Below are 112240 nucleotides of genomic sequence, written 5' to 3'. Positions count from 1 at the left end.
CGAGGTGGTCGAAGAAGGGTCGGGCGAGACGCACCGCGTTGTCGCCCTCGGTGTGCTCGAGCCGCGCGCGGAGGTCGGCACGCAGCTGCGCCTCCACCGCGGACGCCGGGCGCGGGGCGCACGCACTGCGGAACGGGGTCCCCGCCGGGAGGTCGGGGGTCCGGGTGCAGAGGTCCCGGCCACGACGTGTGGGTCGAGCCGGACGCGTCGCGAGCGGAGCGGGAGCACGTGGTGCGTCGGATGCCGGCCCGGTGACTCCGTCCGGACCCGTGGCCGGCACCACGGCGGGGTGCAGCAGGGTCAGCGGTCCGCGGGGTCGGGCTTGCGCGGCACACTCGGGACACCACGAGGACCGCCGGCGCTCGCGGCCGGAACGGGACCGCTGTTCGCTCGGTGTGGCGACGAACACGTGGCCCGCGTCACACTCCCAACACAGGAAGACGTCGGCGGCGGGCGGGATCTGGCTGAGGACGATGCCGCTGTTGCGGTCGGGGTGGTACTGACGCACGAGGACCGGGAAGGAACGCCATGCCTCGCGGAACTCACCGACGGCGTAGGGCACCTCGCGCCCGCGCGACCACTGCCGTCGCGCCCACCACACACCCACCGGTTCGGCCACGGACTGCAGCGTAGGGAGCACCACCGTCACCGGCGGCCGCGCCCGATCAGGAGCGCACGAGCCGCGCGATCGCCGCCGATGCCTCTCGGATGCGTTCGTCCGCGGCATCGCCGCCCTCCGCGACGGCGTCGGCGACGCAGTGCGCGAGGTGGTCGTCGAGCAGTCCGAGGGCGACCGACTGCAGGGCCTTCGTCATCGCGGAGACCTGGGTCAGGATGTCGATGCAGTACTGCTCCTCGTCGACCATCCGCTGCAGGCCGCGCGCCTGCCCCTCGATGCGCCGGAGCCGTTTCAGGTAGTCGTCCTTCGCGGAGATGTACCCGTGGTGGTGCGTGGTCTCGTCGGTCATGCCGTGCCTCCCGGTCGGTGGCGGTATCGTGGTGCGGTACCCCGCCAGGGTATCGCGATGACCGAGGGAGACGAGCATGACCGAGCCGACGACGACCGACTACCGGATCAGCGGGATGACCTGCGAGCACTGCGTCATGAGCGTCGACGAGGCGTTCCGCGAGCTCCCGGGCGTCCTCGGCGTCGTGGTGGACCTGCAGGTCGGCGGGATCTCGACCGCGACGGTCACGAGCGAGCGTCCGCTCGGCGACGCCGAGGTCGCGGCCGCCGTCGACGACGCGGGGTACGCGCTGGCGGAGGCATGAGCGACACCGCCGCACCGGTCGAACTCGCGATCGAGGGCATGACCTGCGCATCGTGCGCGAACCGCATCGAACGCAAGCTCAACAAGCTGCCCGGCGTGGCGGCGAGCGTCAACTACGCGACCGAGACCGCCACGGTCCTCCTCCCGCCGGAGATCGGGGTCCGCGACGCGATCCGGACGGTCGAGGCCGCCGGGTACCACGCGCACCTGCCCGAACCGGACGTCGAGGAACGGGACCCCGCCCTCCCCCTGCGCCGCCGACTCGCTGTCTCCGCCGCGCTCGCCCTGCCCGTGGTCGCGCTGTCGATGGTGCCCGTCCTGCGGTTCCCCGGGTCGACCTGGGTCGCGCTCGTGCTGGCGCTCCCGATCGCGGCGTGGGGCGCGTGGCCGTTCCACCGGTCGGCGGTCGTGAACGCCCGACACGGCGCCGCGACGATGGACACGCTCGTGTCGCTCGGGGTGACCGCCTCCCTGCTCTGGTCGGTCTGGTCCCTGGTGGCCGGTCTCGCCGGCCGGGACGGGGCCGGGACGCACTCCTACGCCGAGGTGGCCGCGGTCGTGACCGTGTTCCTGCTCGCCGGCCGCGTGGCCGAACTCCGGGCCCGTCGTCGCTCGGGGGCCGCGCTGCGGGCGCTCCTCGACCTCGGCACCCCGACCGCCCGCCTGCTGCGCGACGGTCGGGAGGTCGAGGTGCCCACCACGGCGCTCCGCGTCGACGACCGGTTCGTCGTCCGTCCCGGCGACCGGATCGCCACCGACGGTGTCGTCGTCGAGGGGACCTCCGCCGTCGACACCAGCATCATGACGGGCGAGTCGGTGCCCGTCGAGGTCGCGGTCGGTGACGCCGTGACCGGCTCCACCGTGAACGTCGGCGGGGCCCTGGTCGTCGCTGCGACGAGCATCGGCGCCGACACCGAGGTCGCGCGGATCGGTCGCCTCCTCGTCCGCGCCCAGACGGGGAAGGCGTCCGTGCAACGGCTCGCCGACCGGGTCTCCGCGGTGTTCGTCCCCGTCGTGATCGGCCTGGCGCTCGTCGCGCTCGTCGGCTGGCTCGCGATGGGGTCCGGAACCGGTCCGGCGGTCGCCGCCGCCGTCGCGACGCTCGTGATCGCCTGTCCCTGTGCCCTCGGTCTCGCCACGCCCACGGCGTTGCTCGTCGGGACCGGCCGTGGATCGCAGCTCGGGGTGCTCATCACGGGCCCGCAGGTGCTCGAGGTCACCCGGCGCGTCGACACCGTCGTGCTCGACAAGACCGGCACCGTCACCACCGGTCGCATGCAGGTCCGGGAGGTCGTGCTCGCGCCCGGCACGGGGACCGACGAGGAGACCGTGCTCGCCCTGGCCGCCGCCGTGGAACGTCGGTCCGAACACCCGGTCGGGCGCGCGCTCGTGGAGCGCGCGGGTCACGACACCGCTGCGGCCGTCTCGGCCTTCCGCTCCACCGCGGGATCCGGCGTCGAGGCCGTGGTCGACGGCGCCGTGGTCCGCGTGGGTCGTCCAGCGTGGGTCACGGGGCTCGGAGCGACACCCCTGCCGGCAGCACTCGTGGCCGGCGTCGAACGGGCGACCGCGACCGGGCGGACCGTCGTGGCGGTCGCACGCGACGGCCGCGTCCTCGGCCTGGTGTTCGTCGCCGACGCGGTCCGCCCGACGAGTCGCGCCGCGGTCGAGCGGTTGCGACGCATGGGTCTCCGGACGGTCCTGCTCAGCGGCGACGGGCAGGAGGTCGCCCGTGCCGTCGCCACCGAGGTCGGCATCGACGAGGTGGTCGCCGAGGTGCGACCCGAGGACAAGCACCGCGCCGTGACCGACCTGCAACGTGCCGGGGCGGTCGTCGCCATGGTCGGGGACGGTGTGAACGACGCGGCCGCGATCGCCGCCGCGGACCTCGGCATCGCGATGGGCACGGGGTCCGACGTGGCGATGGACGCCGCGGACGTGGTCCTGGTCCGAAGTGACCTGGCGGCCGCGGCGGATGCGATCGCCCTGAGCCGACGGACACTCCGGACGATTCGCGGCAACCTGTTCTGGGCGTTCGCGTACAACATCGCCGCGCTCCCGCTCGCCATGGCCGGGCTGCTCGACCCCATGATCGCGGGTGCCGCCATGGCTGCGTCCTCGGTGTTCGTCGTCGGCAACAGTCTGCGGCTCCGCCGGTTCCGTCCCGCCTGACCGTCCGGAGCGGCGGCGGACGACGGGGCACCCGCGGACGACAATGGACCTGGCGCACGAGGGTCGAGGGCCCCTCGTGCCGGAGGGGGAACAGTGGACACGACCGATCACGTCGACGAGCCGGGCGACCAGGCCGACGCGCTGCGGGCCTCCCGGTCGAGGCGGCGGCAGCGTCCGCTGCTCGTCGCGGTGGGCGTCGTCGTCGGGCTCGTCGCGGTCGGCATCGGGGTCGGCGTCACCCACGGTCGTCCGGCCACGCCCGCGACGACCCCCACCGCCGAGGCACGCCGCATCACCCCGACGCCCGCGCCGACACCCACCCTCGCGGCCGTGCCACCGCCGGTCGGTCCCCAGGCGCTCGCGGCGCTGCCGTTGGCGTACTACGACGCCGTCATCCCCGGCCTGCTCGACGGCACCACGGCCCACCCCGCGAACCAGTGGGAGATCGCGACACCGAGGCAGGCGCTCGTGCCGCTCTACGCCAGCCCCGCCGCCAACAGCGCGCCGATCGCAGCGCTCGGCGCCACCGTGCCGACCGTCAACCGGCCAGCGGCCACGGCGGTCTGGGGACGCTCCCCCGGTGCCGACGGCGGGATGGTCCTGGTGTCCACGCCGTCCCGGAAGAGCACCCCTGGCACGAACGGTGTGGCCACCGCCCCGAGCGCGACCTTCGCGTGGGCGCGCGCGGCCGACTTCACCCTGACCCGGACGGACCGGATGATCCGGGTCGACAACGCGACCTCGACGATCGCGATCGTCACCGAGAGCGGTGCGACGGCCACGAGCGAGGCTGCCCGGCTGGGCACACCGACCGATCCGACGCCCGCCGCCACCTCGACGTACATGGAGGCGGACTACGTCGACACGAGGATCGCGTACACCGAGGGCCACCCGATCGCCCTGACCGGGGCGCACTCCGCCCTGCTTCCCGGGTACGGAGGGAACTCCGCCCTGACGGCGCTGCACTACTACCCGGACCCCACGGGCAGCTCCCACGGCTGCGTCCGGATCTCCGCCGCGATGACCGCCGCGCTCGCGACCCTCCCGGTGGGGACGCCGATCCAGTTCACCTGACGGCCGTGCGGGCAGCCGTCGTGCTGGTCGCCAGGGCGGGGAGCCTCAGCCGATGACCCGGCGGCGCCCGGCGAGCAGCCCGAGCCCGGCGAGCGCGACCTCGAGCACGAGCAGCACCACGAGTGCCGGTCGCCAGGAACCGACCGCATCGTGGAGGGCGCTCACGGCGATCGGTCCGGCCGCGGCCAACAGGTACCCGACGGTCTGCGCCATCGCGGACAGCCCCGCTGCCTGTCGGTGGTGCTCGGTGCGGAGGCCGAAGAACGACAGGGCCAGCACGATGCACGCTCCGCCGGACACACCGATGAGGCTGTCCCACACCGCGGCGAGGTGCGGGTCCAGGAGCTGTCCCGCCATCGCCGCCACGAAGAACAGCGGGCTCACCGACGCCAGGATGCGCTGGTCCCGGAACCGCGGCAGCGCGGCGGAGCACAGGAGGCTGCCCGCGATGGCGAACGCGTTGAGGAGGAACTGGTGCGCGCCCGCCGCGGCGGCGCTCACCCCGGCGGTGCGTTCGATCGTCGGCAGCCACGTGATGACGACGTAGTAGCCGACCGACTGGAGGCCCATGAACGCCGTGACCTGCCATCCGAGCGCCGAGCGCCACGGTGACCGGCGGGTCGGGTCCGGGTGCCGGACGTCGTCGAGCGCGACGTCGTCCGCGGCCGGCGGCACGACCGTCCGGGCCCGGAGCTGCGGCGCGAAGACGGCCAGCGCGACGAGCGCGAGACCCGCCCAGAGCCCGAGCGCGAGCCGCCAGCCCGAGCCGTCGGAGCCGGCGACGGGGACCGCGATCCCGGCCGCGACCGCGGCGAACGTCGACTGCACGGCGGAGTAGGCGCCCGTGACCTGCCCGATGCGGTCGGGGAAGTCCCGCTTGACGAGCGCGGGCAGTTCGACGTTCACCACCGCGATCGCGACGCCGAGCAGGACGGTGCCGACCCACAGCAGCGCCGGTCCGGGCACCGAGCGGAGGACGATCCCGACCGCCAGGGCGGCCAAGGACACCCCGAGCGTGCGCTCGATCCCGAGGGCGCGTGCGATCGCGGGCGCGACCGGTGCGACGGCCGCGAACGCGAGCAACGGCAGGCTGATGAGCGCCGATGCCGTCGCCGAGGGAAGGTGCACCGATTGCTGTACGTCGGCCAGCACCGGCCCGACCGACGTGATCCCGGCGCGGAGGTTCGCGGCGACGAGCAGCAGGCCGACCAGGACGAGGCCGGGACGGAGCACCCGTGCGGGCGAGGTGGAGCGGTGGAGCACGGCAGTGACGCTACCCCGCTCCGGCTCTCCGACGTCGGCGGGACCCCTTGCCGTTGCGCCCGGGCCGGACCGCGCCGGGCCCGATCGCCGGACCTGGACCGTGCCTCCCGGCGGGTGCCAGGCTGGGAGCGTGCGCCCGGACCACGGGCGCGGACGCGAAGGAGCGGACGATGACGGGTGCCAGGGTGTTGTTCATCGGCGGGAGCGGCGCGATCAGCGCCTCCTGCACGCGGGAGGCCGTGCGGCAGGGGTTCGACGTGACCGTGCTCAACCGCGGATCGAGCGACCTGCGGGCGATCCCCGACGAGGTCACCCGGCTGACCGCGGACACGGCCGATCGGGAGGCGCTGGAGGCGGCCCTCGGAGACGCGCAGTTCGACGTGGTCGTGAACTGGGTCGTGTTCACGCCGGACCAGGTCCGTCAGGACATCGAGGTGTTCGCGGGACGGACCCGCCAGTACGTCTTCATCAGTTCCGCGTCGGCCTACCAGACGCCGGCGACCCACCTGCCGATCACGGAGTCGACCCCGCTGAAGAACCCGTACTGGGAGTACTCGCGGAACAAGATCGCCTGTGAGGAGCTCCTGCTGCAGGCCTACCGGGACGACGACTTCCCGATGACCATCGTCCGACCCTCGCACACCTACGACGAGACGCTCATCCCGTTCGACGGCGGCTGGACCGTGATCGCCCGGATGCGGGCCGGCAAGCCGGTCGTCGTCCCGGGCGACGGCACCTCGCTCTGGACGATCACCCACAGCCGCGACTTCGCCGTCGGGTTCACGGGCGTCCTCGACCGCGCCGAGGCGATCGGCGAGGCGTTCCACATCACCGGCGACGAGACCCCGACGTGGAACCAGCTCTTCACCGAGGTGGCGGCCGCTGCGGGCGCGCCGGAGCCGCAACTCGTGCACGTGCCGACCGAGGCGATCCTCGCGAACGACCCGGCGTGGGGCGCGGGGGTGATCGGCGACAAGGCGAACACGATGGTGTTCGACAACGCCAAGATCCGGACGCTCGTGCCCGGGTTCACGGCGCGCACGACGTTCCGGCAGGGCGCGCGCGAGATCGTCGCCTGGTACGACGCGCACCCCGAGCGCCAGCAGGTCGACCCCGAGAAGGACGCGCTCGTGGACCGCCTCGCCGAGGCCTACGCGCCGCGGGTCGTGTGAGCGGGGACAACACCGCCCGCCTCCGCCGCGTCGCCGCGTCGGTCGACCCGCACGGAGTCCTCGCGCAGCCGCACTGGGTCCGACCTCGCGGCGGCGCCGGGTCCACCACCACGACCACCATCTCCACCACCACGGAAGGACCCACCATGGCCACCTGGCTCATCACCGGCTGCTCGACCGGACTCGGGCGCTCGTTCGCCGGGGCCGTGCTCGCCCACGGTCACAACGCCGTCGTCACCGCGCGCGACGTGACGAAGGTCGAGGACATCGCCCGCGACCACCCCGACTCCGCGCTCGCGCTCGCGCTCGACGTCACGGACGACGCGCAGGTCACCGCCGCCGTGCGGGCCGCGGAGGACCGGTTCGGCGCCGTCGACGTCCTCGTCAACAACGCCGGGTACGGGTACCGGGCGGCGGTCGAGGAGGGCGAGGAAGGACCCGTCCAGACCCTCTTCGACACCCACGTGTTCGGGACCGTCCGCACGATCAAGGCCGTGCTGCCCGGCATGCGCGGCCGCCGATCCGGCACCATCGTGAACATCTCGTCGATCGGCGCCCGCATCTCCCCCGCCGGATCCGGCTACTACGCCGCGGTCAAGGCGGCGATGGAGGCCCTGACCCTGTCGCTCCGCGCTGAGGTCGCGCCGCTCGGCATCACCGCGATGGTGGTCGAGCCCGGTGGATTCCGGACGGACTTCGCCGGACGCTCGCTGACCCAGTCGGCCGAGCCGATCGCGGACTACGCCGAGACCGCCGGCAGACGCCGGAAGGAACACGACACCGTCCACGGCACGCAGAAGGGCGACCCGGCCAAGGCCGCGGAGGCGCTCATCACCGCCGTCGAGTCGGACGAGCCGCCGTTCATGCTCCTGCTCGGCAACGACGCGTCGGACGGCTTCCGATCCGCCCTCGACGCGCTGCGCGCGGACGCGGACACCTGGGAAGCCGTCAGCCGCAGCACCGACTTCGACGACTGACCGCCCGGCCGCGGAGGGCGGGCGTACCGTTGACGGGGTGATGCGTCCAACGATGACCACCGTCGGCGATCTCCGCGCCTCGGGCCACCAGGCCCGGAGCGTCCGCGCCGAGATCCGTGACAACCTCCTGGCCGCCCTGCGCGCCGGTCGGGATCCCTGGCCCGGCATGCACGGGTTCGAGTCGACGGTTATCCCGCAGCTCGAGCGTGCGCTCATCGCCGGTCACGACGTCGTGCTGCTCGGGGAACGTGGCCAGGGCAAGACGCGCATCCTCCGGACGCTCGCCGGCCTGCTCGACGAGTGGACGCCCGTCATCGCCGGCTCCGAGCTCGGGGAGCACCCGTACGAGCCGATCACGACCGAGAGCGTGCGCCGGGCGGCGGAGCTGGGCGACGCCCTGCCGATCGAGTGGCGGCGCCGGGAGGACCGGTACGTCGAGAAGCTCGCGACGCCCGACACGAGCGTCGCGGACCTGATCGGCGACGTCGATCCGATGAAGGTCGCGGAGGGCCGCAGCCTCGGTGACCCCGAGACGATCCACTTCGGGCTCATCCCCCGCAGCCACCGCGGGATCGTGGCGATCAACGAACTCCCGGACCTCGCCGAGCGGATCCAGGTCGCGATGCTCAACGTCATGGAGGAACGCGACATCCAGATCCGCGGGTACGTGCTCCGCCTGCCGCTCGACGTGCTCGTCGTCGCGAGCGCCAACCCCGAGGACTACACGAACCGCGGGCGCATCATCACCCCGCTCAAGGACCGCTTCGGTGCCGAGATCCGCACCCACTACCCCACCGAGCTCGACGACGAGATCGCGGTCATCCGACAGGAGGCCGAGTTCACCGCCGACGTGCCGGCCGTGCTCGTCGAGATCCTGGCCCGGTTCACCCGCGCGCTCCGCGAGTCGAGCGCGGTCGACCAGCGCAGCGGCGTCAGCGCGCGGTTCGCGATCGCCGGTGCCGAGACCATCGCCGCCGCGGCGGTCCACCGCGCGACACGGCAGGGCGAGGACGAGGCCGTGGCGCGCCCGATCGACCTCGAGACCGCGGTCGACGTGCTCGGCGGCAAGATCGAGTTCGAGTCGGGCGAAGAGGACCGCGCGGACGACGTCCTCGAGCACCTGCTCCGCACGGCGACCGCCGAGACGGTGCGCGCGCACTTCCGAGGCATCGACTTCGGCGTGCTCGTCGACGCGCTCGAACGCGGCGGGATGGTCACCACGGGCGAGCAGGTGACCGCGCGGGACTTCCTGTCCGGCCTGCCGTCACTCGGCGAGTCCGACCTGTACGACCAGGTCGCCGACCGGCTCGGTGCGCACACCGACGGCGAGCGCGCCGGGGCGATCGAACTCGCGCTCGAGGGGCTGTACCTGGCCCGTCGCGTGAGCAAGGAGACCGGCGGGGGCGAAGCAGCGTATGGGATGTGAGGTCGCATGACGGGGACCAACCGGCGGCTCGCCCGCGACGCCCGGTACCGGAAGTACGCCGGCGGCCCGGACCCGCTCGCGCCGCCCGTCGACACCAGCGAGGCCATGGACGCCATCGGTCAGGACGTCATGGCCGGGTACTCACCCGAGCGCGCGATGCGGGAGTTCCTCCGCCGTGGTGGTCGTGACCAGGCCGGGCTCGACGACCTCGCCCGCCGTGTCGCCGAGCGTCGACGCGAACTGACGCGCAAGCACAACCTCGACGGCACGCTCGAGGAGATCCGCGAGCTGCTGGACCAGGCCGTCACGCAGGAGCGCGGCCAGCTGGCGCGTGACGTGGAGATGGACGACGGCGTCCGCGCCCTCGCCCAGATGCAGCTGGACAGCCTCCCGTCCTCCCCCGCCGCGGCGGTGAGCGAGCTCAGCGACTACCGGTGGCAGAGTCCGCAGGCGGCCGCGGCCTACGGGCGGATCAAGGACCTGCTCGGGCGCGAGATGCTCGACCAGCGGTTCGCCGGGATGAAGCAGGCGCTCGAGAACGCCACCGACGCCGACCGGGCCGCGATCAACGACATGCTCACCGACCTGAACGAACTGCTCGACGCGCACGCGCGGGGGGCCGACACGCCGGAGCAGTTCGAGGACTTCATGGCGAAGCACGGGGCGTTCTTCCCCGAGGCGCCGGTGGACATCGACGAACTGCTCGACGCCCTCGCCGCCCGAGCCGCGGCCGCCCAGCGCATGCGGAACTCGATGACCCGGGAGCAGCGGGACGAGCTCGACGCGCTGGCGGCCCAGGCCTTCGGCTCCCCCGACCTGATGCAGTCCCTCGCGCAACTCGACGGGAACCTCCGCGCGCTCCGTCCGGGCGAGGACTGGGGCGGGGGCGAGCGCATGGACGGCGACGAGGGTCTCGGGCTCGGCGACGGGACCGGAGTGTTCCAGGACCTGGCGGACCTCGACCAGCTCGCCGACCAGCTCGCGCAGTCGCACAACGGGTCACAGCTCGACGACCTCGACCTCGACGCGCTCCGGCGGCAGCTCGGTGAGGAGTCCGCGGTCGACGCACGGACGCTGCAGCAGCTCGAGAAGGCCCTCCGCGACACCGGGGCACTCAAGCGCGGACTCGACGGGCAGCTCCGCTTGACACCCAAGGCCATGCGACAGCTCGGCACGGCGCTGCTCCGCGACGTCGCCGAGAAGATGAGCGGCCGCACGGGAGGCCGCGACCTGCGGAGCGCTGGAGCAGCGGGCGAGCGCTCCGGCGCGACGAGGGCCTGGGCGTTCGGGGACACCGAGCCGTGGGACGTCACCCGCACGATGACGAACGCCCTGACGCGCACCGCTGGCGAGGGGCGCGCGATCGGTTCCGGCGTCCGGTTGACGATCGACGACGTCGAGGTGCAGGAGACCGAGGCGCGGACACAGGCGTGCGTGGCGCTCCTCGTCGACACGTCGTTCTCGATGGCGATGGAGGACCGCTGGGTGCCGATGAAGCGCACCGCGCTGGCCCTGCACACGCTCATCACGAGTCGGTTCCGCGGCGACGACCTGCAGCTCATCGGGTTCGGGAGGACCGCCGAGGTCATGGAGATCGAGCAGCTCGTGGGGCTCGACGCGCAGTGGGACAAGGGCACGAACCTGCACCACGCGCTGCTCCTGGCGAACCGGCACTTCCGGAAGCACCCGAACGCGCAACCGGTGCTGCTCGTCGTGACGGACGGCGAGCCGACCTCGCACCTCGAGCCGGGCGGTGAGGTGTACTTCGCCTACCCGCCGGATCCGCTGACGATCGCCCACGCGATCCGCGAACTCGACACGTCGACGCGCCTGGGAGCGCACACGAGCTTCTTCCGTCTCGGCGACGACCCCGGGCTCGCCCGGTTCATCGACGCCATGGCGAAGCGCGCGGGCGGGACCGTCGTCGCACCGGAGGCCGACGACCTCGGGGCCGCGGTGGTCGGGTCCTACCTCGGTTCGAGACGCGGCGGCTTCGGCGCCGCCGGGTTCGACGACGCCTTCGGCGGCGGCTGGGGGCGGGGAGACCAGGGGCGCGGCGGCTGGGACCGCTAGAACAGCGGCCAGGGCAGCGCGGGCATCGGCCCGTGCGGCGCCGGGAAGCGACCACGCGCCGCCAAGCGGGCGCACCGGCCGGCGAACGCCCCGATCTCCTCGGCGCTCAGGTACGCGATGAGCGTCTCGGCGAGGTCGCCCTCGAGCCCGGCGCGGACGCGGTCGAGACCGGCCAGCTCGTCGTCCGTCAGTTCCTCGCCCACCCAGCCCCAGAGCACGGTCCGGAGCTTGTGCTCCTGGTGGAAGGTCAACCCGTGGTCCACCCCGTGGCGATGACCGTCGGGCATCGCGAGGACGTGCGCGCCCTTCCGGTCCGCGTTGTTGACGACGACGTCGAACACGGCCATGCGCCGGAGTGCGACGGAGTCCTCGTGGACGAGGGTCACGGGTCGGCCGGTCTCGTCGTCCCCGTCGAGGACCTCGCGCCAGCCGTCGTCCGGGACCTGGTCCGAGGGGACGAGGTCGACCGGGTCCTGGTCCGGGTCGACGTCCTGCCAGAGCTGCACCATCCCCGCGCCGAGCGGGCCGTCGCGGAGCCACGTGCGCGGGACGACGTCCCATCCGAACGCCTCGGACACCAGGTAGGCCGCGACCTCGCGGTGCGCGAGGTCGCCGTCCGGGAAGTCCCACAGCGGGCGCTCCCCCGACACCGGCTTGTACACGACCGTGGTGTCGCCGATGGTCCCCAGGAAGGTGGCGTTCGAGGCGGTCGTGATGCGCCCGCTGATCTCGAGGTCCGCGGTGAGGAGGTCGGGCCCCTCGGGCATCAGCGCTCGCCGAGCACCGGGCAGACGTGCCCGTCCGGGTCCATGGGGGTGCCGCAGAACGGGCACATCGCTCGACCGGCGCCGACGACCTCGAGCGTGCGCTCGGCGAAGGCACGCGCCGTCCCGACCGGGATGCGCACCACGAGCATCTCGGCGGGTTCGTCGGGGACGTCGTCGTCGTCCGCGGTGTCGATGGGGAACGCCTCGATCACGACCTGCGAGGTCGTCGGGTCCCACCCCAGCGTCATCGCACCGGCTCGGAACTCCGGCTCCACGGGCTGCTCGAGTGGCTCGTTGTCGACGAGCTCGACGGGTGTCCCCGAGGGCACGCTGACGGGGTTGCCCGCCGTCGTCATCAGCTGGTCGAGGATCTCGCCGATCTTCTCGGCGAGGGCAGCGGACTGTTCCTTCTCGAGGGCGACGCTGACGACCCGCGAGCCGGACCGGACCTGCAGGTAGAACGAGCGCGATCCCGGTCGGCCGACGGTGCCGACGACGACGCGATCGGGCCAGTCGAACCCGTGCACGATGGTGGGCATGCGTCCATCCTACGAGCGTCCGGTCGAGCCCCGGTCAGCGAGGGGCGGGGCCGTCGGCCGTCGGTTCCGGATGCCCGGCACCGCCGCCCACCGGGGCGTCCGCGGCGGGTGCCGGCGCGCGCAACCAGGACAGGTCACCCGAGTCCGTGTTCGTGGCGACGACGTCCGGACGGGCGGTGCCGTACCGGATGATCGACACCGACGCCGGCCCGACCGAGATCCGCTGGAAGAGGTCGAGGTGCATGCCGAGGGCGTCCGCGATCACGGACTTGATGACGTCGCCGTGACTCACCGCCGCCCAGACCGCGCCCGGACCGTGCTCGGCCTCGAACCGGGCGTCGTGGCGCCGGATCGCCGCGACGGCGCGTGTCTGCATCGCCGCCATGGACTCGCCGCCCGGGAACACCGCGGCCGACGGTTGCGACTGCACGACCGACCACAGAGCCTCCTTCGCGAGTTCGCCGAGGGCGCGCCCCTGCCAGTCCCCGTAGTCGCACTCCGTGATGCCACGGTCCACCAGGGTGGTCGCTGATCCGGCCTGGAGGTCCGTCACGGCCCGCGCCGTCTGACGGCAGCGCTCGAGGGGGCTGGTGACGACGCCGACGAGCGGCACGACGGCGAGTCGCTCGGCCGTGCGGCGCGCCTGCGACCGTCCGACGTCGTCGAGCGCCACACCCGCCGCCCGCCCCGCCAGGACGCCGGAGGCGTTGGCGGTGGTGCGGCCGTGGCGGACGAGGATGACGGTGGCCATGCGGTCCAGCCTAAGCGGCGCGCCGTGGTCGTGGAGATGCATGCAAGGGCGTGGACCGCGCGATCCGGATGGTCCGGTGGAGGGAGTTGGGCCTCCCGATCGCAGATCGTAGAGTCGTGGAACCGGGCTGTTCAGCAGTCTCGTCGCCACGACGGCCTCCGCGATCCGCGGAACGCTGGCACAGCGAGGCGGTCCGGCAGCGATGAGGTGTCCACAGCCTCGTGAAGGGCTGGTCGCATGACCGCCGTCCGTTCCTTCCTCACCGACTCCGACCGGTTCGCCGGTGTTCCGCGGAACCCCGCACTCCACTGCGCCGAGCAGACCCGAACACGTTCCGGCCGCGGCGACCACACGCGACGGCCCGCCCACTCGGCCTGACGCCGGGCGGCGGCGGCGCGACGCGGCGCCCGGGCCTCCCGGCCGTGACCGCGCTCGGCGGGACCGCCGTACCGTGTGCGCGGTGACGACAGCGACCAAGGGCAGGGGCATCCCCGACGAGATCGACCGCGAGGGCCGGTCCGACGGCGAGGTGGCGTCCGCCACGCGGGGGCACGTCCGGCGCATCGCGCTCATCGCGGCGCTCGGCGGTCTGCTCTACGGCTACGACACCGGTGTGATCTCCGGGACGTTGATCTCGATCGGCAAGGACTTCGGGATCGGCAACGGGGTGAAACAGCTCATCACGGCGGCGATCCTCGCCGGTGCCGTCCTCGGCGCGTTCTGCAGCTCCTGGCTCTCACGTCGCATCGGTCGGCGTCGGACGATCATGATCGTGGCGGCCGTGTTCGTGCTCGGTGTCGTGTTCGCCGGGCTCTCCCCCGGCCCCACGACCCTCGTGCTCAGCCGCCTGTTCCTCGGCCTTGCCGTCGGCGGGTCGACGCAGGTCATCCCGACGTACGTCGCCGAGCTGTCACCGCGGGAGCGGCGCGGGCGGATGGTCACCCTGTTCAGCTGTGCCATCGGCATCGGCATCCTGTCGGCCGCGTTCGTCAACGTCGCGCTCGACGACGTGCTCTCCTGGCGTTGGCTCATCATGCTGTCCGGTGTGCCCGCCATCGTGCTGTTGCTCGGCATGTTCGTGCTCCCCGAGAGCCCCCGTTGGCTCGTGCACGCGGGCCGGGACGACGACGCGGGGACGGTCCTCCGGTGGGTGCGGCGGTCCCCCGCCGACGCGGGTGACGAGCTCGACGACATCCGGTCCGTCGCCGACCGTGAGCAGAACGGAGGCACCGGCGGGGGCGCGGCGTGGTCGCAGCTCCGGGAGCGGTGGGTGCGGCCCGCGCTCGTCGCGGGGGTCGGCGTCGCGATCCTGACGCAGATCACCGGGCTCGAGATGATGATCTACTACACGCCGACGATCCTGACGCAGGCCGGGTTCCCGCATGCGTTCGCACTCTGGGCGAACGTCGGGGTGGGTGCGGTGTACCTGCTCATGACGTTCATCGGCAGTCGGCTCGTGGACCGCATCGGCCGTCGGCGGCTCCCCCTGCTCACGCTCCCGTTCTCGGCGGCGAGCCTGGCGGCGTTCGGGGCGCTGTTCCTGTTCGGGGGCGACCACCTCAACCCGGTGCTCAGTCTCCTGTTCCTGCTCCTGTTCATGTTCTTCCAGTCCGGGGGTCTGCAGGTCATCGGATGGTTGCTCGAATCGGAGCTCTACCCGCTCACCGTCCGACCGGCCGCGACGAGTCTGCAGGCGATGACGCTGTGGGGTTCCGACCTGCTCGTGACCGTCACGGCCCTGACGCTCGTGCTGTGGCTCGGGCTCGGCGGCGCGATGTGGGTCTACGCGGGGCTCAACGTGGTCGCCTGGGTGTTCATCTTCTTCCGCCTGCCCGAGACGAAGAACCGGTCGCTCGAGGACATCGAGCGGTCCCTGCGCGACGGCGTGTTCCTGCCCCGCGTGGGGCGGCGGAAGGCGGCGCCGGAGGCGGAGGGCGCCGCGGCGTCGTGACGCCGGCGCGCTGACCCGCGCGCGGCACGGCCCGCCGCGGTCAGTCGCGTGGGTGGAGCGCGGCGATCGACGGCATCCGGTCACGCTCGATGTGGGAGTACGCCAGCGCCTCCGCCATCCGCTCGTCGCCGCGTTCGATCGCGGCGGCGAGTTCGACGTGGTCGTGGAACGCGTCGTGCACGTCGAGTTCGCTCGTCAGGTAGAACAGCCACTGCACGCGGCCGGAGACCGAGCGCATCGAGGCCTGCATGAGCGTGTTGCCGGTCATCTCCACGATCACCTCGTGGAACCGCGTGCTCGCCGCGGCGATCGCGTACGGGTCCCCGTCGTCGACCACGGCCTGCGAGTGCTCGAGCGCCTCGTGCAGTGCGTCGACGGAGGCACCACCCGCGACGGCGCGGGCGGCGTGGCGGGCCGCTCCGACCTCGAGGACCTCACGGAGGTCGAAGAGGTCGTGGACGAGGCGGGAGGTCCACGTCGCGACGACCGCTCCGCGTCGGGGCGTCGTGACGACGAACCCCTCGGACTCGAGCATCGGGACGGCCTCGCGCAGCGGGACGCGGGAGACCGCGAGCTCGTCGGCGATCCGGACCTCGGGCAGCTTCTGCCCCTGCGGGTACTCGCCGCGGATGATCGCCTCGCGGAGGCGCGCGTGGATCCGCAGTGGGAGCGACGGCGCGGCGGGGACGGTGGCCAGGGCGGCGATCTCGGGAGGGGTCATCAGGTCGATCTTCCTGGAAGCGGTGGACGGGGGGAAGGACCGCGGGCGCCGGCGTGCACCGGCGCCCGCGGACCTCACCCGGCGATGCCGAGCTTGCTGAAGTCCAGCTCGTTCGCGCCGATGTTGTGCGACTTCGCGACGCCGGTCAGCCACTTCTGCGCGACGACCCAGTCCTTGTTGTAGGAGAGGTTGTAGTAGCAGCCGGTCTGGGCGTACTGCTCGGCCGCGGCGACGTACGCGCTGTCGTCGCCGGTCTGCACGGCGTGGTCGAGCTTCTGGTCGACCGCCGGGACGTCGCAGCCGAAGTAGTCGATGCCGCCCGACTTGTCCCAGAAGACGTGGCCCCACATGTACGGGGAGCCGCCGTCCGGCCCGTTGTTGCCGTCGAAGAACGCGTCCGGGCCCGTGGTCGGGTCGTTGATCCACCCGAACACCTGGGACGTCGGGTACGACTTCGCCGTGGCCGTGATGCCGTCGGCCTGGAGCTTCGCCGCCTGGATGTTCGCCATCTGCTGGGCGTTCGTGTTGCCGCTCGCGTAGCCGATGGTCATCGTGGTGCCGGACGGCAGCGTCTTCGCGTACGACTTCATCGCCGAGGGCTCGTACGTGATCGTCTGCTCGTCCTTGCCGCCCGGGATCATGCCCTTGGCGTAGAGGGTCGTCGCCGGCTCGGAGCGGCTGCCGAGCACCTGCTTGACGATCGACTTCTGGTCGATGCTCTCGAGGAACGCGAGTCGGGCCTGTTTGCTGCTGAAGAACGACTTGGTCGGGTTCACGGTGACGAGGGCGGACTGCAGCGTGGGGAGCATGTAGCTGGCGTACTGCTTGCTGTCCTCGTACTTGGACAGGCTCGACGAGGGCAGTGCGGCGACGATCGCGGACACGTCCCCGCGGTCGAACGCGAGCTGCAGCGCCGAGGCGTCCGAGTAGATCGGCAGTTTCACCGTGGTGAACGGCGACTTCGTGCCCCAGTACCCGGCGTAGCGGGACAGGGTCCACGAGGTGCCGGGGTCGGCCGAGCTGATCTCGTACGGACCGGTCCCGACGTCGTGGGTCTGCAGGTAGGTCTGCGCGTCGTCCGATCCGGCGTGCTTCTGCAGCGCGGTGGGCGACTCCATCTTCGGGCCGAACGGCGAGGCGAGGTAGTCCAGGAACGCCGAGTTCGGGGCGTCGAGGGTCACCACGGCGGTCGAGGCGTCCGGCGTCGCGACGCTCTCCACGCCCTGCACCATGTACGCGGCGCCGCCCTTGACGGCGATGCGTCGGTCGAAGGCGACCTTGACCGCCGCCGAGGTGAAGGGGGTGCCGTCGTGGAAGGTGACGCCCTTGCGGAGGTGGAACGTGTAGACGGTGTTGTCGCCGCTCACGGTCCACGACGTCGCCAGGCGGGGCGCGATCTTCACCGAGTCGGTGTCGTCCGCGTACTGCACGAGCCCCTCGTACGTGTTGAGCACGATCGCGAGGCCGTTGTTCGCGTAGTAGATGTCGGGGTCCGGCGGCTGGCCGATGTCGCCGAGCAGACCGACGGTGAGCGTGCCGTTCTCCGGTGCGGCGTTCGGGCTCGAGCCGCCACCTCCGGAACAGGCCGCGAGGGCGAGGAGCGGGACGGCCGCGGCCGCGACCAGCGCGATGCGGGTCCGCCGACGGAGTGAGCTGAGCCTCACGGTGTCTCCTTCATGGGATGGGGTGGTGCGTCTGGGTGGGATGGGGTGGAGCTGGCCGAGGTCGCTCGCGCCGTCAGGCGAGACGCGGGTCCGCAGCGGTCTGGAGGACGTCGGCGACCGTGTTCACGACGACGTAGACCGCGCCGAGCACGAGCGTCACCGCGGCGATGGCCGGGTAGTCGGAGGTCGGGATGCTGTTGGCGAGGTAGTTGCCCATGCCGGGCCAGCTGAACACCTGCTCGACGACGACGTCGCCGGCGAACATGAACCCGAGCTGGAGGCCCGCCATCGCCAGGGCGGGACCGATCGCGTTCCGCACGACGTGCCGGGCGAGCACGGCCCCCTCGCCGAGGCCCTTCGACCGAGCGGTCCGGACGTGGTCGGCCACGAGCGTCGTCTCGAGACCGGCCCGCAGGATGCGCCCGATCGCGAGTGCCGGTGCGATCGCGAGCACGGTCGCGGGCAGGACGAGGTGCGACACCGCGGACCCGACCCCGCCGGTGCCCTGCCCGGAGGCGGGGAGCCAGTCGAGCTGCGCGTAGAACAGGATGATCCCGCCGAGTGCGAGCAGGAACGGCGGTGCGGTCGCCGCGAGGAGCAGCGCTCCCCGGTAGACGCCCGCGAACGGCCAGCGGAGGGCCGCGGAGGCCGCGAACAGCCCGGCCAACACGAGCGCGATCACGAACGCGGCGAGCACGAGCTCGACGGTCGCGGGGAACGCCGATGCGAGGTCGGTGGCGACGGCCCGGTGCGTCCGGTACGACGTCCCGAAGTCACCGTGCAGGGCCCCGGCGATGAACCGCACGAACTGCACCGGCAACGGGTCGTCGAGGCCGAGGCGGTGGCGTTCCGCGTCGACGGCCTGCCGTGACGCGTTCGCGCCGAGTGCCGCGCGGGCCGGGTCGCCGGGCGAGATCTGCTGGAGCAGGAACACGACGGCGCTGAGCACGAGCAGCACGGCCACGAGGGACCCGAGACGACGGAGCAGGAAGCGGATCACGCTCGTCACCTCCTGGACCCGACGAGCGTGCGGATGCCGTCGCCGGCGAGGTTCGCGACGAGGCTGAGCACGAGCACGGCGACGCCGGGGACGACGGGCACCCACCACGCGCTGAGGAGCAGCTGCGTGTTCGCGGCGGTGTCGGCGCCGAGCTCGGGTGCGGGTGACGGCGCGCCGAGACCGAGGAACGACAGCCCGGCGAGCAGGAGCACGACGTTGCCGATGTCGAGGCTCGCGGTGACGATGGCGGTCGGCACGGCGGCGGGGAGCACGTGCCGGAACACGAGCCGTGCCCGGCCGACCCCGGCCACCCGGGCCGCCTCGACGTGGGGTCGGGCGACGGTGGCGCGGATCTCGGACCGGATGATGCGTGCGTAGTAGGGCCACCACACGACCGAGATGCCGATGAGCGTGTTCGTGATGCCGGGTCCGAGCGCCGCGACGATCGCGATGGCCACGAGCGTGGACGGCAGCGCGAGGAACAGGTCGGTGACCCGCATGAGCACGCTGTCGACCCACCCGCCGGCGACGCCCGCCGCCACGCCGACCACGCCGCCGACGACGAGGCCGACCGCGACGACGGCGAGTGCCGAGAACCAGGACGTCTGGAGGCCGTACAGCGTGCGCGAGAGGATGTCGCGCCCGATCGAGTCGGTACCGAGCAGGTGTCCCGGCGACCCGAGCGGGAGTTGCACGCCGCCGACCGGCTGGATCGGGTCGTCGGGCGCGATGAGGCGGGCGACGATCGCGACGACGGTGAGTGCGCCGAGCAGCCCGACGAGCACCCATGCCGTGGTGCGTCCGGCGTGCACGCCGCTCGTGAACGCCGCGGGTGAGAACCGGCGGGTCGCGACGACGGCGATCCGGTCGCCCATGAGCCGGGCGACCGCGAGGTCGTGCGTGACGAACAGGACGGTCATGGCGAGTTCCTCCCGCATGTCCCGGATGAGGTTGAGGGTGGTCGCGGCGAGCGAGGCGTCGAGCGCGCTCGTCGGTTCGTCGCACAGGAGCACGGCGGGCCGCACGACGGTCGCTCGGGCGAGCGCGACGCGCTGCCGTTGCCCACCGGACAGGTCGGAGGGGCGGAGCCGTGCGACCGATGCGGGGAGACCGATGGCGTCGAGGGCCTCGGACACGCGTCGGTCGGTCTCGGTGCGGCCGAGCCGCTGCGGGCGGAGCCGCTCGGCGAGCGTCTCGCCGACCGTCATCCACGGGGTGAGTGACGACCCGGCGTCCTGGAACACCATCTGCGCGCCGCCGTCGGCGACCCGGATGTGTCCGGACCGGACGGGCACGAGGCCGGCGATCGCGCGGAGGATCGTCGACTTGCCCGAACCGCTCTCGCCGACGATCGCGAGTGACGCACCGGCGGCGACGTCGAAGCGCATGCCGCGCACGGCCTCCACCGTGCGTCGCCGTCGGCCGTGGCCGGTGACGTACGTGCAGACGACGTCGTCGACGACGACCGCCGGGGCGGGGGCCGTGCCGTCACCGACGCGGGCGGCACCGGCCGGTGCGGCGCGGGTGGCGACCGGCCGGGAGGCGCGGCCCGGGCCGGGTGCGACCGCGGCGGTCCGCGGCGTGGCCGCGTCGGTGCGCACGACCTCGGCCGGGGCCCAGCACGCGGCTGCGTGGCCCGGCGCGGGCACCGAGGCGTCGAGCCCGGGGGTCTCGGCGACGCACCGGTCGAACGCGAGGGGGCACCGTGCGCGGTACGGGCAGCCGACGAGGCGTTGCTCGGGCGTCAGCGTGTCCGGCGGCAGGGTCGGGAGCCGGACGTCGCGGTCGAGACCGAGCGACAGGCGGGACCGCATGAGGCCGGCCGTGTACGGGTGCGCGGGGGCGGTGAGCACGGCGTCCGTGGGACCGACCTCGGCGAGGCGTCCCGCGTACATCACGGCGATCCGGTCGGCGATCTGGGCCGCGACGCCGAGGTCGTGGGTGATGAGGAGGACGCTGCAGCCCTGCTCGTCGCGGAGTTCGCGGAGCAGGTCGAGCAGCTGCGCCTGCACGGTGACGTCGAGCGCGGTGGTGGGCTCGTCCGCGACGACCAGGGCGGGCCTCCCGGCCATCGCGATCGCCGCCATGACGCGCTGGCGGAGGCCACCGGAGAGCTCGTGCGGGTAGACGCTGAACCGCATCGCGGGGTCGGGCACGCCCATCGCGTCGAGGAGGGCGATCGAGCCGGCGCGGTCCTGCCCGGCCTCGACGATCTGACGGCCGACGCGCATCGTCGGGTTGAGCGACGTCATCGGGTCCTGGAACACGGCGCCGAGCGCGGTGCGCCGGGCACGAGCACGTTCGGCGTCGGTGCCGTGGGCCATGTCGGTGCCCTGCACCCGGATCTCGCCGCTGATGTGCGGACGGGCGGCGTCCGGCAGGAGCCCGAGCAGGCTCATGGCGAGCATGCTCTTGCCGGAGCCGGACTCCCCCACGAGCCCGACGATCTCGCCGCGGGCGATGTCGAGGTCGACGCCGCGCAGCACCGCGCTGCGGGCGCCGTCACGTTCGAGCGACACGTGCAGGTCCCGGATCGACGCCGTCACGCCGCCCGTCGTGGCCGCCGCGCCCGTGGCCGTGCCTCCAGCGTTTGGGGTGTCCATGGGGTCGCTCACGCCGTCACCTCCGTCGTCGCGAGGTGCGCCGCGATCGCCCGCGGTTGGGTGAACCAGACGCGGTCCCGGTGTGCGGTCATGTGCTGCAGGGCCCGGTCGAGAGCACGGAGGCGGAACGGGGCGCCGGAGATGAACGAGTGCACGACGACGCTCATGACGAGCGGCTGCTCCTCGGAGCGTTCCAGGAGCTCGTCGAACTCGTCGACCACCATGTCGGCGAACTCCGACGCCGACGCGCCGCGGCCGACGATCGTCGTGCTGTCGTTCACCTCGAGCGCGTACGGCAGCGCCACGATCTCGCCGGCAGCGGTCGTGATCGGCACGGGGCGGTCGTCGAGACGCAGGTCGAGGAGGTAGCGGTACCCGCTCGCGACGAGGTTGTCGAGCGTCGAGGGCGTGTGGGTCAGCCAGGGGCTCGACCAGCCGCCCGGCGCCTCGCCCTCCTCGGCGGCGATCCGGTCGGCCACGGCGGCGACGTACGCGGCCTCCTCGGCGCTCGACATGGCCCCGAGCGAGTCGGAGTTCGAGATGCCGTGCCCGACGAACTCCGCGCCCAGGGCCCGGGCGGCGCGGATGAGGTCCGGCGCGGCGTCGTACACGGCGGTGTTGAGGAGCACGGTGGGTGGGATGCCCGCACGGTCGAGACGCTCGAGCAGGCGGAACGCCCCGACGCGGTTGCCGTAGTCCCGCCACGAGGTGTTGACGAGGTCCGGCGCGGTGACGTCCGGCACGATGTCCTCGGTCGCCCCGACGCCGAAGCGGTACTCCTCGAGTCCGACGGCGACGTAGACGGCCAGGCGTCGGCCGTCGGGCCAGTCCCGGCCGGGCGCGTCGGTGATCGGCCGGTAGTCCCAGAAGCCGTGACCCGGGGCCGTGTCGGTGCGGGTGTCGTCGTGCGTCATGCTGTCGTCCTGTCCGTGGCGATCCACCTGGTCATGCCCACGTCGGTGCGGGCGGCCCGCCGCACCACGGCGTCGTACGCCGGGTACAGGGCGTCGGCCGCGGCCCACGTGCGTTCGAGCGCGGGACGCCGGGCTGCGTGCAGCTCCCGGGCCTCCGCGAGGAGTGCGGCCTCGTCGACCGAGACCACGCGGCCGCCCTCGGCGACGATCCGACCGGCGACGACCGTCATCCGGACGCTGCCGCCGGACTCGCAGTAGACGAGTTGGCCGCGGAGGTCGTTGAACGGCGTGAACGCCGGCGCGTGCAGGTCGAGCAGCGCGAGGTCCGCCTGCGCGCCCTCGGCGATGCGGCCGATCCGGCCGCGCTCGGCGTTCCGCCCGTCGCGGCGCATCGCGGCGGCGCCGCCCTCCCAGAGCGCGTCGAGGACCTCGGCCGGGAGCGGCCAGCGGTCCGCGTCGAGCCCGGCGACGTTGTGGATGAGGCCGGCCTGCTTGACGACGCCCCAGGTGTTGACGGTGTCGTCGCAGATCGCCTCGTCGACGCCGAGCGCGATCCGGATGCCGCGGTCGCGCATGGCGCGGAACGGCATGACGCCGCTGCCGAGCCGCAGGTTGCTCACCGGGTTGTGCGCCACGACGGCGTCCGCTGCGGCGATGAGGTCGAGGTCGTGCTCGTCGACCCACACCGCGTGGATGACGTTGACGCGGTCGCTGAGCAGCCCGAGGTCCGCGGTGTACCGGACGAGGCTCCGCCCGGCGAACCGTTCCTGCCCGCTGCCCGGCGCGGAGAGGGCACGCTGCGTGCGTGTCTCGAGCATGTGGGCGAAGAGCGGGACGTCGTGCGTACGGCTGAGGTCGTCGAGCGCACCGAAGTACTCCGGGCTCACCCGCTGGGGCGCCGAGATCGACACCGCTGCGGTGAGCCGGCCGTCGGCAGCGCCGTGCCACCGCCGGAACAGGTGGTCGTACGCGGCCAGGAGTTCCGGTGCCGCGGCCGGTGCCGGCGCGTGGAGTGCCGCGGCCAGCGCGTCGTCGGCGTCGTCGAGGAACGGGAGCTTGTCGGCGTCGGCGAGCTCCGGCTGGTCCAGGGCGACGCTCGCGCGGATGCCGCTGTCCTCGTACGCCTGCATGACGGCGTCGATGACGTCGGGATCGGGCGCCGGCATGAGGAACGCGTCGTCCTGCACGCTCGTCGTCCCGGTCCGGAGCATCTCGAGGGCGCCGAGCATCGTCCGGAGGTACGCCTCGCGCGGGGTCGGGGCGAGGTCGGGGTCCGCGGGCGACTCGTAGAGCATGAAGGTCTCGAGCGGGCGGCTGGGGAACGCGCCCTTGAGGTGGTTCGCCGGCGAGTGGAAGTGCGCGTTGACCAGTCCCGGGACGAGGACGTGGTGCCCCCCACCGGCGACCACCCGCGCGTCCGCCGGAGCCTGCTGCCGAGCCGCCGGGCCGATCGCGCGCACGGTGTCCTCGACGACCAGGAGATCGGTCGGCCCCACCATGCCTGCGGGCGTCTCCGGTGCCCAGACGAACACGTCGGTGAACAGCACGCTCATGCCCACACCTCGCTCGTGGTCGGGGACCCGGTCGGCGCGGCCCAGGTGTTCGCACGCGAGGTCGTCAGCCCCTGCGCGAGCAGCCCCTCGACCGCGGTCGTGGCGGCGGCGACACCGTCGACCACCGGCACGCCGAGCGCGTCCCCGAGGCCGGACACCAGGTCCGTGAGTCCTGCGCAACCGAGCACGATGGCCTCCGCACCGTCCGCGACGAGCGCGTGCCGGGCCTCCCGGGCGAACGCGTCGAAGGCGGGGCCGGCGCCGGTCTCGATCTCCTCGACCGCCACGTCGACGGCGCGGACGACGCAGCGGTGCCCGAGGCCGAGCGACGCGACCACGCGGTCGGTCATGGCGATGGTCCGCGGGGGCATCGTGATGACGGTGAACCGGTGGGCGAGGAGTGCGGCGGTCTGGAGCGCTGCCTCCGTCATGCCGACGACCGGTCCGCGGGCGCGCTCACGAGCGGCCGGGAGGCCCGTGTCGCCGAAGCAGGCGACGACGTAGCCGTCGACCCCGTCGCGTTCGCCCTGCTCCACCTGCGCGAGCACACCGGCGGCGCCGAACACCTCGTCGACGTGGGTCTCGACGGTCGCCGGTGCACCACTGGAGTGGCTCGCGGTCAGGACGGTGTCCGGGCGCGCGACCGCGCGGGCGGCGGCGAGGACGGCGTCGGTCATCGGCAGGCTCGTGTTCGGGTTGAGGAGTCGGACGTGCATCAGGCGGCCCCGGTCGTCGCGGCGGTCGGCGCGCCACTCGGTGCGGCGGCGGCCGCGGTGCGCTCGGCGAGGAGCGCCGTGACGCCGTGTGCGCTGATCGCGACGCGGGCGGCGGCGGCACCGGCGTGGGCCGCCGCGACCGGGTCCGCGCCCGTCTGGTGGGCGGCGGCGAAGGCACCGCAGAACGCGTCGCCCGCGCCGGTCGCGTCGACGGGGGTCACGACGTCGGTCGGCACGACGAGCGTCCGGTCCGCCGTCGCCACGACGCAGCCGCGCTCGGCCGTCTTGATCACGACGAGGTCCGCCCCGGCGGCGCGGAACACCGCGGCTGCGGCGACGAGGTCGTCGGTCCCCGCGAGGGCGACCGCCTCGACCTCGCTCGGCAGGAACACGTCGCACGTCGGCAGGAGCGCGAGGAGCGCGTCCTCGTTGCCCGCGACGTAGTCCTCCTGCAGGTCGAGGTAGACGGTCGCCGCGGTCGCGGTGCGGAGCCACGGGCCGAGGGCGAGCTGTGACCGGAGGCTCATGGCGGAGACGAGCACGCCCGTGGCCGTGAGCGCGGCGGGGGTGACGTCGTCCGGGTACACCGACATCGCGTCGAACGCGTCCTCGCCGTCGAGGAGGTCCCAGGTGCGGGTGCCGTCCGCGGCGTAGGTGACCCGGTTGCGGACGGTGCGTCCGTCGCGCGGCCGTGCCGACTCGACGCGGATCCCCGCATCGGCGACGTCCTGGAGGAACGCGGCGGGCAGGTCCGTCCCGACCGGTGCGAGCATGCGGACGTCGTCGAGCACGCGTCGCGCGGCCAGCGCCGCGAAGAGCGCGTCGCCGCCGAGTGCGGTGGTGGTCACACCGTCGATGACGGAGTCGTCGATCGTCAGGTTGCCGACGCACAGGAGGCTCGGCGCGGCCGCGTCCTCACGCATGCGTCGCCGCCGTGGTCGTCATCCCCGCCTCGGCCGCCACCGCGGCCTCGGCCGTGGCGAACTGCTCCATCGCGAGCAGGTAGCCGGTGAGCTGGGCCGGGAGGACCGTGAGGAGTGGGCTGATCGGCTCCGGGACCGCCGGGACGGTCACGACGTCGTCGGCGACGTCGTCGAAGTCGTGCACGCCCTCGGTCGTGACCACCGTGACGCTGCCGCCGAAGCGCTTCGCCTCGCTCGCGGTGTGCACGGCGCGCGGCACGGACGGCCCGGCGGGCGCGATCACCCAGATGGGCTCCCCCGCCTTGAGCGAGTTGTAGTGGTGGAACTCCTCGACCTGGATCGCCTCGGCGTGGTCGGGCGTGCACTCCTTGACCTTGGCGGCGCCGATGATTGCCGCGCCCCACGAGGGGCCGGCGGCCGAGAACAGGAACGCGTCGGCGGCCTGCTCTCGCTGTGCGATGGCGCGCAGGCGGGGCTCGGTCTCGGCGATGACGCGTTCCATGAGCGCGGGCACCGTGTCGAGCGCCTGCCGGAGTGCGGGGGCGGCCGCGTGCCCGCGGAGCGCACCGACGCGGATGGCGAGGTCGACGAGGAGCGCGAGCGCCGTGGTGGAGGACTGGGTGGGCCAGCCGACCCGGGTGGCTCGGAGGAGCAGGGTGCGCTCGGACTCCGTGTCGAGCGTGGAACCCGCCGTGTTCGTGATCGCGACGGTCAGGGCGCCGACGTGCTGGGCGACGAGGGCCGCCTCGACCGTCCGGGTGGTCTCCCCCGAGCTCGAGAGGGCGACGACGACGCTGCGGGTCGTCACGAGCGGTGCGAGGTAGTACGCGAGGTCGAGGCTCTGGACCGGCTCGACCGGGACCCCGAGCATGAGCTCGAGCGTCTGTCGGGCGGCGATCGCCACCGCGAGGGAGTCCCCCGCGCCGGTCACGAACACGCGGTCGACGTCCATCGCGGCGATCCGGTCCGCGAGTTCGTCGAGGGCGGCATCGTTGGCGGCCAGGGTCTCGCGGATGCGGTCGGGCTGCGCGATGAACTCCGGGTAGGTGGCCTCGTCCCGCGCACGCCGCTTCGGGTCGAGCGGGTGGTCCGTCGGCAGGGCGACGATCGACGCGTGCTCCGCGGCCGACACGCGCTCGACGATCTGCTGCTGGCGCGCGTCGAGCGGGCTGTCCGGGCCGATGAACGGGCTGGGCGGGGTGGTGGTCATGGTTCCTGTCCTGGGGTCCGGCGCTGGTGCTGGTGTGGGGTGGGCCGTGCGGGCGGGGGCGGGGGCGGGGGCCGGGGCCGGTGTCGCCGGGCGTCAGGCGGCGGCGGGCACGAGCGCGCGGCCGAAGGCGGCGGCGACCGCGGGGTCGACGCGCGCGTCCGGGGCGCTCGACCGCTTGATCGCGCTGCCGAGGATCGCGCCGTCCGCCCGGGCGACGGTCTTCGCGATGGTGTCGAGCCCGACGCGGCCACCGACGACGAAGGGCGCGTCCAGGGCGGTCGCGCGCAGGCCGTCGATGTCGTCGAGCGCGTCACCGACGCCGCTGTCCCGGGTGACGACGAGGACGTCGGCGCGACCGAAGGCCCGGGCCTCCTGCGCGGCCCACGCCGCGCTGCCCGCGAGTGCCAGGCTCGTCGCCTCGTGCACGTCGGCCCAGACCTCGACGTCGCTGCCGAGGCGCTGGCGCATCGCGGCGACCTCGTACGCGCAGCCCTCGATCCAGCCGGTGGGGCCGACGGAGACGCCGGTGAGCACCTTGACGCGGACGAACGTGGCGCCGATCGCGTGGGCGATGGCGACGGCGCTCGGGCCGTCGTTGTGGCCGACGACGACACCGACGGGGACGTCGACGGCCCCGACGACCGCGGCGCCGACGACGGACAGCGCCGCGACCGTGGGGGCGTCGACACGCACGGCCTGGGGCATGTCGCTCGCGTCCTGCACCATGACGTGGGTGAAGCCGGCGTCCTGCAGGGCGCGGGCGTCCTCGGCGGCGCGCACCGCGATGTCGGCGACCGGGACGCCCGTGTGGTTCACGGCACCCGGGAGCGGCGGCAGGTGCAGGACGCCGACCAGGCGGAAGCCGGTCGGGTCGGCGTCGGGGTGGCGCAGGGAGTCGGTCACGCGGGGCGCTCCTCGGGGTGCAGGGGGTGGGTGACCAAACGGTATACAGAACCGTGTTTCCGGGGTGTGAACGCGCGTTACCGGCTCGTGAAGCGATGCTGGACGCGGTACCGGGGCGTGAGGGAAACCCCTGCTGAGGAGCAGTTTCGAGCCGCCGTCAGGAGTTCGGCGGAGCGGTCAGATCGCGATGTCGTGTATACGAGGAACCGGGTCAGCGCGTCGGTCCGGCTGGCCGGTCGTGGTCGGCACCGTCCCAGAGGTCACCGCACTCGACCCGCTCCACCCCGTGCGAGCGGAGGTAGGCTCCGGCCCCGCGGTCGCCGTGCAGGGACGCCGCGAGCGGTGCCCAGTGTGCGCGCCCGACGAGCACGGGATGCCCCGGTCGGTCGCCGAACACCGCCTGCCGGAGGCGGGCACGGCGGCCTCCGTGCGGTCCGGAGGGACCGGGCGGGTCCACCTCGAGCAGGCGTCGGACGGCAGCGACGGGGAGCTCAGGGAGGTCCACGAGGGTCACGAGGACCGCGTCGGCGGCGCCTCGTGCACCGTCGTCGTCACACGAGCGGTCGTCGTCACACGAGCGGTCGTCGGGTGCGCGGTCGCCGTCGGCGACCGCGACCAGTCCGGCGCGGAGCGACGCCCCCAGCCCCTCCGCCCAGGCGTCGGCGACGACGACCCGGACGGCCGGATGGTCGGGTACGAGCGGCCGTGCGACATCGGCGGCCGCTCCGAGGACCACGACGACGGTCCCGCAGCCACCGTCGAGCAGGGTCCGGACGGCGCGCTCGACCCAGGGGCGTCCGTCGGCACCCCGGACGAGTGCCTTCGGTCGGCCCATGCGGGAGCCTGCGCCGGCGGCGAGCACGAGGCCGACGACCGTGCTGCCGGGACGCTCCCCGGTGGCGTCGGTGGTCACACGAACCCGGGCACCGACGTCCACGCGGCGGGGGCCTCGGCGACGCCGTCGCGGACCACCGAGCCGGAGATGAGTCCGTACGGGCGGTCGGCGGCGTAGAACACCTCGTTGGGGTTGTCGAGGCCGAACGGCGCGAGGTCGACGAGGAAGTGGTGCTTGTTCGGCATCGAGAAGCGGACCTCGGCGATCTCGGGGAACGCCTCGATCGCGGCGCGGCCCATCGCGAACAACGTCTGCTGCAGCGCGTACGAGTGCAGGTCGGCGAAGGTCGCGAGCATGCGTTCGAGGACGCCCGCGTGGGTGGCGTTCCAGTCGATGCCCGCCTCGACCGCCTCGGGCAGGTACCGCCAGCGCGCCGTCACCGAGGTCGCCAGGATCCGGTCGTCGGTCTCGGCGAGGGTGGTGTAGCGGTCGCGGGGGAACCCGTGGAACTCGCTCCCCGTCGACTTGAGCACGGTCAGGTCGGTCACGCCCGCGAGGACGTGCACGTCGTCGCCGTCGACCTGCACGACCGCGGTGCGGGTGCCGCTGCCGGCGCGGACGAAGGCGTGGTCGTGGTCGCGGCCGTCCACCGGGATGCGCGCCCACCCGTGCTGGTCCGCGGTCAACGTCGCGCCCTCGTACCAGTCGAACGCCGTCGTGAAGTGTCGGCCGAGACGGAGCAGGAACTCCTCGGGGCTGTGCACGCCGTGCTCGCGGGCGAACGCGTAGACCGTGTTCTTCTGCGTGTCGGTCGCCAGGACCTTCGCGTTGTCGCCCGACGTGTACGAGTCGGCGAGGGCGGCACCGCGGAGCTGCGTCGTGATCGTCAGGTCCTCGATCTCGTGCCGGTCGGTGTCCCGCGTCACGCGGACGAGGCGGACCTCGGCCTTGCCGTACTGGTTCGGGCCCAGGTGCACGCTGGATGTGTCGGTCATGGGGTCAGCTCCCTCGGTAGGTGGAGTAGGCGAACGGACTGATGAGCAGGGGCACGTGGTAGTGGCCCGCTGGGGGTTCGGGCACGACGAAGGTGACGTCGACGCGCGGGTGGAATACGGGGAGCCCGAGTCGCGCCCAGTGCTCCCCCGTGGCGAACGTCAGCGTCCACCCGCCGGGCGGCAGGAGGTCCGGGCCGAGGTCCCCGACCCGGCCGTCCTCGTCCGTCGTGCCGACCGCGACCACGGAGCCCGCGGCGTCGGTGAGCGTGACGGCGATGCCCGCGGCGGGCCTCCCGTGCGTCGTGTCGAGGACGTGGGTGCTGAGGTGGCTCATCCGATGCTCCGTTCGAGCCGGAGCAGGGCGATCGCGCGGAGCTGCTCCGCGACCTCGGCCCGCTCGGTGTCGTCGTCGTCGTCGAGTCGCCGTCGGAGCTCGGCGAGGATCTCGGGGGCCGTCCGGCCGGCGGCGCGGATGAGGAACACCCGGCCGAACCGCGCCTCGTACGCGACGTTGCCGTCGCGGATCGCGGTCGCGGTCGTCGCGTCCGCGTCGGCGGAGGCAGCCTGCTCGGTCCGTGACGCCGCGGCGCTCGCGCCGGTGCCGGTCGCCCGGTCGCCGATGCGGGGGTGGTCGGCCAACGCGGCGTCGACCTCGTCGTCGGTCCAGCCGGCCGCGAGGTCGCCGGCGCGCTGCGCGAGCGCGGCGGCGGTCGCGTACGGACGGGCGGCCACGACCGCGTCCACCCAGCGCGGGACGTCGGCCCAGCTCCGGACGAGCGCCGCGGCGGCGTCCGGGTCGAGGGCGTCGAACTCAGGCACGTCCATGGCGGTCCTCCCCCGGGTGCCGCTGCGGGCCTCCCGGTCGTCCTGTGGGGCGCCGACGGTCGCCCTCGTCGAGTTCGCCGAGCGCGGCGTAGGTGCTGGCGATGGCGGCGACGCGGTCGCGTCCCGCCGGGCCGCTCGCGTCGTACACGTCGTTCGCGATGGCCGCGACGACCGCCGCCATCGCGGCGAGGCTGTCGAAGGCGGACGGCGAGTCGACCGGACACAGCACGAGGGTGCGTGCGGACGCTGCGAGCACCGCGGCGGTCGGGTCGGCGATGACGACGACGTCGGCACCGTTCGCGACGCACTGCTCGACGAGCGCGCCGACCACCGCGGCGTGCCGACGCACGGTCACGACCACCACGAGGTCCTCGGCCCCGACGTCGGCGACGTCCTCGCCGACGCTCTGGCCCGCGGAGGGAGCGAGTCGCACGTCGGCGCGGACCTGGGCGAGCTGGGCGCGCAGTTGGAGCGCGATCGGATGGGCGTTGCGGACCCCGACCACGGTGACGCGTCGGGCGTGCACGATGCGGCGCGCGAGTCCCGCGCGGTCCGCCCGGCCGAGGGAGGCGAACGCGGCGTCGAGGTTCCGGCGTTCGACCTCGCGCGCGTCGACGTGCGCGGCGTCCTCGGCGGACCACGGCAGGCCGGCACCGCGGGCTGCCATGAGTGCCTCGCGGACGTCGGCGGCGTCGCGGTAGCCGAGCGCGCGGACGAGCCGGCTGACGGTCGCCTTCGACGTGCCGGCCTCGGCCGCGGTCTCCGCCGAGGTGCGGAGGACGAGGAGCTCGGGGTCGTCCCGGACCACGGCCGCCACCCGTCGTTCGGCCGGGGTGAGGTCGTCCCAGACCCGGGCGATCCGACTCCGGAGGTCCGGCGCCGTCACGGGCCGACCTCCGCCGCCGCCAGCGCCTCGACCGCGGCGACGAGCGCGTCGAGCCCGAGGGCGATGTCCGCCACCGACACGAACTCGTCGGGGTGGTGGCTGATGCCGTCCGGGTTCCGGAGGAACAGCATCGCGACGTCCGTCACGAGGCCGAGCGACATCGCGTCGTGGCCCGCCTTCGAGAACAGCTCCGGTGGGGTCGGTTCGCCGGTCGCCCGGATGCCCGTCCGGACGGCGTCCATGAGCCGCGGTGCGCAGAACACGGCGGGCGCGGCGTGCACCTCGGTCGGCGTGATCGTCAGGCCGCGGCGGTCCGCGATCCGGTCGAACTCCGCGACCAGGGCGTCCCACACACGGTCCCGCCCGTCGTCGAACTCGCCCCGGAGGTCGACGGAGAGCCGCGCGTGCCCGGGGATGACGTTCACCGCGCCGGGTTCGACCGTCATGGTGCCGACGGTACCGATGTGCTGCTCGGCCACGCAGGTCCGTTCGACCGCGAGGGCCACCTCGGCCGCGCCGAGCAGCGCGTCGTGGCGCATCTCGTACGGTGTCCCGCCCGCGTGCCGGGCCTCCCCGACGACCTCGACGCTGAACCGTCGCGCAGCGGCGATGCTCGTGACGACACCGAGTGCCTGCCCGGACCGGTCGAGGAACGGGCCCTGCTCGATGTGGGCCTCGAGGTACCCGGCGAGCGATCCGGCGTCGACGGCGGCCTCCCCGACCCGGGCGGGGTCGAGCCCGAACGCGGTGAACGCGTCGCGCAGCGTCGTGCCGTCTCCGTCGGCGAGGTCCCACCACGCGTCGTTCCACACGCCGGCGACCGCGGAGGAACCGAGGAGTGCTTTGCCGAAGCGGGTGCCCTCCTCGTCGGAGAACGCGACGACCTGGATCGCGAACGGCAGGTCGTGGACGCGGTCACCGAGCAGCTCGACGAGCGCGATGCCCATGAGCACGCCGACGATGCCGTCGTACCGGCCGGCGTCCACCACGGTGTCGAGGTGCGAGCCGACGAGGAGCACCGGTCGGGGGTCTCCGTCGGCGCCGAGCGCCGCCACCCGTCCGTGCAGGTTGCCCGCGGCGTCCTGCCACGTCCGCAGCCCCGCCTGCTCCATCCACCCGGCCGCGATCGTGTTCGCCCGCGCGTGCTCGGCGGACAGGTACACGCGGCGGATGCCGCCCTCCATCGAGGTCACGGCGGCGAGCTCGTCGCAGCGGTCGGCGATCGTCGCGGCCCGTGCCGCTGCCGGACGGGAGGCGCGGGTCGGCTCCGTCACCGTGCCTCCCGGTCCGCGGTCGGCGTCGCGCGCACGCCCGCGTAGACGTCGAGCGCGGCGTCCACGCCGCCCCCCTGCGGAACCGCGACGCCCGCACGACGGAGGCACTGCTCGAGCGCGGCGAGGGTCGTCACGACGGCGTCCTTCCGGGCGTTCACCCCCATCGTGCCGATCCGCCAGACACGACCGTGCAACGGCCCGAACGAGGTGCCGATCTCGATGCCGTGGTCCTCGAGCATGGCGGAGCGGACCCGGTCGCCGACGACGCCCTCGGGGATCTCGACCGCGACGACGTTGTGCATCTTGTGGGCGACGTCGCCGAACACCCTGAGTCCGAGCGCGCGGACCCCCTCGAGCATCGCGGCGCCGGCCAGGGCGTGCCGGGCGGCGAAGGCATCGCGCCCCTCGTCGAGCAGCACACGGGCGCATTCCCGCGCGGCGTAGAGCATGCTCGTGGCCTCGGTGTGGTGGTTGAGGCGTCGCGGCCCCCAGTAGTCGAGGACCATGCCGAGGTCGAAGTAGTTCGACCGGATCGGGTCGTCCTGCACGTCGTCGCCCGGCTCGCGGATGCCGGCCTCGACCGAGTGCCGTGACCGCACGACCGCGACGGCGGCGTCGGACAGGCTGAGGGGCGCACTGCCCGAGGGACCGGACAGGCACTTCTGCAGGCCCGCGGTGACCGCGTCGATCCCCCAGGCGTCCATCTCGAACGCGTTGCCGCCGAGGCTCGCCGTGGCGTCCGTGTAGAGCAGGACGCCGTGCCGGGCGCAGATCGCGCCGAGCTCGTCGAGCGGTTGGTTCATCGTCGTCGACGTGTCGCCCTGCACGATCGCCAGGACCGTGGGCCGGGTCGCGATGATCGCCTCCTCGATCACGGACGGCGGGAACACCTGGCCCCAGTCGGTCGTGATCGTGTGCACCTCGGCCTGCGCGCGGGTGGCGATCTCGACGAGCAGGTGGCCGAAGCGCCCGAACACGGGCACGAGCACCCGGTCACCCGGCGCCAGCAGGGACACGAGCGCGGCCTCGATCCCGGCGCGCGAGGTGCCGTCGACGAGCACCGTGGCGTCGTTGTCGGTGCCGAACACCTGGCGGTACAGGCCCTGCGTCTCGGTCATCGTCGCGGTCATCCACGGGTCGTACTGCCCGACGAGCGGGGTCGACATCGCCCGGAGCACGCGCGGGTCCGCGTTGACCGGGCCGGGACCCATGAGGAGTCGTGCGGGCGGGTCGACTGGCTGCATCTGTGTTCCTTCCGTTCCACGGTCGACGCTACTGGGCCGACCGTTTCAGGCGTGTAACAGGTGCCGCCGCCCGGTTGCCGCTCAGCGCCACGGCGTGCCGAGCGACACGGCGAGGTCGATCAGCGCCACGTCGCGTCCCGGTGAGCCGACGAGGCAGACGCCCACGGGCGCGCCGTCGACCATGAGGAACGGTGCGGACACCGCGGGCAGACCGCCCACCCCGGCGACGGCTGTCATGCGGAGCGTCGCGGCACGGACCACCTGGACGTCCGCCGCGTCGGCCGTGCGCAGCGGCGCGGGGCCGGGCACGGTCGGGAGGCACAGGACCCGTCCGTCGAGCGCGGTCCGGACCGCGGTGCGGAGCTCGGCGAGTCGGCGGCGGGCCGTGGCCTCGGCCGCGGCGTCCACGGCGGCGGCAGCGTCGAAGCGGGCGAGCACGTCCACGCCGAGGGCGTCGCGGTGCGCGGTCACCCAGGCACCGTCGTTCCGCCACGCCTCGGCGGCCTGGACGACGCGGAGGGTCTCGGCGAGCTCGTCGAGCGGCGGCAGCGCGACCTCGTCGGGCTCGAGCCGGGCCGCCGCGAGCCACCGCCGGAAGGCAGCGCCGGTCGCGGGCTGGACCGCGTCGAGGAGCGCTCGGGACACGACCAGGTCGGCGGCGTCGAGGGGCGGGTCGGCGGCGTCTCGGTCCGGGGGCACATCGGCGGGGCCGGATGCACCGGACGCGACCGCGGCGGCGCGGACGGTCGCGGCGTCCCGGGCCAGCCACCCGATGGTGTCGAACGACTGCGCGAGCGGGAGCAGTCCCTCCCGGTCCACCAGACCGTGCGTCGTCCGGAGCCCCCAGAGCCCCTGGTACGAGGCGGGGACGCGGACGCTCCCGGCCGTGTCGGTGCCGAGCGCCAGATCCGCCTGGCCGAGCGCGACGGCGGCCGCCGGACCGGAGGTCGAGCCGCCCGGCATGCGGTCCGGCGCCGCGCCGTTCGGCGGGGTGCCCGTGTGCGCGTTGCGGCCCGCGATGCTGTAGGCGAACTCGTCGGTCCGGGCGATGCCGGTGATCGAGGCGCCCGCGTCGAGGAGGGCACGGACGGCCGGAGCGTGGGTGGTCGCCGGCGGGGCCTCGCGCTCCCACACCGGGTTCCCCGCACCGATGACCTGCCCGCGGACGGCGAACAGGTCCTTGACCGCGACCCGGACGCCGGCGAGCGGGAGCGCGGTACCGGCGAGCGGGAGCGCTGGGTCCCGCGCTCCTCGGTCCGGCGTCGGCACCGACGCGCCGGGCACCAGGGGGTCGCCGACGACGCGCCAGATCGTCCGGTCGAACGCGGGTGCCCGGCCGGTCACGTGCGCGGCGGCGATGCGCCAGGAGCCCTCCGTGCGGCGCCAGAGCTGCGTCTGGATGCCCCGGCCGCCGCTGTCGACGTGCGACTCGGCCACCACCAGCACGACGTCGTCGGTGAGCGGTCGCAGCTCGGTCCGTCCGATGCTCCGCCCGGGCACACCGCCACGCGACGAGCGGAAGGCGCTGATCCTGTCGTGTCCGACGAGCAGCCCGGCCGCGTCGGCGCGGAGGGTCTCCGGCCCCGGCTCGAAGAGCGCGTCGAGGACCGCGACGTCGTCGGCGAGCAGCGCCGCCTCGTAGCGGTCGAACGCCGCGTGCAGGCCCTCCGGCCAGCTCGGTCCGGTCACCGTCGCGCGCGGGTCGACCCCGCCGACCTCACCGGTCACGGGGCACCGCCGGACGGGGCACCGCGGCGAAGTCGGCCACGCGGATCGTCGCGTGCACCCCGCACACGAGGTCGACGACCTGCGACACGCGGAAGTCGGTCGCGGCGCTGAGGTACGCGTACGCGATGTGCTCGTCGACACCCCACCGGGCACGGACGAGCGTGATCGCCTGGCGGACGCATCGCCGGACGGCCTCGTCGAGGTCGGCGTCGAGGCCGGTGGGCACGAGGTACTCCGCGGTCTCGCCGAGCGGTCCGGCGAGCTCACCGAACTCCTGCAGCGCACGCTCGCGCGGCACGACGTCGACCCGGAACGTGGCGCGGAGCGAGGCCTCCATGGCGGTGAGCGCGACCTCGCCGTCCCCCTGTGCGAAGTGCGGGTCGCCGACGTAGACCCCGGCGCCCGGGACCTGCACGGGCAGGTGCAGTGTCGTCCCGGCGGTCAGCAGCGCGATGTCGAGGTTGCCGCCGTGCGGCCCGGGCGGCACCGAGTGCGGGCGGAGGTCGTCGGACACCTGCACGCCGACGATCCCGAGGAACGGCCGGAGCGGGAACGTCACGAGGCGCGGACCGTCCTCGGCGACCGGCAGACGGCCGCGCAGCTCGCCGTCGCGCTCGACCACGTCCGCGAACACGCTCACGGGCAGTTCGCCCCGCGGCATCTCGCCCGGGAGCGCCCCGCGGCCGTGCCGGTTCGACACGATCCCGTACGGCACGCGGGGCAGCGCCTCGAGCAGCGTCATCGACACGAGGTCGCCGGGCTCCGCGCCCGCGACGGCGACCGGCCGCGAGACCACGTGCGGCCCGTCGACCGGGTCGCGACGGAGCTCCTCGGTGATCGCGACGGCGTCGTCGAGCACGAACTCCCGCGGGACGCCGTGCCGGGCGAAGAACGCCACCGGATCGCCGCCCTGGTCCGCGAGGATCCCCTCGTGGCTCACGGTGTCGAACGTCACGGTGTCGCCGGGCTGCACGGTCGTGACCGGCCGGTCGTCACGCGCCGGGAGGCGCCCCCACAGCACGTCGCCCGGTCGCGCTTCGACGAGGTGGTCGCCCCGCACCGGTCCGGTCCCGGGTTGCAGGACGCCGTCCGGGAGGACCGTCCCCCACTCCGTCACGTCCGCCCGCTCCACGGCGCGTCTCCCCTGCGGCTCAGGCACGGCGGAGCAGCCGTCCTGCGACCGCGGTCACGCCCTGGTCGGCGGTCGCGATCTGCGCGCCGTGCAGCCACGTGCGCGTGACGCGGCCACGGAGGGTCCGTCCGTCGTAGGCCGAGATCGGGTTGCGGTGCTCGAGCGCCTCGACGTGCACGGTGTCCTCGGCGTCGGGGTCGAACTCGACGAGGTGCGCGACGGCGCCGGGCGCGATCGCCGCACGGTCGGTCATGCCGACGAGGGCGGCCGGCCCGGTGGTGAACGCGGGCACGATCCGCTCCAGCGGCACACCCCGCCGGGCCGCCTCGGTCCACGTCGCGCGGAACCCGACCTGGAGGCCCGCGATGCCACCCCACGCGAGGCCGAAGTCGCCGCCGCTCCCCCGCTTGAGGTCGACCGTCGACGGCGAGTGGTCGGTGACGACCATGTCGATCGTGCCGTCGAGCAGGCCCGCCCACAGGGCGTCCTGGTTGCCCGCCTCGCGGATCGGCGGGCAGCACTTGAACTCGGTCGCGCCGTCCGGCACGGACTCCGCGTCGATCGTCAGGTAGTGGGGGCAGGTCTCGACCGTGATCGGCAGCCCCTCGCCCTTGGCGGCGCGGAGCATCGGCAGCGCTCCGGCGTCGGACAGGTGCAGGACGTGCGCCCGTGCCCCGGTCGCGCGGACGCCGTCGATCACCCGGGCGATCGCGTCCTCCTCGGCGGCCGGTGGACGCGACGCCAGGAACGCGCCGTATCCCGTGCCGAGGGCTCCGCCGTCCGCGAGGTGCGCGGGGTCCTCGGCGTGCACGATGAGCACGCCGTCGAACGCCGCGATCTCCGCCAGTGCACGCCGGAGCTGGTCGGCGTCGAGGTGGCCGAACTCGTCGACGCCGGAGGGTGCCAGGAAGCTCTTAAAGCCGTACACGCCGGCGTCCCACACGGGCCGGAGCGCACCGAGGTTCTCGGGGACGGCGCCGCCCCAGAACCCGACGTCCACCGCGACCCGACCCTCGGCCCGCTCCCGCTTGACGGCGAGTGCGTCGACGGTGGTGGTCGGGGGCACCGAGTTGAGCGGCATGTCGACGATGGTCGTGACACCGCCGAGCGCCGCGGCACGGGTGGCCGACGCGAAGCCCTCCCACTCCGTCCGGCCCGGCTCGTTCACGTGCACGTGCGTGTCGACGAGCCCCGGGAGCAGCACCCGGCCGGCCGAGAGCTCGACGACCGGCACCTCCACCGGTGCGTCGAGGGGCAGCACGGCGTCGACGAGGCCGTCCCGCACGAGGACCGTGGCCGGACGGAACGTGCCGTCCGTCCAGACGCGGTGGCCGCGGACGGCGACCGGCGCGGTCGCGTGCACCGTGCCTCCCGGATCGGTTCGCTGAGGCTGCATGTCGGGAGGATCGCACAGCCGTGTTTCCGGCATGTCTCGGCGGGTGGGCCGACACCCCGCCAGCCGTAACCGGGCGGAAACACGCCGACCCCTCGGCCGAAACACGCCGACCGTAGCGTCGCTGCACACGAGGTCCGGCGGCGAGCCCGGATCCGGGACGGGAGGTCGCCATGGTCACGCACCGACGACCGCTCGCGGCGTGGAACCGGGGCATGATCGCGCACGGCCGAGGTCCGGTCGTCCCGCGCGTCCCCGTCCCCCTCCCGCAGATCGGATCCGTCCATGGACCTCGTCACCGTCCGCACCGTGCGGACACCCACACACCGCGACGACCTCGCCCTCGCACCCGGTGAGCGACCGCTCGGTGGCGGCACCTGGCTCTACTCCGAGGAGCAGCCGGGCCTGACCGGGCTCGTCGACCTCACGACGCTCGGCTGGCCCGACGTGGAACGCACGAGTGAGACGCTCACGATCGCCGCGACCTGCACGATCGCCACCCTCGTCCGCACCGCCCCCGACCCGGACTGGACCGCGTGGCCGCTCATCGGTCGGTGCGCGAACGCGCTCCTGGCCTCGTTCAAGATCTGGAACGCGGCGACGGTCGGCGGGAACGTCGCGGTCGGGCTCCCCGCGGGAGCGATGATCGCACTCCTCGCGACGCTCGACGCGACGGCCGTCGTGTGGACCCCCGACGGGACCGAGCGCCGGACGGCCGTCGAGCACCTCGTGCAGGGCGTGCGGACGCTCGACCTGCGGGACGGCGAGGTGCTGCGGGCGTTCGAGGTCCCGGTCGCCGCGCTCCGCCACGAGACCGGGTACCGACGGGTGTCGCTCAGCCCGCACGGACGGTCGGGGGCGCTCGTCACCGCGCGCTGGGGGCGTCCGGGTCGGTCGGTTCCGCCCGGGTCCTCCGGCGTCCCCGGCGGCTTCACGCTCGTCGTCACCGCCGCGACACCGCGCCCGGTCGTGCTCCGGTTCGACGCGGTCCCATCGCACGACGCGCTGGCCGCCGTGCTCGCCGACGTCACCGACTGGTACGACGACCCACACGGGAGCCCCGCGTGGCGCCGCGCGGTCAGCGTGCGGTTCGCACACGAACTCCGGGACGAGGCCGCCGCGTCGGTCGGCGGCCCCACCGGCCGGACCGGGGAGGCGTCGTGAGGCTCCACGTGGACGGCGCCGAGCTCGAGGTCGCCCCGCAGCCCGGTCAGGTCCTCCGGACCCTGCTCCGCGAGCACGGCGTGACGGCCGTCAAGAAGGGCTGCGACTCCGGCGACTGCGGTGCCTGCTCGGTCCTCGTCGACGGCACACCCGTGCACGCGTGCATCACGCCGGCCCATCGGCTCGACGGTGCGACCGTCACCACCGCGGCGGGGCTCGGGACGCCGGAGGACCCGCACCCCGTGCAGCGTGCCTTCGCCGACGCGGCCGCGTTCCAGTGCGGGTTCTGCACCGCCGGGTTCGTCGTCACCGCGTCGACCCTGACCGAGGACGACCACGCCGACCTGCACCGGAAGCTCAAGGGCAACCTCTGCCGCTGCACCGGCTACCGGGCGATCGAGGACGCGCTCGCCGGTGTGCGGAACACCTGCACGCCGACCACCGGCGACGCCGTCGGCACCTCGGTGGCCGCCCCGGCGGCGATGCGCATCGTGACGGGCCGCGAGGAGTACACGCTCGACGTCCGGAAGACCGAGGCGCTCCTGCACGTCGCGGTGCTCGGCAGCCCCCACCCCCACGCACGCATCACCGCGATCGACGTCACGGACGCGGAGGCCCTGCCCGGCGTCCACGCGGTCCTCACCCACCACGACGACCCCGGTGTCCTGTTCTCCACCGGACGCCACGAGTCGCGGCTCGACGACCCCGACGACACCCGTGTGTTCGACCGCGTGCTGCGGTTCCGCGGGCAGCGCGTCGCGGCCGTCGTGGCGGACAGCGTGCGCATCGCCGAACAGGCGTGCGAGCACATCCGCGTCGAGTACGAGGTGCTGCCGAGCGTGCACGACCCCGACGCCGCCCGCGCTCCGGGCGCGCCGCTCCTGCACGGCGACAAGACCACGGACGAGCACCGGATCGCGGAGCCGCGTCGGAACGTCGTCGCCGCGTTCCACGACGAGACCGGGGACGTCGAGGCCGCGCTGGCCGCGTCGGCCGCGACCGTCGAGGGCGAGTGGACCACCGGCCGGGTATCGCACGCAGCGCTCGAGACCCACGCGACCCGCGGGTGGTTCGACGACGACGGCCGACTCGTGCTCCGGACCTCGACGCAGGTGCCGTTCCTGGTCCGCGACGAGATCGCCCGCGTGTTCGGACTCGACCCCGAGCGGGTGCGGGTGCTCGCGAAGCGGGTGGGCGGCGGGTTCGGCGGCAAGCAGGAGATGTTGACCGAGGACCTCGTGACGCTCGCCGTCCTCCGGACCGGTCGGACCGTACAGTACGAGTACGCGCGACGCGACGAGTTCACGATCGCCCCGACGCGGCACCCGATGCGCGTGCGGGTCCGACTCGGTGCGACCGCTGACGGGGTCCTCACGGCCCTCCATGTCGACGAGACCATGGACACCGGCGCCTACGGCAACCACGGCATCGGCGTCATGTTCCACTCGGTGAGCGAGTCCGTCGCCGTGTACCGGTGCGCGGCCAAGCGCGTCGACGCCGAGTCCGTCTACACGAACAACCTGCCCGGCGGGGCGTTCCGCGGCTACGGACTCGGGCAGGTCGTGTTCGCGATCGAGTCCGCCATGGACGAACTCGCGCGCGGCCTCGGCATCGACCCGTTCACGATGCGCCGCAGGAACGTCATCGTGCCGGGTGATCCGCTCGTCGTCACCGACCCCGACGAAGAGTCCGACCTGCACTTCGACGGCAGCTACGGACTCGACCAGTGCATCGACCTGGTCGAGGACGCCCTGCGGACCGGACCCGACACCGCCGCGCGGGATGCCCTCGTGCCGCGGATGGACGGCCCCGCGCTCGACCCCGCGTCCGGCGACTGGGCGTTCGGATCGGGCATGGCGCTGGCGGCGATCGCGACCCTGCCCCCGCGCGGCCACCACGCCCACGCCACCGTGGCGCTGACGCCCGAGGGGCGCTACCGGATCGGCGTCGGGACGGCCGAGTTCGGCAACGGCACGACGACGGTGCACGCGCAGCTCGTCGCAACGGCGCTCGGCACCACCCCCGATCGCGTCGACATCCACCAGTCGGACACCGACGCCGCCCGGCACGACACGGGTGCGTTCGGCTCGGCCGGGGTCGTCGTCGCGGGCAAGGCCCTGTACGCGGCCGCCCTCGACCTGCGCGAGGCGATGACGGCCCGGGCCCTCGACGTCGTCGCAGCGCGGACTCCGCGGACGGCGTCGGGCATCCTCGGGCCGAGCGTGGCCGTCGAACCGGACGGCGTCCGGATCGGGCACGAGTTCGTGTCCGCCGCGGAGCTCCTCGCCGACGGTCCCCTCGTCGCGCACGGCCACCACGACGGCACGCCGCGATCCGTGGCGTTCACGGTGCACGGGATCCGCGTCGCGGTGCATCGACCGACGGGCGAGGTCCGGATCCTGCAGAGCGTCCAGGCGGTCGACGCGGGCACCGTGATGAACCCCGAACAGCTCCGCGGCCAGGTCGAGGGCGGCACCGCGCAGGCGATCGGCTCGTCGCTGTACGAAGAGGTCGTGCTCGACGACACCGGCCGCGTCACGACCGACAGCTTCCGGAACTACCGGGTCCCGAAGATCTCCGACGTGCCGCGGACCGAGGTGGTGTTCGCCGTCACGCACGACCCCCTCGGGCCCCTCGGCGCCAAGTCCATGAGCGAGGCACCGTACAACCCCGTCGCGCCGGCCGTGGCGAACGCGGTCCGCGACGCGATCGGCGTCCGTCCCCATCGCCTCCCGATGACGCGGGACCGGGTCTGGGCGCTCGCGAACGGGGAGGCGGGCTGAGCGGGGTGGTCGGCACCACATCGCGGAGGCGCCTGACGGTGCGCGCGGGTCAGCTCGCCACGTCGATCGCCACCTCGGGGCCGAGCAGGTGCGGACGGTCGTCCGGTTCCGACGGTTCGCGGGAGTGCCCGCTCCAGAGGGCTGACCGCGCGACGGAACGGAACCGCCGGAGTGCGCGACCCCAGTAGCCGAGCGGTCGCCGTCCGCATGCACGGAGCGCCTCGGCGTGGTCGACGCACGCGGTGTTCGCCTCGAAGTACGCGACCCAGGGGTCGAACCCCGACGACTGCGCGTCCACCAGCGCTGTTCGTGCAGGGTGCTCGGTGCCTGCTGCGGTCCATGTCGTCCCCCCCGCGCTCGACCTGTCGTCCATCACAACTCCCCTCCGTCGGACCGCTGCCGGTCCGCTCCGTCGACGCGCCTCGCTCCGGTGTCGGACCGGGCGCTGGTGGGACGATCGTCGTCGTCGGGGACCCCGCCGTCGTCAGCCGCCCGGACGAGGTCGCTCGGCCGGACGACCGAGTGGACGTCAGTCGACAGGCCTCCAGCACCACCGCCGCGTGCTCGCGGCCTCGGTACCGTCTCCACATGCCGTGCACGTTCATCACCCATCCAGAAGTGACGATCGAACCGATGGCGCGCGTCGAGGACTGGGGCCTCTCGGCAGCGGGACGGGCGCGCGCCGCCCATGCGGTGGAGGTCGTTCCGCGTCCTGCCCACGTCGTCAGCAGCGCCGAGCGGAAGGCCCGGGAGACGGCGACCGTCCTGGCCGCGGCCCTGGGCGTCGAGGTCGTGGTGGACCGCGAACTCGGCGAGATGGACCGGAGCGCGACCGGCTACCTCCCGCCCGACGAGTTCGACGTGACCGTCGACGCCTTCTTCGCCGAACCCACGTCGTCGATCCGAGGATGGGAACGAGCGGTCGATGCGCAACGACGGATCGAGCGTGCCGTCCGGAGGCAGTTGACGAACACGCGTGACTCCGTCGCGTTCGTCTCGCACGGCGGCGTGGGCGGTCTCCTGCTGGCGAGCCTGACCGGCGCACCGATCAGCCGAGGCCTGGACCAGCCCGGGCTCGGGAGCTGGTTCACGTTCGACCCCGGCACATGGCGCGCCCTGTCCGGGTGGCAGCGGCTGGATTGACGGGATCGGTCGTCCGCGGCCCCCCAGATCCACCGGGCGGAGGACGTCGCGCCGGCCACCGTCCCGCTAGCGTCCTCGGATGACCGTCGCACCGACCAGCCGGAGCCGCACGACCGCACTCGCCGTCGGTGCCGGATCCGCCGCGGTCGGGTTGCTGCCGTGGATCATCACCGGCATGCGGCTGCCGCTGCAGAACCTCTGGGCGACCGACGTGACCTCGCCGCACCAGATGCCGATCGCGCTCCTGCCGTTCAGCCAGTACGACGTCGCGCTCATGGCGTCGATGCTCGTCGTGGGCGGCGCACTCGCCGGCGTGCTGTTCCGCGCCGTGCGCGTGCCACGGACGATCGGCACGGTGCTGGCCGCGCTGATCGGCGTGTTCGCGCTCGACCTCGTCGCGGTCGTCGAGTCGGCCGTCGTCACGGGGGTCGGACTCCGTCGGCCGACGGGGTACGTGGCGACGTTCGTCACCCCGGAGCAGGTCTACCTGTTCGGGTTGGTGGTCATCGCGCTGTCGGCGACCGTGGTCGCACTCGTCGCCTGTTCGCTCGTCGTCGCTGTTCCGGCCCCCGGGCCCGTGATCGGCATCGCGCTCGCCGCGGCGACGCTGACGGACTGGGCCGACGCACTCGTCGTCCGGCCGACCACGGCACCGCCGACCTGGTCCGCGGATCTGCTGTCCGTGTCCCACCTGCTGCCCGGGCTGGCGGTCGGTGTCGCGGTCGGCTCGTTCTGGCAGCGCCCGTTCGGTCGGCAGATCGTCGGGGCCGTCGTCGCGTTCGGGCTGGCGTGGATCGGACCGACCTCGATCGCGGCGCTGACCGGCGCGCTCGGGTCCCGCGCGCTGCTCACGGTGCCGAGCGAGTTCGCGGACTTCGCGGTCCTCCTGTTCACCACCGAGGCACGGTCGTGGCAGGTGTGGGGTGGGGTCCTGATCGGCGTCGTCGTCGCCGTCGCGCTGATCGTCGTGCGGTCCGTCAGAGCGCGAGCGACCGCAACCACGCGTCCGCCTGGCGCTGCGAGCGGAGACGGACGACACGGAGCTGCGGCCAGTCGCGCTCAGCGGCGACGACGTTCGCTCTGATCCGTGCGCGGCCCTTCCAGCCCCAGCGGATGATGTGCTCGGGGTTCCCGAAGAACGTCCGCAGCGGCGGTTCGACGTTGCCGTTCCAGAGCTCGACGCGTCGCACCGACCGTCGCATCGTCCGCAGCACGAGGCGGGACATGTGCAGGAGCACCGGGTAGTCGAGCGCGACGAGCGTGTCCGCACGCGAGACCACGAGGTCGCCGAGTTGCGACGTGTACGCCCACTCGGTGACCCACCTCGGTTCGCGCGTGAACGCGTCGCCCGCCTCGACGAAGTCGGGTCGGGGCGTCCAGCCCGGACCGTGGAAGAGCGCGTCGACCTCGGTGTGCGGCAACCCGGCGACGCGTTCGATCTGCTGCGCGAAGGTGGTCTTGCCCGCGCCGGACGGCCCGGCGACCAGGACGCGCTGGGGCGGCGGGGTCAGGCGGTCGGAGGAGTCGAGCACATCCCGACCCTGGACAAGGGCGCCGCTTCCTCGTCCTCGCGGATCTGGCGCCGTCTCCCGCCACCTCGCTGGTCGGGATGCCAGGATGACCTACGGCACGTCGCACCGGCGGCGGTCGGGAAGGCAACGATGTCGAAGCGGACGTACGCGCAGCACCTCCAGGCGATGATCGAGCGCGCCGGGTCCCTCACGGCGCAGGAGGCCGAGGCGCTCGGTCGCCTGTGGAAGGCCGACGAGGACATCGTGCTGCCCGAGCCGAGCTGGGCGTTCGAGATCCAGGGGGGCATCGACGTCCCCGTCGTCACGAACGTGCAGCTCGTCGCCGCCTGGGAGCACGCGCTCCACGCTGCGGGTACCGCGGGCCGAGTCGACGAGATCGAAGCCGCGCAGGACGCCGGCCGTGCGGCTGCACGCGACCTCCGTCACATCCACGACGACGAACTCGCCGAGGACGGCGCGCAGGAAGCCGTCCGTTCCGCGGTACTCGCGGCCGGCGTCCGCGACCTGATCCCGGACGACGAGTACCAGACGCTCACCACGGCGTGGCGGCGCGTGCTCGGCGAGCTGCCCGCCTGAGCTGCTTCGCCATGAACCACCGGTGAGACGGTCATGACGGGAGATTCTCCGTCACCTCGGTGGCCACCGTCCGAGCCGTACGCGACACTCCGGCGTGGTGACCCCTGCTCGGTCTGCCCGGGTCCGGACCGCCGCCACGCCGGTGCTGAAGGGTCGCCCCGACCTCCGCGGGTCGGCAGACTGACCCGGTGTCATCGCTCGACCCTGGTCCGGCCCTGCATCGTCGGCACACGCGATCGGGCCGCCACTCCGGCGAGCTCTCCCGGCTTCCGCTCGTTCTCACGATCGCGGCGATGACCGTCTACACACTGCTCCTCGCGGCCGGCGTGTTCCTCGCTCTCACAGCGGTGCAGGAGCACGCCGCACTCGATGAACCGGTTCACTGGGGCACGTATCGCGAGACGCTCTGGGAGTGCACGCTGGGTCGCGAAGGCAGGACCTGCACCTCGACCGGGACATGGACGAGCGACGACGGAGGCACGGTAGCGCACGACGTCGAGTTCGACGGGTTCGATGACGACGACGGGGCCCACCCCGGCGATGCCGTGCGCGCGGGCTACCGGACGTTCGACGCGGATGACGACGGCCTGCCTGCCACGGTCTGGGACGAAGAGGGGATCGACCAGACGTGGATTCCCCCAGCGGTGCTCGCGCTGGGGTTCCCAGCGTTCGCGGTGGTGCTCGCCGGTCAGTGGGGCGACCTCCAGCGCCTCGCGGAGCGCTGGCGCCGGCGATCTCATCGGTAGGCGCGCCTGAGGCCGATGCCGATCCGGTCAGGCGACCACCGCAGGCGTCCGAGCCAACCGCTCCCGCAGCCGGGCCGCCAGCTCGCGCTCGTCGGCGCCCACGAGCCTCCCGTCCCGGACGACGACGCGGCCGCCGACGACGACGTGCCGTGGACGGCGACCGGGTGACGCCCAGAGGAGGCCCGCGACCGGGTCGTCGACGCCGGCATCGGCGACGCCCGAGACGTCCCACACGCAGAGATCACCGGCGGTCCCGGCACCCAGGTGACCGAGTTCCGGCCGACCGAGACCGGCGGCGGACCCGGCGGTCGCCATCCCGAGCACCTGGCGGGCCGGGAGCTGCGGGCCGACGAGCGCGGACACCTGCATGGCCAGACGGGCGTCGGCGAGCAGGTGGCCGGCGTCGTTGCTCCCGCCACCGCTCGTCCCGAGTCCGACGGCGATCCCGGCGTCGGCGAGGCGGGCGACCGGCGCGATCCCCCAGCCCATCGGCACGTCGCAGCCCGGCGCGTGCGTCGCGGTGACACCGGCCGCGGCGAGTCGGGTGATCTCGTCGTCCGTGACGTCGCACAGATGCGCGATGGTGACGTCCGGTGCGAGCCAGCCCCACTCCTCCAGGAGGTCGAGGGGGCGTCGGCCGTACCGCTCGAGCGCGATCGCGGTGTCCACCTGTTCGTTCGCCTGCGTCCGCCGCCGGAGGCGGTGGCGCGCGGCGACCTCGCCGAGTGCCAGGAAGGTCTCGCGCGCGTCGGAGTGCACGCCCGCCGGCCCGACCGCGATCTGGAGGCGACCGTCCGGGTCGACGCCGCCCACGGCCTCCAGGTCGAGCAGGGCGCCGACGATCGCGTCGGCCGACGCCGCGGCCTGCTCCGGGTCGTCACGAGCGGAGCCGCGGACGAAGACGAGTCGGCCGCCGAGTGCGCGGACGGCGTCGGCCGTCGCCCGCGCGAGCGCGACGGTGTCCTCGGGCGTGGCGTCGGTGGGCCAGTTGAGGTGGTGGTCGGCGATGGTCGTCACGCCACTCAGGAGGCCCTCGGCGGCTCCCACGGTCGCCGCCAGTCCGTACAGCTCGGGGTCGTGCCCCGCTCGTCCGTAGGCGGCGGCCATCGCGGGGAGCCAGTCCGCCATCGGGACCCCACGCGTTCCGGGCAGGGTACGGAACGCCGTCTGCAACAGATGGTGGTGTGCGTTCACGAGTCCGGGCGTGACGACGCAGCCCGTCGCGTCGAGGGTGGAGGACTCCGCGTGGCCGTCCTCGAGGACGACGTCGCCGCCGCGCTCCGTGCCGGGATCGACGAGGACACGGACGGCGCCGGTGACGGTGAGCATGGGGCCGTTGTAGCAGCGCAGTGTTTCCGGGCGGTGGCGGTGTGTTTCGGCGCGATGACGAGGGGGCGGGACCCGCCGACGCTCGTGACCGACCGGAAACATCCCCGGAACACGTCGCCCCTAGGGTCACAGGCATGGCCCAGACCCTGATCCGTGGCGGGTGGGTGCTCACCGGAGCGCCCGAGTCCGTCCCCGTCGCCGGTGTCCCCGCACACTCCGACGCCTCGCCGACGCCCGCCGCGATCCGTGACGGTGCCGTCCTCGTCGACGGCGATCGCATCGCGGCGGTCGGCACCTACGACGACCTGCGGGCGGCGAACCCACACGCGGTCGTCCGCGGCGGGGCGTACGACATCGTGACGCCCGGGTTCGTGAACACGCACGGGCACTTCAGCGAGGGGCTCATCACCGGCATCGGCTCGCAGTACACGCTGTGGGAGTGGCTGCAGGAGCTCATCGCACCCGTCAACCCGGTCATGACGCGGGACAAGGCGTACGCGGGGACGATGCTCCAGGGCATCCAGATGCTCCGCAGCGGCGTGACGACGGCGAACGACATGTTCTGCTCGGACCCGATCCCGGGCGACCCCGCCACGCCGGGCGTCGTCCAGGCGCTCGACGAGCTGGGGCTCCGCGGCGTGCTCTCGTTCGGGTCCGGTGACGTCGACCGGGACTTCGGGCCCGCGCCGATCCTCGACGAACTCCGTGTGCTCGAGGAGGCCACCGCCGCGAGCCGGTACAGCTCGTTCCGCGTCGGGATCTCCTCCATCGGCCGCTACACGGACGCCGCGTGGGAGCAGCACATCGGGTACGCGGTGGACGGCGGCCACGGCATCCACATCCACATCCACGAGGTGCGCGAGGAGGTCACCGCGGCGCGACAGCGCACCGGCAAGACCGTCGTCGGGCACGCGGCGGCCACCGGCATGTTCGCCGTCCCCGTGATCGCCGCGCACAGCGTGTGGGTGGACCGGGAGGACCGGCAGCTCTACGCGGACCACGGCGTCGGCGTCGCACACAACCCGGTCGCGAACGGCATCCTGGCGAGCGGCATCGCGCCCGTCGCCGAACTCCGCGCCCTGGGCGTCCCGGTCGGCATCGGCGTGGACGGTCCCGCCTCGAACGACTCCCAGGACTTCCTGCACGCGATGAAGACCGCGGCGCTGCTCGCCCGGATCCGCGATCTGCAGGCGACCGCGATGAGCGCCCGCGAAGCGTTCGAGATGGGCACCATCGGCGGCGCCCGGGCACTGCGGATGGACGGCGAGATCGGCTCGCTCGAGCCCGGCAAGCGCGCGGACGTCGTCGTGTTCGACGGCGACAGCCCGGCGCTGGCGAACGTGCACGACCCCTACCAGGCGGTCGTGTTCGTCGCCGGGAGCCGCGAGGTCAAGGACGTGTGGGTCGACGGCGAGCTGAGCCTCGCCGATGGCGAGGTCACGCGCGTCGATCCGGCCGAGGCCGTCGCGCGGGCTCGGCCGCTGGCCCAGCAGCTCGTCGCCGAGGCGGGGTTGTCCCGGCTGTCCGCGCTCGGCGGGGCCCCGCTCGAGGGCACGGAGCGGCCTTGAATCGGGAGGCCCGTGGGCACGGGTCCGCAGGCCTCCGGCCCTAGCCGGCGCGGACCGCTGCGGCGATCCGCTGCGCCGCCTGCGTCGGGTCGATGTGCGTCGTGTCGACCACCTCCGCCTCGGCGTGGAGCCAGGTGCGAGCGGCCTCGGCGTAGGGCTCCAGGCGCGAGAAGCGGAACGTCGACGGGCCGAGGACCGGGTCGTTCTGGATCCGGTCGCGGATCGTCTCCCGGTCGGCGTGCAGGACGAAGTGGCGGACCGGGATGTCATGCGCGGCGAGGCCGTCGCTGATCTCGCGCCAGTACCGCTCGACCAGGACGGTCATCGGCATGACGAGGATCCCACCGGTGTACTGCAGCACGCGTCGGGCGGTATCGACGACGAGCGGTCGCCAGGGCGCCCAGTGCTGGAAGTCGTCGGTCGCCGGGAGGCCCGGTCGGATGTCCATGAGGACCTCACCGACCTTCTCGGCGTCGAGGACGCGCGCGTCCGGGAGCATCTGCTGCACGAGCGCGCTCGTCGTCGTCTTCCCCACACCGTGGGTGCCGTTGATCCACACGATCATGCGCGGGACTGTACCGGTCGCACATGCCGACACGGACCTCCCGGACGTCGGCGCGCCGTGGTCCACGGGCGGCTCGAGTCGTGCCAACCGACGTGGATCGGGGTACGACGGGTGCATGGTCAGCGCGAGTCCGGTCCCCCAGCCCGCCACGAGCGAGGACAGCCACCTCAAGCAGCGGCTCGGCTACTGGTCCCTGGTCGCCACGGGAATCGGCAGCGTCATCGGTTCCGGCTGGCTGTTCTCCGCGATGTACGCCGCACAGACGGCGGGGCCGGCAGCGCTCATCGCGTGGGTGATCGGCGGCGCGGTCATGCTCGCGGTCGCACTCGTGTTCGCCGAACTCGGCATGGTGCACCCGGAATCCGGTGGGCTGGTCCGGTACCCGCTGTACTCGAACGGGCGCTTCGCCGCGAGCATCGTGGGCTGGAGCATGTGGGTCACCTACGTCGCGAACCCGCCGACCGAAGCGTCCGGGGTCGTCCAGTACGCCAGCTCGTACATCCCCGGGCTCTTCCGCCACGGTCAGCTGACGTTCCCCGGGATCCTCGTCGCCATCGGCCTCATGGCGGTGTTCGTCGTCGTCAACTACTTCGGTGTGCAGTTCTTCGCACGCAGCAACAACATCGTCACCGCGGTCAAGATCTGCATCCCGACGCTCACGATCGTCATGCTGTTCGCGAGCGGGTTCACGCACAGCGGTGGGGCGGGTGGCACGCACAACTTCGCCGCCGGCGGCGGGTTCGCCCCGTACGGCATCGGCGCGGCCCTCGGCACCATCGCGACCGCGGGCATGGTGTTCGCCTACACCGGCTTCCGCAACATCGTCGAGCTGTCGGGCGAGGCCCGGAACCCGCACCGGAACATCCCGGCCTCACTCGTCACGACGATCCTCGCGGCGATCGCGCTCTACCTGCTGCTGCAGCTCGCGTTCATCTTCGGCGTGCCGCAGCACCTGCTCGGCAAGGGCTGGAGCGGCATCGACTTCAACTCGCCCTTCGCGCAGCTCGCCATGCTCCTGGGTATGACCTGGCTGTACTGGGTCCTCATCGCCGACTCCATGGTGTCGCCGTCGGGGTCGGGCATCGTCTTCACGGCGTCGAACGCGCGCAACATGTTCGGCCTGGCGAAGAACCGGTTCTTCCCCTCGTGGTTCGCCAAGGTGCACCCGGGATCCGGCGTGCCGCGGCGGGCGCTCATCACGAACTTCCTGGTGGGCATCCTGTTCCTGCTCCCCCTGCCGAGCTGGCACGCGATCATCGGCGTGACGGGCACGCTCATCGCGTTCACGTTCTCGATCGGCTCGGTGTCGCTCGTCGCGTTCCGGCGGTCGGGTCTGGCGGACCGCGCGGCACGCCTGCCCGGGATGTCGGTGATCGCGCCGTTCGCGTTCGTCGTGAGCGCGCTCGTCATCTACTGGGTGCCGTGGTCCGAGCTGGTCCTCACCATCCCGATCATCGTCGTCGGACTCATCTGGTACGCGGTCACGTACGCCCTGCAGCACCACGGTGCGGGTGAGGTCGTCGGCGGCATCTGGCTCGTCGCGTACCTCGCCGTCGTCTACGGCATGTCGGCGATCGGGAGCTTCGGCGGCCTCGGCCTCATCGGGGCGCCGTGGGACTCCGTCGTGCTCGCGGTGCTCGCGGCCGGCCTGTACGTGTGGGGCACGCAGTCCGGGATTCGCTACATGCGCTCGCGTCCCGAACTCGTCGACGAGCTCCGCGCGCAGCGGATCGACGCGGCGCCGTCCCCGTCACAGCCGTAGGGCGCGCGCGGACGACGAGCGCGCCGAGCAGCGACAGCGCAGTCGTCGTCGGCGCGCGCCCCCCGGCAGCGATGGGCCCTACAGGTCGAGCACGAGCCGGGGGCAGCCGCCGCGCGCCCGCGAGACGCAGATCATCATCGTCCGCCCCTCGGCGTGCTCCTCGGCGCTGAGCACGGTGTCCCGGTGCTCGATCTCCCCCTCGAGCACGGGGGTCTCGCAGGTGCCGCACGTGCCCTCGCGGCACGACGACAGCACGAGCACGCCGGCGTCCTCGACGACGTCGAGCAGCGACCGGTCGGGAGGCACGGTGACGGTGATCCCCGACAGCGCCAGTTCCGCCTCGAACGGCTCCCCCGGTGCGGTGGCGTCGTCGGCGGCCGTGAACCGCTCGACGCGGACGGCGTCGGGGCCACGGTGGGCGCCGGCCGCCACGACCGCGTCCACGAGCGCCCGCGGCCCGCACGCGTAGACGACCGCGTCCGAGGGTCCCGCGAGCAGGCCCGGCACGTCGAGCCGGGTGCCCTCGTCGCCCGGGTACAGCCGGACCTGGGCCGGGTGCGCTGCGGCGAGGTCCCCCGCGAACGCCATCCCCGCCCGGTCCCGTCCCGCGTAGTGCAGGGTCCACGGGGTGCCATCGGCCTCGGCCAGGGCGATCATCGGCAGGATCGGTGTGATCCCGATGCCGCCGGCCACGAACACCGCCGGCCGTGCGGGGTCGAACGCGAAGTGGTTGCGCGGACCGCGGACGGCCACGGTCTCGCCGGGCACGAGGACGTCGTGCACGGCGGCGGATCCCCCGCGGCCCTCCTGCTCGCGGAGGACGGCGACGCGCCAGTGCCCGTCCGCGGTCGTGGCGACGAGGGAGTACTGCCGCTCGAGCCCGGGCCGCACCTCGAGGTCGACGTGCGCCCCCGGGGTCCACGCGGGCAGCGGTGCCGCGTCCACCGGAGCGAGGTCGAGGGTGACGACGTCCCGGGCCACCGCGGTCCTGGCCGCGACCCGGACGGCGATGCGGGCCTCCTGCGCGCTCATGCTGCACCTCCGGTCGGCGCGGGCGTCTGCTTGACGACGATGAGGTGGAACCGCTCGCCGTCGGCGCTGCACCATCGGTGCGGCGTGCCGCCGCGGTAGTACGCGGAGTCGCCGACGCCGAGCCGCGTCACGTCCCCGGCGAGGTCGAGGAGCACCGCCCCGGCCACGACGGTGAGGAACTCGTCCTCGTGGTGTTCGTAGTGCTCGCCGGGATCGGTGTCCGCGCCGATCCACTCGAGGGGCTCGAACGCGTGGCTGCCGCCGTGCACGAGCAGGCGGGCCGATCCCAGGGCGAACGGGCTCCGGGCACCCTCGTGGGCGCGGACGACCTCGGGGCGCGGGTCGTCGGGCTCGCGGAGCTGCGGGTCACCGGCGGCGAGCAGCGCGACCTGGCTCGTCCCGAGCGCGCCGGCGATGCGGTCGAGCGACACCATGCTCGCTCGGGTGTGCCCGCGCTCGAGCTGGCTGAGGAACGAGTGCGACAGTCCGCTCCGGTCGGCGAGCTGCACGAGCGTCAGGGACCGGCCACGTCGGAGTTCGCGGATGTGCTGGCCGATCCGGCGGGCCTGCTCGTCGACGACGCGCGTGCCGGCGGCGTCGGGGTCGACGACCTCGGTGGTGACCACGGGCTCCTCCATCGTGCTGGCCGCTGCGGGCGGCGTCGCGGGTCGTTACATGCGGCAACGGGGGCGAAACGCGCGGGAAACGTGGCCGCCCTAGCATCGGCGATGTTGATGCGATCAACATTTTGGCACACGAGCGGAGGGATCCCGTGAGCGCGACACTGCCCCGGCCACTGGCACTCCTGCGCCACGGACTGCTGCCCGACGGGCGCCGTGTCGACGTCGCGATCGAGGGCGGCACGGTGTCCGAGGTCGCCCCGGCCGGCACGCTCACGGCGGACGCCGACGCCACACTCGACCTCGAGGGGCGTCTGCTCCTCTCGGCCCCCGCGGAGCCCCACGCGCACCTCGACAAGGCGCTGAGCTTCGACCGGATCCGACCCCCGCTCGGTGACCTCGGCTCGGCCATCGGCGCCTGGATCGCCCACGCGGCGGACATGACCGTCGACGACATCGCCGACCGGGCCCGCACCCAGGCCCTCGCGATGCTCGCCACGGGCACGACCGCGGTCCGCACGCACGTCGACGTGCTCAGCGGCGACGGAACGGCCACGACCGACCAGGCCACCCGCGGCGCACGAGCGCTGCTCCGGGTGCGGCGTGAACTCGCCGGCCTCATGGACATCGAGCTCGTCGCACTCGCCGGTCACCGCGCGCCGGACGCGCACGTCGAAGCGGTGCTCGACCTCGGGGTGGACCTCGTCGGCGGTGCCCCGCACCTCGCCGACGACCCGGACGCCGATCTCGACCGCCTCCTCGCGATCGCGGCGCGGCGCGGACTCGGCGTCGACATGCACGCCGACGAGAGCCTCGACGGGCCGGTCACGCTCGACCGCTACGCGCGGACGGTGCGGGACTGGCCACGGGACCGGGAGTACTCAGCGGGACACTGCGTGCGTCTCGGCACCCTGTCGCCGCAGCGCCGCGCCGAGGTGATCGAGGACGTGCTCGCCGCGGACCTCGGCGTCATCACACTCCCGATCACGAACCTGTACCTGCAGGGCTGGCAGCACCCGGTGTCGACGCCGCGCGGTCTGACGGCGCTCCGGGCGCTCCTCGACGCCGGCGTCCGGGTGGCGGCCGGAGCGGACAACGTGCGGGACCCGTTCAACCCGGTCGGGCGGTCGGACGCGCTCGAGACCGCCTCGCTGCTCGTGACCGCGGGACACCTCACGCCGGAGGAGGCGTACCGGCTCGTCAGCGACGGCGCCCGCAGTGTCATGGGCCTCCCGCCCGCCGGGGCAGTGCCGGGTGCGCGGGCCGAGTTCCTGGCCATCGCCGCGTCGAGCCTCATCGAGGCCGTCGCCGAGGCCCCCGCGGACCGGCTCGTCGTCGCGCACGGCCGGCTCGTCGCGGTCACCGAGGTCCACCGCTCCGTCGCCGCGCCCACCCCCGCGCCGACCGCCCCCGGCGACACCGTTCCCGCCGACACCACCCCCGCAACCGCCACCCCGGCACCCACCGCCTGACCCAGCCCGATCCACCAGAACGAAGAGGTAGCCGTGACCACCACCGCACCCGCGCCCGTCACGTCGACGGACACGCTGCTCGACTTCGGGAACGTCGAGATGACGTTCCCGAACGGGACCATCGCCCTCCAGGGCGTCGACCTGACGGTCGACCGCGGCGAGTTCGTGTCCGTCGTCGGTCCGTCCGGCTGCGGCAAGTCGACCCTCCTCCGGATCGCCTCCGGACTCGAGACCGCGTCCGACGGGACCGCGTCGGTCGGGGCCTCCCGGATCGGGTACGTGTTCCAGGACGCGACCCTGCTCCCCTGGCGCACCGTGCAGGGGAACGCGGAGCTGCTCGCGGAACTCGGCCACGTCGGCAAGGCGGAGCGGGCCGAGAAGGCGCGCCGGGCGATCGACCTCGTCGGACTGAACGGGTTCGAGACGAACCTGCCGAAGCAGCTGTCGGGCGGCATGCGGATGCGCGTGTCCCTCGCCCGGTCGCTCACCCTCGACCCGGAGCTGTTCCTGTTCGACGAGCCCTTCGGCGCGCTCGACGAGATCACGCGCGAGCGCCTCAACGACGAGCTGCTCCGCCTGTTCGTCGAACAGCGCTTCGCCGGGCTGTTCATCACGCACTCGGTGTCCGAGGCGGTCTACCTGTCGACGAAGGTCATCGTCATGTCCGGCCGTCCCGGCACGGTCGTCCGACGCTTCGACGTCCCGTTCCCGATGCCACGGGACCCGGACATCCGCTTCACGCCCGAGTTCGCCGAACTCGTCGGCGAGGTCTCGCACGCGCTCCGGGAAGGACACCGCTGATGGTCACGCTGCAGGAGGTCGCCGAGACCCGCACCGCCCGGGCGGCCGCCCGTCAGACACGCAGCAGGACACGGCCCGCCGTCATGTGGTGGCAACCGGTGGCCGTGTTCGTCGTCCTCATCGCCCTCTGGTACGTCGCCGCGACGTACTACGACAAGGCGAAGAACCTGGCGTTCCTCGTCCCCTACCCGCACCTCGTCGCCAAGGCGATCGTCTGGGACACGAGTCCCGACGGCACGCCCTCCGGGTTCGACGGGCAGCTGTGGCAGGCGCTCGCGCGGACGGCCCTGGTGTCCCTGACCGGGCTCGCGATCGCGATCGTCATCGGCGTCGTCTGGGCGATGCTCATGGCGCAGGCGAAGTGGCTCGAGAACTCGCTGTACCCGTACGCCGTCGTGCTCCAGTGCGTGCCGATCCTGGCGCTCGTCCCGCTGATCGGTGCCCTGTTCGGGTACGAGTTCGCCAGCCGCGTCATCGTCACCGTGATGATCGCGCTGTTCCCGATGGTGTCGAACACGCTGTTCGGTCTGCAGTCGGCCGACCGCGGGGCGCGCGAGCTGTTCCGGCTCCAGCAGGCCGGCCGCGGCGCCCAGCTGCTCAAGCTGCAGATCCCCGCCGCCCTGCCGTCGATCTTCGTCGGACTGCGGACGTCGGCCGGGCTCTCGGTGATCGGCGCGATCGTCGGCGACCAGTTCTTCCAGCGCGGCAACCCGGGCCTCGGAGTCCTCATCCAGGTGACCGCGTCGCGGCTCATGGGCCCCGAGCTCTACGCGACGATCATCGTCGCCTCGCTGTTCGGCGTCGCCGTGTTCCTCGTCTTCGGCCTCATCGGGCGTCTCGCCGTCGGCCGCTGGCACGACTTCGGCTGAGTTCCCGCCCCCATCGTCTCCCCCTCCCACCACACCCTGCACCCCGCACCACCCCGACCTGCACCACGAACGGAGCACCCATGCGCAGCAGAACCCGTCTCGGCGTCGTCGCCGCAGCCCTCGGCGTCACCGCCCTCGCCCTCACCGGCTGTTCGACGAGCACGTCGGACAGCGCCGGCGCCGCGACCACGTCGTCCGCCGCGAAGGGCCCGGCCGTCGACCTGTCCGGCGTCTGCCCCTCGACCGTCGTCGTCCAGACGGACTGGAACCCCGAAGCCGACCACGGGCACCTCTACCAGATGCTCGGGGCGAACCCGAAGATCGACGCCTCGGGCAAGTCCGTCACGGGCGACCTCATGGCGAACGGCAAGTCGACGGGTGTGCAGCTCGAGATCCGCGCGGGCGGTCCCGCGATCGGCTACTCCACGGTGAGCTCGCAGATGTACCAGGACAAGTCGATCACGCTCGGCTACGTCTCCACGGACGAGGCCGTCGAGTTCTCCGGCAACCTGCCCACCACCGCGGTGTTCGCCGAGAACGACGAGTCGCCCATGGTCCTCATGTGGGACCCGGCGACGTACAAGAGCGTCGACAGCATCAAGAGCCTCGGCAAGGCGCTCAAGGCCAAGGGCGGCGTCGTCCGCTACTTCAGCGGCGCCGCGTACATGACCTACCTGGCACAGGCGGGCTACCTGCCGACGAGCGTCCAGGACGGCAGCTACGACGGCACGCCGTCGAAGTTCGTGACCGCAGGCGGCAAGGACGCGCAGCAGGGCTTCGCGACCGCCGAGCCGTACATCTACCAGCACGAGGTGGCGGCCTGGGGCAAGAAGCTCGACTCCTCGCTCGTCTCGAGCACGGGGTGGAACCCCTACCCCGAGACCATGTCCGTCCGCTCGGGCGACCTGGCGAAGCTCACCCCGTGCCTGAAGAAGCTCGTGCCGGTCATGCAGCAGGCCGACGTGGACTACTTCAAGAACCCGACACCGACGAACGACCTCATCGACACGCTCGTGCAGGACTACAACAACGGCTGGACCTACGACGCCAAGGTCGGTGCGTTCGCCGTCCAGCAGATGAAGAAGCTCAAGGTCGCCACGGACGGCAGCAACGGCTACGTCGGCGACATGGACGCCAGCCGGCTGAACTCGTTCATCACCAAGGCGGCGCCGATCTTCGAGAAGTCCGGCGGCCACGTCCAGTCGGGGCTCACGGCCGACGACCTGTACACCAACCAGTTCATCGACAAGAAGATCGGGTTCGGCTTCTAGCCGACCCACCGGCCGGGAGGCGCGTGCCGGCCCCGCACCGCGCCTCCCGGCCGCCCACCCCACGCCACCCCACCAGCAAGGAGCCCCACATGCCCGCCACCCCCGCCGCCCTCGAGGCGTTGCGGCTCGACCTGGTCGACCTGCTCGGTGACCGCGGCGTCAGTGCCGACCCGAAGACCCGCGAGCGCGCGTCGGTCGACGAGGCGACGATGAGCCCGATCCTCACCGAGCAGCTGCCCCTCGGCCTCGCCGACCTCGTCGCCTACCCGGCCAGTGCCGACGCGATCGCGCAGACGGTGCAGGCGGCGGCACGGCACGGCGTCCCGGTGACGACGCGCGGCAAGGGCACCGGCAACTACGGGCAGGGCATCCCGCTCGACGGCGGTCTCGTGCTCGACACCTCGCGTGCCCGCGCGGTCGTCGAGGTCGGGGACGGCGTCATCACGGCCGAGGCCGGCACCCCGATGGTGATGATGGAGCAGGCCGCGGCCGCGCAGGGCCAGCAGCTGTGGATGTACCCGTCCACCGCGCAGTCGACGATCGGCGGCTTCCTGTCCGGCGGCTCGGGCGGGACCGGGTCGATCTCCCACGGCTCGAACTGGGAGGGATTCGTCACCGCCCTCGACATCGCGCTCCCGGGTGAGGACGGCCTCCTCCACGTCGAGGGGGACGAGGCCCAGACGTTCGTGCACACCTACGGCACCGCCGGGGTCATCGCGCGGGCCACGGTCCGGCTCGAGCCGCTGCAGGACTGGCGCGCGGTCTACGCGAGCTTCCCGACGTTCGAGCGGGCCCTGACCGCCGTCCGGACGCTCCGCGGTCTGACGCCCGCGCCCCGGCTCGTCAGCGCGGACCGTGCCGAGATCGCCGCCACGCTCCCGAAGGACACGCCCGTGGTGGCGGGTGCGGCGAGCCTGCGCGGCATCATCGACGCCACCGCGCTCGAGGACGCGACCGGGCTCATCGAGGTCGCCGGCGGCACGGTCGTCGAGGTCCGCGAGGGCCTGCAGCAGACCACGAAGGTGTCGATGCTCTCGTACAACCACCCGATCTGGTGGCTCAAGCGGAACACGCCCGACACCGTGTACTTCCACGTCGAGGTCGGCGGCGAGGCGCTCATCGACCGGATCGCCGACGTCGAGGGCGTCTACCCGGGCGGCATGCTCCACATCGAGGCCGCCCACCGGTTCCCGATCGGCATGCTCACCGCGCCGTACACCGGAGCCGACGACGTGTACGCCGGGTACCCGCTGCTCGAGGCCCTCGGCGTGCGGGTGCACAGCCCGCACCAGTACTACGTCGACCACGGCGTCGAGGACCTCGTGGCGCTCAAGCAGCGGACCGATCCCGACGGCGTGCTCAATCCCGGACACATCGTCGACCCTGCGCTCGTCGACCCCGCGCTCGTCGTGACGGGCGGCTCGACGGCCTCGGCGCAGCCCGCGTCGGCCGCCTCGACCGGCATTCCGGGGTTCGGCAAGTGAGCACGCGCAAGCTCGCCGAGCTGCCCGGGCCGGACGTCGCCGCCCGGTTCGGCCCGGACACGATCGTCGTGCAGCCGACCGGCGCGGTCGAGCACCACGGCCCGCACCTGCCGCTCGTCACCGACTTCCTGCTCGCCGACCACATCGGCGGCGCAGCGGTCGAGCGAGCGGCCGACGAGGGCCTCGACGTCTGGCAACTGCCGACCCTGGCGTTCACGAAGTCCGACGAGCACAGCTGGGCTCCCGGTACCGTCTGGCTCGACGCCGACACGATGTTCGACACGGTCGTCCAGATCGGGCGGGCGGTCGCGCTCATGGGCGCCGGGACGCTCGTGTTCGCGAACGGCCACGGCGGCAACACGGCACTCCTCCAGGTGGCGCTCCGCGAGATCCGCCGACGGACGGGGCTGAAGACGTTCCTCATGCCGACGCTCGCCCGTGTCCCGGGACCCGACGGCGAGGACGCCGACGAGCGCGGCCTCGGCATCCACGGCGGTGCCGCGGAGACGTCGATGATCCTGCACCTGCGTCCGGACCTCGTGGACCTCGCCCGAGCGGACCGCTGGGTGCCGGACCACATCGCCGACTTCGAGCGCATCGCGTTCAACGGCGGCCCGGTCAGCTTCGGCTGGCTCTCGAACGACTTCGGCACGCCCGGTGTGGTCGGGGACGCCAGCCGTGCGAGCGCGGAGTACGGGAAGCTCCTGTGGGACGTGTCGCTCGACCAGGCCGTCGCGTCCCTGCACGAGATCGCCAGGTTCGACCCCGCGGTCCCGCGGTGACGGACGGGGGCGTCGTCGTCGGCGGGCTCGCCCACGGCGCCGACGCGGACGACGACGTCCCCGTGGACCCGCTCGCGCTCGCCGCGCGCTGGCTGCCGGCGCCCGGATCCGGTGTGACCCCGACCATGACGTTGTCGACGATCGGGCTCGACGGCTACCCCGCCGCGCGCACGGTCCTCATGTCCCTGTTCGACGGCCGTCGCGTGCACTTCCACACCGACAGCCGCAGCCGGAAGGCCGCCGAGATCGCCGCGGTGCCCCGTGCCACCGTGACGCTCGTCTGGCCCGAGCTGGCCCGGCAACTCGTCGTCACCGGCGACGTCGAGCGCGTCACCGACCGGGAGGCCCGGGACGCCTACATCGCGCGGAGTCGCTACCTGCAGGTGCTCGCCTGGCTCAACGACGACGACCTCGCCGCGGTCGAGGCCGACCACCGCCGGACGCGCTGGGCTGCCTTCGACGCCGACCGCCCCGACCTGGATCCGCCGACCACGTGGGCCGGCTACGCGATCACCCCGGTGCGGATGGTGTTCTGGCGCGGCGCCGCGGATGCACCGAGCAACCGGCTCCGCTACGACCGGACGGACGCCGGTTGGGCGGTCGCACGCGCCGCGGGCTGATCCAGGGCCATGCCGCCGGTCACCGGCATCAGGTGAACGACGGACGCTTCCGGAACCACTCGACCAGGGCACGACCGCGCGACGCGTTCCGGTGCTCGTCCCGACCGGCCACGGTCAGGTCGGAGAACCCCGCGACCGCGGTCATGTCCGCGTCCGCCGGCTGGAACGCCATCGACCACCCGGGGAACGCCCGTTCGTCGAGCGGGTCCTCGCAGAGCAGCCGCACGTCCGTGTGTCGGGGGTCCCGCCGGATCACCTCGAACCGCTCGCGCACGGCGTCGTCCGGGCCCTCGAGGACCTGGATGAACCGGCCGTCGCGGTGTGCCAGGACCCCGGTGATCTCGAGCGCCGTGTTGCGGGTGCGCGCGTCGGTGAGGATCGCGGACAACTCGTCGTCCGAGAGCGGTCGGACACTCGTGCTCATGTAGACCAGGGACAGCATGGGGATCCTCATTCCGGGCGGGGCGGCCTCGATCCGCCGGTCGGCCCGCGAACCACGGCCGCCACGACGGTGCTCCGCCAGTGAATCCGCACCGCGGTCCGCCGCACAAGCCCCGCCTTCGGGGCCCAGGGCGCCGGCGGTCCCCGCGCGGTAGCCTCCGGGGTGTGCCATCGACGGCGCGGCCCGTCGAGCACCATTCCGGCCGTCACCGTCCCGTCGATCGCCGTCGGCGTCCGGCACGTCCGCGCGACCACCAGGAGCAGCACCGCCATGACCCGAACCGTCCTCGTCGCCGGAGCCACCGGTGACCTCGGTCACCGCATCGTCCGTGCGCTCCTGGAGCGGGACGTGCGGGTCCGCGTCCTCACCCGTCCGGGCAGCACCGCCGCCGACGAGCGGTACGGGTCCGACGACCGCGTCGAGGTCGTCGCCGCTGCGTACTCCCACCGGGAGGCCCTGACCCGCGCGGTCGCGGGTGTCGAGTCGGTCGTCTCCGCCGTGAGCGGCGTGCGCCCCGTCATCGTCGACGCGCAGCGCGCGCTGCTCGCGGCCGCGGTCGCCGCGGGCGTGCCCCGGTTCGTCCCGTCGGACTACTCCTCGGACTACCGCCGCATCGCGGTGGGCAGCAACCGCAACTTCGAGCTCCGCCGTGAGTTCGCGGCGGACGTGGACGCCGCGCCGATCCGGGCGACCTCCGTCCTCAACGGCGCGTTCACGGACATGCTCACCGGGCAGGCGCCGATGATCGCGTTCGGGCGCCACCGCGTCATGTACTGGTCGTCACCCGACCAGGTGCTCGACTTCACCACTAAGGACGACGTCGCCCGTGTGACCGCGCTCGTGGCCCTCGACGAGGACGCACCGCGTGTCGTCGAGGTCGCTGGCGACCGCGTCTCCGCCCGGGACGTCGCCCGCACGCTCACCGAACTGACCGGCACGCCCTTCGGGCTGCAGTGGGCCGGCACCACCGGGTCCCTGTCCGTCATGAGCAAGGTGGTCCGTCGGCTGTCCCGGAGCGACCAGGACACGTTCCCGGCGTGGCAGGGGATGCAGTACTTCGTGAGCATGTTCAGCGGGCAGGCGCAGCTCCGCCACGTCGACAACGACCGCTACGGGCCGTACCCGTGGACCACGGTGCGCGACGTGCTCGCCGACCACCTGGCGGCGGACGAGGCGCGCGTGGCCTGAGCGGGCCTCCCGGGCGCCCCTGCTGAGCCGCGGACCGCGTGCGCGGGCGCGCTCAGAGGACCACATCGCACACGACCGTCGGCGGTGGTGCACCGTCGTGCCGCGCGGCGTACGCGCGCAGCGTCGCGGCCTTGCCGCCCCCGGTCGACGCGAGCCGCTCGAGGTGCGGGAGCAACCAGCGCGACGCGTCGTCCTCGTCGAGGCGGTCCGCGAAGTGCTGGAGGAACTCGTCCACGCACCACACCGCCGTGTGCGAGGTGTCGCCCTCGCACTCGGAGTACGAGACGAGCCGTTCGTCGAACGCGATCCAGACCCTCCGTTCGCACGCCGCGTCACCGGGGACCGGCGTGCGCATCCACTCGGCCACTCGGTGGAACAGCGTCGGCTGCACCGGCTGCGGCAGTCCCTGCCCGTTCGGACGGGTCGGATGTCGCGGACGGGACGAACGCGACCGACCCCCGGACGCGATCGACCCCGGGACACTACGGATCGACATGGGCCCTCCCCCACGGGCACACGGAACCACCGGATGCCCGTCACGATCCTAGAGCGGGAGGACGAAAAGTGACGAATCCACCGCTTTGGCTCGTGCTCGGAGGGCCGCCAGGAGCGTCGTCACTTCCAGATGCTGACCCAGTCGACGTCCACGTGTCCGGTCGCCGTGGCCGGGACGGCGCCCTCACCGATCCAGGTCTCCGCCTGCAGGGTGAGCCGGAAGGCGGTGGTCGGGACGGCGTTCGCCACGGAGTCGACGAGGGTGCCGTCCCAGGAGAACCGGACGACGCCGTGGTCCCACTCGGTGGTCGCGGTGTGCCAACCCGTCGTGTCGGACCCGGCGTACTTGGTGACGGCTGGCGCGAAGCTCATCCGCCCGTTCGCGTAGGTACCCGGGATGGCGGACGCAGGGCGCGGGGTGCCGCCCAGGTCCGCCTCGGGCCAGTCGATCTCGCCTTCGTTCCAGTTGTCGTCCTCGGGCCAGAGGATGCCGACGAACTTGTAGCCGGGGGTCTTCGTCGTCTTGTAGCGGACCGAGACGCGGCCCGTGGTCAACGGCAGGTAGTTGTCCGGGACGACCGTGGAGACGAGCGGCTGTCCGTTCTCGCTGTGCAGATCGAAGTCCAGCTCGCCGCCGGACACGGACAGGACCTTGTTCGGCGCGTACTGCCCGAGCCCCGACGTGTCCCTCGAGCCGTCGTACGCGGACAGGTCGTGGTACGTCGACAGCACCGTGCCGACCGCGGCGGGGGTCGTGAAGTCCTGCGCGTACGCCTGCTTCCACACGCGACCGTTCGACGTCACGTCGCCCTTCGGCATCGCCACCCCGGACGGGCTGGTGGTGACGTTCGCGCCGCTCACCGGTGCCGGTGCCGTGCCCGTGGCGGTGATCGTGACCGTCTTGCACCCGAGCGCGGTGTTCGAACCCGCGCCGGTGTTCACCGCGGTGACGCACACCGACTGCGCTCCGGACTTCGACGTCGTCAGGCTGCCGGAGTAGCCGTGGTCCCCGCTGACGTGCCTGACCCGGTCGACGTCGGCTCGGACGCCGGTGGCCTGCAGGCTGCCGACAGCCGTGCCACCCACGGTCACGGTGACACTGTTGCTCGCAGCCGCGCTGGTCGGGTCGTAGGTCCACCCCGCGACGCTCACGGTACCCGCACCGCCCGACGCCGTGTCGAACGCGCCGACCGGGTTCGCGGCGGTGATCGTGACGGTCTTGCAGCCGAGGGTCGTGTCGGTCCCCGCGCCCGTGTTCACCGCCGTGACGCAGACCGACTGCGCACCCGTCTTCGCGGTGGTGAGGGTCCCGGAGAACCCGTGGTTCCCGCTGACATGCCTGACCCGGTCGACGTCCGCTCGGACCCCGGTGGCCCGGAGCGTTCCGACGTTCGTGCCGCCGACGGTGACGGTGACGCTGTTGCTCGACGCCGCGCTGCTCGGGTCGTCGGTCCACCCGGCGACGGTGACCGCGCCCGCACCGCCCGATGCCGTGTCGAACGCGCCCACGGGGTTCTGCGTGGCCGCGTTCGCCGGCTCGACACTCGCACCCACGGCGAGGGCGGCGAGGGCGACGGCCACGGTCGCGGCGAAGGCACGCGTCATGGTCCGGAGGCGGACGGGGTGACGGGATCCCGAGCGGGGCATGACGTTCCTGACGACGTGGTTCGGCGCGGTCGTGCGTCGGGTCACACGGGGGCAGAGGAACGTGCGTCGGGTGCACACGTGCGGAGCTGTTGCCCATGACAACAGGTTCGGCGGCGCGCGCGTAGTGCCCAGTTCGGGGGCTTCCGGACGCATTCGGCGATCAGGGACCGGATCAGTGTTGCTTCGTATTCGAAGCAGGTGTACGGTTCTGGTATCGCTTCGAGTTCGAAGCAGTGAGCGAAGGAGTCCACCATGAAGGCAGTCCAGTTCCACGAGGTCGGCGGTCCCGAGGTCCTCGAGGAGGTCGAGATCGAGCAGCCCACCCCGGGCGCCGGGCAGGTGCGGGTCCGCGTCGCGGCATCCGCCTACAACGCGGCCGACGCCGGGATGCGCGGCGGATTCCTCCCCATCCCGATCGCGCTGCCCCACGTGCCCGGGTACGACGTGTCCGGCACGGTCGACGCGATCGGCGAGGACGTCGACGGGCTCGCCGTCGGCGACGCCGTGATCGGCTTCCTGCCGATGGAGCGCGACGGTGGCGCGGCGGAGTACGTCATCGCACCCGCCGAGGCCCTGGTCCCCGCCCCGACGAGCATCCCGCTCCCCGACGCAGCCGCGCTGCCGTCCGTCGCGTTGACCGCATGGCAGGCGCTCTTCGACGACGGTGGTCTCCACGCCGGTCAGCGCGTCCTCATCGTCGGCGCCGGTGGCGTCGTGGGGAAGTACGCGATCCAGCTCGCCAAGCGCGCCGGCGTGTTCGTCAGCGCGACCGCCAGCCCCCGCAGCATCGACGCCGTCCGCGCGGCCGGCGCCGACCAGGTCATCGACCACACGGACGCCGATCTGCTCGCCTCCGTCGACGGTCAGTTCGACGTGTTGCTCAACCTCGCACCGATCGACCCGGAGCAGTTCGCCGCGGACGTCGCCGCCGTCCGCGACGGAGGCGTGGTCGTCAGCACGACGGCGTTCATGGCCACGCCCGACGACGAGTCCCGCGGCGTGCGGGCATCGACGGTGTTCGTGCTGCCGAACCGCGAACGCCTCGCCGAACTGGTGTCCCTGGTCGACGACGGCGCGCTCACCGTCGAGGTCACCCGTCGGATCCCGCTGAGCGACCTGCCCGCGCTCCACGCGGAAGCCGAGGCCGGTCGGATCGCCGGGAAGGTCATCGTCCTCCCCTGACCGGTGACAGGGACCGTCGTCCCCGGTTCTGCCGGGGTGTCCCTCCGCTGCACAGCGTCCCCTCGGTGCAGCGGAGGGAGGGAACGACAGCCCCCGTCACGGTCCGGCCGCGGGACCTAACGTCGTCGTCATGGACATGATCACACTCAACAACGGCGTCGAGCTGCCGCCGATCGGCTTCGGCGTCTTCCAGAGTTCCCCCGAGGACACCGTCGACGCGGTCCGCACCGCACTCGACGTCGGCTACCGCCACATCGACACCGCAGCTGCGTACGGCAACGAGCGTGAGGTCGGCCAGGCGGTCCGCGCCTCCGGCCTCGACCGGGACGAGATCGTCATCGAGACGAAGGTGTTCCCGTCCGACTACGGGTACGACGAGGCCCTGCACGCGTTCGAGAAGGCCACCGGCAAGCTCGGCATCGACACCATCGACGTCTTCATCCTCCACCAGCCCGCACCCGACCGGTTCGAGAAGACCGTGCAGGCGTACAAGGCCCTGGAGTCGCTGAACGCCGAGGGCAAGGTCCGCGCGATCGGCGTGAGCAACTTCATGCCGCACCACCTCGAGTCCCTCCTCGCGCAGACCGAGGTGGTGCCGGCGCTCAACCAGATCGAGCTGCACCCGTACTTCACGCAGCCGGAGGTCCAGCGCGTCGACGCCGAGCACGGCATCCTCGACCAGGCGTGGTCCCCGATCGGCGGCATCACCTTCTACCCGGGCTGGGGCGGCGACGAGCGCGTCAGCGTGCTCGCGGACCCGACCATCGGGGCGATCGCCGAGGCGCACGGGCGGACCCCGGCGCAGGTGATGCTGCGATGGCACGTGCAGCAGGGCCGGAACGCGATCCCGAAGTCCACCGACCCCGGCCGTATCGCCGAGAACTTCGCGGTGTTCGACTTCGCGCTGTCCGACGACGAGCTCGCGCGGCTCGACGCGCTCGACACCGGACGGCGGGGCGGCCCCGACCCCGACGGCGACTCCTCGCGCTTCGACGCGCGGGTCATCCCGGAGGCCTGACGCGCCGACCGGTCGGACGGGAGGCGCGGTGCCGGCGGTAGCGGGCCTCCCGTCCGGCCGCGTACCGGCCGCGCACCGGCCGCGCACCGGCCCGCACCGGCCGCGCACCGGCCGCTCGCCGGTCGGCTGGTGCGCTCCTGGCGGTGGAGCGGGGTACCGACAGCACCTCCCCGGTCGCCGACGGTGGTCGTACCGTCGATGACATGGACGCGACGACACAGGTCAAGGAGTTCCTGACCTCCCGACGGGGCCGCATCACCCCGGAGCAGGCCGGCCTTCCCGTGTTCAGCGGCAACCGACGCGTGACCGGACTCCGACGCGAGGAGGTCGCGTTGCTCGCCGGTGTCAGCGTCGACTACTACGTCCGCCTGGAACGCGGGAACCTCGGCGGGGTCTCCGACACCGTCCTCGAGTCGCTCTCGCGCGCACTGCAGCTCGACGAGGTCGAGCACGCGCATCTGTTCGACCTCGCGCACACCCAGAACGCCGCGCCCACCGCCCGGCGTCGTCGCCTCACCAACCGCGTCCGGCCCAACGTGCAGCGGATGCTCGACGCGATGAGCGCCCCGGCGTTCGTCCGCAACGGCCGGTCGGACTTCCTCGCCGGCAACCGGCTCGGACGTGCCCTCTACTCGCCGCTGTTCATCGACCCGATCGGCACGCCCAACACCGCGCGGTTCGCGTTCCTCGACCCCCGTGCCCGCACGTTCTACCCCGACTGGGACCAGCTCGCGTCCGATCTCGTGGCGGTCCTCCGTACCGAGGCGGGCCGGAGCCCGTACGACAAGGGGCTGACCGACCTCATCGGCGAGCTCTCGACCCGGAGCGACGACTTCCGCGTGCGATGGGCCACGCACGACGTCCGCGCGCACCGGAGCGGCCTCAAGCGCATCCACCACCCGGTGGTCGGGGACCTCGAGCTGACCTACGAGGCGTTGGGCCTCAACGCCGACACGGGTCTGACGTTCGTGGTCTACGGCACGCTGCCGGACTCCGCCTCGGAACAGGCGCTGCAGCTACTCGCGGCCTGGGCAGCCACCGCGGACGCCGAGGAGCGGAGCGCCGCGCTCGTGATCGACCAGGATCCGTCTGCTGACATGGTCCGACCGACCGGATGAACCCCACGATCGGTGCCGGACGAGTGCATACTCGCGTCATGGTCTCGCCGTCGCTCCGCATCATCCGGGCGGATCGATCGGTGCGGTTCGGCGCGCTGACCGCCTGGGCCTTCGCGGCGCTCGTCGTCGCCGGAGGCGGCACGTTCGCCCTCATGGCGCTGTTCACGCCGGGTCCGGTCGGTGAGGACGTCCTCCTCGCCCTCGGTTTCGGGGCGTTCGCGGGCGCCCTGCCGTCCGGAATCACGCACCACGGGCTCCCCCGCCACCAGTGGGACACGGTCACGCCCGAGGACCGCGACGACCGTGCGACCGTCCTGCGCGCCATCCGACGTGCGACCCCGGAGGACCTCCCGACCGCTGTGCTCGACACGGCTGTCGTGTTCGCAAACGACCGCGCCACCTCCGCGCGCGTGTCGGTGATGACGTCCTCGTTCCTGCATGTCGGGATCGTGCTCGAGTTGCTCCACCAGGGCACCCGCGACGTCGGCGGGTTCCGGACCCTGGACGTCCTGATCGCGTGCACGCTCCCGGCGCCCCTCGCCGTCATGTGGATCACGTCGCTCGTCCAGGCGGCGCGAGCCCGGCGATTCGCGAACGCGGTCCACGATCTGGCCCTCGCCGTCGCGCCAGAGGGGCACGCTCTCCCCCGGTCCTGATCCCCGCTGGCCGCATGCACGAGAGCGCAAGCCGTTGCCGAATCGCCCGTAGTGTGTCATCAGCACGAGGGGGCTGGGGATGGGACGAGTGCGGACAGCAGTCGGGGCCGTGATCGCCCTGGCAACGGTCCTCGCCGTGGCCGGGTGCGGCCAGGACGCGGCCGACCTCCCGACCGCGCCCCTCGCCCGCGCCGACCTCGTCGGGACCTGGGCCTCGGACGGCGCTGGCACCATCCGGTTCGACCGCGGCGGCACGGTCCGTCTGGTGGGTGTCCCCCTGCGCGGGATCACGGCACAGCCTGATGACCCGGCCACGCCCTCCACGAGCACCGGCCGCTGGCACATCGAGGACGGCGATGGGTGGGGGTGGAAGACCGTGTGCTGGGAGAACCGCGATGCAGACCGCTGCACCGCGATCGTTCGCGGGTCGGCCGCACATCGCCAACTCGACCTCGTGGTCGGCGACCCGGACCAGGTGGATTGGTACCGCTACCACCGAGTGTCGTCCTGACCCTCAGCGCTCAGAGACGCGCTTCACCGTCGCGTTCGCGCAGCGACGGTGCCGGCGGTCACCACGAGCAACATGACCGCACCGGTGGCCGCGACGATCCCGCCGAACAGCACCAGCACCCCGGCCCCGATGTTGGCCCCGCCGCCGTCGTCCGCTGTCACGGCGTCGAACCAGCCACCGAGCACCAGTGCGGCGAGGCCGATGACGAACACGATGCCGCCACCGACGACCACGCCGCGGTGCCGACGAGGTCCGCGACCAGAGGGAGATGTCATGCCGGCAGCCTCTCGCGCCAGTGTTGCCGAGGGCAAGGCACCCACGCCGTAGGCGAGCCCAGGGCGCATGGCTACCGCGGCAGCCGCACGGCCAGGTCCAGGATCCGCGTCCGCTGCAGCGCGCCGAAGTTGTCGTCGGAGATGAGCGCCACGCCCACGCGCCCACCGGCAGCGCGGCCCGTGATCGCCATGCCTTCGTAGTTGTCGAGGAGCGGGTTCGTCTGGGTCTCGAGCGCCGTCGCGCCGAGCGTCGGGCCCTTCACGAGATCGGCGACCAGTGTCTTCCGCAGGATCCACGACGCCGGTGCGGCCGAGAGGTTCCCGACCCCGCTCACGTCGGAGGCCCGCGACAGACCGGAGACCGAGTACAGGTCCGCGGAGTTGCCCGCGGTCGCCGAGAACGCGGCTTCCTCGACGAGCATCCGGTCGTCCGACACGAGCGCGACCTCGGGGATGCGGTTGCCCGTGTCCGTGCGGTACCCGACCTGCTTCGTCAGCGCCCACACGCCGGAGCGCCCCCGGGTGTACACGAGCAGGCGGTGGGCGGTGGCGTCACCGGCGGCGGAGACATCGCCGGAGAGCGCGCCCTCCATCGACGCGACGATCGTGTGACCGGACGGCGAGATCGACAGGCCCTCGAGCGTTGCGTTCGAGGTGGCCTCACCCGGGACGCTCGCACCCTCGAGCCCCGCTCCGGACAGCGCCGTGCCGGTCACCGCGAACCGTCCGGGGACCGGCAGCTGCGCCTTCTGCACGCCGTCGCGGCCGAAGACCCGGATCGACGGTTCGTCTCGGAGCTCACCAGGTAGTCGCCGTTCGGGAGGACCGCCTGGCCTTCGTCGTCTGCCGTGAGACCGGTGTAGGGAACGGCCTGTTCGTTCCTCAGGACCAATGGATCACGGCTGACCGTCGGGTCGTCGAGGTTCCGGAAGAACCAGATCCGCGACGGGTCGTCCGCGTGGTTGTCCACGGCGGAGATCCACGACCGCGACCGGCCGTCGTAGGCCAGCGACGAGAGGCCGCCCACCTCGGCCCCGTTGTGCACGAGCTTGTCCAGCGCGTCGCTGTAGCCGAGCGCCACCGCCGCCGGCGGGACAGCCTGGGACGGCCCTCCATGGTGTCCGAAGACGCGGACGACCTGCGGATCGTGGTCACTGGTCTGGTCGGCGAACTCCGCGTTGAGGTGCACCACCTGGTAGTCCGGTGTGCCGACCCCCGACGTGACGAGGATGTGGTCGAGGACCTCGCTGATCCCGTCGTACACGTACGTGTACTGCTGGTTCGCCGGCAGGGTGGCGATCAGGTCGGTGAGGATCGGCTTCGTCGCGGCCTGGCCGTGCAACGGCTTGCCGGTGAGCGTGGCGAGCGCAGGGCTGAACTGGTGGTCGTTCAAGTCACCCGCCACGACGACCGCGGCCCTCGCGTCGACCTTGAGGATCTGCGCCGTGAAGTCGTGCACGAGCTGCGCCTGCTGCTGACGCTGCACGGCGGACGACTGCGCCGGGTACTGGAATCGACCGTCCTGGTTCTGGTCGCCGAGCTTCGCGTCGAAGTGGTTGCCGATGACGAAGACGCGCCGGCCGCGGAACGTGAACTCGCCCACGAGCGGCTTCCGGCTGCTCTGCCAGGCGGCGTCCGTCGGAGCGATGCGCCCCGGCGACAGGGTGACGTCCGGCACGCCGTGGGAGGAGGTGACCGCGGTCGCGGTGGTGGACCGGTTCACCGACGCAGGACCGCGGTCGTCGAACCTCACGCGCTTCGGGTTGAAGAGGAACACGACGCGGATGTTGCCGCCGGGCTGACCGCCGTCGGCGTCGTTCACCGGATCGATCTCACGGGACGCGTAGGACGGGCCTCCAGCCGTGGTGATCGCAGCGGTGAGCTTGGCGATGGTCTGATCCGCCGCGACGACACCGTCATCGGTCGCGCCGTCGTCGTCCTGCACCTCCTCGACGGTCAGGATGTCGGGCGAGCGCAGGTTCGCGACGACTCCCTTCGCGAGCGCGGCGAACTTGGTCGCCGGATCCGACGGCGCCAGGTTCTCGACGTTGTAGGTGGCGACCGACAGTTGGTCGGGCTTCGGGGTCGTCGCGACCGTCGGGGTGATGCCTCCCCGAGCCACGGACCCGAGTGTCGTGGCGGTGAGGTCGTACCCGCCGTACTGCGAGTAGTCGACCTCGCCCACGGTGGCACCACGGAACACGTCAGCGACGTCCACCCGGGGATTGCTGCCGTTCGCCGCGACGACCTCGAGACGTCCGGACGGCATCGCGTTCTCGGCGGTCAGGAGCGTGCCGCCGCGCGTCGTCGGGAGCTGGGACGGCTTCGTCGTCACGTACTGCTCGCCGTACTCGTCGCTCGGCCCGACCACGCGGGCGTCGTCGACCTCGACACGCATGCCCTCGAGCGACTCGAAGAAGTCGAGCGCCGAGCGTGTCGGCGTGATGGGCGTGGACTCGATGTTCCCACCTGCGAGGTCCGGAGCGGACGTGTCGGGCACGCTCGTCGGGCCGAGGACGATCGGCGCCGGCAGCGCGTCCCCCGTCGAGACGACGGTCGCCGTGGCGTTGGTGAGCTCCGTGACCGACAGGTTCGAGGTGGTCGCCGTGGTGTCGCCGGAGGCGAGGGGGTAGTAGTCCTTGACCGTGCCACTGACGAGGACACTGTCACCCACGGCGACCGCCGCCCTCGAGGAGCTGTAGACGAAGACGCCCTCACTCGTCGCGGGGTCGCTGTCGGCGTCGGGGTCCTGGATCCAGTAGCCCTTGCTGCTGCCCGACGTCCGGATCCCGGTCACGATGCCGGGGACGTTCGTGACCTGCTCGCCGTTGAGCGGCGAGACGAACGACGTCCCCTGGATGTCGTGGATGCGGACCGTGCCCGGCTCGGGCGCAGGGCCGGTCGGCGGGGTCGTCGTCGATGCTGTGTTCGCCGCACCCGGGGTGGGTGCAGCGGCGGCGAAGTCCGTTGCGTCGTGGTCGTCGTCGGACGCCCCCTGCCGCTGCACCGAGGCCGTGTTCGAGGCGCCGACGGCCGGGCTCCCCTCGGCGATCGCTGCGGAGCCGAACCCGACGAGGTCGACCGACGCACTCACGCACGAGGCGCTGTCGGCACAGGTGAGCGCGGTCCGGCTCGCGACGACGGCGACCGTGCCGTCGGTGGCGCTCATCGCGATGGTGCCCGTGGCGTCCGGCGTCGGCAGCGCGGTCGTCCCGCCAGCGCCCTTCGCCTCGGCGACGAGGTAGCGACCACCAGGAGCGATCGTCCCGCTCAGCGGGGTCACCTGCCACGTGCCCGTCGCGGACCCGGCGTGGTACTGGACCGAGTGACCGCTGAGGTCGATGGTCGACGATCCCCGGTTCGCCAACTCCACGAAGTCGTTCGTGAAGGTACTGCCGGCGTTGCCCCCGCCGCCGTACACCTCGTTGATGACCAGGCCCGCCGACGGCGCCGCCGTCGCGGGCACCGCGGTCAGCAGACCTCCGGCGATCCCCATGATCGCCACGACCGATGTTGCGATTGCACGTCGCATGCTGCTCTCCCCTGAACCCCGACGAGCAGCATTCAACCCTGTTCGGGTGACATCCGGGTGACGGGGAGGAGGCCGAACGGATTCACTGAGATCGGCGGCACCACCCGCGGCGCGTCCGGACACGGCGTGGTGTCAGGTCGTACGCCTCGGTACCGGCCGCTGGCCCCCCGGCTCCGGGGGCGGAGGTGCCAGACCCGAGGGTGTGCGGGTGACACGGACGTCAGTCCCGCGGTCGCACTCGGATCAGCCCTGAGGTGCCACCGGATCGGGTGCGCCGAGCAGCCGACTGGTCCAATCGGCCAGAGCGGACGTCGCACGCCTGGAGACAGCGGCCCCCGGCATCATGCTCGTGAAGCCGTGGAACGCGCCGGGCCAGACGTGGAGTTCCGCGTCGACGGCTGCGGCCCAGAGGCCACTCGCGTAGGCGACGGTCTCGTCCCGGAACACCTCGGCGCTGCCGCAGTCGAGGTAGGTCGGCGGGAGCCCGGAGAGGTCGGTCGCGCGCGCGGGCGCTGCGTAGACCGAGACGTCGGCGGTGGCTCGGCGTGGTCCGAGGTAGGCGTTCCAACCGAAGCGGGTCATCTGGCGGTCCGCGAGGCCGACACCGTCGATCTGCATCGTCGAGACGGTGCTGTCGCGGTCGTCGAGCATCGGTGAGACCAGGATCTGCGCGAGGAGCGTGGGCCCCTGTCGATCGCGAGCGAGCAGGGCCGTTCCCGCGGCGAGCCCCGCTCCGGCACTCTGACCCGCGATGACGATGCGGTCGGGGTCGACGCCCAGCTCGTCGGCGTGCGCGGCCACCCAGAGCAGACCGGCGTAGCAGTCCTCGATCGGGTACGGGTCCGGGTGTTCGGGCGCGAGTCGGTAGTCGACGCTGATGAGGACGACGTCGTGATCGAGGAGCCAGTCGTCGTACGAGTCGAGGTTCCCGAGGTGGTGGCCGAACATCATGCCGCCACCGTGGATGGTGTAGACCGCGGTCGTCGTTCCGGTGCGGCCGGTCCGTTGGATGACCGCGAGCGTGATCGGGTCGCCGAGGTGCCCTGGGACGGTGACGCTCCACGCTCGTAGCCGTGGGACCGGAGGCGTTCGTCGAGCGCGTCCTCGGTGACGTCGAGCTGCCGCATGGACGGGAGCATCTCGGCCGTGAGCGTGAACGGGCCACGTGCCTCCAGAGCGGCGAGGAAGGTCGCGAGCTCCGGATCGAACGGGGGGCGAGCGAATCGCGTCGGCGACCCAGCCGACCCGGTGGCGGAAGTCGGATCCACGGACATGAGTGCACTCCTTCGAACGAGAAGTGGCGACTCCGATGAGACCGCGTGTGCGCTCCCGCTTGCCGGAGCAAGACGGGATATTTTCCCTCTCCGGCGACCGTAGCGCATCCGGCGCTTGCGTCGCCGACCGTGTGCGCCGCGGTCGGGTGGACTCGGTGGTCGTCCGCTGCTCCGATCCCGACTCCGTCAGCCGGCGTCGCTGACGAACTCCGTCGTCACCCAGGGCAGGAGGTCGCGCTCCACGACCGAGGTGATCACCCGGCTGTCGTCGAGTGACACCGCCAGCCCGAGGACGAACGCGTCGGTGTCGATCGTGTACCCGTCCCTCGCCGCTCCGTCCACGACGACGGCCCGCGGCTGGACCGCGCGGATCGAGACCAGTTCGGTCCAGCCGGGCTCCATGGTGGGGTCGCCGAGTCCGTACTCGTCTCGGAACCGGTTGTGGAGGACGTGGTCGACGTGGGCGCGGAGCAACTCCCGCGGATCGCGCTGGTCGCCGCCGGGCGCGGCGGATCCCGGAGCGAACCAGTGTGTCTGGACGGCCTCCCACAGCGAGGGATGACGCATCCGCTCCCGGCGCTCGAGCAACCAGGACGGAAGATCCGGGGCCACCGGCCGAGCGAGCGCGTCCTCCAGCTCCGACGTCAGGTCGGCGAGGTTCACCGGGTCCGAACGGTCGTCCGGGTTCTTCCACACCGTGTACATCCGCGCCACGGCCGCGCTGACGGTGACGGCGTCCGCGCCGCTCCCCCGGCCGTGCGACGAGATCCCGGCGACGCCCAGGTCCTCGAGATGTCGTTGCGGAACGAATCCGGCGACGGTGATCCCGAGGGCGTCCGCTTGGGCACGCATCCTCAGCTTCGGATCCGGCTGGTCCGACGGCACCCTTCCCCCGATGTGCATGTCGTGCAGTCTGCCCGTCGCGGGGCATCCTGCGCCATCATCGAGTCATGAGCGCGGACAACGACATCAGCCCTCGCGTCGTCGCGGTGAGCAGGGACAGCGCCCATCGGTTCAGCAAACCGGTGGTGGAGGAGGTGGTGCTCGTCGAGGGGTTGGGCGTCGAGGGTGATGCACATGCCGGCGTCACCGTGCAGCACCGGTCTCGCGTGGCACGAGACCCGTCGCAGCCGAACCTGCGCCAGGTGCACCTGATTCACGCCGAGCTGTTCGACGAGGTGGCGGAAGCGGGACACCACGTCGAGCCGGGTCAGATGGGCGAGAACATCACGACCCGCGGGATCGACCTCCTCGGTCTCCCCGCGGATGCGCTCCTGCTCTTGGGGTCGGACGCCCGCGTCCGCATCACGGGCCTCCGGAATCTATGCCAGCAGATCAACGAGTTCGAGCCCGGCCTCCTCCGGGCGGTCCTCGGGAGGGCCGAGGACGGCTCGGTCGAACGCAAGGGCGGCGTCATGGGTGTCGTCGTGTCGGGCGGGGTCGTCCGTCCTGGTGACCCGATCCGGGTCGAGCTGCCCGACGGCGACCTGCAGCCGCTCGGTCCGGTCTGAGCGACGAGACCGGCCGGGGCGCCCGAGGACCGAGGAGCCGACGGTGGTGCAGCACGTGTGGCTCGTCCGCCACGGCGAACAGGTCCGGCACCGCGACGGAGCGCTCACGGTGCGTGGGACGCAGCAGGCCGACGCGGTGATGCGGCGCCTCCGGACCGAGCCGATCGGGAGGATCGTCATCAGCCCGGCACGCCGCGCCCGCGACTCCGCGACGCCGCTGCTGATCGACCGCCCCGCGGTCCCTGTTCGAGTGGACGACCGGGCGCGTGAGCGCATGGAGTACGACCCACCGGTCGTCGACGACGCATCGTGGGATGCGTTCCGAGAAGCGTGGGACCGCACGGAGCGCGATCGGGACCTCGTCCCGGCCGTCGGCGATTCGTCGCGCGCCGCCGCGGCACGGCTCCGTCACCTGATCGACGACGCACTCCCCGACGCAGGTGATCTCGTCGTGGTCACCCACGGCGGCATCATCCGCGACGTGCTGCGAGACATCCTCTCCGACGACGAGATGCGATCGCACCGCCCCGACGCCCTCGCGGGGCTCCCGCACGGGTCGATCACACGTCTCGACGTCGTCGCCCTCGGCTACCACGTGGGCGAGATCGGCACGACGGAGCACCTGCCTGGGTCGCTCTCGGCGGATCCTCGTCAGTGAGGCCCGCGCGTCAGCTCCTCCGACGCCCTCCAGAGCCGATCCGCCGCGTCGGGATCGAGCGCCCACGCCTTCACCCCGTGCGGGTGATCCGCGAGACTCGCCTCGTTCGGAACCGTGTAGGCCTCTTGGCAGTCGTCGAGGTAGTGCCCGCCGGTGTGGGCGAATTCGTGCGCGGCCGCGGCGACCATGGTGGTCGCGGCGCCCTGCTCGACCGTCTTGTAGGCGAACACGCCAGCGGCCTCCGCGGCTTCCAACGACGCCTTCTGCGCCGCCGAGAAGTTGCGCTGGAGCCCGGTGGCGATACCGCCCGGGTTGACGGCGTTCGCGACGATGCCGTCGTCCGCCCAACGGCGCGTGGCCGCAACGGCGAACAGGGAGTTCGCTGTCTTCGCCCGTGCGTAGGCGATCTGGGGGTCGTACTCGGATCGGGTGAAGTCGAGGTCGTCGAGGTCGAGGTCGGCCCGCATGTGTGCGGTGGAACTCAGCGCGACGATCCTGGCGCCGTCGCGCTCCGCGGCACCGCGGGCGAGTGACTGTCGAAGACCGTTCGCGAGCGCGTGGTGGCCGAGGTGGTTCGTGGCGAACTGCAGCTCACGCCCCTCCGCCGTCCGCTCGAGCCCCCCGGTCACCACACCGGCGTTGTTGACGAGCAGGTGGAGCGGGCCCCGCCACTCGGCCACGAACGCGGCCACGGAGGCGCGATCCGCGAGATCGAGGTGACGCACGTCGGGCTGTCGACCAGTCGAGCGCGCGATGGCGTCGGCCACCGCCGCGCCGGCAGACGTGTTCCTGACGGCGAGCGTGACCGCGGCGCCGGCGACGGTCAGGGCGCGGGCCGTCTCCACGCCGAGTCCTGACGACGCACCCGTGACGATCGCGCGCACACCGGTCAGATCGGCGTCGACGAGGACGTCGGCGGCGGTGGATTCGGCATCGAACCGCGTCCGGATGAGTGGAAGGGGCATGCGCGCTACTGTACTGACAAGACAGATCCTGTCTAGTTCGTCGCAGAAGGGCGATACGATCGCGGGCATGGTCGACACCTCCACGGGCACGGATGTGGGACGCCGACGAACGGTGCTCGAATCAGCGCTCGACACGTTCGCACAGGCGGGATACCGGCGGACATCGATGGACGTCATCGCGCGAGCGGCGCGGATCTCCCGCCCGGGCTTGTACTTCTTGTTCGACTCGAAGGAGGCGTTGTTCCGGGAGGCCGCGGCACACGTCCTGACCCAGGATCTGGCAGCGATCGAACAGCTCCTCGCGGACGACACGCGGCCCATCGCCGACCGCCTGCTCGACGCGTTCGACCGGTGGGCCGGACGGTACGTCGGACCGATGGTGCGCGACGTGTCCGCCGTGATCGCCGACAACCCGGAACTCCTCGATGACACGGCCCGTGAGGCTCCCGCCCGGTTCGAGGCGATGGTGACCGCGGCGATCAGCGACCACTGCGAGGCGGCAGCGGATGTCGCACGAACGCTGACCAGCGTGTCGGTGGGGCTGAAACACCAGGTCGACACCCGCGACGAGTACCGGGCGCGGCTCGAGGTGGCGATCCGACTCGTTCTGCGGGCAGCGGCGACAGTGGATGCGGCAGGATGAGTCGACGCGGCAGCGAGGGGAAACGTGCCGCACGAGGGGGCACCATGCGCACACTGCTCGTCGCCATCACTGCCGCGTGCGCGGTGATCTCGCTGACCGGATGTTCTGCCGCGGCGCCGCATCACACCGCACGGAGCGCCGTCGCGCACAGCACGGGATCCGCCGCGTCACCGACGCCCGACCCGGACATCGCGGTGACCTGCGCAGGGCTGACGGAGCTCGAGACGGACCTCTCCGCCGCAGACAGCGAGCGGAGTGCGGGCACCATCGAGGACGCCGGGTACGCCGCGATCGTCGATCTGACGCCGACCGTCGTGTCGGGGATGCTGCGAACGCCGGATCGCGGCCTGGTCGCCGACCTCACCGGCATCCAGGACGCTGTTGCCAGCTCGCCGCCGACCGTCGCGTCCGCGCAGTTCGACCCGGACGCGCCCGCGTTCCGCGCGGCCATGCAGCGGGCACAGCACGATTGCGCTGCCAATGGCTCACCGCTCGTCGCCTACGCGCCCGCCGGCCAAGGGTGATGACGACCTACGAGCTCATGACCGGGTGACCCGCGACCCTCAGTCCGCCGGGGCCATGAAGAGGAACCCGAGGTTGTTCCCGTCCGGGTCCTCGAGGTCGCGGGAGTACATGAACCCGAGGTCCTGCGCTGGTTGCGGCTCGTGCCCACCGGCGGCCAGCCCCTTCTCCACGATCGCATCGACCTCGTCGCGGGAGTCGCGCGTCAGGTTGAGGCCGACCTGCGCATGCGTCCTCGGGTCGGCGATCTCCTTCGTGGTCATCGTCGCGAAGAAGTCCCGCGCGACCACCATCAGGTGCAGGTTGTCGGCGACCTCGAAGCACGTCCCGTGCTCATCGGAGAAGTCCGGGTTGACGACGAACCCGAGCGCCTCGTAGAACGCTGCCGATCGCGCGAGATCTCCTGACGTGATGCTCACCCACATGCTGGTCGTCATCGGTGCCTCCAGGTCGTCGCCGTTGCGTGCCAGCCTGCTCGGTCCGGATCCGCTCGTCAACGTATCCATCCGGTGGCCGCCGCCCCCATTTCGACCACGCTGTCGACGATGCAGGTCACCTAGCGTGGTGCCATGACGACCCCCGACATCCCGAGTTCTGCCGTCTTCGTCGCGTTCGGCGCAGGATCCGGACCGAGCCATCGGCTGTCGGGGGGACGGGGCGCGACCTGGCGCGCCGGCGACGTCGTCGTGCGACCCGCGGGCGACCCCGACGAGGCGAACTGGCGCTCGGCCGTGCTTGAGTCGCTGCCGCCCACCGCCGGGTTCAGGACGGCTCGACCGATCCGCGCCGCTGACGGGGGCTGGCTGTCCGACGGATGGGAGGCGTGGCAGTGGCTCCCCGGGCACGCGGACGAGACGCGGGTGGTCGACGTGATCCGGGCCGGGGCGGCGTTCCACCGGGCGCTCGCCACATTGCCCCGCCCGGACTTCCTCGACCACACCGACGATCCTTGGAGCCGTGCGGACCGCATGGCCTGGGGGGAGGACACGCTGCCGCCCGGCGCGCTGCTCGACCGCCTCGCGGCCGCGTTCGTCCCTGTCCGGTCACCGTCGCAGGCCATCCACGGCGACCTGCTCGGCAACGTGCTCTTCGAACCCGGGGCGGCACCGGCGATCATCGACTGGGCCCCGTACTGGAGACCCGCCGGACTGGGCGCCGCGATCGCCGCTGTCGACGCGACGTGTTGGCATCGCTCGCCGGTCGAGCGTCTGGACGACCTCGGTCGCGGAGTCGCCGAGTGGCGGCAACTCCTGGTGCGCGCCCTCGTGTTCCGGATCGCCACCCTGCACCTCCTCGGGTGGTGGAGCGCCGCCATGGACGACCGTCACCGACCCGTGGTCGACGTCGTGGCCGCACGGTAGCGCCACCGGTCGACGCGCGTCCGCCGACGCGGCCGCGAAGCGCTCGGTCACGCCGGGCGCGTCAACGGACACAACAGGCACAGAGCATCTTGCCATCCCGCGGGTGCGGGGGCCCACCTGTGGAGCGGCGATGGTGCGGAGTCGAGTGCGGGTTGGCTACGCTCGGCCCATGTCCGTCGCCGGAGAGGACCCCCGTTTCGTGATCGCCGCCGACGCCGGGGGCACGTTCTCCCGCGTCGGGTGTTTCGCCCTCGACGGCAGCCTGCTCGGCTCCGCCACGGGCCGAGGCGGGAGTCCGTACCACCAAGCGGACGCCGCCGCGAACGTCGCGGACACGACGGTCCGCGCGTTGCAGGACGCCGGCCGCGACGCTGCTGACGCTGTCGCGCTCGTCGCCGGGCTGGCGATGGTGAGCCGTGCCGGTTCGAACCAGGGCGACGGCGACAACGGCTGGGCCGACGACTTCTTCCGCGTGCCGGGGCTGCGGTGCGAACGGCTCATCTTGAACGACGCGGTCGTCGCGCACCGCGGCGCCCTACTCGGTGCCCCGGGGATCATGGTCGTCACCGGCACCGGCTCGATGATCCTCGCGATCGACGCGGACGGGACCGAGATCGAGAGCGGGCAGTTCGAGCACTACGCCGGGGCGGCTCGGCACCTGGCCTACGAGGCGGTGCAGCTCATCCTGCTCGGCGCCGCCGGTCCGGACGACGACGAGTTCGTCGCGGCGATCCTCCGCTCCTGGGGCGCGGACGACGTGCCGGGACTCCGCCACGTCATCCTCGGCCTCGCGCACGTGGACCGGATGGAGGTCCGGCACCGGTTCGGCGCACTCGCGCCCCTCGTGACCGAGGCCGCCGACCGATCGCCACTGGCGGATCGGGCGCTCCGCGACCTCGCCCGCAAGACCGCCCGCGGCGTCGGACTGCTCGCTCCCCTCATCGGCGGCGACCGCGTGACGGTGTCGACGACGGGTGGTCTGGCGACGACGCCGGCGTTCACCGCCCGCCTCGCGGACGCGCTCGATGAGGACACGTACGCACCGGTGGCGCTCGTGCCGGCCGTGCTCGACGCGCTCCGCGGTGCAGCGCTGATCGCGTACGGGACCGTCGGGGCGGCCACCAACCGGTCCGTCATCGACCGTCTCCGCGGGAGCCAGCAGGACGTTCGACCCGACGGCACCGTCGCTCGATCGTGACGTCGCCAGGCCGCCTGATCCGCCATGCTCGTGCCATGTCGGTAGGGAGGCCCGTGGTGGCGGTGGCCGCAGCGCTCGCCATGGTCGCGGTGCTGCTCCTCAGCGCGTGCTCCGCGTCTCGCCCGTCCGATCCCGTCCGGGCGGCGCGCGCCCTCCCTGATGCGCCGGCGTGGGTCGCGAAGCCGACCGGCACCGACTGCGGCAGCGCACGTCTCGAGGTCGGCGACCTCGCGTTGCCGGAGCGGAGCCTCCGCTGCCTCACGGATGCGCATGACGCCGGAGGCTCGGCGACGGTCAGCTGGGTCGAGCTCACCACCGAGGGCGACCCGGTACCGACCTTCGTCCGCATGACGTCGTCGGGCGTCTCCGTGGCGTCCACCTCGGCGTTCGACGCCTACGGCCAGGGCGGCTGGACGACCTGGCAATGCGCTGACCTGCAGGAGTTCCTCCGCAGCCGTACGTGCGCTGCGCCGACGGACGCGGGCCGGTGAGATCGGGACAGGCCGCGACGGAGCTCGGAGCGCCTTCACGGTGGCGTCTCGCTCGGTAGCGTGGGGCGATGGAACCGGTGACGCTCCGAACGCCGCGGCTCGTCCTCAGCCCGCAGACGACCGAGGACGCGGATCAGATCGTGGCGTGCTGCCAGGACCCGGACGTCATCGCGTTCACCCCGATACCGGTGCCCTACGGACGCGACGAAGCTGAGTCGTTCGTCCGGCAGGTCGAAGCGGGATGGCGAGACGGGACCCGGTTCGAGTTCGCGGTCCGCCCGCGAGCCGACCCCACCAACGTCCTGGGCGCGGTGAGCATCTTCGGTGTCGCAGACGGAGCCGGAGAAGTCGGGTACCTGCTCGCGCCCGCCGGTCGCGGCCACGACTTCATGACCGAAGCGGTCAGCGCGATCCTCGACTGGGCGTTCGCCGGTCCTCCCGACGGTCTCGGGCTCAGCCGTGTGCAGTGGCATGCCCTCCCTGAGAACGAGGCTTCCGCTCTGGTCGCGCAACGATGTGGGTTCCGCCTCGAAGGACGGCTCCGATCAGCCCTGACACATCGAGGGACGCGCCGTGACCAGCTCCTGGCGGCGGTGCTCCGGACGGACGACCGCCGGCAGCCGATCCGTTGGGACGACGGTCAGCAGTAGCTCAGACGAGCCATCACCAACAGGCACCCGTCGACCATGAGCGGACCGGTCACCCCCACCGGGGCTCGTCGACGACGACGTGGTACCGGTCCGCGTTCTGGCCCCGCAGTGCTTGGAGCAGGCCGCGCACCTCCGCGAGCCAATCGGTGTCGCCGGTACCGTCGATGGGGAGCTCGTCCACGTCGTACCGTGCGACCCAGCCGCGGAGGGCATCGTCGAGGGCGGCCGGAGGTGCGTGCCTGCAGCAACCCGAATGCTGCAGGCACGCACGGGGCCGTTGCGTTCCAGGGCAACCCGAATGCCCGGCATCGCGACGGCACGAACCAGCATAGGACCTCTCGTGGGATGGTCCTGGGGAAATCCCGTCGCCTCCCACGCGCGGATCTCATCCATCCAGTAGTCCGCGTCCTGCGCCCGGGCGATAGTCGCCGCGACGAGGTCCCGCTTGGCCGCCTGCGTGGCGGGTTCGGTGGCGGTCATCCGCGGGCTCCCTCACTCGAAGGGCATTTCGGGGGTTACGACGCGGCGTCCGCGCCCTTGGGCAGGAGGACGAGCTTGCCGCGGGCGTTGCCGCTGCGGCTGATCGTGAGCGCGGTCTGCCAGTCCTCGAGAGGGAACGTGGCGGCGACCGGCACCCGGAAGTGTCCCTCGGCCGCAAGTGCGGCAAACTCCGGCAGGGCCTCGACGCGGTCGGTGAGGTCCTCGGTGGCGGAGGAACGAGTGCCGAGCTCGGCGGCCGCGGCGAAATCGGAGATCGTCAGGACCCGCCTCGGGTCGCCGCCGACGATGCGGATGAGGTCCGGCAGCGCGCCGCCGACCGGCGCGGTGTCGAGGGCGACGTCAACCGGACCGTCCGCGAGTTCCGCGACGCGCCCCACCATGCCGTCGCCATAGGAAGTGACGATGGCGCCGAGATCGCGCAGCTGCTTTGCATAGGTCTCGCCCGCGGTCGCGATGACGTGCATGCCCCGGAGGAGCGCGATCTGCACGGCCGCGAACCCGATCGTGCTCCCGGCGCCGTGCACGAGGATCGTCTTGCCCGGTTCGAGTCCGAGCCAGCGCAGGTGCGCGTAGGCGGTGTCGACGGTCATCGGCAGCGCCGCGGCCTGCACGAGGTCGAGCCCCTCCGGGACGGGGAACCACCGGTTCATCACCGCCCAGTCGGACGCGCCCGCGGACGGCGAGTTCGCCCAGTCGGCAGTGCCGAACACCACGTCGCCGACGGAGACGCCCACGACCCCGTCGCCGACGGCATCGACGGTGCCCGCGACGTCGCAGCCAACGCCGCGCGGTAGGGACCCCGCGAAGAGGCCACCGCACAGCGCCCAGTCGGCTGGTGCGACTCCGGCAGCGCGCACGCGTACACGGATCCGGCCGGACCCTGGCTCGGGTACCGGCGCCGTCTCGAACCGGAGGACTGCCTCCGGCTCGCCGTACTCGTGGAACCGCAGGGTGCGCATTGTGTCTGTCATCGGAGTCTCCCGGTCTGTCAAGCGTTGCGACAGGCACTGACGCAACGAATCGTCGGTCGCTGACCTTACGTTCTGTCAGTCGCTGACGCAACCTGCTAGTATCCGGATATGCCTCGGGACGGACGGATCGTGCGGGAGCGACTCCAGCGCGCTGCGCTCGAGCTGTTCGCCGAGCGTGGTTTCGATGGCGCGACAACGGAACAGATCGCGGCGCGGGCAGGCGTCACCGAACGCACGTACTTCCGGCACTTCCCCGACAAGCGGGAGGTGTTGTTCGCCTCCGAGGACGAACTCCGCGAAGTCACCGCGGGGGCCCTCGCCGCGGTGCCGGGAAATTTGCCGGCACTGCCGGCATTGCGACACGCGTTCCATGACGTCGTGCCGCTCATCGAACAGAACCGGCCGCTGGCAGAGCTGCGGGCGCCGATCATCCGTTCCGCCCCCGCACTCCTCGAACGTGAGCACGCCAAGGCCGCAGCATTGGTCGTCCTGGTCGCGGCCGGCCTGGTCGCCCGCGGAGTCTCCGAACGCGAAGCGCTGCTCTGCGCCCGCGTCGGGATGGACACGTTCAGCACCGCTATCCGACGCTGGACGCCCGGGTCGACCGACCTGCACCACGAACTCGATGGCACGTTCGCAGAGCTGCAGCAGCTTGCCGCGACGTTGCAGTTCGAACGGCCCGAATGACCGCTCGACTGCGCGATTCCGAGTAGTACCCGTGGACAGGACGCGTCGCGACTGAGATCTGAGCCCGCTTCGTGCGAGCGATCAAACCTCGGACTCACGGTCAGCGACCGGTAAACCATCGGTTCACGAACACCGGAGTCAACACTGCAGATGCCCACACTTGGCCCGGCTTGAGCGGGCTGCCTCCCTCTCCCAAACTCGGCCGGGCCCTGTGGGCGGGTTACCGGCTAGGGCAAGCCGGAAAGATCATATTGCAGCGCTGGGTGGGGTTACATCAGGTCCTCCGTAGCCGATCGGCTACGGAGGACAGGAGCAGCTAGCTCCCGGTACCGTTCACGTCGTGAAGGCCGGTCTTCCTGTCATCGCCCTCGTTGGCATCGTCGTCGGAGTGCTCGGGTCCGCTTATTCGACGTCGGGCCAGATGGTGCTCGGATGGATCATGATCGTTGCGGGCTTTGCTACTGCGGCTGTCGCGGTGACTGCGCGAGTACGCGAAAACCGCCAGCTGCTTCGTCGGTGGGCGGACGAGGACGAGCGCAAGCAGGACTGACCGCTCGTCTCGGCTGCCGATCGGTCATCGGGACGCTCATCACTGAGATGTCGAATCAGAAGATCGCCTGAGGGTTGACGGGGACGCCCGTGAGGCCGTGGAGGCGGGGTGGCGCGACGCTGAGGAGGAAGGCGTCTCGACCAAGCTCGTCGCAGGTCCTGGCGAGGTCATCGGTGGCGACGCTGTCAATGAGGGGCATGCCCAGGCGGGCCAGCCCCACCATGTGCATCGGCATGGGCATCTGGGGATCGCTCGGTGGGAAGGAGTCGCTGACGTCGCCGGCGTAGAGCGAGACGCCGCGGTCGTGCATCCACGAGACCGCGTCGACGGTCATGCCCGGGGCCTGGGCCTGGGCGTCCCAACTGAAGCCCCAGCCGCTCCGCACGACCACGGCGTCGCCGGGTAGGACTTCGAGCCCAGCGTGTTCCTCTGCCGTGTTGAGGTCGGCGGATGTGATCGGGTGCGCGGCCGGCAGCGGACCGTTCGATGCCAGATCGAGCAGGATGCCTCGCGTGACGATGCCCTCGGCGAAGGCGGTCGTCGAGCTGAAGAGGACGCCTGCTGCCCTGACTGCATCCGTGACCGGGCGTCCTGGGTAGACGGTGCCGTCGACGGGCATGTGGGCGAACGCGTCGAGGTGCGTCAGCGCCGGGTGGTGCGGTGTGACGATGAGCACCTCGGACATGCCCATGGGTGGTGTGCCCGTGTACAGCAGCGCTTGCTGGACCGGGGGTGACGGCGGGGACGGCGGAGCGAACGGCCCCCCGAGCATGGACGCTGGCTCGACGGGCAGCGCGAGCGACACACTCTTGCCGACCTGCACCTGCTCCGCGGCGCGCGCTCTCGCGGCGTCATCGATCAGGTTGAGCGTGCCGAGTTCGTCGTCGGCGCCCCAACGGCCCCTGTTGTCAGGTAGTGCGGGTGCGGTCATGGTGTCTGTCCTGTCGATTCGACGGAGTACGGGTGCGTGATGCACACTCCAAGGAGGTCCTGCAGAAGCAGGTCCCTGTAACATATGCGCGCAAGCAGGAACCTGCTTTTCCTGTCGCAAGGAGACGCCGAACGTGGACGACGCTGAAAGAACCGGTCTCGACTCGGTGCTGGGCTGGAATGCCCTGAAGGTTGCACGCATCATCGGCTCGCGGATCACCGCGGGCATGGCCGAGCGTGACGTGAGCCTGGTGCAGTTCGGTGTGCTGTCGTGCCTGGCGGACGGTGCGCAAATGACATCGGCAGAGATCGCGCGGGCCGTCTTCGTGCGCCCGCAGAGCATGTCCGATGTACTCGACGGGATGGAGCGACGCGGCCTCGTCCACAGGGTCGGTGTCCGCGCACGCGGCCGGAGGAACCCGGCGGCGATCACGCCGGCCGGGCAGGCCGCGCTGGATGCGGCACAGACTGTGGCCCTGGCGACGAACGACCTCAGCACCTTCGGGTTGGACGCCTCACAGAGTGCTCAGCTGAACGCGTTGCTGCTCACCGTGATCGACGGTGCTCAAGCTGCATCCGTCGTCGATGACTCGTTGTGACCCGTGCCCGATGCATGGTCCGCCGCCGAACGACGGAGCACGACCACCGAACGACGGCGCACGACCGGACGATGCGCCGGACGCCGTGTCTCACAGAGCCCGTCCGGTGTCAGTCTCGATGCGGGCACGTCATTCGAACGTCGGCATCCGCCGGGGCGGATCGGCGAGGCGGAGGCACGTCTGCGAGAACCGCAGAATCCCTCTCGTCACCTTGCCGGCGACGTCAGCAGCAGGGGGCGCCAAACGGTGCCTCGGGATGAAGCGAGAAGCACGACCACGCCGCGAAACGAAGAGGGCCCCCGGAGAACCGGGGGCTGCTACGTGGTGGGCGATACTGGGATCGAACCAGTGACCTCTTCCGTGTCAGGGAAGCGCGCTACCGCTGCGCCAATCGCCCAGAGTTGAACTCCTACCGCCCTTGCGAACGATACGAATTCGAGGTGGGGACGGGATTCGAACCCGCGTATACGGCTTTGCAGGCCGCTGCCTCGCCTCTCGGCCACCCCACCGTGCTGAGGTTCACGTCTCCGTGAGCACCGGATCGGTGGGGATCCTCTCTGGTGAGCCTTCAGGATCCGGGGATCCTGCACTCGAGCGGATGACGAGATTCGAACTCGCGACCCTCACCTTGGCAAGGTGATGCGCTACCACTGCGCCACATCCGCATCGCCGCCACTGGACGGTCCGTTTCCGGCCCGCCGCTCGCTGCGACTCCGTTACTCTATCCGACCTCCAGCCCGGATCGCAAAACGAGCCAGGCCGGGCGTGTCAGCGACCTGACGACGCGCGCGGACGTCGCCGAATAGGACGACGGCGCTGCTTCCAGTAGTATCGATGGGCGCGGGCAGCCGCGCAGGGGCGATTGGCGCAGTTGGTAGCGCGCTTCGTTCACACCGAAGAGGTCATCAGTTCGAGTCTGGTATCGCCCACCACCACGAAGGCCCCGGGGAGTTCCCGGGGCCTTCGTCGTTCCGCAGGGTGGCCTCGTCTCAGCCGCTGACGCCGTCCCGCCAGGCGAGCAGCGCCTTGACCGGCGCCAGGTCGATGTCCGGCCCGCTCACCCCGATGGTGAACAGCCGTGCCCCGAGGGCGTGCTGGGCGTCGAGGGCGGAACCCTGCTCGGCGGTCAGCGTGCCGGAGACATCGACGCCCGTCGAGATCTCGATCGCGTCGGTGGGCCGGCCGACGCGCTCGCACCACTCGTGCAGCACGCCGAGCTTGCGCTCGAGCGTCTCGACGTCCGAGAAGCTGTGCCAGATGTCGGCGTGCTCCGCGACGATGCGCAGCGTCTTCTTCTCGCCGCCACCGCCGATGAGCACGGGGATCTTCCGGGTCGGCGCGGGGTTGAGCGCTGCCCAACGGGCTTCGATCCGGGGCATCGCGGCATCGAGCGCGTCGAGCCGGCTCCCGGCCGTGCCGAAGTCGTACCCGTACTCGGCGTAGTCGCGCTCGAACCACCCGGACCCGATGCCGAACACGAGCCGTCCGGCGCCGTCCTTCGCGCTGATGTGGTCGACGGTGCGGGCCATGTCGGCGAGCAGGTCCGGGTTCCGGTAGGTGTTGCAGGTCACGAGCGGGCCGAACTCGATCCGGGTCGTCTGCTCGGCCCAGGCGGCCAGCATGGTCCAGCCCTCGAAGTGCGTGCCGTCGGGGTCGCCGGACAGCGGGAAGAAGTGGTCCCAGTTGAAGGCGATGTCCACTCCGAGGTCCTCGAGCTCGGCGAGGGTGTCGCGGATGGTGGCGTAGGGCGAGTGCTGCGGGGCGATCTGGACGCCGACGCGGACGGTGGAGGCGGGCACGCGGTTGCTCCTTCGAGGGAGTGCTGGACGGGACTCCTCGCCACGCTAGCCCGGACGGCGACGGGACGGCGCGCCGATGGTGGCACGGCGTCCCGTCGGGTCAGCTGCGGCCTTCGGTGCCGCCCTTGAGCATGGCGCCGAACGCCGCGCACACGCCGACGCCGCCGAGCACGCCGATGCCGATGATGACGACTGCGATGACAGTGAGCATGGGGGTCCTCCAGATCCGAACGGTGCGTCCGCAACGCTACCCGGTCGGGAGGGACGGCTCCCCCATCCGGACGGCCTGCATCCTGTGGACCCGCACCGGAGGCCGCTTGGAGGAAACCTCCACAGGGGCGTCGACTCCCCCGGGTCGGCCTTGTCGGGCGACCACGCGGCTGCTGGCGAGCGCGCGGAGGCGGGCATAGCCTCCCGTCCATGGTCGACATCGCCGTCCCTGACGTCCCCATCGCACCCACACCGGACGCGTCCGGTGGCTCGTCACCCCACGCGGCCGACCGGCGGTCCCGTCCGCGCATCGACGTCCCCGGGGTGGCCGAGATGCTGCTCGGACGCTGGGCGGAGGACCGCCGGATCTCGCGCGCGCTGGCGCTCGACCCGGCGACGCACCGCCTCGAGGGCGCCTCGGTCGACGACCACCGCGAGCGGGCCCTCGCACAGTGCCGGCTGCTCGTCGAGCAGGGCGCGATCCAGCGTCCGTTCCCGCGGTCGTTCGGCGGTCAGGAGAACCACGGCGGCAACGTCGCGGCCTTCGAGGAGCTCACCACGGCGGACCCGTCGCTGCAGATCAAGGCGGGCGTGCAGTGGGGCCTGTTCGGCTCGGCGGTGCTGCACCTCGGCACGGAGCACAACCACGAGGAGTTCCTGCCCGACATCCTCGACTTCACGGTGCCCGGCTGCTTCGCGATGACCGAGACGGGGCACGGCTCCGACGTCCAGAGCATCGCCACGACCGCGACGTACGACCCGGCGACCGAGGAGTTCGAGATCCACACGCCGTTCCGGGGTGCGTGGAAGGACTACATCGGGAACGCGGCGGTGCACGGGGTCGCCGCGGTGGTGTTCGCGCAGCTCGTCACGGGCGGGGTCGGGCACGGCGTGCACGCCTTCTACGTGCCGCTCCGCGACGCGACCGGCGCGTTCCTGCCCGGGATCGGTGGCGAGGACGACGGCGTCAAGGGCGGCCTCAACGGGGTGGACAACGGCCGGCTGCACTTCGACCACGTCCGGGTCCCGCGGACCAACCTGCTCGACCGGTACGGCGCGGTCGCGCCGGACGGCACGTACTCGTCGCCCATCGCGTCCCCCGGCCGCCGGTTCTTCACCATGCTCGGCACTCTGGTGCAGGGCCGTGTGTCGCTCGACGGCGCCGCGGTCGTCGCACAGAAGCTCGCGCTGCAGATCGCGGTCACGTACGCGTCGGAGCGTCGGCAGTTCCCGACCGTCGAGGGCGAGGAGGCCGTGCTCCTCGACTACGGGCAGCACCAGCGCCGGCTCATCCCCCGCATCGCCCGCGTGTTCGCGCAGTCGTTCGCCCACGAGCGGCTCCTCCGCACCTTCGACGACGTGTTCAGCGGTCGCGCCGACACGCCGGAGCGGCGCGAGGACCTCGAGACGCAGGCCGCGGCGTTCAAACCGCTGTCCACGTGGGCCGCGCTCGACACGCTGCAGGAGGCCCGCGAAGCGTGCGGCGGGGCCGGGTTCCTCGCCGAGAACCGGCTCACCGGCCTCCGGGCCGACCTCGACGTGTACGTGACGTTCGAGGGCGACAACACCGTGCTCCTCCAGCTGGTGGGCAAGCGCCTGCTCGGTGACTTCGCCGCCGCGGCACCACGGGACCCGGCCGGGGCAGCCCGCTTCGTGGCCGCTCGGGTCGCCGGCCGGGTCGCCGACGTGACGCGGGTCCGTGCGGTCGGGCAGACCGTGCTCGACCGCGGTTCCGTCCGCCGCGCGTCGCAGGACCTCCGGGACCCGGTCACGCAGCGCCGACTCCTCGCCGACCGCGTCGACACGATGGTGGCCGGCATCGGCATGCGTCTCCGCAGCGCGGGGAAGGACCGCGTCCGCCAGGCGCGCCTCCTCAACGAGCAGCAGCACGAGCTCATCGAGGCCGCTCGTGCCCACGCTGAGCTCATGCAGTGGGACGCCTTCACGGCGGCGCTCGCCGACGCCCCCGACGACGACTCGCGGACGGTGCTGAGGTGGCTCCGCGACTGCTTCGGACTCGGGCTCGTCGAGGAGCACCTCGCCTGGCACCTCATGCACGGGCGTCTGTCCGCGCAGCGGGGCGCTGCCGTCTCGGCCACCATGGACCGGCTCGTGGGCCGACTCCGGCCGCTGGCGACGGACCTCGTGGCGACGTTCGGGTACGAGCCCGGCCACGTCCGCGCGCCGATCGCCTCGGGGGCGGAGGCGCGACGGCAGGACGAGGCCCGCGCGTGGTACGCCGCCGAGCGGGCTGCCGGACGGACTCCCGGCGCGGAGCCCCGCCCGCGACGATGAGCAGAACGGTCAACCCGGGTGCGTTGATCCGGGTGCAATCAACCTCCCAGGGTTGATCGGCACCAGATCAACCTAGTAGGGTTGACGCGGAGGTCGAGCATGTACGTCATCACCGCAGACCAGATCGACAGTCGACACGGAGCCGACCTCGTCGAGGCCGCGCTCGCCGCGATCAGGGCGGCCGTGGGGCCCCGGTTGCTCCTCCCCGCGGACCGGACCGCGGGCGACGAACTCCAGATCGCCACCGCCGACGCGGGCGCCGCACTCGACGTCGTCTTCCGGCTCGCCCGCGCGGGTGACTGGAGCATCGGGTGCGGCATCGGCGACGTCCAGACGCCGTTGCCCACGGCGACCCGTGCGGCATCCGGGACCGCGTTCTACCGTGCGCGCGAAGCCGTCGAGCGCGCGAAGGACCGGCCCGACCACGTCGCGGTCGCCGTCGAGCCGGGCCGGCACCGCACCGCCGACGACGTCGAACCCCTCGTCACGCAGGCAATCCGGCTCCGCGCGCGCCGGTCCCCCGAGGGCTGGGAGCTGGCCGACCTGCTCGACCAGGGCATGAGCCAGCGTGAGGCCGCCCGACACCTGGGGATCAGCCCGCAGGCGGCGAGCAAGCGCGCGGCCGCCGCCGGGCTCCGTGAGGACGACGCCGTGCGGGCGGCGTTGGTCCGGCTGCTCGAGGACGCGGACCGCCCGGGACCGGACGGAGCGCCGGCATGACCGCGGCGCAGGTCCTCGTCTGGATCGTCGGCCCCGTGGTCCTGCTCGTCTGCTGCGTGCTCGCACTCACCTCGGGCCGGGAACCCCGCACGGCGGCCGGCCTCGCCGGGGTCGTGCCCCTCGCCGCCGGCGGACTCGCGCTCGCGTTCCACGTCGGCGTCCCCGCCCCCGACCCGGCACTCGCGAGCGTCATGACCGTGCTCATGAGCGTGCTCGGCGTCGTCGGCGGCGGACCCGCCACCGCCGTCGTGCTCCGCCTGGCGACGCACCGCGATGCGACGCCCGGGCGCAACGGGGGCATCCTCATCCTCGACCAGCGCGGGGACGGGCAGCGACACGAGGTCCTCCGCGGTGGCGCGGCGATCGGTCACCTCGAACGGATCGCGGTGGTCGCGGCGATCCTCGTCGGTCGACTCGAGATCGTCGCCGCGGTGATAGCGATCAAGGGCCTCGGCCGGTTCTCGGAGCTCGACAGCGCGGAGGCCCGGGAACGGTTCATCATCGGCACGCTCGCGAGCATGCTGTGGGCCGGGGCGTTCGCGGCGCTGGTCGCGCTCGCCTGACGCGGTCAGCCGGGAGGCAGCCTCAGCGAGGCTCCTCGGCGTCGCCGCGACGGTCCCCGCCCGGGGCGCCGCCGCCCCCGCCCAGGGCACCGAGCGCCGCGCGCAGCCGCGCTTCGGCATCGCTGGAGGACCGGCTCGCCTCGACGTTCGCCTCGGTGACGGCGGCGACGACCTCTTCGCGCTGGATCTTGACGCCGCGCGGGGCGTCGATGCCGATGCGGACGCCGTCGCCGCGGGAGTCGAGGACGGTGATGACGATGTCCTCACCGACGAGGATCCGCTCGCCGATCTTGCGTGTGAGCACCAGCATCCCGACAGCCTATCGGCGGACGGGCGCGGGGAGCCCCCGGTGCGGACTCGGCACGGCGCCGATCGCGTCGACGGTCACCGCCAGCTCCGGACGTCGACCACGGGGAACCCGAGCATGTGCACCGTCTCGGGCGTCGTCGTGTCCTCGGCCCCGAGGCTGAGGACCCCGGTCACGCCGATCGTCCGCTGCACCGCGCGGACCTCGCGCGCCGTGTCGTCGTGCTTGCGGCCCGCGTCCACGACCACCCACACCTGGTCGGGCGCGATCCCCGCGAGTCGTGCGGCACGCTCCGGGTCGTCCGCACCGCTCCACACGAACGACGACACGACCGCCGTGCCCTCCTGGACCCCCGCGGCCCGGGCGAGGATCGCCGATCGCCGGTCCTCGACGGGCAGGATCCGGAGCGCGTGTGCGGTCGCCACGACCGGGAGGACCTCGGTCACCGCCGCGGACCGGCCCACGACGAGCACGAGGTCACCGTCGGCGCGACGGACCGCGGGCGGGTCGGGAATCCGGTCCGTCGCGTCGGGGACGGGAGCCCGCACGAACCCGTCGACGCCGGCCGCGACCGGGGTGAGGGGCGTCGACTCGACGAGCCGGTCCTCCCGGTCGGACGGCAGCGGAACGGCCGGACCCACCGCGGGCGTCGCCGTCCCGGCCCCACCGAGGGCCTCACCGAGCGGGACGCGCGGCGCCAGCCCGTTGAAGGTGAAGTCGTCCATGAGCGAAGCGAAGGCGTCCGAGCGGGTCGCGACGACCTCCTCGTCCGCTCCCACCAGGAGCGGACCGGCCGGGCCGGGACCGGACGACACCGACCTGCCCGAGGCCGGGATGCCGGGAACGGGGCGGAGGGACCCGCGCGCTTCCTCGGCGGCGCGACGACCACGACGGGTCGTGACGGCGTCGGCGGCGGCGAGCCGGTCCTCCCGGGCCTCGGCGTCCTCGAGCAACGCGAGGATCCCGGCGCGACGGGGCCCACCCGCGTCGATGGCGACGCGCGCCACCGGTTCGTCGCCGGGCGCCGGCACCTCGACAGTCGCCTCGTAGTGGTGCTTCCGGAACAGGCCGCCGATGCCGCCCGTCGTCACCCGCTCGGCCGCGACGATGCGGGCCGCCGGGCCGAACTCGGCGCGGACGTCGGCGCGCAGGGCGTCGAGCGTCGGCGCACTACGCTGCGATCGGATCGGCGGCACGGACGACTCCCACGGTCTCGATGGTGGAGCCCGCGGCGGTCGCCTCCTGGTAGGAGAGCACCGGCAGGCCGTTGGACTGGGCGGACACCAGGCGGTGGATCGCCGGACGGAGCTGCGGCGCACACACGAGCACGGCCGACAGGCCCTGGTGCTCGACGGCGCCCACGGCATCGCGGACCGATCCGAGCACCTGCTCCACCCGGTGGGCGTCGAGCAGGATCTGCGTGCCCTGCTCGGATGGGCGGAGCCCCTCGAGCATGGACTGCTCGAGCCCGGGGTCGATCATGATCACCCGGAGCACGCTGCCGTCGAGGTAGCGCGCGGCCAGGGCGGGGCCGAGCGCCGCACGGGCCGCCTCGACGAGTCCCTCGGGGTCCGTCGAGACCTTCGCCCGGAGCGTCAGCGCCTCGCAGATGCGCCCGAGGTCGTTGATCGGCACCCGCTCGGCGAGGAGGCCCTGCAGCACACGCTGGAGCTCGGCCATCGACAGCATGCCCGGCACGAGTTCCTCGACCGCTGCCGGGTTGGTCTGCTTGACGCCCTCCGTCAGGACCTTGACGTCCTCACGCGTGAGCAGCCGGGCGGCGTTGTCCCCGATGATCGCCTGCAGGTGCGTGACGAGCACGGACACGCGGTCGATCACCGTCGCGCCGGTCATCTCGGCGGCGTGCCGGAGTTCGGCGGGAACCCACCTGCCGGCCAGCCCGAACACCGGCTCGGTCGTCGGCTCCCCCGGCAGCCCGTCGAGCTGGTCGCCGAGGGCGAGCACGCTCCGTGCCGGCGCGGTGCCGCGGCCCGCCTCGACCCCCGCGATGCGGATCGCGTACGTCGACGGCGGCAGGTCGACGCTGTCCCGCGTGCGCACCGGCGGGACGACGAGTCCCATGTCGACCGCGATCTTGCGGCGGAGGGCGCGGACGCGCCCGAGCAGGTCGTCCGAGGCCCCGGACACCATGTCGACGAGGTCGGGCGCGAGCAGGATCTCGAGCGCGTGCACCCGCATCTGCTCGATGAGATCCTCGGGGGTGTCGCCCGTCGGCGCGACGGCCGCGGCCCGCTCGGCCCGTTCCGCGGCGGCCGCATCGGCCTTCGCCGTGACCCCGAGGCGGTACGCGACGACGAGGAGCGCCGCCCCGACGAGCAGGAACGGGACGATCGGCATGCCCGGGATGAACGCCATGCCGCAGGCCGCGATCCCCGCGATGAGGATCGCGTTGCGGGACTGCGTCAGCTGCGTGGCGGCCGAGGAGCCCATGTCGGCGTCCGCGTTCGACCGGGTGACGATCATGCCCGTGGACACCGCCATGAGCAGCGCCGGGATCTGCGTCACGAGGCCGTCACCGATCGTCAGGATGCCGTACTTGCCCAACGCGTCGGTGATCGACAGCCCGTTCTGCACCATGCCGATCGCGATGCCGCCGACCAGGTTGATGACGATGATGAGGATGCCCGCGATCGCGTCCCCCTTGACGAACTTCGAGGCGCCGTCCATCGCGCCGTAGAAGTCCGCCTCGGCGGACACCGCTGCCCGGCGCTCCTTGGCGACGGTGTCGGTGATGAGTCCCGCGTTGAGGTCCGCGTCGATGGCCATCTGCTTGCCGGGCATCGCGTCGAGCGTGAACCGCGCCCCGACCTCGGCCACGCGCTCGGCGCCCTTCGTGACGACGACGAACTGGATCACGACGAGGATCATGAAGATCACCGCGCCGATGATCACCGACCCCGAGACCGCGACGTGCCCGAAGGCCTGGATGACGTCGCCCGCGAACCCCTTGCCGAGCACCAGTCGCGTCGACGCGACGTTGAGTCCGAGCCGGAACAGCGTCGCGACGAGCAGCAGCGACGGGAACACCGAGAAGTCGAGCGGCTTCCGCACGAACAGCGTCGTGAGCAGGATGACGAGCGCCAGCAGGATGTTGCAGATGATGAGGAAGTCGAGGACGAACGACGGCACCGGCATGATGAGCAGCAGGATGATGCCGACGATGCCGATCGGCACGGCGAGCTTGGGCAGGTCCTTGCGGTTCACGCTGGGGCTCCTTCGGTGGTCCGGGCATGACGGATGCGGCGGGGCAGGGCGTCCCCGGCGAGCTGGTCGGCGGCGATGACGGTGGCGACCTCGTCGGCGGTCGTGGGACGCGGGGCCGAGTGCACGCCGGTGGCGGCGCCGCGGGCGCGGAGCGCCATGACGAACGACAGGACCCGGGCCACGGGCGTGTAGAGGTCGACCGGGATCTCCGTGCCGATCTCGCACGAGGCGTGCAGTGCACGGGTGAGCGGGACGTCGCGGACGATCGGGACACGCTCCGCCTCGGCACGGTCGCGGATGACCTCGGCGACGGCGCCCGCGCCCTTGGCGACGACCTTCGGTGCCGACTTGCCCGGCTCGTACCGGATCGCGACCGCGAAGTGCGTCGGGTTCGTCAGGACGACGTCGGCCGTGGCGATCGCACCGATCATGCGGTTCCGGCTCATCGCGAGCTGTCGGGAGCGCCGGTGCGACTTGACGTGGGGATCACCGTCCGTGCTCTTGTGCTCGTCCTTGACCTCCTTCTTCGTCATCCGGGTCTTCTTGCGGTTCCGGCGCATGACGACGAACACGTCGACCGCCGCCAGGAGCAGGCCGGCCGCGATCGCCGCGCGGAGGAGCGTGGCGGCACCGTTCCCGGCGGCCTGCAGCACCGCGGTGAGCGGCAGCGACCCCGAGGACATGAGCACGGGCACGAGGCCCTGCACGGCCCCCCAGAGCACGAGCCCGACGACCGCGCTCTTGAGCAGGGCCTTCGCGCCGCCCCAGAGCGCCTGGGTGCCGAACACCCGGGTGATGCCGGTGAGCAGGTTGAACTGCTCGTAGTTGCCGGTCATGCGCTTGATGTGCACGCCGCCCTGCGCGATCGCGGTGGCCGCCACGACGACCGCGACGACGCCGAGCATCGGGGCGAGGGTCGACCCGATCGAGCCGAGGTCGGCGGCCATGGTCTCGCGGACGGCGCCCACCGTCGGGTGGGCGATCACCCGCTCGATCCGGAACACCTGGTCCGTGCCCGCTGCGGCGGCCGATGCGATGGTGGACGGCACCATGACGGCGGCCGCGGCGACCCCGAGCCAGGCGCTGAGGTCGGTCGAACGGCTGAGCTGGCCCTTGCGGTAGACCTCCTTCATCCGCTTCTCGGTCGCCTGTTCGGTGCGTTCTCCGGTGTCGGACATGGTCACCGCCCTCCGGTCAGCAGGGTCACCGCGTCACCCGTGAGCGAGGACACGACGCTCGGCAGCGCCATGAACAACGCGCCGGCGAACATGACGGTCAGACCGATCTTGATCGGGTACCCGAGCTGCAGCGCGTTGAGCGCGGGCGCGACGCGGGTGAGCAGGCCGAGGCCGACGTCGGACAGGAACAGCACGACGACGAGCGGGCCCGCGATCTGGAGTGTCGAGAGGAACATCTGCGTCGTGCCGGCGAGCATCGCGTGCACCGGGTCGGCCAGCGAGAACGACCCGGCCAGCGGTACCGCGTCGAACGAGCGGGTCAGGCCGCCCACGATGAGCTGGTACCCGCCCGAGGCGAACAGGAGCGCGAGCGACGTCATCTCGAACAGGCGCGTGAACTGCGCCCCGTTCACCTGGGACTGCGGGTCGTACGCCTGCGCGAGCGTGAACCCGCCGAACAGGTCGACGAGCGCGCCGGCCGACTGGACCGCCGCGAACACGAGGTAGACCAGGAACCCGAGGGTCAGTCCCACGGCGAGCTCGACGACGAGCGCGACGACGAACGCGCCGGTGTCGAGCGCGTGGTACCGGGCTGCCGCCCGTGGCGCGACCGCGAGCGCCAGGCCCATCGCGAGCATCGCCTTGACCGTGCCGGGGAACGCCTTGTACGAGAACGGCGGCGCGATGACGATGAACGCCACCATCCGCACGCCCGCGAGCATGGTGCCCTCGAGCTGGTCGAAGTCGATCGACAGGTCCACGTCAGCTCCCGAGCAGGTTCGGGATCTGGTCGAACAGGAAGTGCGTGAACCCGACGATCTCGTCGATCATCCAGTTGCCGCACACGACGAGCGCGACGGCGACGGCGAGGGCCTTCGGGACGAACGCGAGCGTGACCTCCTGGATCTGCGTGATCGACTGCAGGAGCGAGATCGCGAACCCGACGACGAGGGACGTGATGAGCACGGGCGCGGCGAGCTTGCCCGCGACGATGAGCGCCTGCAGGACGAGGTCGATGACGGCTTGTTGGTTCACGACACCACCTGGTAGCTCTCGATGAGCGACTTGATGATGAGTCCCCAGCCGTCGACGAGCACGAAGAGCAGCACCTTGAACGGCAGCGAGATCATCACCGGCGGCAGCATCATCATGCCCATCGACTGGAGCGCCGCGGACACGACGAGGTCGATGACGAGGAACGGGAGGAAGATGACGAACCCGATGATGAACGCGCTGCGGAGCTCCGAGATCATGAACGCCGGGACCAACGTCGTCATCCCCACCGCGGCCTCGTTCTTCGGGTTGGGCCGGCCGGCCGCGCGGGTCATCAACGCCAGGTCCTCCTGCCGCGTCTGGTGGAGCATGAACTTCCGCAGGGGCGCACTGCCGACGTCCACGGCGTGCTGGAAGTCGATGTGCCCGGCGAGGTACGGCTGCAGGGCGTCGTCGTTGATGTGCCCGATGATCGGCCCCATGATGAACAGGGACAGGAACAGGGCGAGCCCGGCGATCACCTGGTTCGGCGGGATCGACTGCAGTCCGAGCGCGTTCCGGGTCATCGACAGCACGACGAAGATCTTCGTGAACGACGTCATCATGAGCAGCAACGCGGGTGCGACGCTGAGCAGCGTGATGCCGACGAGGGTGACGACCGCCGACGAGGGGGTGCCGTCCGGCCCGTTCACGGACACGTCGAGGCCGCCGTTCGTCGACGGGGTCGCGGGCGCGGTGGGGGCCGCGGGTGCGGTCGGCCCGACCACGCCGGCCGCGTGCGCGCCGCCAGCGGTGAGCATGAGGAAGCCGACGACCGCTGCGAGACCGAGGAAGACCAGGACGGCGATGCGTGCGACCCGGACCGCGCGGGCTCGGCTGCTCCGGGCCTCCCGGCCGACGCCGGGCGCGAGGACGAGCGGACGCAGCGGGGTGCGTCCGCCGGGGACGAGCGTCATCCGGCGCGCCTCGCGCGGACGGCCGCGGCGGCCTGCCGCCACGTGTCCGCCGACAGGATCGAGCCCTGGAGCTGCTGCTGCGTGGGCACGGCGATGTGCGCGGCGCGGCGGTTGCGGGGGCGGGCCCGGAGGACGGGTGCGGCGCTCTCCGGCTCCTCGGTGAGCGCCTGCGCGGCGGCCGGGAGGGACGGTGCAGCCTGTGCCGCCAGGACCGCCCGGAACGGGTCGGTCGCGTCGGACCCCGCGTCCGACCCCGCGGCCGACGCCGCGGGCGCGGTCCCGGAGGCGAGCACGGCCACCTGCTGCTCGGTCACACCGAGGACGAGCCGCTCACCCTCGACGTCGACGACGACGACGCTGGCCTTGCCACCGATCCCCTGGCGCGCGACGACCTGGACCGCCGCCGAGCGTCGTCCGCGACCACGCGACGAGCCGGTCGTGCTCTTCGCGACGCGGCGCTGCACGAACCAGAGCAGGGCCAGCACGACGCCGAGGGAGAGCGCGACCCGCAGGGCGACGACGAGGGTGTCCACGGAGGGTCAGATCCCCTCGGCGACGTCGAGGATCTTCGTGATGCGGACGGCGTAGTCCTGGTCGACGACGACCACCTCGCCGTGCGCGATGAGGCGGCCGTTGAGCAGCACGTCGGCCGGTGCGCCGGCGGATCGGTCGAGTTCCACGACGGCCCCGGGCTCGAGGCCCAGGACGTCACGGACGGCCATGCGGGTGCGACCGATCTCGACGGTGAGCGCCATCTCGACGTTGTTGATCCGGCCGAGGTTGCCGCTGATCGACGAGGCGACGGCCGCGGCCGCGGGTGCGTCCTCGCGGATGCGGATGGCGAACCACCCCGCCGGGACGCCCGCGGCGCTCAGCTCGAACACGGTGGTCTGGGGGTCGAGCAGGAGCGACGCGGCGGACGCGCGCACGGCCTCGCCGAGCACGCCCACGCCGAGCATGCCGGCCGCCGCCTCGAGCGCCGGCCGGACGACGTCCGTCACCGAGACGAGCGGCGCGTCGACGCCGCCGGCGGCCGTCATGCCGTCGAGGTCGAGGAGCACGAGCGCGAGGTCCGCCGACAGGGCACCGACGAACGACGCGACGACCGCACCGCCCGCCTGCCCGGCGGCACCGCTCGCCGCTCCCGGCGTGAGCGGGGTGGCGCGCAGGGGCGTGGGGGTCGGGAGCTGACCGACGAGCGCCTCGGCGACCGAGGTCTGCAGGGTGATGGTGGCGGTCATGACGCCCTTTCGGTGTTCGGAGTGCGTGCGTGGGCGCCGGCGGCGGCGGGCGTGGTGGCGACGACGACGCCGGCGAGACGTGAGCCGTTCGCGCCGACGGCCGCCGTGCCGATCGGCTCGCCGTCGACCGTCAGGGTCAGCGGACGGTGCTGCGGGTGCGGGAGCGGCACGACGTCGCCGACCGCGAGGCCGAGGACGACGGCCGGACGCACGACCGCCGGGGCGAGCTGCAGCGAGACCCCGACCGGCACGTTCGCGATCTGCGCGTCGAGGAGTTCGCGCGGATCGGCCGTCGTCACCGTCGGGTTCGACTCGCCGAGCTGCGGCAGGACGACCTCGAGCGGGATCGCCAGGGTGGCCGGCGCGATGCGCTCCCCCACGCGGATGTCGAACGACGCGACGAGCATGAGGTCGCTCTTCGTGGCCGCCTGCGCGAACTGGCTGTTCCACTGGAACGAGCCGACCCCGATCGGCTGCACGAGGAGCGTGCCGAGCGAGTAGCGGAGGTCGTCGAGCGCGTCCTCGACGAGTTTGCGCACGAGCGCCTGCTCGATCGGGGTGAAGGTGCGCTCGGGGGCCGGCAGCGGTCGGGCCGCTCCGAGCATGTGACTGACCCACGTGAGCACCGAGGTGAGCGGGAACTGCAGGACGCCCTTGGCGCTGGCGCCCTCGATCGTCAGCAGCACCATCGCGGTGAGCGGCGGGAGCGACGCGGCGTACTCGTCGTACGTCAGCACCTGCACCTGCTCGCAGGTGACCTGGGAGAGCACCCGGACCTTCGCGGTCAACTGGGTGCCCCACTGCCGCGCGAACGTCTCGAACGCGAGCTCGAGCACGCGGGACTGCTCACGGGCGAGGGTCGTCGGTCGACGGAAGTCCACCACCTCGACCTGGGCGTCGTCGTGCGCACGCTGGTCCCCACCGTGGTCGTCGCGCGGGGACGCCACGGCGCGCTGGGCGAGGAGGTCGGTCACGACGGGCACTATCGGTCCCGCGGTGATCCGTCGTTAGCGCTGTCCCCCGGACTGGGCGGGGGTCCCGTCGCCGCTACCCATCGCCCTCCGCGGTCGTCGGCGCCGTGGTCCCCGCCGTCTCGCCCCGATGCGCCGCGTCCTGCGCAGCCGCGATGGCCGGCATGAGCGCGCTGACGTCTTGGTCCTGGTTCGACAGCACGACGATGTCGACGCGACGGTTCAGCGCGAGGTCGGCGTCGGTCGACCCCTTGGACAGCGGCCGGCTCGACCCGAACCCGACGCTCTGCACGTGGTCGGCCGGCAGGCCTCCGCGCTCGACGAGATCCCGGAGCACGCCGGTCGCGCGGGCCGCGGACAGCTCCCAGTTCGTGGCGTAGGGCGCGGTCGAGTTCCGCTGGTCGGCGTGACCCTCGACGCTGATGTCGTGGCCGCTGCTCTTGAGGACCGGGGCGATCGCGTCCATGACCGCCCGGGCCTCGTCCGACAGGTCCGCGCTGTTGGTGGCGAAGTACGTCTCGCTCCCGACCAGCCGGACCGTCAGCCCGCGGGCGTCGAGGTCGAACTGCACGTTCGCGGTCTTGCCCTCGGCCGTCAGGTTCTTCTTGATCGCGGCCTCGATCGCCTTCAGGTCGTCGAGCTCCTTCTTCGCCGCCTCGACGTCCGCCTTGCTCGCCTTCGCCACGGCGGTGTTCGGCGTCGGGGCCGCCGCGGGGACCGCGACCGCGCTCGGGTCGGCGCTCGTGCCGTCCGCGTTGCTGTTCGCCGTGCCGCTCGCCGCACTCGAGTGCTCCGCGTCGGACTTCGACAGCGCGTAGCCCTTGCCGTCCTTCTTCGTCACCTCGTCGGGCTTGACGACCGTGCCGGACGCCGTGTCGACCTTCTGCTTCTGCACCTGGCCGAAGCCGGTCGCGAGCGAGTCCTTGAGCGCGATGAACTTCTGCTGGTCGACCTGCGACATCGCGAACAGGACCAGGAACATGCACATGAGCACGGTGATCATGTCCATGTACGACGCCATCCAGCGCTCGTCCGGGTGGTCGTCGTCGTCGTGTCCGCCGCCGTGACCGCGGCGCCCGCGCCCTCTGCCAGCCACGTCAGGCCGCCAGCGCTTCGTCGTCGGCGGCGCCCTTGCCCTTGCCCTTGGGGCCCTTGGCCGGAGCCGCGTCACCGCGGGCCGACGGCGGCACCATGGCGCGGAGCCGCTCGCCGAGCAGGCGCGGCTGACTGCCCGCCTGCACGGCCAGGAGGCCCTCCATGAGCAGCGTCTGTCGAGCCACCTCGAGGTCGGCGAGCTTCTTGAGCTTGCCGCCGATCGGCAGCCACAGGAAGTTCGCACTGAGCAGGCCCCAGAGCGTCGCCACGAACGCCGACGCGATGAGCGGCCCGAGCTCGTCCGGCTTCGACAGGTTCGCGAGCACGTGGGTCAGGCTGACGACGGTGCCGATGATGCCGACCGTCGGGGCGTAGCCGCCGAGTCCCATGAAGAACTTGCTCGCGTTCCGCAGGGTCGACGCGTTCGACTCGATCTCGTCCTCGAGGAGGATCCGGAGCTCCTCGCCGTCGGTGCCGTCCGCGATGTTCTGGAGCGCCTTCTTGAGGAACGGGTCGTCGTGCTTGTCGGCCTCCTGCTCGAGCGACAGCAGGCCGTTCGTCCGCGCCGTCTCAGCCAGACCGACGACGTCCTCGATCACCGATGCCGGGGGCACGACCTTGCCGGTGAACGCGGTCGGGATCGCCTTGAGGTTCGCGATGGCGTCCTTGAGCGTGGTTCCGGCGAGGCCACAGGCGAGCGTCGCGCCGAACACGAGCACCATCGGGGCGGGGATGATGAGTCCGGAGATCTCGACGTGCTCCATCGAGACCATGCCGAAGAGCGCCCCGAACGCGAGCAGGACGCCGATGATCGTCGCGAGGTCCATGTCAGCGCCGCCCCTCGGACGTGCGCGGTGCGGCGATGTCGGACACCGGCGCGAGGACCGGCTGCGGGCCCGTCGTGTTCACGCTCGAGGCCGTGTCGTCGGCCACGCCGGAGGCGATCGCGATGATCCGGGCGCGGTACGCGGCGATCATGTCGATGACCTCGGCCATCGACTCCTGCACGATGTACTTCGCGCCGTCCACCATGATGAGGGTGGTGTCCGGGCTCTCCTGGATGCGTTCCACGAGATCCGGGTTGACAGCGAATCTGCTGTCGTTGAGTCGCGTGACGACGATCATGGCCCGTCCTAGGTCGTGTGCTCCCGCCGCCGTCCGTGGGGCGGGTGTCCCGCTCGTCCTGAGCGGTACAGGCACGACTATCGGCCGTGGCGTCGCCGCCGTTAGCCCGGTGCCCCGCGCCGTCGGCGGTCTCGTGCCCGGGGGTGGACCGGGCCGGTTCGGCGGGCGCTCACCGGATCCCGTGCCGCTGCAACCACAGCTCGAGCACCGCGAGCTGCCAGCAGAGTGCACCGCCGACGCGCGTGCGGAACGCGTCAGGCCGGTCGATGACGGCCTGCACGACGTCCTGGCGCAGCAGCCCGCGCTGCCGGGCCTCCGGCGCGAGCAGGGCGTCGCGCGCGACCCCGGCCAACGCGCCGTCGAGGTGCCGGAGCGCGGGGACCGGGAAGTACCCCTTCGGCCGGTCGACGACCTCCTGCGGCAGGAGCCGCCGACCGAGTGCCTTGAGCAGGCCCTTGCCGTCGTCGGCGATCTTCAGCGCGGGCGGGCACGCCGCCGCGAGGGTGACGAGGTCCTGGTCCAGGAACGGGACCCGAGCCTCCAGACCGGAGGCCATCGTCATGCTGTCGACGCGCTTGACCGGGTCGTCGGGCATGAGCAGGTGCGTGTCGAGCCGGAGGACGGCGTCGAGCGCGGTCGCGGCACCCGGGGCCGCGAGGTGCGCGGCGATGGTGTCACGGCTCACGTCACCGGCCGGCAGCCAGCCGGGTTCCACGAGCGCGCGAACGCCGGAGGCACTCTCGGAGAAGGCGCCCGCGAAGGCGTCGAGCGCCCCGTCCCGCGACACCCGACCAGCACGCCGGTGGTATCGGTAGCCGGCGAACACCTCGTCGGCACCCTGCCCGGACTGCACGACCTTCCGGTCCTCCGAGACCGCCCGTGACAGCAGGAAGAACGCCGCGACGTCCTGGGTGGCCATGGGCTCGGTCATGGCGTCGACGGCCTCGTCCACCGCCGTCGGCAGATCGGTCGTCGGGACCAGGATGCGGGTGTGCTCGGTGCCGAACCGCTCCGCGACGACGTCGGACCACCGGAACTCGTCCCCGGACTCCCCCGCGGCGTCCTCGAACCCGATGCTGTACGTGCCGACGGGGTCGGCGGACTCCTCGGCGAGCAGGGCGACGAGGAGGCTCGAGTCGAGTCCGCCGGACAGCAGCACGCCGACCGGGACGTCGGCCACCAGGCGGCGTCGGACCGCGGTGCGGAGGGCGTCCTCGACGGCGTCCTCCCAGTCGCGGGCCGTCCAGCACGCCCGTCCCGCGTCGCGTTCGTACGTCGGCGCCCAGTACTCGCGGTCCTGTGTCCCGCCGCGCTCGTCGATGACCCGCACGGTGGCCGGCGGGAGCTTCCGGACTCCCCGCAGCACGGTGCGCGACCCCGGAACGATCGAGTGCCAGCTCAGGTAGTGATGGAGCCCGACCGGGTCGAGCTCCGTGTCGACGCCCCCACCAGCCAGGAGTGCCGGCAGCGTCGACGCGAACCGCAGCCGACCGCCGACGGTCGCCAGGTAGAGGGGCTTCACGCCGAGGCGGTCGCGAGCCAGGACGACCTCCCGCCGCCGTTCGTCGACGACCACGACCGCGAACATCCCGACGAGGTGGTCGACGAACCGTGCACCCCAGCGTTCGTACGCGGCGAGCACCACCTCGGTGTCGCTCGTGGTGCCGAAGGGGCGGCCCGGTTCGAGCTCGTGGCGGAGCTCCCGGTGGTTGTACACGCAGCCGTTGAACACGATCGTCACCCGGGCGTCGGCCGACTGCATCGGCTGGCCCCCAGCGTCCGAGAGGTCGATGACGCTGAGCCGTCGGTGCCCGAGCGCCGCCCACCCGCACGACCAGCTCCCCTCGCCGTCCGGGCCCCGGTCGCGCATCGTCGCCGCCATGCGGCGGACGACGTCCGTGTCGGCCCGTTCTCCGTCGAACGTGACCTCGCCTGCCACACCACACATGCTCGTGCCTCCACGCCGGTGCGAGGGTTCCGCAGGCCGACCGCGCCCACCGAACCCGGTGACACCCGAGCGTCGATCCAGGTGGTCCCGCCCGGACCGCGGTGCGCGAACCGCGGGTGCGCTCGCGAGTCCGCGCGCACGGTCCGCGCGCCCGCGTACCGCCGTGTGCTGCTCCTGGCAACCCCGTGAATCCTCCCGGCCGCATCCGCACACAGTTGTCCCATGCGAACGATGGGTGTGGAGGAAGAACTGCTGTTGGTCGACGGCGAGACCGGCGAGCCGGTGCCCCTCGCCGACGAGGTCCTCGGCTGGCGGACCCGGCTGCAGGGGTCACGTGCCGACGGATCGCTGACGGGCGAGATGCAGCTCGAGATGCTGGAGACCGTGTCGTCGGTGCACAACCGGCTGTCCGCGCTCGAGCAGGAGGTGCTGGCGAACCGCGGCACGGTCGACGCGATCGCGGCGCTCGAGGGTGCCCGGGTCGCCGCACTCGCGAGCGCGCCGCTCCCGACGCGACCGCACGCCCGGGACACACCGCGGTACCGGACGATGCTCGACCGCTACGGAGCGCTGCCCCGTCGGAGCCTGTCCTGCGGGCTGCACGTGCACGTCGGCATCGAGTCCGAGGACGAGGGCGTCGCCGTGCTGGACCGGATCCGCACCTGGACACCGGTCCTCATCGCCCTCACCGCGAACTCCCCGTTCCACGACGGCGAGGACACCGGGCACGCGAGCTACCGGAGCATCGAGTGGACGCGGTGGCCGTCGGCCGGGCCGATGGAGCGGTTCGGATCCGTCGCCCGGTACAACGCCGTCGAGCAGGCGATGCTCGGCACCGGTGCCCTGCTCGACGCGGGCATGCTCTACCTCGACGCTCGCCTGTCGCGGTCGTTCCCGACGGTCGAGGTGCGCGTCGCCGACGTGCCGCTCGACCCGGCGGTGACGGCGATGACCGCGGGCATCGTGCGGGCGATGGTGGACACCGCCGCCGCGGACTGGCGCAACGGGGTGCCCGCTCCCGACGCTCCCGCGTGCGCGGTCCGACTCGCGAACTGGCGGGCGGCACTCGAGGGACTGGAGGGCGAACTCGTCGACCCGGTCACCGGCCGTGCGGCGGACGCGCGCACCGTCATCGGGATGCTCCTCGAGCGCCTCGGCCCGGCACTCCGCGCGAACGGTGACGAGCAGTTCGTCGAGCGCGGCATCGCCGAGGTCCTCGCGCACGGCACCGGGGCCGAACGGCAGCGGGCCGAGTACGCGCGGACGGGCGACCTCGGCGCGGTGGTGCGGAGCGCGGTGCTCCAGACGCAGGGACGCAACCGCTCCGGGACGATCCACCTCGAGGAGCCGGACCCGTCCGGAACCCCGCACCGGGCCTCCCGGCCGAGGACCGCGACCGCTTGACGACCGGCAGCGGGAACCCGCCGAGCCACGGCGCGGACCCGTCGGCCGGGCTCCGCGACGTGCCAGGATCCAACGGTGACGACCGCGGTGTTCCTGTTCGTGGCCGGCGTCGCCGCGGGCGTCATCGGCACCGCGGGCGGCATCACGTCGCTCGTGGCGTACCCGGCACTGCTCGCCGTGGGCATCCCGCCCCTCGCCGCGAACGTGACGAACTCCGTGGCCCTGCTCGGCAGCGGGGCGGGATCGGCCCTCCGCGCGCGGGGCGACCTGGTCGGGCACGCGCCGACCGTCCGGCGGTGGCTGCCGGTCACGGTCGTCGTGTCGACCGCGGGCGCGGCCCTGCTGCTCGCGACGCCGTCGCACGTGTTCGACCGCATCGTCCCGTTCCTCGTCGCCGCGGGGTCCGCCCTGCTGCTCGTGCAACCGTGGATCGACCGCCGACGGACGGCGACGACGATGGCGCGCCCGGTCGCCGCGGCGAGCGTCGCCGGCGTCTCGCTCTACAACGGGTACTTCGGGGCGGGCTCCGGGGTCCTCATGATCGCCGTGCTGCTGCTCGACGGCGAACCGGTCCTGCACCGTGCGAACGCGCTGAAGAACGTGGTGCTCCTCGCTGGTGACATCGTGCCCGCCGTGCTGTTCGCCCTCTCCCGGACGGTCACGTGGGCCGCGGTGTGGCCCCTCGGCCTCGGCGCGCTCGTCGGCGGGCTGATCGGTCCGAGCGTCGCACGGCGTGTCCCGCAGACCGTCCTCCGTGTCGCCATCGCGGTGTGCGGGTTCGTGCTCGCCGGGTACCTGCTCGTCGCGGCATGACGAGCGGATCGGGAGCAGGCTCGGGGCATGACCGCTGACGACGCACTCGGGTCCATCGACCTCCCCGGCACCCCTCGACTGGTGGGCGCACCGTGGGGTGACACCTCGCGGCGGGGCCGCCCGTACGCGAAGGACCCGTCGGTGATCCGGTTCGGCGGCCGCTACCTGCTCTACTGCTCCTTGCCGTCCGGGTCCGACGACGTCGCCGAGGGCTGGTCGGTCGCCGTGGCCGAGAGCGACGACCTCGTGTCCTGGCGCACCGTCGCCGTCCTGCCGCCGTTCGGCGACCACGACGCGACGGGCGCCGCCGCCCCCGGTGCCGTCGTGCTCGACGGACGCGTGCACCTGTTCTTCCAGACGTACGGCCGTGGTCGCGAGGACGCGATCTGCCACGCCGTGAGCGACGACGGCATCGCCTTCACGCCGAACCCCGCGAACCCGGTCTTCGCGCCGTCGGGCGACTGGACGTGCGGACGTGCGATCGACGCCGACCTCGTGGCGACCGACGAGCACCTCGTGCTCGCCTGGGTCACGCGCGACCCGGAGATGCGGATCCAGATGCTCGGCACCGCTCGCGCGCCCCTGGACAGCGCGTTCGGCAGGGCGGACTGGGAGCAGCTGTCGGTCGACGGTCCGGCGCTGGCACCGGAACTGCCGTGGGAGCAGGAGTGCATCGAAGCGCCGGCGCTGCGCTGGGACGGCACGACGTTCACGATGTTCTACGCCGGCGCCTACAACAACTGCCCGCAGCAGATCGGCTGGGCGACGAGCACGGACGCGCGGACGTGGACGCGGGGTGCCGACGAGCCGCTGATCCCGGCGGGTCCGGTCGGCGCCTGGAACCACAGCGAGTCCGGACATCCCGGGTTCCTCGCCGACGGCCCCGACGCCGGGGTCCTGTTCTTCCAGGCGAACGCGGACGACGGGCACACGTGGCGGATCGGCGCGACGCGGGTGTCGTTCGACGGTGCGACTCCGCGCGTCGAGTTCCACGGGGATGCCGCGTGATGACCGCCCCGATGCGCGTCGGCCTGGTCGGCGTGGGCACCATCAGCGCCCAGTACCTCGCCGACCTGCCGTCCCTGCCCGGACTCCGGCTCACCGCCGTCGCGGACGTCCTGGCGGACCGTGCGGCTGCCGTCGCCGCCGCTGCGGGCGTGCAGGCACTCGCGGTCGACGACCTCCTGACCTCGCCCGACGTCGACGTGGTGCTCAACCTGACGATCCCCGCCGCACACGCGTCCGTGGCCACACGCGCCGTCGCGGCCGGCAAGCACGTGTACGGCGAGAAGCCGCTCGCGCTCTCGACCGCCGAGGCCGCCCCGGTGCTCGAGGCCGCCGCGCGCGCGGGCGTCCGGGTGGGCAGCGCCCCGGACACCGTGCTCGGTACCGGCATCCAGACCGCACGGGCCGCGATCGACGACGGGCTCATCGGCACACCCGTCGGTGCCGCCGTCGCCTGGAGCGCGCCCGGGCACGAGCTGTGGCACCCCGCGCCGGGGTTCTACTACCAGCCGGGCGGGGGTCCGCTCTTCGACATGGGTCCCTACTCCCTGTCGAGCCTCGTGACCTTCCTCGGCCCCGTCGCCCGGGTGAGCGCGAGTGCGACGCGATCGGACCGCCGGCGCACGATCGGTACGGGCCCGGCGGCCGGGACGGGCATCGACGTGTCGGTCGACACCCACGTCGTCGCGATCCTCGAGCACGTCGACGGCAGCGTCTCGACCGTCACGATGTCGTTCGAGGTCTGGGCGACCCGCGCACCCCTGTTCGAGGTGTACGGCACCGCGGGCACGCTGGGTGTGCCCGACCCCAACCGCTTCTCGGACCCCGTGTCGGTGTTCGTCGCCGGGAGCGACGCGTGGCGGGAGCTCCCGGTCGCCGGCGGGTACGCCGACGCGGGCCGCGGTCACGGCCTCGCGGACATGGCCCACGCGATCGCCACCGGCCGGCCGCACCGGGCCTCCGGCGCGCTCGCGTTCCACGTGCTCGACGTGATGGAGTCGATCACGCGGGCCGCCGCCGAACGCCGGGTGGTCGAGATCACGTCGCGTGTGGAGCGTCCGGAGCCCGTTCCGCTGGGAGCGCGACCCGACACCTGGTGAGCGTCCGCGCGTCGGGCGGAGCGAACACGAACACCGAGATGAGCCACGAGGGAGTGAGCATGCCATTGACGTTCGGGATGATCGGGGCGTCGACGATCGGTCCATCCGGGTTGCTCGAGCCTGCCGCACGTCGTCCGGACGTGCGCGTCGCGCGGGTCGCGGCGCGTCGCCCCGGGGCAGCCGCGGAGTACGCGCGGACGTGGGACATCCCGCGCGCGTCGGAGCACTACGAGGACGTCCTCGCCGACGCCGACGTCGACGCGGTGTACATCGCGAACGCCGCGGCCGAACACGCACGGTGGACGATCGCGGCGCTCCGCGCGGGCAAACACGTGTTGTGCGAGAAGCCGATCGGTGTGAGCGGCGCCGAGGGTCGCGCGATCGTCGCCGTCGCGGCGGACTCGGGGCGGCTCGTCATGGAGGGCTTCCACTACCGCTTCCACCCGCTCTTCGACGCACTCCGGGCGCTGGTCGGGGACGGCCGGTACGGGCCGCTCTCGTCGATCAGCTCGTCGGTGACCGGCACCCGCCCGTACGATCCGCGGTCGATCCTGCACGTCGCCGCGCTCGGAGGCGGTGCCCTCCTCCACAACGGCGTGTACGCGGTGCACTGGTCGCGACTCCTGTTCGACGCGGAGCCGAGCGAGGCGACCGCCCGTCAGCGGCGGAACCCGAGCGGCGCGGACTCGGACACGATCGCGACGCTGCGCTTCTCCGCGGGCACCACCGCCAGCATCCACTGCTCGTTCGACCAGGACGATCCGGTGTCCCTCACGCTCCAACTCGCGGAGGCCGAGGTCACGGTGACGGGACCGATCGTGCCGCACCACGGAAACAGCCTCCGTGTCATCCCCCGGCACGGCGCTCCGACGATGACGACGGTCGCCGGCGGCACGAGCTTCGACCACCAGCTCGACGCCTTCGTCCGTCGTGTCGGTGCCGGCGTCCCCGATCCGAGCACGGAGTACGGGCGCGGCGACGACATCGTCGCCAACCTCGACGTGGTGGATGCCATCCGCCGAGCCGCACGGTCCGGAGGGACGGAGCCGGTCCGACGGTGACGGGAACGCTCAAGCCCCCGGCAGGAACAGGCAGAACGGGTGGCCGTCCGGGTCGAGCATCACCCGGACGTCCTCGGTCGGCTGCCACGCGGCTTGCCGTGCGCCGAGCCCCTCGGCCCGCGCGACCGCGGCCGGCAGGTCCTCGACCAGGAAGTCGAGGTGGAGCTGCATGCCGGGGGCGTCCGATCGGCCGGGCCAGGTCGGCGGGACGTACTCGGGCTCGAGCTGCACCGAGAGGCCCGGGCCGTCGTCAGGACGGACCCGGGCCCAGCTGTCGTCGTCCTCGAACACCGTCCAACCCGTCAGGGCGCCGGAGAAGCGGGCGAGCTCCAGGGGGCGCGGCGAGTCGAGGACGGTGGCGACGAGGGTCGGCATCGCGGGGTCGGCGGCGGTCATGCCGGGGAGCGTACGCCCGGTGGTCGGGCGGTGCCGCTCCCCGGCACGGGCCGTCATCGTCCGTTCGCGGCCTCGCGCTCGAGTGCCCAGGTGACGTCGACCCAGCGGGTCCTCGGCGTCGGGATCACCAGGAGCGGCACGGTGTCCACGCCGACGGTCTCGACCTGGGGTGCGGCGCTCACCGGGCGCTCCTGGCCGGTGCGGCGTCGACGACGCTCGTGGTCACCGCGGTCCAGCCGATGGGGGTGCCGTCGGGCACCTTCCAGGAGGCAGCCGCCCCGCCCGTGACGACCTCGCGTTCGCCGATGAGCAGGCCCGTGGACGGATCGATGATGAGCTCCTGCTGGTCGCCGTTGCCCTGTGCGTAGCCGATCGCGACGCCGGTCCGCCCCTCGAGGTTGGCCTGGCGGTCGGTCAGGACGACTCCGGGGATGCCCGCGGCCGCCTTGTACAGTGCTGCGCGGAGGTCCGCCGGTGCGAGTCCACTGCGGAGCGTGTCGGCGATCCACCCGAACGCGGCGAGGTCCGGGTCGTCCTGGCCCTTCGTGGCGTCGTAGGCGTGCCGGAGCAGCGCAGCGGGGTCCCGTGGAAGGGCCGCGAGGTCCGACGGCGACACCACGGCCGGGCTCCCGTAGAACCCGCCACCGGCTGCGCGCAGGTACTCCCCCTTCGCCTTGTCGGACACGCGCGCGGCGCGCTCGGAGTCGGGCCCGAACGTCTGCACCACCCGCTCCGGGTCGCGGACCCAGACCCAGTCACCGGCCGTGTCGGCGGGGACGTACAACTGGCCGTCCTGGGACGACAGGTAGGTGCCGGAGCCGTGGTCGTCCTCGAACCCGGATGCGTAGACGGCCCGCGTCGCGACCTCGAGGTACTGACCGGGGTGCACGACCGGGTCCGTCGTGGCGGTCGTCGAGGCGGCGGCGTGGGTGAGGACCTCCGCCGCTGCCGGCGCGGCGCTCCCGTGCGGTCCGGTGCCCGTCACGCCGATGACGTTGCCGACGACGAGGGCCGCCGCGACGCCCGCGGCGACGACGGAACCGGCGCCGATCCACCCGGCACGGCGGCCACGCCGACCGGATCCACGTCGGACCGGACCCCGTGTTGACGTGCCCTGCTCGATGTGCGCGAGCAGGGCCTCCCGGCCGCGTGCCAACGTCTCCGGCTGGACCGGTTCCACGTCGTCACGAACGGACCGGAGCAGTGTCAACTCGTCCATGTTCCACCTCCTGTGCCGCGTCGCGGCCTGCAGCGGCACGCAGCGTGCGGCGTGCTCGGTTGAGTCGTGAGCGGACGGTCCCGACGGGAACGTCCAGCGCCAGGGCGACGCCCTCGTAGTCGAGGTCGGCCCAGGCGTAGAGCAGCAGCACGTCGCGGTCGCGGGCGGGCATCCGCTGGATCGCGGAGCGCAGTCGGCGGACCGCGAGTTCGGCCTCGAGCGCCTCGTGGTCGTGCTCGGTGACGAGCGCGGTCGGGTCGGCCCGTGCGCTCGCCCAGAGCCGCGCCTCGATCCGACGGTGCCGTTTCAGCAGCGTCGTGACGATGCCGTACAGCCAGGGCAGGGCGTCCGCGCGGTCGAGGTCGTACGCGGTCCGGCGCTCGAACGCGACGGTGAAGGTCTCGGACACCAGGTCCTCGGCCACGTCGGGTCCGGCGCGGCGCGCTGCGAACCGGTGGATCGCCGGGGCGTGCCGGTCGTACAGCTGCGCGAACTCGGCGGGCCGTTCCAGGGTCCGCCGGATGATGTCGCTGTCGGTGCTCACACCAGGTATTGCACGGACCGGGCGATCGGGTTCACGATCCGTTCCGGTCAGTCGCCGCTCGGCGTGTCGCGCCGTGCGGCACGGGTGCGCCGCGGCCTGGCGGAGCGGGGCGGGATGGTGCGCATGTGGTCGCGGACGCGGGCGAGGACGCGGGACAGCGCCTCGATGTCGTCGTGGCCGAGCGGCTCGAGGAACAGCTCGCGGAGGACCGCGACGTGGCCCGGGAACACGCGGGCGAGCACGGCGCGACCCGCGTCGGTGACCGTCACGGTGACGCCGCGCTCGTCCTCGGCCGAGGTGCTCCGGGCGACGAGCCCGGCCCGCTCGAGCAGCCCCACCTGGTAGGTGAGGCCGCTCCGGCTGTAGACGACGCCGTCGGCGAGTTCGGTCATCCGGCGGCTGCCGTCCGGAGCGTCGCCCAGC

At 72.6% G+C, this 112240-nt stretch carries 111 protein-coding genes, 4 tRNA genes and 1 pseudogene (2 of these 116 running past the window's edge); 49 read left to right on the top strand and 67 right to left on the bottom strand.

The window, feature by feature from the left end; translation table 11 throughout:
* On the bottom strand, positions 1 to 619 hold the 5' portion of the coding sequence (locus DEI88_RS08115) for a putative endonuclease domain-containing protein (protein ID WP_258375179.1). 293 nt of this gene lie to the left of the window's left edge; only the first 619 of its 912 coding nucleotides appear in the window; the start codon lies at positions 617 to 619; its stop codon lies off the left edge, out of view.
* A gap of 46 nt (positions 620 to 665) precedes the next feature.
* Positions 666 to 968 (bottom strand): metal-sensitive transcriptional regulator, encoded by a 303-nt coding sequence (locus tag DEI88_RS08110; RefSeq protein ID WP_111009011.1) that lies wholly within the window; start codon positions 966 to 968, stop codon positions 666 to 668.
* 76 nt (positions 969 to 1044) lie between these two features.
* Between DEI88_RS08110 and DEI88_RS08105 the strand changes: the two genes are divergently transcribed.
* From DEI88_RS08105 to DEI88_RS08095, 3 genes are all read left to right on the top strand, one after another.
* Positions 1045 to 1272, top strand: a complete 228-nt coding sequence (locus DEI88_RS08105) for a heavy-metal-associated domain-containing protein (protein WP_111009010.1) — start codon at positions 1045 to 1047, stop codon at positions 1270 to 1272.
* Positions 1269 to 3443 (top strand): heavy metal translocating P-type ATPase, encoded by a 2175-nt coding sequence (locus DEI88_RS08100; protein ID WP_111072760.1) that lies wholly within the window; start codon positions 1269 to 1271, stop codon positions 3441 to 3443. Before DEI88_RS08105 ends, DEI88_RS08100 begins: the two co-directional genes overlap by 4 nt.
* Positions 3444 to 3536: 93 nt before the next feature.
* Positions 3537 to 4517 carry a L,D-transpeptidase family protein gene (locus DEI88_RS08095; RefSeq protein ID WP_111072761.1) on the top strand — a complete coding sequence of 327 codons (981 nt, stop codon included), beginning with the start codon at positions 3537 to 3539 and terminating at the stop codon, positions 4515 to 4517.
* A 45-nt stretch (positions 4518 to 4562) separates the two neighbouring features.
* Here the strand turns inward: DEI88_RS08095 and DEI88_RS08090 are convergent, their stop codons facing one another.
* A complete protein-coding gene (locus DEI88_RS08090; RefSeq protein ID WP_111072762.1) occupies positions 4563 to 5780 on the bottom strand; it encodes an MFS transporter in 1218 nt (405 codons plus the stop codon).
* A gap of 170 nt (positions 5781 to 5950) precedes the next feature.
* Here DEI88_RS08090 and DEI88_RS08085 point away from each other — a divergent pair, with 170 nt between their 5' ends.
* The 4 genes from DEI88_RS08085 (at position 5951) to DEI88_RS08070 (ending at position 11428) form a co-directional block, all read left to right on the top strand.
* Positions 5951 to 6952, top strand: coding sequence for an SDR family oxidoreductase (locus tag DEI88_RS08085; protein WP_111072763.1), 1002 nt, complete (start codon positions 5951 to 5953; stop codon positions 6950 to 6952).
* A gap of 146 nt (positions 6953 to 7098) precedes the next feature.
* Positions 7099 to 7929: an oxidoreductase gene (locus DEI88_RS08080; RefSeq protein ID WP_111009332.1), complete on the top strand. Its 831-nt coding sequence runs from the start codon at positions 7099 to 7101 to the stop codon at positions 7927 to 7929.
* A gap of 40 nt (positions 7930 to 7969) precedes the next feature.
* Positions 7970 to 9355, top strand: a complete 1386-nt coding sequence (locus DEI88_RS08075) for a magnesium chelatase ATPase subunit I (RefSeq protein WP_111072764.1) — start codon at positions 7970 to 7972, stop codon at positions 9353 to 9355.
* Between the two features lie 6 nt (positions 9356 to 9361).
* Positions 9362 to 11428 carry a vWA domain-containing protein gene (locus tag DEI88_RS08070; RefSeq protein ID WP_111013352.1) on the top strand — a complete coding sequence of 689 codons (2067 nt, stop codon included), beginning with the start codon at positions 9362 to 9364 and terminating at the stop codon, positions 11426 to 11428.
* Here DEI88_RS08070 and DEI88_RS08065 read toward each other — a convergent pair.
* Genes DEI88_RS08065 through DEI88_RS08055 form a run of 3 tightly spaced genes read right to left on the bottom strand, consistent with a single transcriptional unit; the run spans position 11425 to position 13485 of the window.
* The gene (locus tag DEI88_RS08065; RefSeq protein ID WP_111009004.1) at positions 11425 to 12195 is read right to left on the bottom strand and encodes an SCO1664 family protein; all 771 of its coding nucleotides are present in this window, start codon (positions 12193 to 12195) and stop codon (positions 11425 to 11427) included. The two genes, DEI88_RS08070 and DEI88_RS08065, sit on opposite strands and share 4 nt — an antisense overlap.
* Positions 12195 to 12734 (bottom strand): DUF3090 domain-containing protein, encoded by a 540-nt coding sequence (locus tag DEI88_RS08060; RefSeq protein ID WP_111072765.1) that lies wholly within the window; start codon positions 12732 to 12734, stop codon positions 12195 to 12197. The genes DEI88_RS08065 and DEI88_RS08060 overlap by 1 nt, the downstream gene beginning before the upstream one ends.
* A 34-nt stretch (positions 12735 to 12768) precedes the next feature.
* Positions 12769 to 13485 carry a histidine phosphatase family protein gene (locus DEI88_RS08055; protein WP_111072766.1) on the bottom strand — a complete coding sequence of 239 codons (717 nt, stop codon included), beginning with the start codon at positions 13483 to 13485 and terminating at the stop codon, positions 12769 to 12771.
* 460 nt (positions 13486 to 13945) lie between these two features.
* On the opposite strand from DEI88_RS08055, the gene DEI88_RS08050 reads away from it, so the two are divergent.
* Positions 13946 to 15436, top strand: a complete 1491-nt coding sequence (locus DEI88_RS08050; protein ID WP_220038191.1) for a sugar porter family MFS transporter — start codon at positions 13946 to 13948, stop codon at positions 15434 to 15436.
* 40 nt (positions 15437 to 15476) lie between these two features.
* Here DEI88_RS08050 and DEI88_RS08045 read toward each other — a convergent pair whose 3' ends face one another.
* The 20 genes from DEI88_RS08045 to allB form a co-directional block, all read right to left on the bottom strand.
* Positions 15477 to 16157 carry a GntR family transcriptional regulator gene (locus DEI88_RS08045; protein ID WP_111013354.1) on the bottom strand — a complete coding sequence of 227 codons (681 nt, stop codon included), beginning with the start codon at positions 16155 to 16157 and terminating at the stop codon, positions 15477 to 15479.
* Between the two features lie 74 nt (positions 16158 to 16231).
* Positions 16232 to 17821 carry an ABC transporter substrate-binding protein gene (locus DEI88_RS08040; protein ID WP_111072767.1) on the bottom strand — a complete coding sequence of 530 codons (1590 nt, stop codon included), beginning with the start codon at positions 17819 to 17821 and terminating at the stop codon, positions 16232 to 16234.
* A gap of 73 nt (positions 17822 to 17894) precedes the next feature.
* Positions 17895 to 18821, bottom strand: a complete 927-nt coding sequence (locus tag DEI88_RS08035; RefSeq protein WP_111009329.1) for an ABC transporter permease — start codon at positions 18819 to 18821, stop codon at positions 17895 to 17897.
* Positions 18822 to 18826: 5 nt separating this feature from the next.
* Positions 18827 to 21436, bottom strand: a complete 2610-nt coding sequence (locus tag DEI88_RS08030) for an oligopeptide/dipeptide ABC transporter ATP-binding protein (protein ID WP_146246124.1) — start codon at positions 21434 to 21436, stop codon at positions 18827 to 18829.
* A complete protein-coding gene (locus tag DEI88_RS08025) occupies positions 21433 to 22338 on the bottom strand; it encodes a polysaccharide deacetylase family protein (protein ID WP_111013358.1) in 906 nt (301 codons plus the stop codon). The genes DEI88_RS08030 and DEI88_RS08025 overlap by 4 nt, the downstream gene beginning before the upstream one ends.
* The gene (locus DEI88_RS08020; RefSeq protein ID WP_111072772.1) at positions 22335 to 23891 is read right to left on the bottom strand and encodes an amidohydrolase family protein; all 1557 of its coding nucleotides are present in this window, start codon (positions 23889 to 23891) and stop codon (positions 22335 to 22337) included. Before DEI88_RS08020 ends, DEI88_RS08025 begins: the two co-directional genes overlap by 4 nt.
* Complete coding sequence (locus tag DEI88_RS08015; protein WP_111008995.1) at positions 23888 to 24607, bottom strand: aspartate/glutamate racemase family protein; 720 nt, start codon at positions 24605 to 24607, stop codon at positions 23888 to 23890. Before DEI88_RS08015 ends, DEI88_RS08020 begins: the two co-directional genes overlap by 4 nt.
* On the bottom strand, positions 24607 to 25530 hold the full coding sequence (locus DEI88_RS08010; protein WP_111072769.1) for a carbohydrate kinase family protein: 924 nt from the start codon (positions 25528 to 25530) through the stop codon (positions 24607 to 24609). The genes DEI88_RS08015 and DEI88_RS08010 overlap by 1 nt, the downstream gene beginning before the upstream one ends.
* The gene (locus DEI88_RS08005) at positions 25523 to 26740 is read right to left on the bottom strand and encodes an SIS domain-containing protein (RefSeq protein WP_111072770.1); all 1218 of its coding nucleotides are present in this window, start codon (positions 26738 to 26740) and stop codon (positions 25523 to 25525) included. Before DEI88_RS08005 ends, DEI88_RS08010 begins: the two co-directional genes overlap by 8 nt.
* A 93-nt stretch (positions 26741 to 26833) precedes the next feature.
* The gene (locus DEI88_RS08000) at positions 26834 to 27643 is read right to left on the bottom strand and encodes a BtpA/SgcQ family protein (RefSeq protein WP_181441304.1); all 810 of its coding nucleotides are present in this window, start codon (positions 27641 to 27643) and stop codon (positions 26834 to 26836) included.
* Between the two features lie 211 nt (positions 27644 to 27854).
* Positions 27855 to 28556 carry a nucleotidyltransferase family protein gene (locus DEI88_RS07995; protein ID WP_258375183.1) on the bottom strand — a complete coding sequence of 234 codons (702 nt, stop codon included), beginning with the start codon at positions 28554 to 28556 and terminating at the stop codon, positions 27855 to 27857.
* Positions 28553 to 29473, bottom strand: a complete 921-nt coding sequence (gene pucL, locus DEI88_RS07990; protein WP_111013363.1) for a factor-independent urate hydroxylase — start codon at positions 29471 to 29473, stop codon at positions 28553 to 28555. Before pucL ends, DEI88_RS07995 begins: the two co-directional genes overlap by 4 nt.
* A gap of 4 nt (positions 29474 to 29477) precedes the next feature.
* Positions 29478 to 29807, bottom strand: coding sequence for a hydroxyisourate hydrolase (gene uraH, locus DEI88_RS07985; RefSeq protein ID WP_111072824.1), 330 nt, complete (start codon positions 29805 to 29807; stop codon positions 29478 to 29480).
* A complete protein-coding gene (gene uraD / locus DEI88_RS07980; protein ID WP_111072825.1) occupies positions 29804 to 30298 on the bottom strand; it encodes a 2-oxo-4-hydroxy-4-carboxy-5-ureidoimidazoline decarboxylase in 495 nt (164 codons plus the stop codon). Before uraD ends, uraH begins: the two co-directional genes overlap by 4 nt.
* Positions 30285 to 31184 (bottom strand): MurR/RpiR family transcriptional regulator, encoded by a 900-nt coding sequence (locus DEI88_RS07975; RefSeq protein ID WP_111072826.1) that lies wholly within the window; start codon positions 31182 to 31184, stop codon positions 30285 to 30287. Before DEI88_RS07975 ends, uraD begins: the two co-directional genes overlap by 14 nt.
* Positions 31181 to 32458, bottom strand: coding sequence for an allantoate amidohydrolase (locus DEI88_RS07970; RefSeq protein WP_258375184.1), 1278 nt, complete (start codon positions 32456 to 32458; stop codon positions 31181 to 31183). The genes DEI88_RS07975 and DEI88_RS07970 overlap by 4 nt, the downstream gene beginning before the upstream one ends.
* On the bottom strand, positions 32455 to 33702 hold the full coding sequence (locus DEI88_RS07965) for a pyridoxal-phosphate-dependent aminotransferase family protein (RefSeq protein WP_111072827.1): 1248 nt from the start codon (positions 33700 to 33702) through the stop codon (positions 32455 to 32457). Before DEI88_RS07965 ends, DEI88_RS07970 begins: the two co-directional genes overlap by 4 nt.
* 81 nt (positions 33703 to 33783) lie before the next feature.
* Entirely contained in the window at positions 33784 to 35430 is a 1647-nt protein-coding gene (locus DEI88_RS07960; protein ID WP_258375185.1) for an AtzH-like domain-containing protein, read from the bottom strand.
* Positions 35420 to 36547: an acetamidase/formamidase family protein gene (locus DEI88_RS07955; RefSeq protein WP_111072828.1), complete on the bottom strand. Its 1128-nt coding sequence runs from the start codon at positions 36545 to 36547 to the stop codon at positions 35420 to 35422. The genes DEI88_RS07960 and DEI88_RS07955 overlap by 11 nt, the downstream gene beginning before the upstream one ends.
* A 34-nt stretch (positions 36548 to 36581) precedes the next feature.
* Complete coding sequence (gene allB / locus DEI88_RS07950; RefSeq protein ID WP_111072829.1) at positions 36582 to 37958, bottom strand: allantoinase AllB; 1377 nt, start codon at positions 37956 to 37958, stop codon at positions 36582 to 36584.
* Between the two features lie 282 nt (positions 37959 to 38240).
* Between allB and DEI88_RS07945 the strand changes: the two genes are divergently transcribed.
* Together DEI88_RS07945 and DEI88_RS07940 are read left to right on the top strand one after the other, a co-directional pair.
* Positions 38241 to 39119 (top strand): FAD binding domain-containing protein, encoded by an 879-nt coding sequence (locus DEI88_RS07945; RefSeq protein WP_111072830.1) that lies wholly within the window; start codon positions 38241 to 38243, stop codon positions 39117 to 39119.
* Positions 39116 to 41902: a molybdopterin-dependent oxidoreductase gene (locus DEI88_RS07940; protein WP_111072831.1), complete on the top strand. Its 2787-nt coding sequence runs from the start codon at positions 39116 to 39118 to the stop codon at positions 41900 to 41902. The genes DEI88_RS07945 and DEI88_RS07940 overlap by 4 nt, the downstream gene beginning before the upstream one ends.
* 49 nt (positions 41903 to 41951) lie before the next feature.
* Here the strand turns inward: DEI88_RS07940 and DEI88_RS07935 are convergent, their stop codons facing one another.
* Positions 41952 to 42200: a hypothetical protein gene (locus DEI88_RS07935; RefSeq protein ID WP_111072832.1), complete on the bottom strand. Its 249-nt coding sequence runs from the start codon at positions 42198 to 42200 to the stop codon at positions 41952 to 41954.
* Between the two features lie 290 nt (positions 42201 to 42490).
* Between DEI88_RS07935 and DEI88_RS07930 the strand changes: the two genes are divergently transcribed.
* Together DEI88_RS07930 and DEI88_RS07925 are read left to right on the top strand one after the other, a co-directional pair.
* Positions 42491 to 43045, top strand: coding sequence for a histidine phosphatase family protein (locus tag DEI88_RS07930; RefSeq protein ID WP_111072844.1), 555 nt, complete (start codon positions 42491 to 42493; stop codon positions 43043 to 43045).
* Positions 43046 to 43124: 79 nt separating this feature from the next.
* The gene (locus DEI88_RS07925; RefSeq protein ID WP_111072833.1) at positions 43125 to 44129 is read left to right on the top strand and encodes a hypothetical protein; all 1005 of its coding nucleotides are present in this window, start codon (positions 43125 to 43127) and stop codon (positions 44127 to 44129) included.
* Here the strand turns inward: DEI88_RS07925 and DEI88_RS07920 are convergent.
* A complete protein-coding gene (locus tag DEI88_RS07920; RefSeq protein WP_111072834.1) occupies positions 44023 to 44577 on the bottom strand; it encodes a P-loop NTPase family protein in 555 nt (184 codons plus the stop codon). The two genes, DEI88_RS07925 and DEI88_RS07920, sit on opposite strands and share 107 nt — an antisense overlap.
* Before the next feature lie 129 nt (positions 44578 to 44706).
* Here DEI88_RS07920 and DEI88_RS07915 point away from each other — a divergent pair, with 129 nt between their 5' ends.
* Together DEI88_RS07915 and DEI88_RS07910 are read left to right on the top strand one after the other, a co-directional pair.
* On the top strand, positions 44707 to 45153 hold the full coding sequence (locus tag DEI88_RS07915; RefSeq protein WP_111008981.1) for a hypothetical protein: 447 nt from the start codon (positions 44707 to 44709) through the stop codon (positions 45151 to 45153).
* A gap of 293 nt (positions 45154 to 45446) precedes the next feature.
* Positions 45447 to 45899 carry a hypothetical protein gene (locus DEI88_RS07910; protein ID WP_111072835.1) on the top strand — a complete coding sequence of 151 codons (453 nt, stop codon included), beginning with the start codon at positions 45447 to 45449 and terminating at the stop codon, positions 45897 to 45899.
* Between the two features lie 27 nt (positions 45900 to 45926).
* Here DEI88_RS07910 and DEI88_RS07905 read toward each other — a convergent pair whose 3' ends face one another.
* Entirely contained in the window at positions 45927 to 47228 is a 1302-nt protein-coding gene (locus DEI88_RS07905; protein ID WP_111072836.1) for an amidohydrolase family protein, read from the bottom strand.
* Positions 47229 to 47362: 134 nt separating this feature from the next.
* Between DEI88_RS07905 and DEI88_RS07900 the strand changes: the two genes are divergently transcribed.
* A complete protein-coding gene (locus tag DEI88_RS07900; protein WP_111072837.1) occupies positions 47363 to 48796 on the top strand; it encodes an amidohydrolase family protein in 1434 nt (477 codons plus the stop codon).
* Positions 48797 to 48836: 40 nt separating this feature from the next.
* Here the strand turns inward: DEI88_RS07900 and DEI88_RS07895 are convergent, their stop codons facing one another.
* A complete protein-coding gene (locus DEI88_RS07895) occupies positions 48837 to 49361 on the bottom strand; it encodes an AAA family ATPase (protein ID WP_111072838.1) in 525 nt (174 codons plus the stop codon).
* A gap of 115 nt (positions 49362 to 49476) precedes the next feature.
* Here DEI88_RS07895 and DEI88_RS07890 point away from each other — a divergent pair, with 115 nt between their 5' ends.
* On the top strand, positions 49477 to 51123 hold the full coding sequence (locus tag DEI88_RS07890) for an APC family permease (RefSeq protein ID WP_111072845.1): 1647 nt from the start codon (positions 49477 to 49479) through the stop codon (positions 51121 to 51123).
* Between the two features lie 78 nt (positions 51124 to 51201).
* Here DEI88_RS07890 and DEI88_RS07885 read toward each other — a convergent pair whose 3' ends face one another.
* Together DEI88_RS07885 and DEI88_RS07880 are read right to left on the bottom strand one after the other, a co-directional pair.
* Positions 51202 to 52155, bottom strand: coding sequence for a PDR/VanB family oxidoreductase (locus tag DEI88_RS07885; protein WP_111072839.1), 954 nt, complete (start codon positions 52153 to 52155; stop codon positions 51202 to 51204).
* Entirely contained in the window at positions 52152 to 52781 is a 630-nt protein-coding gene (locus DEI88_RS07880; RefSeq protein WP_258370156.1) for a helix-turn-helix domain-containing protein, read from the bottom strand. The genes DEI88_RS07885 and DEI88_RS07880 overlap by 4 nt, the downstream gene beginning before the upstream one ends.
* A 146-nt stretch (positions 52782 to 52927) precedes the next feature.
* On the opposite strand from DEI88_RS07880, the gene DEI88_RS07875 reads away from it, so the two are divergent.
* The 7 genes from DEI88_RS07875 to DEI88_RS07845 all read left to right on the top strand — a co-directional run bounded on the left by DEI88_RS07875 (position 52928) and on the right by DEI88_RS07845 (position 60074).
* A complete protein-coding gene (locus DEI88_RS07875) occupies positions 52928 to 54247 on the top strand; it encodes an amidohydrolase family protein (protein ID WP_284183593.1) in 1320 nt (439 codons plus the stop codon).
* 33 nt (positions 54248 to 54280) lie between these two features.
* Positions 54281 to 55048: an ABC transporter ATP-binding protein gene (locus DEI88_RS07870; RefSeq protein ID WP_258375188.1), complete on the top strand. Its 768-nt coding sequence runs from the start codon at positions 54281 to 54283 to the stop codon at positions 55046 to 55048.
* Positions 55048 to 55917 carry an ABC transporter permease gene (locus DEI88_RS07865; RefSeq protein WP_111011695.1) on the top strand — a complete coding sequence of 290 codons (870 nt, stop codon included), beginning with the start codon at positions 55048 to 55050 and terminating at the stop codon, positions 55915 to 55917. Before DEI88_RS07870 ends, DEI88_RS07865 begins: the two co-directional genes overlap by 1 nt.
* Positions 55918 to 55997: 80 nt before the next feature.
* Complete coding sequence (locus DEI88_RS07860; RefSeq protein WP_111014281.1) at positions 55998 to 57188, top strand: substrate-binding domain-containing protein; 1191 nt, start codon at positions 55998 to 56000, stop codon at positions 57186 to 57188.
* A gap of 89 nt (positions 57189 to 57277) precedes the next feature.
* Entirely contained in the window at positions 57278 to 58672 is a 1395-nt protein-coding gene (locus DEI88_RS07855) for an FAD-binding oxidoreductase (RefSeq protein ID WP_111072150.1), read from the top strand.
* A complete protein-coding gene (locus DEI88_RS07850) occupies positions 58669 to 59454 on the top strand; it encodes a creatininase family protein (protein WP_111008904.1) in 786 nt (261 codons plus the stop codon). The genes DEI88_RS07855 and DEI88_RS07850 overlap by 4 nt, the downstream gene beginning before the upstream one ends.
* Complete coding sequence (locus tag DEI88_RS07845; RefSeq protein WP_111072149.1) at positions 59451 to 60074, top strand: pyridoxine/pyridoxamine 5'-phosphate oxidase; 624 nt, start codon at positions 59451 to 59453, stop codon at positions 60072 to 60074. The genes DEI88_RS07850 and DEI88_RS07845 overlap by 4 nt, the downstream gene beginning before the upstream one ends.
* 28 nt (positions 60075 to 60102) lie before the next feature.
* Here DEI88_RS07845 and DEI88_RS07840 read toward each other — a convergent pair whose 3' ends face one another.
* The gene (locus DEI88_RS07840) at positions 60103 to 60516 is read right to left on the bottom strand and encodes a BLUF domain-containing protein (RefSeq protein WP_181435147.1); all 414 of its coding nucleotides are present in this window, start codon (positions 60514 to 60516) and stop codon (positions 60103 to 60105) included.
* 270 nt (positions 60517 to 60786) lie between these two features.
* Here DEI88_RS07840 and DEI88_RS07835 point away from each other — a divergent pair, with 270 nt between their 5' ends.
* Positions 60787 to 61704 (top strand): NmrA family NAD(P)-binding protein, encoded by a 918-nt coding sequence (locus tag DEI88_RS07835; protein ID WP_111072147.1) that lies wholly within the window; start codon positions 60787 to 60789, stop codon positions 61702 to 61704.
* Between the two features lie 52 nt (positions 61705 to 61756).
* On the opposite strand, the gene DEI88_RS07830 is transcribed toward DEI88_RS07835, so the two are convergent.
* On the bottom strand, positions 61757 to 62071 hold the full coding sequence (locus tag DEI88_RS07830; protein WP_146246072.1) for a hypothetical protein: 315 nt from the start codon (positions 62069 to 62071) through the stop codon (positions 61757 to 61759).
* A 248-nt stretch (positions 62072 to 62319) separates the two neighbouring features.
* Positions 62320 to 63846 (bottom strand): glycoside hydrolase family 16 protein, encoded by a 1527-nt coding sequence (locus DEI88_RS07825; RefSeq protein ID WP_181441236.1) that lies wholly within the window; start codon positions 63844 to 63846, stop codon positions 62320 to 62322.
* Between the two features lie 252 nt (positions 63847 to 64098).
* Between DEI88_RS07825 and DEI88_RS07820 the strand changes: the two genes are divergently transcribed.
* The 5 genes from DEI88_RS07820 (at position 64099) to DEI88_RS07800 (ending at position 68331) form a co-directional block, all read left to right on the top strand.
* Entirely contained in the window at positions 64099 to 65028 is a 930-nt protein-coding gene (locus DEI88_RS07820; RefSeq protein WP_111072144.1) for an NADP-dependent oxidoreductase, read from the top strand.
* A gap of 130 nt (positions 65029 to 65158) precedes the next feature.
* Positions 65159 to 66046: an aldo/keto reductase gene (locus tag DEI88_RS07815; RefSeq protein ID WP_111048482.1), complete on the top strand. Its 888-nt coding sequence runs from the start codon at positions 65159 to 65161 to the stop codon at positions 66044 to 66046.
* A 203-nt stretch (positions 66047 to 66249) separates the two neighbouring features.
* Positions 66250 to 67164 (top strand): helix-turn-helix transcriptional regulator, encoded by a 915-nt coding sequence (locus DEI88_RS07810; RefSeq protein WP_111072143.1) that lies wholly within the window; start codon positions 66250 to 66252, stop codon positions 67162 to 67164.
* 38 nt (positions 67165 to 67202) lie between these two features.
* Entirely contained in the window at positions 67203 to 67820 is a 618-nt protein-coding gene (locus DEI88_RS07805; RefSeq protein WP_111072142.1) for a hypothetical protein, read from the top strand.
* A gap of 109 nt (positions 67821 to 67929) precedes the next feature.
* The gene (locus DEI88_RS07800) at positions 67930 to 68331 is read left to right on the top strand and encodes a hypothetical protein (RefSeq protein WP_111072141.1); all 402 of its coding nucleotides are present in this window, start codon (positions 67930 to 67932) and stop codon (positions 68329 to 68331) included.
* A gap of 23 nt (positions 68332 to 68354) precedes the next feature.
* Here the strand turns inward: DEI88_RS07800 and DEI88_RS07795 are convergent, their stop codons facing one another.
* From DEI88_RS07795 to DEI88_RS07780, 4 genes and pseudogenes are all read right to left on the bottom strand, one after another.
* Positions 68355 to 68606, bottom strand: a complete 252-nt coding sequence (locus DEI88_RS07795; protein WP_146246070.1) for a hypothetical protein — start codon at positions 68604 to 68606, stop codon at positions 68355 to 68357.
* Between the two features lie 71 nt (positions 68607 to 68677).
* Positions 68678 to 72102: pseudogene (locus DEI88_RS07790) on the bottom strand (esterase-like activity of phytase family protein).
* 279 nt (positions 72103 to 72381) lie between these two features.
* Positions 72382 to 73089, bottom strand: coding sequence for an alpha/beta hydrolase (locus DEI88_RS07785; protein WP_258375083.1), 708 nt, complete (start codon positions 73087 to 73089; stop codon positions 72382 to 72384).
* 509 nt (positions 73090 to 73598) lie between these two features.
* The gene (locus DEI88_RS07780; RefSeq protein WP_111072138.1) at positions 73599 to 74264 is read right to left on the bottom strand and encodes a hypothetical protein; all 666 of its coding nucleotides are present in this window, start codon (positions 74262 to 74264) and stop codon (positions 73599 to 73601) included.
* A 98-nt stretch (positions 74265 to 74362) separates the two neighbouring features.
* Here DEI88_RS07780 and DEI88_RS07775 point away from each other — a divergent pair, with 98 nt between their 5' ends.
* A complete protein-coding gene (locus tag DEI88_RS07775) occupies positions 74363 to 74923 on the top strand; it encodes an MOSC domain-containing protein (RefSeq protein ID WP_111072137.1) in 561 nt (186 codons plus the stop codon).
* Positions 74924 to 74966: 43 nt separating this feature from the next.
* Complete coding sequence (locus DEI88_RS07770; protein ID WP_181441233.1) at positions 74967 to 75581, top strand: histidine phosphatase family protein; 615 nt, start codon at positions 74967 to 74969, stop codon at positions 75579 to 75581.
* Here the strand turns inward: DEI88_RS07770 and DEI88_RS07765 are convergent.
* Positions 75575 to 76546 (bottom strand): SDR family NAD(P)-dependent oxidoreductase, encoded by a 972-nt coding sequence (locus tag DEI88_RS07765; protein ID WP_111072135.1) that lies wholly within the window; start codon positions 76544 to 76546, stop codon positions 75575 to 75577. The two genes, DEI88_RS07770 and DEI88_RS07765, sit on opposite strands and share 7 nt — an antisense overlap.
* Between DEI88_RS07765 and DEI88_RS07760 the strand changes: the two genes are divergently transcribed.
* Entirely contained in the window at positions 76545 to 77189 is a 645-nt protein-coding gene (locus DEI88_RS07760) for a TetR/AcrR family transcriptional regulator (protein ID WP_284183592.1), read from the top strand. The genes DEI88_RS07765 and DEI88_RS07760 overlap by 2 nt on opposite strands.
* Positions 77190 to 77233: 44 nt before the next feature.
* Positions 77234 to 77713: a hypothetical protein gene (locus DEI88_RS07755; RefSeq protein ID WP_111072133.1), complete on the top strand. Its 480-nt coding sequence runs from the start codon at positions 77234 to 77236 to the stop codon at positions 77711 to 77713.
* A 39-nt stretch (positions 77714 to 77752) separates the two neighbouring features.
* Here DEI88_RS07755 and DEI88_RS07750 read toward each other — a convergent pair whose 3' ends face one another.
* Positions 77753 to 78148: a VOC family protein gene (locus DEI88_RS07750; protein ID WP_111072132.1), complete on the bottom strand. Its 396-nt coding sequence runs from the start codon at positions 78146 to 78148 to the stop codon at positions 77753 to 77755.
* A 132-nt stretch (positions 78149 to 78280) separates the two neighbouring features.
* Here DEI88_RS07750 and DEI88_RS07745 point away from each other — a divergent pair, with 132 nt between their 5' ends.
* The 4 genes from DEI88_RS07745 (at position 78281) to DEI88_RS07730 (ending at position 81411) form a co-directional block, all read left to right on the top strand.
* Positions 78281 to 79072, top strand: a complete 792-nt coding sequence (locus DEI88_RS07745; RefSeq protein ID WP_181441232.1) for a hypothetical protein — start codon at positions 78281 to 78283, stop codon at positions 79070 to 79072.
* A gap of 169 nt (positions 79073 to 79241) precedes the next feature.
* The gene (locus tag DEI88_RS07740) at positions 79242 to 80270 is read left to right on the top strand and encodes a BadF/BadG/BcrA/BcrD ATPase family protein (RefSeq protein ID WP_181441231.1); all 1029 of its coding nucleotides are present in this window, start codon (positions 79242 to 79244) and stop codon (positions 80268 to 80270) included.
* 35 nt (positions 80271 to 80305) lie between these two features.
* Positions 80306 to 80761 (top strand): hypothetical protein, encoded by a 456-nt coding sequence (locus tag DEI88_RS07735; RefSeq protein ID WP_146246069.1) that lies wholly within the window; start codon positions 80306 to 80308, stop codon positions 80759 to 80761.
* Positions 80762 to 80829: 68 nt separating this feature from the next.
* Positions 80830 to 81411, top strand: coding sequence for a GNAT family N-acetyltransferase (locus DEI88_RS07730; protein WP_111072129.1), 582 nt, complete (start codon positions 80830 to 80832; stop codon positions 81409 to 81411).
* Between the two features lie 49 nt (positions 81412 to 81460).
* Here DEI88_RS07730 and DEI88_RS07725 read toward each other — a convergent pair whose 3' ends face one another.
* Together DEI88_RS07725 and DEI88_RS07720 are read right to left on the bottom strand one after the other, a co-directional pair.
* A complete protein-coding gene (locus DEI88_RS07725; RefSeq protein WP_258372006.1) occupies positions 81461 to 81592 on the bottom strand; it encodes a hypothetical protein in 132 nt (43 codons plus the stop codon).
* A 334-nt stretch (positions 81593 to 81926) separates the two neighbouring features.
* On the bottom strand, positions 81927 to 82883 hold the full coding sequence (locus DEI88_RS07720) for an NADP-dependent oxidoreductase (RefSeq protein WP_220038158.1): 957 nt from the start codon (positions 82881 to 82883) through the stop codon (positions 81927 to 81929).
* Positions 82884 to 83012: 129 nt separating this feature from the next.
* Between DEI88_RS07720 and DEI88_RS07715 the strand changes: the two genes are divergently transcribed.
* On the top strand, positions 83013 to 83570 hold the full coding sequence (locus tag DEI88_RS07715; protein ID WP_111036435.1) for a TetR/AcrR family transcriptional regulator: 558 nt from the start codon (positions 83013 to 83015) through the stop codon (positions 83568 to 83570).
* A gap of 340 nt (positions 83571 to 83910) precedes the next feature.
* Positions 83911 to 84120 (top strand): hypothetical protein, encoded by a 210-nt coding sequence (locus tag DEI88_RS07710; RefSeq protein ID WP_111012460.1) that lies wholly within the window; start codon positions 83911 to 83913, stop codon positions 84118 to 84120.
* 55 nt (positions 84121 to 84175) lie between these two features.
* Here DEI88_RS07710 and DEI88_RS07705 read toward each other — a convergent pair whose 3' ends face one another.
* The gene (locus tag DEI88_RS07705; RefSeq protein WP_111072127.1) at positions 84176 to 85051 is read right to left on the bottom strand and encodes a cyclase family protein; all 876 of its coding nucleotides are present in this window, start codon (positions 85049 to 85051) and stop codon (positions 84176 to 84178) included.
* A gap of 133 nt (positions 85052 to 85184) precedes the next feature.
* Here DEI88_RS07705 and DEI88_RS07700 point away from each other — a divergent pair, with 133 nt between their 5' ends.
* The gene (locus DEI88_RS07700) at positions 85185 to 85649 is read left to right on the top strand and encodes a MarR family winged helix-turn-helix transcriptional regulator (RefSeq protein WP_111072126.1); all 465 of its coding nucleotides are present in this window, start codon (positions 85185 to 85187) and stop codon (positions 85647 to 85649) included.
* A 322-nt stretch (positions 85650 to 85971) separates the two neighbouring features.
* Here the strand turns inward: DEI88_RS07700 and DEI88_RS07695 are convergent.
* The 3 genes from DEI88_RS07695 to DEI88_RS07685 all read right to left on the bottom strand — a co-directional run bounded on the left by DEI88_RS07695 (position 85972) and on the right by DEI88_RS07685 (position 86314).
* Positions 85972 to 86046, bottom strand: a tRNA-Val gene (locus DEI88_RS07695).
* Positions 86047 to 86087: 41 nt separating this feature from the next.
* A tRNA-Cys gene (locus tag DEI88_RS07690) sits at positions 86088 to 86158 on the bottom strand.
* 84 nt (positions 86159 to 86242) lie between these two features.
* Positions 86243 to 86314 (bottom strand) — tRNA-Gly (locus tag DEI88_RS07685).
* 191 nt (positions 86315 to 86505) lie between these two features.
* Here DEI88_RS07685 and DEI88_RS07680 point away from each other — a divergent pair.
* Positions 86506 to 86581, top strand: a tRNA-Val gene (locus tag DEI88_RS07680).
* Positions 86582 to 86638: 57 nt separating this feature from the next.
* On the opposite strand, the gene DEI88_RS07675 is transcribed toward DEI88_RS07680, so the two are convergent.
* On the bottom strand, positions 86639 to 87448 hold the full coding sequence (locus DEI88_RS07675) for an LLM class F420-dependent oxidoreductase (RefSeq protein ID WP_111008862.1): 810 nt from the start codon (positions 87446 to 87448) through the stop codon (positions 86639 to 86641).
* Positions 87449 to 87868: 420 nt separating this feature from the next.
* Here DEI88_RS07675 and DEI88_RS07670 point away from each other — a divergent pair, with 420 nt between their 5' ends.
* From DEI88_RS07670 to DEI88_RS07660, 3 genes are all read left to right on the top strand, one after another.
* Entirely contained in the window at positions 87869 to 89953 is a 2085-nt protein-coding gene (locus DEI88_RS07670) for an acyl-CoA dehydrogenase family protein (RefSeq protein ID WP_111072125.1), read from the top strand.
* A 99-nt stretch (positions 89954 to 90052) separates the two neighbouring features.
* Complete coding sequence (locus tag DEI88_RS07665) at positions 90053 to 90673, top strand: DNA-binding protein (protein WP_111072124.1); 621 nt, start codon at positions 90053 to 90055, stop codon at positions 90671 to 90673.
* Positions 90670 to 91236 carry a hypothetical protein gene (locus DEI88_RS07660; RefSeq protein ID WP_111072123.1) on the top strand — a complete coding sequence of 189 codons (567 nt, stop codon included), beginning with the start codon at positions 90670 to 90672 and terminating at the stop codon, positions 91234 to 91236. The genes DEI88_RS07665 and DEI88_RS07660 overlap by 4 nt, the downstream gene beginning before the upstream one ends.
* Before the next feature lie 22 nt (positions 91237 to 91258).
* Here the strand turns inward: DEI88_RS07660 and DEI88_RS07655 are convergent, their stop codons facing one another.
* The 14 genes from DEI88_RS07655 to DEI88_RS07590 all read right to left on the bottom strand — a co-directional run bounded on the left by DEI88_RS07655 (position 91259) and on the right by DEI88_RS07590 (position 104275).
* A complete protein-coding gene (locus tag DEI88_RS07655; protein ID WP_111008858.1) occupies positions 91259 to 91546 on the bottom strand; it encodes a carbon storage regulator in 288 nt (95 codons plus the stop codon).
* Between the two features lie 74 nt (positions 91547 to 91620).
* Positions 91621 to 92739: a hypothetical protein gene (locus DEI88_RS07650; protein ID WP_111072122.1), complete on the bottom strand. Its 1119-nt coding sequence runs from the start codon at positions 92737 to 92739 to the stop codon at positions 91621 to 91623.
* Entirely contained in the window at positions 92714 to 94699 is a 1986-nt protein-coding gene (locus DEI88_RS07645) for a flagellar biosynthesis protein FlhA (RefSeq protein ID WP_502866981.1), read from the bottom strand. Before DEI88_RS07645 ends, DEI88_RS07650 begins: the two co-directional genes overlap by 26 nt.
* A gap of 65 nt (positions 94700 to 94764) precedes the next feature.
* Positions 94765 to 95946 (bottom strand): EscU/YscU/HrcU family type III secretion system export apparatus switch protein, encoded by a 1182-nt coding sequence (locus DEI88_RS07640; protein WP_111072120.1) that lies wholly within the window; start codon positions 95944 to 95946, stop codon positions 94765 to 94767.
* 2 nt (positions 95947 to 95948) lie between these two features.
* On the bottom strand, positions 95949 to 96707 hold the full coding sequence (locus DEI88_RS07635) for a flagellar biosynthetic protein FliR (protein WP_258368442.1): 759 nt from the start codon (positions 96705 to 96707) through the stop codon (positions 95949 to 95951).
* A gap of 1 nt (position 96708) precedes the next feature.
* A complete protein-coding gene (gene fliQ, locus DEI88_RS07630; protein WP_111008854.1) occupies positions 96709 to 96981 on the bottom strand; it encodes a flagellar biosynthesis protein FliQ in 273 nt (90 codons plus the stop codon).
* Entirely contained in the window at positions 96978 to 97895 is a 918-nt protein-coding gene (gene fliP, locus DEI88_RS07625) for a flagellar type III secretion system pore protein FliP (RefSeq protein WP_111008968.1), read from the bottom strand. Before fliP ends, fliQ begins: the two co-directional genes overlap by 4 nt.
* Complete coding sequence (locus DEI88_RS07620) at positions 97892 to 98428, bottom strand: flagellar biosynthetic protein FliO (RefSeq protein WP_111072119.1); 537 nt, start codon at positions 98426 to 98428, stop codon at positions 97892 to 97894. The genes fliP and DEI88_RS07620 overlap by 4 nt, the downstream gene beginning before the upstream one ends.
* Positions 98429 to 98434: 6 nt before the next feature.
* The gene (gene fliN, locus DEI88_RS07615) at positions 98435 to 99136 is read right to left on the bottom strand and encodes a flagellar motor switch protein FliN (protein WP_111008852.1); all 702 of its coding nucleotides are present in this window, start codon (positions 99134 to 99136) and stop codon (positions 98435 to 98437) included.
* Positions 99133 to 100110: a flagellar motor switch protein FliM gene (locus DEI88_RS07610; protein WP_258370056.1), complete on the bottom strand. Its 978-nt coding sequence runs from the start codon at positions 100108 to 100110 to the stop codon at positions 99133 to 99135. The genes fliN and DEI88_RS07610 overlap by 4 nt, the downstream gene beginning before the upstream one ends.
* Positions 100111 to 100183: 73 nt before the next feature.
* Positions 100184 to 101203 carry an OmpA/MotB family protein gene (locus tag DEI88_RS07605; protein ID WP_258375078.1) on the bottom strand — a complete coding sequence of 340 codons (1020 nt, stop codon included), beginning with the start codon at positions 101201 to 101203 and terminating at the stop codon, positions 100184 to 100186.
* A 1-nt stretch (position 101204) separates the two neighbouring features.
* Complete coding sequence (locus tag DEI88_RS07600) at positions 101205 to 102029, bottom strand: motility protein A (protein ID WP_111072118.1); 825 nt, start codon at positions 102027 to 102029, stop codon at positions 101205 to 101207.
* Between the two features lies 1 nt (position 102030).
* Positions 102031 to 102327 (bottom strand): flagellar FlbD family protein, encoded by a 297-nt coding sequence (locus DEI88_RS07595; protein WP_111008849.1) that lies wholly within the window; start codon positions 102325 to 102327, stop codon positions 102031 to 102033.
* A gap of 169 nt (positions 102328 to 102496) precedes the next feature.
* The gene (locus tag DEI88_RS07590; RefSeq protein ID WP_111072117.1) at positions 102497 to 104275 is read right to left on the bottom strand and encodes an N-acetylglutaminylglutamine amidotransferase; all 1779 of its coding nucleotides are present in this window, start codon (positions 104273 to 104275) and stop codon (positions 102497 to 102499) included.
* A 222-nt stretch (positions 104276 to 104497) separates the two neighbouring features.
* On the opposite strand from DEI88_RS07590, the gene DEI88_RS07585 reads away from it, so the two are divergent.
* The 5 genes from DEI88_RS07585 (at position 104498) to DEI88_RS07565 (ending at position 109658) form a co-directional block, all read left to right on the top strand.
* Positions 104498 to 105679 (top strand): carboxylate-amine ligase, encoded by a 1182-nt coding sequence (locus tag DEI88_RS07585; protein WP_111072116.1) that lies wholly within the window; start codon positions 104498 to 104500, stop codon positions 105677 to 105679.
* 75 nt (positions 105680 to 105754) lie between these two features.
* Entirely contained in the window at positions 105755 to 106492 is a 738-nt protein-coding gene (locus DEI88_RS07580) for a sulfite exporter TauE/SafE family protein (protein ID WP_111072115.1), read from the top strand.
* Between the two features lie 27 nt (positions 106493 to 106519).
* The gene (locus tag DEI88_RS07575) at positions 106520 to 107500 is read left to right on the top strand and encodes a glycoside hydrolase family protein (protein WP_111072114.1); all 981 of its coding nucleotides are present in this window, start codon (positions 106520 to 106522) and stop codon (positions 107498 to 107500) included.
* A complete protein-coding gene (locus DEI88_RS07570) occupies positions 107500 to 108597 on the top strand; it encodes a Gfo/Idh/MocA family protein (protein WP_111072113.1) in 1098 nt (365 codons plus the stop codon). Before DEI88_RS07575 ends, DEI88_RS07570 begins: the two co-directional genes overlap by 1 nt.
* Before the next feature lie 59 nt (positions 108598 to 108656).
* Positions 108657 to 109658, top strand: coding sequence for a Gfo/Idh/MocA family protein (locus tag DEI88_RS07565; protein ID WP_181441230.1), 1002 nt, complete (start codon positions 108657 to 108659; stop codon positions 109656 to 109658).
* Between the two features lie 9 nt (positions 109659 to 109667).
* On the opposite strand, the gene DEI88_RS07560 is transcribed toward DEI88_RS07565, so the two are convergent.
* The 5 genes in view from DEI88_RS07560 to DEI88_RS07540 are tightly spaced (at most 53 nt apart) and all read right to left on the bottom strand, a layout consistent with a single transcriptional unit that may run on beyond the window.
* On the bottom strand, positions 109668 to 110054 hold the full coding sequence (locus DEI88_RS07560; protein WP_258375077.1) for a VOC family protein: 387 nt from the start codon (positions 110052 to 110054) through the stop codon (positions 109668 to 109670).
* 53 nt (positions 110055 to 110107) lie between these two features.
* Positions 110108 to 110236 (bottom strand): hypothetical protein, encoded by a 129-nt coding sequence (locus DEI88_RS07555; RefSeq protein ID WP_258368438.1) that lies wholly within the window; start codon positions 110234 to 110236, stop codon positions 110108 to 110110.
* Positions 110233 to 111273: a CU044_5270 family protein gene (locus tag DEI88_RS07550; protein ID WP_111072111.1), complete on the bottom strand. Its 1041-nt coding sequence runs from the start codon at positions 111271 to 111273 to the stop codon at positions 110233 to 110235. The genes DEI88_RS07555 and DEI88_RS07550 overlap by 4 nt, the downstream gene beginning before the upstream one ends.
* Complete coding sequence (locus tag DEI88_RS07545) at positions 111239 to 111817, bottom strand: RNA polymerase sigma factor (protein ID WP_258368437.1); 579 nt, start codon at positions 111815 to 111817, stop codon at positions 111239 to 111241. The genes DEI88_RS07550 and DEI88_RS07545 overlap by 35 nt, the downstream gene beginning before the upstream one ends.
* A 47-nt stretch (positions 111818 to 111864) precedes the next feature.
* Positions 111865 to 112240, bottom strand: partial view of a MarR family winged helix-turn-helix transcriptional regulator gene (locus tag DEI88_RS07540; RefSeq protein WP_111072110.1) — the 3' portion only. The gene runs 155 nt beyond the window's last position; 376 of the gene's 531 nt are visible here — the last part of the coding sequence; the start codon falls outside the window, past its right edge; it ends in the stop codon at positions 111865 to 111867.

This window comes from Curtobacterium sp. MCBD17_003, from assembly GCF_003234885.2.
In the GTDB taxonomy this organism is placed as follows: domain Bacteria; phylum Actinomycetota; class Actinomycetes; order Actinomycetales; family Microbacteriaceae; genus Curtobacterium.
Note: the sequence above shows the minus strand (reverse complement) of the source record. Positions and strands in the feature narration are given on the sequence as shown.

Excerpts from the sequence above, each read along its gene's own strand:
- DEI88_RS07760 (WP_284183592.1), top strand. The coding sequence starts at position 76,545 with ATGCGCGCTACTGTACTGACAAGACAGATCCTGTCTAGTTCGTCGCAG.
- DEI88_RS07560 (WP_258375077.1), bottom strand. The coding sequence starts at position 110,054 with ATGACCGCCGCCGACCCCGCGATGCCGACCCTCGTCGCCACCGTCCTC.
- fliP (WP_111008968.1), bottom strand. The coding sequence starts at position 97,895 with ATGACGCTCGTCCCCGGCGGACGCACCCCGCTGCGTCCGCTCGTCCTC.
- DEI88_RS07815 (WP_111048482.1), top strand. The coding sequence starts at position 65,159 with ATGGACATGATCACACTCAACAACGGCGTCGAGCTGCCGCCGATCGGC.
- DEI88_RS08080 (WP_111009332.1), top strand. The coding sequence starts at position 7,099 with ATGGCCACCTGGCTCATCACCGGCTGCTCGACCGGACTCGGGCGCTCG.
- DEI88_RS08005 (WP_111072770.1), bottom strand. The coding sequence starts at position 26,740 with ATGACCACCACCCCGCCCAGCCCGTTCATCGGCCCGGACAGCCCGCTC.
- DEI88_RS07865 (WP_111011695.1), top strand. The coding sequence starts at position 55,048 with ATGGTCACGCTGCAGGAGGTCGCCGAGACCCGCACCGCCCGGGCGGCC.
- DEI88_RS07905 (WP_111072836.1), bottom strand. The coding sequence starts at position 47,228 with ATGCTCACCGTCACCGGCGCCGTCCGTGTCCTCGTCGATCCCGGCACG.
- DEI88_RS07735 (WP_146246069.1), top strand. The coding sequence starts at position 80,306 with ATGTCGGTAGGGAGGCCCGTGGTGGCGGTGGCCGCAGCGCTCGCCATG.
- DEI88_RS07780 (WP_111072138.1), bottom strand. The coding sequence starts at position 74,264 with ATGCGTGCCCAAGCGGACGCCCTCGGGATCACCGTCGCCGGATTCGTT.
- DEI88_RS08075 (WP_111072764.1), top strand. The coding sequence starts at position 7,970 with ATGCGTCCAACGATGACCACCGTCGGCGATCTCCGCGCCTCGGGCCAC.
- DEI88_RS07750 (WP_111072132.1), bottom strand. The coding sequence starts at position 78,148 with ATGACGACCAGCATGTGGGTGAGCATCACGTCAGGAGATCTCGCGCGA.
- DEI88_RS07910 (WP_111072835.1), top strand. The coding sequence starts at position 45,447 with ATGACCGTCTACACACTGCTCCTCGCGGCCGGCGTGTTCCTCGCTCTC.
- DEI88_RS08010 (WP_111072769.1), bottom strand. The coding sequence starts at position 25,530 with ATGCGTGAGGACGCGGCCGCGCCGAGCCTCCTGTGCGTCGGCAACCTG.
- DEI88_RS07785 (WP_258375083.1), bottom strand. The coding sequence starts at position 73,089 with ATGATGTTCGGCCACCACCTCGGGAACCTCGACTCGTACGACGACTGG.
- DEI88_RS07595 (WP_111008849.1), bottom strand. The coding sequence starts at position 102,327 with ATGATCGTCGTCACGCGACTCAACGACAGCAGATTCGCTGTCAACCCG.
- DEI88_RS07640 (WP_111072120.1), bottom strand. The coding sequence starts at position 95,946 with ATGTCCGACACCGGAGAACGCACCGAACAGGCGACCGAGAAGCGGATG.
- DEI88_RS08070 (WP_111013352.1), top strand. The coding sequence starts at position 9,362 with ATGACGGGGACCAACCGGCGGCTCGCCCGCGACGCCCGGTACCGGAAG.
- DEI88_RS07745 (WP_181441232.1), top strand. The coding sequence starts at position 78,281 with ATGACGACCCCCGACATCCCGAGTTCTGCCGTCTTCGTCGCGTTCGGC.
- DEI88_RS08025 (WP_111013358.1), bottom strand. The coding sequence starts at position 22,338 with ATGACGCACGACGACACCCGCACCGACACGGCCCCGGGTCACGGCTTC.
- DEI88_RS07755 (WP_111072133.1), top strand. The coding sequence starts at position 77,234 with ATGCGCACACTGCTCGTCGCCATCACTGCCGCGTGCGCGGTGATCTCG.
- uraD (WP_111072825.1), bottom strand. The coding sequence starts at position 30,298 with ATGGACGTGCCTGAGTTCGACGCCCTCGACCCGGACGCCGCCGCGGCG.
- DEI88_RS08060 (WP_111072765.1), bottom strand. The coding sequence starts at position 12,734 with ATGCCCACCATCGTGCACGGGTTCGACTGGCCCGATCGCGTCGTCGTC.
- DEI88_RS07895 (WP_111072838.1), bottom strand. The coding sequence starts at position 49,361 with ATGATCGTGTGGATCAACGGCACCCACGGTGTGGGGAAGACGACGACG.
- DEI88_RS07655 (WP_111008858.1), bottom strand. The coding sequence starts at position 91,546 with ATGCTGGTGCTCACACGCAAGATCGGCGAGCGGATCCTCGTCGGTGAG.
- DEI88_RS07570 (WP_111072113.1), top strand. The coding sequence starts at position 107,500 with ATGACCGCCCCGATGCGCGTCGGCCTGGTCGGCGTGGGCACCATCAGC.
- DEI88_RS07900 (WP_111072837.1), top strand. The coding sequence starts at position 47,363 with ATGGCCCAGACCCTGATCCGTGGCGGGTGGGTGCTCACCGGAGCGCCC.
- DEI88_RS07665 (WP_111072124.1), top strand. The coding sequence starts at position 90,053 with ATGTACGTCATCACCGCAGACCAGATCGACAGTCGACACGGAGCCGAC.
- DEI88_RS08110 (WP_111009011.1), bottom strand. The coding sequence starts at position 968 with ATGACCGACGAGACCACGCACCACCACGGGTACATCTCCGCGAAGGAC.
- DEI88_RS07565 (WP_181441230.1), top strand. The coding sequence starts at position 108,657 with ATGCCATTGACGTTCGGGATGATCGGGGCGTCGACGATCGGTCCATCC.
- DEI88_RS07590 (WP_111072117.1), bottom strand. The coding sequence starts at position 104,275 with ATGTGTGGTGTGGCAGGCGAGGTCACGTTCGACGGAGAACGGGCCGAC.
- DEI88_RS07925 (WP_111072833.1), top strand. The coding sequence starts at position 43,125 with ATGACCGTCGCACCGACCAGCCGGAGCCGCACGACCGCACTCGCCGTC.
- DEI88_RS07645 (WP_502866981.1), bottom strand. The coding sequence starts at position 94,699 with ATGCCGGTGCCGTCGTTCGTCCTCGACTTCCTCATCATCTGCAACATC.
- DEI88_RS07775 (WP_111072137.1), top strand. The coding sequence starts at position 74,363 with ATGAGCGCGGACAACGACATCAGCCCTCGCGTCGTCGCGGTGAGCAGG.
- DEI88_RS07795 (WP_146246070.1), bottom strand. The coding sequence starts at position 68,606 with ATGACATCTCCCTCTGGTCGCGGACCTCGTCGGCACCGCGGCGTGGTC.
- DEI88_RS07805 (WP_111072142.1), top strand. The coding sequence starts at position 67,203 with ATGGTCTCGCCGTCGCTCCGCATCATCCGGGCGGATCGATCGGTGCGG.
- DEI88_RS07550 (WP_111072111.1), bottom strand. The coding sequence starts at position 111,273 with ATGGACGAGTTGACACTGCTCCGGTCCGTTCGTGACGACGTGGAACCG.
- DEI88_RS07930 (WP_111072844.1), top strand. The coding sequence starts at position 42,491 with ATGCCGTGCACGTTCATCACCCATCCAGAAGTGACGATCGAACCGATG.
- fliN (WP_111008852.1), bottom strand. The coding sequence starts at position 99,136 with ATGACCGCCACCATCACCCTGCAGACCTCGGTCGCCGAGGCGCTCGTC.
- DEI88_RS07740 (WP_181441231.1), top strand. The coding sequence starts at position 79,242 with ATGTCCGTCGCCGGAGAGGACCCCCGTTTCGTGATCGCCGCCGACGCC.
- DEI88_RS07820 (WP_111072144.1), top strand. The coding sequence starts at position 64,099 with ATGAAGGCAGTCCAGTTCCACGAGGTCGGCGGTCCCGAGGTCCTCGAG.
- DEI88_RS08065 (WP_111009004.1), bottom strand. The coding sequence starts at position 12,195 with ATGCCCGAGGGGCCCGACCTCCTCACCGCGGACCTCGAGATCAGCGGG.
- DEI88_RS07765 (WP_111072135.1), bottom strand. The coding sequence starts at position 76,546 with ATGCCCCTTCCACTCATCCGGACGCGGTTCGATGCCGAATCCACCGCC.
- DEI88_RS07720 (WP_220038158.1), bottom strand. The coding sequence starts at position 82,883 with ATGACAGACACAATGCGCACCCTGCGGTTCCACGAGTACGGCGAGCCG.
- DEI88_RS07600 (WP_111072118.1), bottom strand. The coding sequence starts at position 102,029 with ATGGACCTCGCGACGATCATCGGCGTCCTGCTCGCGTTCGGGGCGCTC.
- allB (WP_111072829.1), bottom strand. The coding sequence starts at position 37,958 with ATGCAGCCTCAGCGAACCGATCCGGGAGGCACGGTGCACGCGACCGCG.
- DEI88_RS08085 (WP_111072763.1), top strand. The coding sequence starts at position 5,951 with ATGACGGGTGCCAGGGTGTTGTTCATCGGCGGGAGCGGCGCGATCAGC.
- DEI88_RS08015 (WP_111008995.1), bottom strand. The coding sequence starts at position 24,607 with ATGCACGTCCGACTCCTCAACCCGAACACGAGCCTGCCGATGACCGAC.
- DEI88_RS07965 (WP_111072827.1), bottom strand. The coding sequence starts at position 33,702 with ATGCAGCCAGTCGACCCGCCCGCACGACTCCTCATGGGTCCCGGCCCG.
- pucL (WP_111013363.1), bottom strand. The coding sequence starts at position 29,473 with ATGACCGACACATCCAGCGTGCACCTGGGCCCGAACCAGTACGGCAAG.
- uraH (WP_111072824.1), bottom strand. The coding sequence starts at position 29,807 with ATGAGCCACCTCAGCACCCACGTCCTCGACACGACGCACGGGAGGCCC.
- DEI88_RS07835 (WP_111072147.1), top strand. The coding sequence starts at position 60,787 with ATGACCCGAACCGTCCTCGTCGCCGGAGCCACCGGTGACCTCGGTCAC.
- DEI88_RS08055 (WP_111072766.1), bottom strand. The coding sequence starts at position 13,485 with ATGGCCACCGTCATCCTCGTCCGCCACGGCCGCACCACCGCCAACGCC.
- DEI88_RS07890 (WP_111072845.1), top strand. The coding sequence starts at position 49,477 with ATGGTCAGCGCGAGTCCGGTCCCCCAGCCCGCCACGAGCGAGGACAGC.
- DEI88_RS07705 (WP_111072127.1), bottom strand. The coding sequence starts at position 85,051 with ATGACCGCACCCGCACTACCTGACAACAGGGGCCGTTGGGGCGCCGAC.
- DEI88_RS07575 (WP_111072114.1), top strand. The coding sequence starts at position 106,520 with ATGACCGCTGACGACGCACTCGGGTCCATCGACCTCCCCGGCACCCCT.
- DEI88_RS08045 (WP_111013354.1), bottom strand. The coding sequence starts at position 16,157 with ATGACCCCTCCCGAGATCGCCGCCCTGGCCACCGTCCCCGCCGCGCCG.
- DEI88_RS07855 (WP_111072150.1), top strand. The coding sequence starts at position 57,278 with ATGCCCGCCACCCCCGCCGCCCTCGAGGCGTTGCGGCTCGACCTGGTC.
- DEI88_RS07730 (WP_111072129.1), top strand. The coding sequence starts at position 80,830 with ATGGAACCGGTGACGCTCCGAACGCCGCGGCTCGTCCTCAGCCCGCAG.
- DEI88_RS07840 (WP_181435147.1), bottom strand. The coding sequence starts at position 60,516 with ATGCTGTCCCTGGTCTACATGAGCACGAGTGTCCGACCGCTCTCGGAC.
- DEI88_RS08020 (WP_111072772.1), bottom strand. The coding sequence starts at position 23,891 with ATGAGCGTGCTGTTCACCGACGTGTTCGTCTGGGCACCGGAGACGCCC.
- DEI88_RS07670 (WP_111072125.1), top strand. The coding sequence starts at position 87,869 with ATGGTCGACATCGCCGTCCCTGACGTCCCCATCGCACCCACACCGGAC.
- DEI88_RS07885 (WP_111072839.1), bottom strand. The coding sequence starts at position 52,155 with ATGAGCGCGCAGGAGGCCCGCATCGCCGTCCGGGTCGCGGCCAGGACC.
- DEI88_RS08105 (WP_111009010.1), top strand. The coding sequence starts at position 1,045 with ATGACCGAGCCGACGACGACCGACTACCGGATCAGCGGGATGACCTGC.
- DEI88_RS07660 (WP_111072123.1), top strand. The coding sequence starts at position 90,670 with ATGACCGCGGCGCAGGTCCTCGTCTGGATCGTCGGCCCCGTGGTCCTG.
- DEI88_RS07860 (WP_111014281.1), top strand. The coding sequence starts at position 55,998 with ATGCGCAGCAGAACCCGTCTCGGCGTCGTCGCCGCAGCCCTCGGCGTC.
- DEI88_RS07585 (WP_111072116.1), top strand. The coding sequence starts at position 104,498 with ATGCGAACGATGGGTGTGGAGGAAGAACTGCTGTTGGTCGACGGCGAG.
- DEI88_RS08100 (WP_111072760.1), top strand. The coding sequence starts at position 1,269 with ATGAGCGACACCGCCGCACCGGTCGAACTCGCGATCGAGGGCATGACC.
- DEI88_RS07825 (WP_181441236.1), bottom strand. The coding sequence starts at position 63,846 with ATGCCCCGCTCGGGATCCCGTCACCCCGTCCGCCTCCGGACCATGACG.
- DEI88_RS07810 (WP_111072143.1), top strand. The coding sequence starts at position 66,250 with ATGGACGCGACGACACAGGTCAAGGAGTTCCTGACCTCCCGACGGGGC.
- DEI88_RS07915 (WP_111008981.1), top strand. The coding sequence starts at position 44,707 with ATGTCGAAGCGGACGTACGCGCAGCACCTCCAGGCGATGATCGAGCGC.
- DEI88_RS07945 (WP_111072830.1), top strand. The coding sequence starts at position 38,241 with ATGGACCTCGTCACCGTCCGCACCGTGCGGACACCCACACACCGCGAC.